The sequence below is a fragment of the Nocardioides sp. BE266 genome (assembly GCF_031457855.1).
Classification (GTDB): Bacteria; Actinomycetota; Actinomycetes; order Propionibacteriales; family Nocardioidaceae; genus Nocardioides.
Map to the genome: position 1 here is coordinate 1 of NZ_JAURTI010000007.1, position 113,328 is coordinate 113,328.

The 113,328-nt window shown below is 67.8% G+C and carries 116 protein-coding genes and 2 pseudogenes; 85 read left to right on the forward strand and 33 right to left on the reverse strand.

Annotated elements, in window-relative coordinates; translation table 11 throughout:
• From J2X46_RS19485 to J2X46_RS19495, 3 genes are all read left to right on the forward strand, one after another.
• The coding region (locus J2X46_RS19485) for a DUF4192 family protein (RefSeq protein WP_310253511.1) at positions 1-856 on the forward strand (856 nt) is incomplete at its 5' end.
• 355 nt (positions 857-1,211) lie between these two features.
• On the forward strand, positions 1,212-2,144 hold the full coding sequence (locus tag J2X46_RS19490; RefSeq protein ID WP_310253512.1) for a hypothetical protein: 933 nt from the start codon (positions 1,212-1,214) through the stop codon (positions 2,142-2,144).
• 21 nt (positions 2,145-2,165) lie between these two features.
• Positions 2,166-2,318 (forward strand): hypothetical protein, encoded by a 153-nt coding sequence (locus tag J2X46_RS19495; protein WP_310253513.1) that lies wholly within the window; start codon positions 2,166-2,168, stop codon positions 2,316-2,318.
• 28 nt (positions 2,319-2,346) lie between these two features.
• On the opposite strand, the gene J2X46_RS19500 is transcribed toward J2X46_RS19495, so the two are convergent.
• The 4 genes and pseudogenes from J2X46_RS19500 to J2X46_RS19515 form a co-directional block, all read right to left on the reverse strand.
• Positions 2,347-2,538: a hypothetical protein gene (locus tag J2X46_RS19500; protein WP_310253804.1), complete on the reverse strand. Its 192-nt coding sequence runs from the start codon at positions 2,536-2,538 to the stop codon at positions 2,347-2,349.
• A 23-nt stretch (positions 2,539-2,561) separates the two neighbouring features.
• Positions 2,562-2,762, reverse strand: a pseudogene (locus tag J2X46_RS19505) (hypothetical protein); the annotation flags it as partial.
• Positions 2,759-2,962, reverse strand: coding sequence for a hypothetical protein (locus J2X46_RS19510; protein WP_310253514.1), 204 nt, complete (start codon positions 2,960-2,962; stop codon positions 2,759-2,761). The gene J2X46_RS19510 and the pseudogene J2X46_RS19505, both read right to left, overlap by 4 nt.
• 8 nt (positions 2,963-2,970) lie before the next feature.
• Complete coding sequence (locus tag J2X46_RS19515) at positions 2,971-4,272, reverse strand: DUF1173 domain-containing protein (protein WP_310253515.1); 1,302 nt, start codon at positions 4,270-4,272, stop codon at positions 2,971-2,973.
• Between the two features lie 335 nt (positions 4,273-4,607).
• Here J2X46_RS19515 and J2X46_RS19520 point away from each other — a divergent pair, with 335 nt between their 5' ends.
• The 16 genes from J2X46_RS19520 (at position 4,608) to J2X46_RS19595 (ending at position 21,709) form a co-directional block, all read left to right on the forward strand.
• On the forward strand, positions 4,608-4,955 hold the full coding sequence (locus J2X46_RS19520; RefSeq protein ID WP_310253516.1) for a hypothetical protein: 348 nt from the start codon (positions 4,608-4,610) through the stop codon (positions 4,953-4,955).
• A gap of 77 nt (positions 4,956-5,032) precedes the next feature.
• Positions 5,033-10,726, forward strand: coding sequence for an SNF2-related protein (locus J2X46_RS19525; protein ID WP_310253519.1), 5,694 nt, complete (start codon positions 5,033-5,035; stop codon positions 10,724-10,726).
• A 154-nt stretch (positions 10,727-10,880) separates the two neighbouring features.
• Complete coding sequence (locus J2X46_RS19530; RefSeq protein WP_310253521.1) at positions 10,881-11,222, forward strand: hypothetical protein; 342 nt, start codon at positions 10,881-10,883, stop codon at positions 11,220-11,222.
• A gap of 13 nt (positions 11,223-11,235) precedes the next feature.
• The gene (locus J2X46_RS19535; protein ID WP_310253523.1) at positions 11,236-11,499 is read left to right on the forward strand and encodes a hypothetical protein; all 264 of its coding nucleotides are present in this window, start codon (positions 11,236-11,238) and stop codon (positions 11,497-11,499) included.
• A complete protein-coding gene (locus J2X46_RS19540; protein WP_310253525.1) occupies positions 11,496-11,987 on the forward strand; it encodes a macro domain-containing protein in 492 nt (163 codons plus the stop codon). The genes J2X46_RS19535 and J2X46_RS19540 overlap by 4 nt, the downstream gene beginning before the upstream one ends.
• A 74-nt stretch (positions 11,988-12,061) precedes the next feature.
• A complete protein-coding gene (locus J2X46_RS19545) occupies positions 12,062-12,523 on the forward strand; it encodes a hypothetical protein (RefSeq protein ID WP_310253528.1) in 462 nt (153 codons plus the stop codon).
• A gap of 101 nt (positions 12,524-12,624) precedes the next feature.
• On the forward strand, positions 12,625-13,992 hold the full coding sequence (locus J2X46_RS19550; RefSeq protein ID WP_310253529.1) for a Fic family protein: 1,368 nt from the start codon (positions 12,625-12,627) through the stop codon (positions 13,990-13,992).
• Between the two features lie 121 nt (positions 13,993-14,113).
• Complete coding sequence (locus tag J2X46_RS19555; RefSeq protein WP_310253531.1) at positions 14,114-15,523, forward strand: hypothetical protein; 1,410 nt, start codon at positions 14,114-14,116, stop codon at positions 15,521-15,523.
• Between the two features lie 150 nt (positions 15,524-15,673).
• The gene (locus J2X46_RS19560) at positions 15,674-16,366 is read left to right on the forward strand and encodes a hypothetical protein (protein ID WP_310253533.1); all 693 of its coding nucleotides are present in this window, start codon (positions 15,674-15,676) and stop codon (positions 16,364-16,366) included.
• Positions 16,363-16,812: a hypothetical protein gene (locus J2X46_RS19565; protein ID WP_310253535.1), complete on the forward strand. Its 450-nt coding sequence runs from the start codon at positions 16,363-16,365 to the stop codon at positions 16,810-16,812. The genes J2X46_RS19560 and J2X46_RS19565 overlap by 4 nt, the downstream gene beginning before the upstream one ends.
• 31 nt (positions 16,813-16,843) lie before the next feature.
• Entirely contained in the window at positions 16,844-17,041 is a 198-nt protein-coding gene (locus tag J2X46_RS19570; RefSeq protein ID WP_310253537.1) for a hypothetical protein, read from the forward strand.
• Positions 16,977-17,411, forward strand: coding sequence for a DNA N-6-adenine-methyltransferase (locus tag J2X46_RS19575; RefSeq protein ID WP_310253539.1), 435 nt, complete (start codon positions 16,977-16,979; stop codon positions 17,409-17,411). The genes J2X46_RS19570 and J2X46_RS19575 overlap by 65 nt, the downstream gene beginning before the upstream one ends.
• Before the next feature lie 1,021 nt (positions 17,412-18,432).
• A complete protein-coding gene (locus J2X46_RS19580) occupies positions 18,433-19,149 on the forward strand; it encodes a ParA family protein (protein ID WP_310253541.1) in 717 nt (238 codons plus the stop codon).
• Entirely contained in the window at positions 19,149-19,670 is a 522-nt protein-coding gene (locus tag J2X46_RS19585; protein WP_310253543.1) for a hypothetical protein, read from the forward strand. The genes J2X46_RS19580 and J2X46_RS19585 overlap by 1 nt, the downstream gene beginning before the upstream one ends.
• Before the next feature lie 537 nt (positions 19,671-20,207).
• Positions 20,208-20,513 carry a hypothetical protein gene (locus tag J2X46_RS19590; RefSeq protein ID WP_310253545.1) on the forward strand — a complete coding sequence of 102 codons (306 nt, stop codon included), beginning with the start codon at positions 20,208-20,210 and terminating at the stop codon, positions 20,511-20,513.
• Positions 20,514-20,635: 122 nt separating this feature from the next.
• Complete coding sequence (locus J2X46_RS19595) at positions 20,636-21,709, forward strand: PDDEXK nuclease domain-containing protein (RefSeq protein ID WP_310253547.1); 1,074 nt, start codon at positions 20,636-20,638, stop codon at positions 21,707-21,709.
• Between the two features lie 17 nt (positions 21,710-21,726).
• Here the strand turns inward: J2X46_RS19595 and J2X46_RS19600 are convergent, their stop codons facing one another.
• Together J2X46_RS19600 and J2X46_RS19605 are read right to left on the reverse strand one after the other, a co-directional pair.
• Positions 21,727-23,925, reverse strand: a complete 2,199-nt coding sequence (locus J2X46_RS19600) for a hypothetical protein (RefSeq protein WP_310253549.1) — start codon at positions 23,923-23,925, stop codon at positions 21,727-21,729.
• A gap of 565 nt (positions 23,926-24,490) precedes the next feature.
• A complete protein-coding gene (locus tag J2X46_RS19605; protein ID WP_310253551.1) occupies positions 24,491-24,898 on the reverse strand; it encodes a hypothetical protein in 408 nt (135 codons plus the stop codon).
• Between the two features lie 260 nt (positions 24,899-25,158).
• On the opposite strand from J2X46_RS19605, the gene J2X46_RS19610 reads away from it, so the two are divergent.
• Entirely contained in the window at positions 25,159-25,593 is a 435-nt protein-coding gene (locus J2X46_RS19610) for a hypothetical protein (RefSeq protein ID WP_310253552.1), read from the forward strand.
• A gap of 186 nt (positions 25,594-25,779) precedes the next feature.
• Here J2X46_RS19610 and J2X46_RS19615 read toward each other — a convergent pair whose 3' ends face one another.
• Positions 25,780-26,088, reverse strand: coding sequence for a winged helix-turn-helix domain-containing protein (locus tag J2X46_RS19615; RefSeq protein ID WP_310253554.1), 309 nt, complete (start codon positions 26,086-26,088; stop codon positions 25,780-25,782).
• 598 nt (positions 26,089-26,686) lie between these two features.
• Between J2X46_RS19615 and J2X46_RS19620 the strand changes: the two genes are divergently transcribed.
• The 30 genes from J2X46_RS19620 to J2X46_RS19765 all read left to right on the forward strand — a co-directional run bounded on the left by J2X46_RS19620 (position 26,687) and on the right by J2X46_RS19765 (position 55,299).
• Entirely contained in the window at positions 26,687-27,277 is a 591-nt protein-coding gene (locus J2X46_RS19620) for a hypothetical protein (protein ID WP_310253556.1), read from the forward strand.
• Positions 27,256-28,230, forward strand: a complete 975-nt coding sequence (locus J2X46_RS19625) for a hypothetical protein (RefSeq protein ID WP_310253558.1) — start codon at positions 27,256-27,258, stop codon at positions 28,228-28,230. The genes J2X46_RS19620 and J2X46_RS19625 overlap by 22 nt, the downstream gene beginning before the upstream one ends.
• Positions 28,231-28,233: 3 nt before the next feature.
• Entirely contained in the window at positions 28,234-29,010 is a 777-nt protein-coding gene (locus J2X46_RS19630) for an SAF domain-containing protein (protein ID WP_310253559.1), read from the forward strand.
• Between the two features lie 89 nt (positions 29,011-29,099).
• The gene (locus tag J2X46_RS19635) at positions 29,100-29,843 is read left to right on the forward strand and encodes a hypothetical protein (protein ID WP_310253561.1); all 744 of its coding nucleotides are present in this window, start codon (positions 29,100-29,102) and stop codon (positions 29,841-29,843) included.
• Positions 29,843-31,342: an ATPase, T2SS/T4P/T4SS family gene (locus J2X46_RS19640; RefSeq protein WP_310253563.1), complete on the forward strand. Its 1,500-nt coding sequence runs from the start codon at positions 29,843-29,845 to the stop codon at positions 31,340-31,342. Before J2X46_RS19635 ends, J2X46_RS19640 begins: the two co-directional genes overlap by 1 nt.
• Entirely contained in the window at positions 31,342-32,217 is an 876-nt protein-coding gene (locus tag J2X46_RS19645; RefSeq protein WP_310253565.1) for a hypothetical protein, read from the forward strand. Before J2X46_RS19640 ends, J2X46_RS19645 begins: the two co-directional genes overlap by 1 nt.
• Positions 32,214-33,122 carry a hypothetical protein gene (locus J2X46_RS19650; RefSeq protein ID WP_310253566.1) on the forward strand — a complete coding sequence of 303 codons (909 nt, stop codon included), beginning with the start codon at positions 32,214-32,216 and terminating at the stop codon, positions 33,120-33,122. Before J2X46_RS19645 ends, J2X46_RS19650 begins: the two co-directional genes overlap by 4 nt.
• A gap of 43 nt (positions 33,123-33,165) precedes the next feature.
• Positions 33,166-33,363, forward strand: coding sequence for a hypothetical protein (locus J2X46_RS19655; RefSeq protein WP_310253568.1), 198 nt, complete (start codon positions 33,166-33,168; stop codon positions 33,361-33,363).
• Positions 33,364-33,480: 117 nt separating this feature from the next.
• On the forward strand, positions 33,481-33,828 hold the full coding sequence (locus J2X46_RS19660; RefSeq protein ID WP_310253569.1) for a TadE/TadG family type IV pilus assembly protein: 348 nt from the start codon (positions 33,481-33,483) through the stop codon (positions 33,826-33,828).
• A gap of 14 nt (positions 33,829-33,842) precedes the next feature.
• The gene (locus J2X46_RS19665; protein ID WP_310253571.1) at positions 33,843-34,214 is read left to right on the forward strand and encodes a hypothetical protein; all 372 of its coding nucleotides are present in this window, start codon (positions 33,843-33,845) and stop codon (positions 34,212-34,214) included.
• Positions 34,214-34,684 (forward strand): TadE family protein, encoded by a 471-nt coding sequence (locus J2X46_RS19670; RefSeq protein ID WP_310253573.1) that lies wholly within the window; start codon positions 34,214-34,216, stop codon positions 34,682-34,684. Before J2X46_RS19665 ends, J2X46_RS19670 begins: the two co-directional genes overlap by 1 nt.
• A 47-nt stretch (positions 34,685-34,731) precedes the next feature.
• On the forward strand, positions 34,732-35,106 hold the full coding sequence (locus J2X46_RS19675) for a pilus assembly protein TadG-related protein (RefSeq protein ID WP_310253575.1): 375 nt from the start codon (positions 34,732-34,734) through the stop codon (positions 35,104-35,106).
• 188 nt (positions 35,107-35,294) lie between these two features.
• Positions 35,295-38,525 carry a LysM peptidoglycan-binding domain-containing protein gene (locus J2X46_RS19680; protein ID WP_310253577.1) on the forward strand — a complete coding sequence of 1,077 codons (3,231 nt, stop codon included), beginning with the start codon at positions 35,295-35,297 and terminating at the stop codon, positions 38,523-38,525.
• A gap of 559 nt (positions 38,526-39,084) precedes the next feature.
• Positions 39,085-39,723, forward strand: coding sequence for a hypothetical protein (locus J2X46_RS19685; RefSeq protein ID WP_310253579.1), 639 nt, complete (start codon positions 39,085-39,087; stop codon positions 39,721-39,723).
• 57 nt (positions 39,724-39,780) lie between these two features.
• Positions 39,781-40,041 carry a hypothetical protein gene (locus J2X46_RS19690; RefSeq protein ID WP_310253582.1) on the forward strand — a complete coding sequence of 87 codons (261 nt, stop codon included), beginning with the start codon at positions 39,781-39,783 and terminating at the stop codon, positions 40,039-40,041.
• Positions 40,041-40,922: a hypothetical protein gene (locus tag J2X46_RS19695; protein WP_310253584.1), complete on the forward strand. Its 882-nt coding sequence runs from the start codon at positions 40,041-40,043 to the stop codon at positions 40,920-40,922. Before J2X46_RS19690 ends, J2X46_RS19695 begins: the two co-directional genes overlap by 1 nt.
• A 20-nt stretch (positions 40,923-40,942) precedes the next feature.
• Entirely contained in the window at positions 40,943-41,278 is a 336-nt protein-coding gene (locus J2X46_RS19700) for a hypothetical protein (protein ID WP_310253586.1), read from the forward strand.
• A 1-nt stretch (position 41,279) separates the two neighbouring features.
• Positions 41,280-42,110 (forward strand): hypothetical protein, encoded by an 831-nt coding sequence (locus J2X46_RS19705; RefSeq protein WP_310253589.1) that lies wholly within the window; start codon positions 41,280-41,282, stop codon positions 42,108-42,110.
• A complete protein-coding gene (locus J2X46_RS19710; protein ID WP_310253591.1) occupies positions 42,107-43,480 on the forward strand; it encodes a type IV secretion system protein in 1,374 nt (457 codons plus the stop codon). Before J2X46_RS19705 ends, J2X46_RS19710 begins: the two co-directional genes overlap by 4 nt.
• A 71-nt stretch (positions 43,481-43,551) precedes the next feature.
• A complete protein-coding gene (locus tag J2X46_RS19715) occupies positions 43,552-45,090 on the forward strand; it encodes an SCO6880 family protein (RefSeq protein WP_310253593.1) in 1,539 nt (512 codons plus the stop codon).
• Between the two features lie 48 nt (positions 45,091-45,138).
• Positions 45,139-45,564 carry a hypothetical protein gene (locus tag J2X46_RS19720; protein ID WP_310253594.1) on the forward strand — a complete coding sequence of 142 codons (426 nt, stop codon included), beginning with the start codon at positions 45,139-45,141 and terminating at the stop codon, positions 45,562-45,564.
• 2 nt (positions 45,565-45,566) lie between these two features.
• Positions 45,567-47,102 (forward strand): ATP-binding protein, encoded by a 1,536-nt coding sequence (locus tag J2X46_RS19725; RefSeq protein ID WP_310253793.1) that lies wholly within the window; start codon positions 45,567-45,569, stop codon positions 47,100-47,102.
• 76 nt (positions 47,103-47,178) lie between these two features.
• Positions 47,179-49,872 (forward strand): endonuclease/exonuclease/phosphatase family protein, encoded by a 2,694-nt coding sequence (locus J2X46_RS19730; protein ID WP_310253596.1) that lies wholly within the window; start codon positions 47,179-47,181, stop codon positions 49,870-49,872.
• Position 49,873: 1 nt separating this feature from the next.
• Entirely contained in the window at positions 49,874-50,500 is a 627-nt protein-coding gene (locus tag J2X46_RS19735; protein ID WP_310253597.1) for an ATP-binding protein, read from the forward strand.
• Positions 50,479-50,973, forward strand: a complete 495-nt coding sequence (locus J2X46_RS19740) for a hypothetical protein (RefSeq protein WP_310253598.1) — start codon at positions 50,479-50,481, stop codon at positions 50,971-50,973. The genes J2X46_RS19735 and J2X46_RS19740 overlap by 22 nt, the downstream gene beginning before the upstream one ends.
• A gap of 130 nt (positions 50,974-51,103) precedes the next feature.
• Positions 51,104-52,480, forward strand: coding sequence for a TraM recognition domain-containing protein (locus J2X46_RS19745; protein WP_310253600.1), 1,377 nt, complete (start codon positions 51,104-51,106; stop codon positions 52,478-52,480).
• Between the two features lie 16 nt (positions 52,481-52,496).
• Positions 52,497-53,204, forward strand: a complete 708-nt coding sequence (locus tag J2X46_RS19750; RefSeq protein WP_310253602.1) for a hypothetical protein — start codon at positions 52,497-52,499, stop codon at positions 53,202-53,204.
• A 6-nt stretch (positions 53,205-53,210) separates the two neighbouring features.
• On the forward strand, positions 53,211-53,918 hold the full coding sequence (locus J2X46_RS19755; protein ID WP_310253604.1) for a helix-turn-helix domain-containing protein: 708 nt from the start codon (positions 53,211-53,213) through the stop codon (positions 53,916-53,918).
• Positions 53,919-53,938: 20 nt separating this feature from the next.
• Positions 53,939-54,688 (forward strand): hypothetical protein, encoded by a 750-nt coding sequence (locus J2X46_RS19760; RefSeq protein ID WP_310253606.1) that lies wholly within the window; start codon positions 53,939-53,941, stop codon positions 54,686-54,688.
• A gap of 113 nt (positions 54,689-54,801) precedes the next feature.
• Positions 54,802-55,299, forward strand: a complete 498-nt coding sequence (locus tag J2X46_RS19765; protein WP_310253608.1) for a hypothetical protein — start codon at positions 54,802-54,804, stop codon at positions 55,297-55,299.
• A 31-nt stretch (positions 55,300-55,330) separates the two neighbouring features.
• Here J2X46_RS19765 and J2X46_RS19770 read toward each other — a convergent pair whose 3' ends face one another.
• Positions 55,331-56,242: a hypothetical protein gene (locus J2X46_RS19770; RefSeq protein WP_310253610.1), complete on the reverse strand. Its 912-nt coding sequence runs from the start codon at positions 56,240-56,242 to the stop codon at positions 55,331-55,333.
• Positions 56,243-56,438: 196 nt separating this feature from the next.
• Between J2X46_RS19770 and J2X46_RS19775 the strand changes: the two genes are divergently transcribed.
• On the forward strand, positions 56,439-57,065 hold the full coding sequence (locus J2X46_RS19775) for a hypothetical protein (RefSeq protein ID WP_310253612.1): 627 nt from the start codon (positions 56,439-56,441) through the stop codon (positions 57,063-57,065).
• Between the two features lie 256 nt (positions 57,066-57,321).
• Here the strand turns inward: J2X46_RS19775 and mobF are convergent, their stop codons facing one another.
• Positions 57,322-63,207, reverse strand: coding sequence for a MobF family relaxase (gene mobF, locus J2X46_RS19780; RefSeq protein ID WP_310253614.1), 5,886 nt, complete (start codon positions 63,205-63,207; stop codon positions 57,322-57,324).
• 259 nt (positions 63,208-63,466) lie between these two features.
• Between mobF and J2X46_RS19785 the strand changes: the two genes are divergently transcribed.
• The 18 genes from J2X46_RS19785 to J2X46_RS19870 all read left to right on the forward strand — a co-directional run bounded on the left by J2X46_RS19785 (position 63,467) and on the right by J2X46_RS19870 (position 75,426).
• The gene (locus J2X46_RS19785; RefSeq protein WP_310253616.1) at positions 63,467-63,856 is read left to right on the forward strand and encodes a hypothetical protein; all 390 of its coding nucleotides are present in this window, start codon (positions 63,467-63,469) and stop codon (positions 63,854-63,856) included.
• Between the two features lie 152 nt (positions 63,857-64,008).
• A complete protein-coding gene (locus J2X46_RS19790; RefSeq protein ID WP_310253618.1) occupies positions 64,009-64,650 on the forward strand; it encodes a hypothetical protein in 642 nt (213 codons plus the stop codon).
• A complete protein-coding gene (locus J2X46_RS19795; RefSeq protein ID WP_310253620.1) occupies positions 64,647-65,795 on the forward strand; it encodes a hypothetical protein in 1,149 nt (382 codons plus the stop codon). Before J2X46_RS19790 ends, J2X46_RS19795 begins: the two co-directional genes overlap by 4 nt.
• A 5-nt stretch (positions 65,796-65,800) precedes the next feature.
• Positions 65,801-66,322 (forward strand): hypothetical protein, encoded by a 522-nt coding sequence (locus J2X46_RS19800; protein ID WP_310253622.1) that lies wholly within the window; start codon positions 65,801-65,803, stop codon positions 66,320-66,322.
• 88 nt (positions 66,323-66,410) lie between these two features.
• Entirely contained in the window at positions 66,411-67,100 is a 690-nt protein-coding gene (locus J2X46_RS19805; RefSeq protein ID WP_310253624.1) for a hypothetical protein, read from the forward strand.
• Positions 67,097-67,663 (forward strand): thermonuclease family protein, encoded by a 567-nt coding sequence (locus tag J2X46_RS19810; RefSeq protein WP_310253626.1) that lies wholly within the window; start codon positions 67,097-67,099, stop codon positions 67,661-67,663. The genes J2X46_RS19805 and J2X46_RS19810 overlap by 4 nt, the downstream gene beginning before the upstream one ends.
• Before the next feature lie 404 nt (positions 67,664-68,067).
• Positions 68,068-68,424: a hypothetical protein gene (locus J2X46_RS19815; RefSeq protein ID WP_310253628.1), complete on the forward strand. Its 357-nt coding sequence runs from the start codon at positions 68,068-68,070 to the stop codon at positions 68,422-68,424.
• Positions 68,421-68,666, forward strand: coding sequence for a hypothetical protein (locus tag J2X46_RS19820; RefSeq protein ID WP_310253630.1), 246 nt, complete (start codon positions 68,421-68,423; stop codon positions 68,664-68,666). Before J2X46_RS19815 ends, J2X46_RS19820 begins: the two co-directional genes overlap by 4 nt.
• Positions 68,663-68,833, forward strand: coding sequence for a hypothetical protein (locus tag J2X46_RS19825; protein WP_310253632.1), 171 nt, complete (start codon positions 68,663-68,665; stop codon positions 68,831-68,833). The genes J2X46_RS19820 and J2X46_RS19825 overlap by 4 nt, the downstream gene beginning before the upstream one ends.
• Positions 68,830-69,153, forward strand: a complete 324-nt coding sequence (locus tag J2X46_RS19830; protein ID WP_310253634.1) for a hypothetical protein — start codon at positions 68,830-68,832, stop codon at positions 69,151-69,153. The genes J2X46_RS19825 and J2X46_RS19830 overlap by 4 nt, the downstream gene beginning before the upstream one ends.
• Positions 69,150-69,413, forward strand: a complete 264-nt coding sequence (locus J2X46_RS19835) for a hypothetical protein (protein WP_310253635.1) — start codon at positions 69,150-69,152, stop codon at positions 69,411-69,413. The genes J2X46_RS19830 and J2X46_RS19835 overlap by 4 nt, the downstream gene beginning before the upstream one ends.
• Complete coding sequence (locus J2X46_RS19840) at positions 69,410-71,263, forward strand: DNA cytosine methyltransferase (RefSeq protein ID WP_310253637.1); 1,854 nt, start codon at positions 69,410-69,412, stop codon at positions 71,261-71,263. Before J2X46_RS19835 ends, J2X46_RS19840 begins: the two co-directional genes overlap by 4 nt.
• Positions 71,260-71,529 (forward strand): hypothetical protein, encoded by a 270-nt coding sequence (locus tag J2X46_RS19845; RefSeq protein ID WP_310253639.1) that lies wholly within the window; start codon positions 71,260-71,262, stop codon positions 71,527-71,529. The genes J2X46_RS19840 and J2X46_RS19845 overlap by 4 nt, the downstream gene beginning before the upstream one ends.
• 77 nt (positions 71,530-71,606) lie before the next feature.
• Positions 71,607-72,749, forward strand: coding sequence for a hypothetical protein (locus J2X46_RS19850; RefSeq protein ID WP_310253641.1), 1,143 nt, complete (start codon positions 71,607-71,609; stop codon positions 72,747-72,749).
• Positions 72,746-72,976: a hypothetical protein gene (locus tag J2X46_RS19855; protein WP_310253642.1), complete on the forward strand. Its 231-nt coding sequence runs from the start codon at positions 72,746-72,748 to the stop codon at positions 72,974-72,976. The genes J2X46_RS19850 and J2X46_RS19855 overlap by 4 nt, the downstream gene beginning before the upstream one ends.
• Positions 72,977-73,289: 313 nt before the next feature.
• On the forward strand, positions 73,290-73,751 hold the full coding sequence (locus tag J2X46_RS19860; RefSeq protein ID WP_310253643.1) for a hypothetical protein: 462 nt from the start codon (positions 73,290-73,292) through the stop codon (positions 73,749-73,751).
• Positions 73,752-73,850: 99 nt separating this feature from the next.
• Positions 73,851-74,483, forward strand: a complete 633-nt coding sequence (locus J2X46_RS19865; RefSeq protein WP_310253645.1) for a prepilin peptidase — start codon at positions 73,851-73,853, stop codon at positions 74,481-74,483.
• A 244-nt stretch (positions 74,484-74,727) separates the two neighbouring features.
• Positions 74,728-75,426 (forward strand): hypothetical protein, encoded by a 699-nt coding sequence (locus tag J2X46_RS19870; protein WP_310253647.1) that lies wholly within the window; start codon positions 74,728-74,730, stop codon positions 75,424-75,426.
• Positions 75,427-75,792: 366 nt separating this feature from the next.
• Here the strand turns inward: J2X46_RS19870 and J2X46_RS19875 are convergent, their stop codons facing one another.
• Positions 75,793-76,527, reverse strand: coding sequence for a hypothetical protein (locus tag J2X46_RS19875; protein WP_310253648.1), 735 nt, complete (start codon positions 76,525-76,527; stop codon positions 75,793-75,795).
• A 428-nt stretch (positions 76,528-76,955) separates the two neighbouring features.
• Between J2X46_RS19875 and J2X46_RS19880 the strand changes: the two genes are divergently transcribed.
• Entirely contained in the window at positions 76,956-77,510 is a 555-nt protein-coding gene (locus J2X46_RS19880) for a hypothetical protein (RefSeq protein WP_310253650.1), read from the forward strand.
• A gap of 334 nt (positions 77,511-77,844) precedes the next feature.
• A complete protein-coding gene (locus tag J2X46_RS19885) occupies positions 77,845-79,074 on the forward strand; it encodes an NHL repeat-containing protein (RefSeq protein WP_310253652.1) in 1,230 nt (409 codons plus the stop codon).
• A 607-nt stretch (positions 79,075-79,681) separates the two neighbouring features.
• Here J2X46_RS19885 and J2X46_RS19890 read toward each other — a convergent pair.
• The 3 genes from J2X46_RS19890 to J2X46_RS19900 form a co-directional block, all read right to left on the reverse strand.
• Positions 79,682-80,176, reverse strand: a complete 495-nt coding sequence (locus J2X46_RS19890; protein ID WP_310253653.1) for a HEPN domain-containing protein — start codon at positions 80,174-80,176, stop codon at positions 79,682-79,684.
• Positions 80,173-80,793: a MarR family transcriptional regulator gene (locus J2X46_RS19895; protein WP_310253654.1), complete on the reverse strand. Its 621-nt coding sequence runs from the start codon at positions 80,791-80,793 to the stop codon at positions 80,173-80,175. Before J2X46_RS19895 ends, J2X46_RS19890 begins: the two co-directional genes overlap by 4 nt.
• A 79-nt stretch (positions 80,794-80,872) precedes the next feature.
• Entirely contained in the window at positions 80,873-81,928 is a 1,056-nt protein-coding gene (locus tag J2X46_RS19900) for a tyrosine-type recombinase/integrase (RefSeq protein WP_310253655.1), read from the reverse strand.
• A 693-nt stretch (positions 81,929-82,621) separates the two neighbouring features.
• On the opposite strand from J2X46_RS19900, the gene J2X46_RS19905 reads away from it, so the two are divergent.
• The 4 genes from J2X46_RS19905 to J2X46_RS19920 all read left to right on the forward strand — a co-directional run bounded on the left by J2X46_RS19905 (position 82,622) and on the right by J2X46_RS19920 (position 87,120).
• Positions 82,622-83,452, forward strand: coding sequence for an alpha/beta hydrolase (locus J2X46_RS19905; RefSeq protein WP_310253656.1), 831 nt, complete (start codon positions 82,622-82,624; stop codon positions 83,450-83,452).
• On the forward strand, positions 83,449-84,051 hold the full coding sequence (locus J2X46_RS19910; protein ID WP_310253657.1) for a DsbA family protein: 603 nt from the start codon (positions 83,449-83,451) through the stop codon (positions 84,049-84,051). Before J2X46_RS19905 ends, J2X46_RS19910 begins: the two co-directional genes overlap by 4 nt.
• A gap of 747 nt (positions 84,052-84,798) precedes the next feature.
• The gene (locus J2X46_RS19915; RefSeq protein WP_310253659.1) at positions 84,799-85,179 is read left to right on the forward strand and encodes a nuclear transport factor 2 family protein; all 381 of its coding nucleotides are present in this window, start codon (positions 84,799-84,801) and stop codon (positions 85,177-85,179) included.
• Positions 85,180-85,224: 45 nt separating this feature from the next.
• On the forward strand, positions 85,225-87,120 hold the full coding sequence (locus tag J2X46_RS19920; RefSeq protein ID WP_310253660.1) for a Na+/H+ antiporter NhaA: 1,896 nt from the start codon (positions 85,225-85,227) through the stop codon (positions 87,118-87,120).
• Between the two features lie 347 nt (positions 87,121-87,467).
• Here J2X46_RS19920 and J2X46_RS19925 read toward each other — a convergent pair whose 3' ends face one another.
• From J2X46_RS19925 to J2X46_RS19940, 4 genes and pseudogenes are all read right to left on the reverse strand, one after another.
• Entirely contained in the window at positions 87,468-88,370 is a 903-nt protein-coding gene (locus tag J2X46_RS19925; protein WP_310253662.1) for an NADP-dependent oxidoreductase, read from the reverse strand.
• A gap of 148 nt (positions 88,371-88,518) precedes the next feature.
• Positions 88,519-89,136: pseudogene (locus J2X46_RS19930) on the reverse strand (transposase); the annotation flags it as partial.
• Between the two features lie 221 nt (positions 89,137-89,357).
• Positions 89,358-90,173: an ABC transporter permease gene (locus J2X46_RS19935; RefSeq protein ID WP_310253663.1), complete on the reverse strand. Its 816-nt coding sequence runs from the start codon at positions 90,171-90,173 to the stop codon at positions 89,358-89,360.
• Complete coding sequence (locus J2X46_RS19940; protein ID WP_310253665.1) at positions 90,170-91,174, reverse strand: ATP-binding cassette domain-containing protein; 1,005 nt, start codon at positions 91,172-91,174, stop codon at positions 90,170-90,172. Before J2X46_RS19940 ends, J2X46_RS19935 begins: the two co-directional genes overlap by 4 nt.
• Before the next feature lie 94 nt (positions 91,175-91,268).
• Between J2X46_RS19940 and J2X46_RS19945 the strand changes: the two genes are divergently transcribed.
• Together J2X46_RS19945 and J2X46_RS19950 are read left to right on the forward strand one after the other, a co-directional pair.
• Entirely contained in the window at positions 91,269-91,892 is a 624-nt protein-coding gene (locus J2X46_RS19945) for a TetR family transcriptional regulator C-terminal domain-containing protein (protein WP_310253666.1), read from the forward strand.
• Positions 91,889-92,518: a hypothetical protein gene (locus J2X46_RS19950; RefSeq protein ID WP_310253668.1), complete on the forward strand. Its 630-nt coding sequence runs from the start codon at positions 91,889-91,891 to the stop codon at positions 92,516-92,518. Before J2X46_RS19945 ends, J2X46_RS19950 begins: the two co-directional genes overlap by 4 nt.
• 992 nt (positions 92,519-93,510) lie before the next feature.
• Here the strand turns inward: J2X46_RS19950 and J2X46_RS19955 are convergent.
• Positions 93,511-93,843 carry a hypothetical protein gene (locus tag J2X46_RS19955; RefSeq protein ID WP_310253670.1) on the reverse strand — a complete coding sequence of 111 codons (333 nt, stop codon included), beginning with the start codon at positions 93,841-93,843 and terminating at the stop codon, positions 93,511-93,513.
• A gap of 203 nt (positions 93,844-94,046) precedes the next feature.
• Here J2X46_RS19955 and J2X46_RS19960 point away from each other — a divergent pair, with 203 nt between their 5' ends.
• Positions 94,047-94,634 carry a GNAT family N-acetyltransferase gene (locus J2X46_RS19960; protein ID WP_310253672.1) on the forward strand — a complete coding sequence of 196 codons (588 nt, stop codon included), beginning with the start codon at positions 94,047-94,049 and terminating at the stop codon, positions 94,632-94,634.
• A 117-nt stretch (positions 94,635-94,751) separates the two neighbouring features.
• Here J2X46_RS19960 and J2X46_RS19965 read toward each other — a convergent pair whose 3' ends face one another.
• Positions 94,752-95,990, reverse strand: a complete 1,239-nt coding sequence (locus J2X46_RS19965) for a thiolase family protein (protein ID WP_310253674.1) — start codon at positions 95,988-95,990, stop codon at positions 94,752-94,754.
• Between the two features lie 133 nt (positions 95,991-96,123).
• Here J2X46_RS19965 and J2X46_RS19970 point away from each other — a divergent pair, with 133 nt between their 5' ends.
• Positions 96,124-96,630: a hypothetical protein gene (locus tag J2X46_RS19970; RefSeq protein WP_310253676.1), complete on the forward strand. Its 507-nt coding sequence runs from the start codon at positions 96,124-96,126 to the stop codon at positions 96,628-96,630.
• 7 nt (positions 96,631-96,637) lie between these two features.
• Complete coding sequence (locus J2X46_RS19975) at positions 96,638-97,264, forward strand: TetR/AcrR family transcriptional regulator (protein WP_310253794.1); 627 nt, start codon at positions 96,638-96,640, stop codon at positions 97,262-97,264.
• 2 nt (positions 97,265-97,266) lie between these two features.
• On the opposite strand, the gene J2X46_RS19980 is transcribed toward J2X46_RS19975, so the two are convergent.
• The 8 genes from J2X46_RS19980 to J2X46_RS20015 all read right to left on the reverse strand — a co-directional run bounded on the left by J2X46_RS19980 (position 97,267) and on the right by J2X46_RS20015 (position 104,608).
• On the reverse strand, positions 97,267-98,079 hold the full coding sequence (locus tag J2X46_RS19980; protein WP_310253678.1) for an NAD(P)H-binding protein: 813 nt from the start codon (positions 98,077-98,079) through the stop codon (positions 97,267-97,269).
• On the reverse strand, positions 98,076-99,380 hold the full coding sequence (locus J2X46_RS19985; RefSeq protein ID WP_310253680.1) for an MFS transporter: 1,305 nt from the start codon (positions 99,378-99,380) through the stop codon (positions 98,076-98,078). The genes J2X46_RS19980 and J2X46_RS19985 overlap by 4 nt, the downstream gene beginning before the upstream one ends.
• A gap of 113 nt (positions 99,381-99,493) precedes the next feature.
• The gene (locus J2X46_RS19990; RefSeq protein ID WP_310253682.1) at positions 99,494-100,315 is read right to left on the reverse strand and encodes an isocitrate lyase/phosphoenolpyruvate mutase family protein; all 822 of its coding nucleotides are present in this window, start codon (positions 100,313-100,315) and stop codon (positions 99,494-99,496) included.
• A gap of 10 nt (positions 100,316-100,325) precedes the next feature.
• Entirely contained in the window at positions 100,326-100,724 is a 399-nt protein-coding gene (locus tag J2X46_RS19995) for a nuclear transport factor 2 family protein (RefSeq protein WP_310253683.1), read from the reverse strand.
• 811 nt (positions 100,725-101,535) lie between these two features.
• The gene (locus tag J2X46_RS20000; RefSeq protein WP_310253685.1) at positions 101,536-102,648 is read right to left on the reverse strand and encodes a hypothetical protein; all 1,113 of its coding nucleotides are present in this window, start codon (positions 102,646-102,648) and stop codon (positions 101,536-101,538) included.
• Positions 102,576-103,409 carry a VWA domain-containing protein gene (locus J2X46_RS20005; RefSeq protein WP_310253687.1) on the reverse strand — a complete coding sequence of 278 codons (834 nt, stop codon included), beginning with the start codon at positions 103,407-103,409 and terminating at the stop codon, positions 102,576-102,578. Before J2X46_RS20005 ends, J2X46_RS20000 begins: the two co-directional genes overlap by 73 nt.
• Before the next feature lie 226 nt (positions 103,410-103,635).
• Positions 103,636-104,253: a GNAT family N-acetyltransferase gene (locus J2X46_RS20010; RefSeq protein ID WP_310253688.1), complete on the reverse strand. Its 618-nt coding sequence runs from the start codon at positions 104,251-104,253 to the stop codon at positions 103,636-103,638.
• Positions 104,254-104,257: 4 nt separating this feature from the next.
• Positions 104,258-104,608 carry a GNAT family N-acetyltransferase gene (locus tag J2X46_RS20015; protein ID WP_310253689.1) on the reverse strand — a complete coding sequence of 117 codons (351 nt, stop codon included), beginning with the start codon at positions 104,606-104,608 and terminating at the stop codon, positions 104,258-104,260.
• Between the two features lie 203 nt (positions 104,609-104,811).
• Between J2X46_RS20015 and J2X46_RS20020 the strand changes: the two genes are divergently transcribed.
• Positions 104,812-105,180, forward strand: a complete 369-nt coding sequence (locus J2X46_RS20020) for a GNAT family N-acetyltransferase (RefSeq protein WP_310253691.1) — start codon at positions 104,812-104,814, stop codon at positions 105,178-105,180.
• 104 nt (positions 105,181-105,284) lie between these two features.
• Here J2X46_RS20020 and J2X46_RS20025 read toward each other — a convergent pair whose 3' ends face one another.
• Both J2X46_RS20025 and J2X46_RS20030 read right to left on the reverse strand, forming a co-directional pair.
• Positions 105,285-105,920 carry a sigma-70 family RNA polymerase sigma factor gene (locus tag J2X46_RS20025; RefSeq protein ID WP_310253693.1) on the reverse strand — a complete coding sequence of 212 codons (636 nt, stop codon included), beginning with the start codon at positions 105,918-105,920 and terminating at the stop codon, positions 105,285-105,287.
• 1,768 nt (positions 105,921-107,688) lie between these two features.
• A complete protein-coding gene (locus J2X46_RS20030; protein WP_310253695.1) occupies positions 107,689-107,994 on the reverse strand; it encodes a DUF427 domain-containing protein in 306 nt (101 codons plus the stop codon).
• A gap of 210 nt (positions 107,995-108,204) precedes the next feature.
• Here J2X46_RS20030 and J2X46_RS20035 point away from each other — a divergent pair, with 210 nt between their 5' ends.
• Positions 108,205-108,513 (forward strand): VapC toxin family PIN domain ribonuclease, encoded by a 309-nt coding sequence (locus tag J2X46_RS20035; protein WP_310253697.1) that lies wholly within the window; start codon positions 108,205-108,207, stop codon positions 108,511-108,513.
• On the forward strand, positions 108,459-108,623 hold the full coding sequence (locus J2X46_RS20040; RefSeq protein ID WP_310253698.1) for a hypothetical protein: 165 nt from the start codon (positions 108,459-108,461) through the stop codon (positions 108,621-108,623). Before J2X46_RS20035 ends, J2X46_RS20040 begins: the two co-directional genes overlap by 55 nt.
• Positions 108,624-108,725: 102 nt before the next feature.
• On the opposite strand, the gene J2X46_RS20045 is transcribed toward J2X46_RS20040, so the two are convergent.
• Genes J2X46_RS20045 through J2X46_RS20055 form a run of 3 tightly spaced genes read right to left on the reverse strand, consistent with a single transcriptional unit; the run spans position 108,726 to position 110,534 of the window.
• Positions 108,726-109,064, reverse strand: coding sequence for a DUF6510 family protein (locus J2X46_RS20045; protein ID WP_310253700.1), 339 nt, complete (start codon positions 109,062-109,064; stop codon positions 108,726-108,728).
• Positions 109,061-109,945, reverse strand: coding sequence for an FAD-binding oxidoreductase (locus tag J2X46_RS20050; RefSeq protein WP_310253702.1), 885 nt, complete (start codon positions 109,943-109,945; stop codon positions 109,061-109,063). Before J2X46_RS20050 ends, J2X46_RS20045 begins: the two co-directional genes overlap by 4 nt.
• Positions 109,938-110,534: a molybdopterin-dependent oxidoreductase gene (locus J2X46_RS20055; protein ID WP_310253704.1), complete on the reverse strand. Its 597-nt coding sequence runs from the start codon at positions 110,532-110,534 to the stop codon at positions 109,938-109,940. Before J2X46_RS20055 ends, J2X46_RS20050 begins: the two co-directional genes overlap by 8 nt.
• A 504-nt stretch (positions 110,535-111,038) precedes the next feature.
• On the opposite strand from J2X46_RS20055, the gene msrB reads away from it, so the two are divergent.
• Positions 111,039-111,557 carry a peptide-methionine (R)-S-oxide reductase MsrB gene (msrB, locus tag J2X46_RS20060; RefSeq protein WP_310253706.1) on the forward strand — a complete coding sequence of 173 codons (519 nt, stop codon included), beginning with the start codon at positions 111,039-111,041 and terminating at the stop codon, positions 111,555-111,557.
• Positions 111,554-112,108, forward strand: coding sequence for a peptide-methionine (S)-S-oxide reductase MsrA (msrA, locus tag J2X46_RS20065; RefSeq protein ID WP_310253708.1), 555 nt, complete (start codon positions 111,554-111,556; stop codon positions 112,106-112,108). The genes msrB and msrA overlap by 4 nt, the downstream gene beginning before the upstream one ends.
• 405 nt (positions 112,109-112,513) lie before the next feature.
• Here msrA and J2X46_RS20070 read toward each other — a convergent pair whose 3' ends face one another.
• Positions 112,514-113,113 (reverse strand): NAD(P)H-dependent oxidoreductase, encoded by a 600-nt coding sequence (locus tag J2X46_RS20070; protein ID WP_310253710.1) that lies wholly within the window; start codon positions 113,111-113,113, stop codon positions 112,514-112,516.
• Positions 113,114-113,328: the final 215 nt, after the last annotated feature.

The following is a 113,328-nucleotide window of genomic DNA, read 5'->3' on the forward strand; positions in this document are numbered from 1 at the left end:
GCGCATCGCGCTTCTCGCTTACGGAGACGACGCGAGGGCCTGCATCGAAGCGCTCTCCGAGCTCGGTGACCGGCTGGCCAACGGCCAGCACCGCCCGGACGTGGGTCCGATCTTGTGGGTCAACGGGGACCAGTGGTTCGACGTCCTGGCTGGCACCAGCGGGACCGTGGATCCCTCCTCCCGAGCGCGTATGGATGCGGAGTTCGCCCTGATGGGCAAGGTTCGGCCCTCCGGCAGCCGGACAGACCTCGCCGCCGCCCTCCAGGGCGACCCTGCCCCCGTCACCGCACACCTCGCGGCCGCGCAGGAGCGGCTCATGGAGATGGACCTGAGTGGGTTCAAGGCGGAGGTCGAGTGGCTCGGCTCGCGACTCGACGAGTTCACCGAGAACCGGCAGCCGCTCTCCGACGTCGACGCGGCCCGCGCACTGGCGGCAATCCAGAGGGGTACTGCCAGGGATGCCGCGCTGATCCGCCTGACGCGGTCGACCGCTCCGGTCCACACGGACCTGTGGCGCGACCTGGTGCGCCGCTCCCCGGAGGAGGTCCGTGACCAGGCGGCGTGCATTCTCGCGCTCAGCTCGTACATGGAGGGCAACGGGGGCCAAGCCTGGGTCGCGCTCGACCAGATCACGGCGGCGCCGCCTGCGCTCGCCGAGGTCGTCCAGACCGCACTCGAGCACGCTGTCCGCCCGGAGGTGCTCGAGCGCATGCTTCACGAGCCGAGCGGCGGCAGCGCAGTCATGCAGCGGGCCGCTCTGCGCAACCAGCCCACGCTGGGACCCCGCGGTCACGAGAACGACAGCCCCAGCAAGCGCGGGATCGACGGCCCGGACTCGGCGTCCCCGAGCCGCTGAGACAAGGACGGCGAATAGACTCATGTCGAACACTCGATCGCAGCTGGAGAAGCGCCTCGCGCGACTCCTTGCCACCGCTCCCCCACGCACACCGACCTCGGAGACGCAGCCGAAGGTCGACTTGGTCTACCTCGACCTCGGCGACCCAGGACCGGCTGGAGGCGAGCCGCCACGAGTAGACCCGACCCGGCTGTCAAGCGGCTCGCCCTCGACCTGTGGATAGCGCTTCGCTATCCACAGGTTTTCAGCGGTGAGGTTGCAGTGTCGGCGGTGAGATGCACACTCGGATTGAGGTGTCGGCGCGTTCGGGTCGTGTCGACCACGTGGGCCGCGGGGTCCCGGGCAAGGAGAGGACGTGACGACCGTGCGGACATCGACAAAGCTGATCCGCCTGGGCGCCGTTGTGCCCGCCGGCCTCGCTGGCAGCTTTATCGCCGTCATTGGTTTGGGCTTCCTGCCCGACCTCGGCCTGGTGGCCGCGTTCGCCGGCACGCTCGTGGTGTCGCTGGTCCTGGCAAGCGGGGCCTGGGAGGCACCGGCTGTTCGTGTATTCGGGTTCGCTCGGAGCCTTCGGCCGGGTGAGCACGCTGCCCTCGGTCCGGCGCTGGCCCTCCTCAAGGTGCTGGAGCTGCAGCCGGAGCGCGTGCTGATGCGCCTGGCCGACACCGGTGAACTGCCCGCGAGGTGGATTGGACGACGCACGGTGATCGTCGATCCGACCCTGGCCCAGGGGCTGTACGAGAACCGTCTCACCCGCGAGGACGCGGCCGCGGCGATCGGGCATGCAGTGGCAAGCCAGCGGATCGGGCCGTCCCGGTTCGACCTCGCCGCGCGACTGTGGGCGTTCCCCTGGACGCTCCTGGACGCTGTGGTCCGACAGATCGCGCGAGCCTTCTCGTGGGTGCCCGCGGCTGGGTTCGCGTGGCAGATGCGGTTCGTGATCGGCGTGATCGTGGTCGTCCAGGGATTCCAGCCCGGTGGAAACCCTGCTCTCGGAATCGCAACCGGTGCCTTGATCGCGATCAGCTACATCGGGCCCGCCGCCGACCGGCACTGGCGCCGCGTTGTCCAGCGAGCCGCCGACCGCGAGGTAGCCCTCGCTGGCCTTGCTGGGTCGATGGTCCACTACGCGCAGTGGCAAGACGGTGCCGACTCCCTCGAGCGGGTCCACCGCATCAGCGAAGCCGCTGCCGAACGCCAGCGCAGGAAGAAGGCCGCGCAAGAGCCCACCGCCACGACCACCGGGTGCGGTGCGCTGGTGCTGACCCACCCGACCGCACGCCGCTAAGCCGAGGAAGTAACAACGATCATGGACGACCCGCACCTCGAAGCCGACCTGTTCTTCGGCCCCTGCAACGATCCCGACTGCCCCGGCGCGGCTCTTGCCGCTCGGGAACGACGACTCGAACTCGTCTGGCCTACGCGCGAGGAGCAGCAGCTGATCGACGGGATCAGCGAGTGATCGTCAGCCCGCCATGTTCCGGCCTGTCTTACTTCTTGTCGATGATGTCCAGTTCGGGCAGCGCGTCGACGATCTTCATCGTCTCCAGCGACACGGTGACGATCCGTGCGAGCAGGTCGAGGATGTAGCGCGGATCCTCGACCTCGCGTGACCAGTCGCTCGGATCGTTGACGATGCCGGAGGCGTGTCGGTCTTGACGTAGTAGCGGTCGATAATCCACTCGATCGCTGATCGGCTTCCCAGCATGTACTCGTACGCCGCCAGCGGGATGCCGCTAAGCGTGATCCGGTCGTTGTACCGGAGCACCGTGCGGTCGGCGGCGTCGTGCTCGGTGGCGTCGTGCTCGGTGGCGTCGGGGAGGACGACCCTGATCGCGCCACCGTAGGCCTCGAACCCGTGCGGCACCAGGCGTTGGAGTGTCCATACCTCGCGGGCGGTGATCACGATCGTGTCGGCCGGGTCGCCGATCGCGGCCGTGAGCCGTCTTTTGGGCTGACCTTGGGGCGGTCGTCGAGGACGCAGGAGGTCAGCACGAGTGGTTTCCACCGTGCGGTGTCCCAGATGCGGTCGACGACTGCTTCGGCGCTCAGCGCGGCCACAGCGTCCGGGATGTCGTCGTACGACGCGGCGGGGTGGCGCGACATGACACTGCTCACTGGTCGGTGTGGGTGGTGGTGTGCCGGTCGTGGCCCGCGGCGGGCGGCAGTGGCGGCATGTCCTCGGTGACGACCCAGCTCCACACTTCGGTGCCGGTGTCGGCGCCGATCTGGGCGGCGACCTCGCGGTCCTCTTCGCTGCTGAGCAGGAACGCCGCGGTCGGGGTCTCGGTGTCGGTGAGCACGAGGGACGCCATCGGCCTGTCGGGGGCGAGGTTGTAGCGAAGCGACTTGGTGAACCGGCGGCGCCCCTCGAGCGCGGTGTCGAGGAGCAGTTTGTCGAGGAGCGACTCATAAGGCAGCCAGTTGCGGTCGGTCATGACCAACGAGATCTCTTCGGCCGTCGCCAGGCCGGCGCGGCCCACGGAGAAGGTGGCGATCACCATCAGGTGGCCGTCGTCGTTGGCCTGCCACAGTTCGAGCTCGTCGCCGAACCGCTTCTTGAGGCGGTTGTGGAGGGTGTCGTCGAGCATGAGCGGCGCGTCGGGCAGGTGCTTGATGACGAGCTTGTGGCCGAACCGGGCTGGCGCGATGTCCTTGAGCTCACCGATGAGCATCATGAACTGCTGGGCGGAGCCGTGCTGCTGTAGTGGCGCCCATGCGGAGAGTCGCCGGGCGGCGATCTCGGTCTTCTTCTCGAGGTTGAACGGTTCGGGGACGTAGAGCTTCGTGGCGAGCGGCTTGCCATTGGTGAACTTCCCGCGAGCGGCCTGGCGCAGGTACCAGGACACGATGCGCCAATTGCGCTTGCCGTCCATGCCGGGGGTCCAGGTCGCCAGGTCGGCTTCTTGCCACAGGTAGTGCAGGACAGCGCGCAGGGTGAGGCGGTTGGGGTCGGCGGCGACCGAGTCGGCCACTCCCCCGCTGCCGGCTCCGGCTGGGGCGGCGCGTTCGGCCTTGGACATGCGGAACCCGAGCTTGATGGCGGTCAGGCCGCTGTCGGCTTCCTCGGTGATGGCCGATCCGAGGACCTGCCCGAGGCCGGAGAGCTCTTCGGGCGGCAGGTAGGAGGCACAGCGGTGGGTGTGCGCGAGGCCCGTGTCGGGCATGCGCTTGATAACGAACTTCTCGGGCCCGACCTTAGCGACATACATGGCGACCCCGTCCGGGCGGCACAGGCATAAAGGCCGGATGCGGTCGGTGTGGGCGGCCGCGAGCATCTGTTGGACGTCGGGGTGGTTGGCGTGGGTGATGCGGCGGCCGTACAGCTCGAAGGTCTGCCGGTCATGGTCGTGCCCGTGCCCGTGTGCCGTGGGTCGTGTCGCGGTCGCGCCGTGCGCTTGGTGAGTGGCGTTCATACCCAAGAAAGGCAACCGAGCATCGAGCGGATCGGACGCCGCGACGGCGCCCTGTTGGAGGTTTTCCACTTTTTCTCCACGACGTGTCCGATCTGCAGGCCGCGTGGGTGCTTTTCGTTGGAGAGAGGACGGTTTGGTGAGCCGCGGTGGGCTGCGGCCGTCGTCCTCACCGACGGTGTGGAGGTGCCGCGTGGCGCGAGGTCGGGCGAAGGCGGACGACTCTGATCAGCTGGCGCTGTGGGACTTTGGTGAGGAGCCGAGTGAGCCGTCGGTTGACGGTGCTCCTGCTGTCGGCGAGGTGGAGCACACTAGAACTGAGGCGGAAGGAGCCGACGATGAGTCAGCAGACTGGCAACGAGGTCGAGCCGAGGATGGCATACGCGTCGACGGCGCTGCGGTACTGGACGACGTACCTGCCGTCTCGCCTGGGGACGATCCCGGTCAACGAGCGCCAAGCGTTCTTCGAGGATCTGGGACGCCAGGTGGCCGAGATGGTGGACTACCTGGCGGCGGACAACCTGCGGGCCTCGAGCCGGCCGCACGACCCGCCGGAACTGACCCGTCGTCGGGCGACGATGGCGAGGATGCGGGCCGAGGACGAGGCGCTGGCCGAACTGGTGTACCTGCCGAAGGAGAAGGGCACCAGGGGTCGGGAGACCCCGACGACGCTGACCGCGGAGTAGAACCCCTCTCCCCCGCCGCCGTCGCAGCGCAGCGGGTCTTTCAGCCCTCCGGGCAGGACGATCTCGCGCCCGCTGGCGTGGAGGCGAAGGTTCGGGCGAACCTCGAGGCGTTGTGGCTGTTGCGGCGCATCGAGGCAGAGGACCGCCCCGCCGCCGCCGAGGAGCAGCAGGTCCTGGCCCGGTTCGCTGGCTGGGGTGCGCTGCCGAAGGTGTTCGTGACCGGTGACGACACCTACGCCACGGTGCGTGAGGAACTGCGTGGGCTGCTGTCGCCGGCTGAGTACGACGACGCGATGCAGAACGCGTTGAACTCTCACTTCACCGATGCCGGGCTCGTGGAGCCGATGTGGTCCGCGCTGGAGGGGCTCGGGTTCGAGACGGGGTTGGTGCTGGAGGCCGGTTGCGGCACCGGCAACTTCATCGGATTCGCGCCCGCGGGGGCGCGGATGGTCGGGGTTGAGCGCAACGAGGTCTCGGGCGCGATCGCGCGGCTACTGTACCCCTCGGCCGAGGTGCGGGTGGAGTCGTTCGGCGATACGCCGGTCCGAGCCGGCACCTACGATGCAGTGATCGGTAACGTCCCGTTCGGGAACTATCCCGTCAGGGACCGGGTACACAATCCGCGCAATCAGCTGCTGATCCACGACCACTTCATCTCCAAGGCGCTGGCTGGGTTGAAGCCCGGCGGCACGATGGCGGTCATCACGTCGGCGGGCACGCTGGACAAGCAGAACTCGACGGTGCGGCGTGGCTGGTTCGAGCACGCTGACCTGCTCGGTGCGGTGCGTCTGCCGAACGCTGCGCACCGGGCGGCCGCGGGCACCGAGGTCGTCACCGACGTCTTGCTGTTGCGACGGCGGGAGCATGACCGGACGCCGGGAGACGACGCGTGGGTGACCTCGGTGCCGACCCTGTTGGACGACGGCACCGAACGGCACATCAACGGCTACTTCACTGCGCACCGCACCAACATCCTCGGCACCACGTCCACCGGGCAGGCCGCGATGGGCCGCGAGGTGCTGGCGGTCCGCAACGTGGTGACCGCCGCGGACCTGGGCACCCAGCTGCGGTACCGGCTCGAGGCGATCGCTCGCGACGCGGTCGCGGAGGGCCGGGCCCACTCCCCCGCCGGTTCGACCACACCGGCGGCGCCTGCTGCGTCGTCGGCGGCGTCGCCTGGCGTTGACGCTCCTGAGCCTCGCCCCGAGGCGGCGGTGTCGAAGCCCCACCAGTCCCCGCCGCCGACGCCTGCCACGCGTCTGGAGCCGGTGAGGTCGACGCGCACGCTGGCCAGGGCGAAGAAGGTCGGGCAGATCACCCACACCGACACGCATCCGGTACCCGGCAAGCGGCGGGGCTCGGCGGGGTCGCTCCAGCACTCCTTCACCGTCGTCGACTACGACGGCACCGAGGCGCCCTATGTGCCGGACGGGTCGGTGACCGCGGGCCGCCGCACCAAGCATGGCCACCATCCCTCCCAGGCTGATGAGCTTGTAAGCCTGCTGCGGCTGCGGGATCTCGCGGCCGACCTGCGCGAGGCCGAGCGGGAGACGGTCGAGGACACTGCGGAGATCGACGAGCTGCGGGCCGAACTGAACCGCTGCTACGACACCTATGTGGCCGACTACGGCCCGATCAGCCGGATGAAGCCCTCGCAGAAGTTGGCCAAGGTCAAGGACCCCGAGGACCCGAACCAGACCGAAGGGCTGATCGAGGGCGAGGACGGCAAGTGGTACGAGCTCATCTACACCAAGCCGGGGATGGGTGGCATCCGTAAGGACCCCACCTGGTGGTCGCTGACCGGGTTGGAGTCAAAGTACGACGAGTTCACCAACACCGCGGAGAAGGCGAAGTTCTTCACTCAGCGGATGGTCGGGTTCCGCGAGCTCCCGTCGAGGGCGGAGTCTCCGGCCGATGCGGTGGCGATCAGCCGGGAGCACGACGGCCGCGTCGACATGGACCGCATCGCCGACCTGCTCGGCGTCCCGGTGGCCGAAGCCACCTCGCTGACCAAGGGGCTGGTGTTCACCGACCACCGCACCGGCGACCTGGTCCCCGCTCACCTGTTCTTGTCCGGCAACGTACGCCGCAAGGCGACCGAACTCGAGGCGCTCGCCAAGGACGACCCCGAGACGTGGGGTGAGGCGGCGGCCGCGATGCGTGCCGCGGTCCCGCCGGACAAGGACGTCACCAAGATCAGCGCCAAGCTCGGCATGGTGTGGATCCCCGCCGGTGACGTGGAGGCGTTCGTTCACGACATCACCGGCAACGACCGGGCCACCGTCACCTACAGCGAGGAGGACGGCTGGAAGTGCTCGCCTGCCAACGGCGGGTCGCGCCGCAACCCGGCCCTGGAGGGCGGCGGCTCCATGGGTGCGCCTCCGGGGCATGACTGGCGCAAGCCGTTGAAGGCGAAGTGGGGCACCTCGCGGCGCACCACCTACCAGCTCGTCGAGACCGCATTGAAGGGGCAGCGGCCCCAGGTGACCGACAAGGACTCCGATGGTGTGGAGCGGATCAACCGCGCCGAGACCGAGGCCGCCGGCGAGCAGATGGAGGTCATCGAGAAGGAGTTCGCACGGTGGCTGTGGCGCGACCCTGAGCGCAAGCAGCGGCTGCACACCGCCTACAACGACAAGTACCGCTCCTACACCGACGTCAACTACGTCGACTCCCCCTACTCGGCCTACCCGGGCATGTCGGATGCGATCGCGTTGGACCCGCACCAAAACGACGCGGTCGCGATGGCCAAGGACTCCGAGGCGGTGCTGTTGCACCACGAGGTCGGCACCGGGAAGACGTTCACCCTTGCCGCGGCGATTATGGAGAAGCGGCGGCTGGGGCAGATCAGCAAGCCGGTCGTGGTGGTGCCGAACCATCTGCTGGAGCAGTGGGTGCGGGAGTTCACGATCCTCTATCCCGACGCGCAACTGCTGGCCACCGACACCAAGGGCATCTCCGGGCCGGACGCGCGGCGCCGGTTCGTCGCCCAGGCGGCCTCGCACGACTGGGATGCGGTGGTGATGACCGCGTCGTCGTTTCGGCTGCTGCCGCTCTCGGAGGAGACGATCGAGGACAACATCCAGCAGCGTCTGGACAAGCTGCGCGACGAACGGGAGGAAGCACTCGCCGAGGGCGACACCAAGGCGGTGAAGCGGATCGGGGAGCGGATCGAGCGCGAGGAGTCCTCGCTGCGTGAGCTGCAGGACCGCATCGGCGGTGACGTGGGGCCGCTGGACTTCGAGACCGCCGGGTTCGACTACATCGTGGTCGACGAGGCGCACGAGTACAAGAACGACGAGGTCGAGTCCTCGGTGCGGGCGTTGGCGAAGGGCAAGCCGAACCTGGGGGCGGTTGACCTGCGGGCCAAGCTGGACTGGCTGCGGGACCGCAACGCCGAACTGGGGAAGCGGTCGGTGGCGTTGTTCGCGACCGGGACGCCGATCTCGAACAGCACGCGCGAGTTTTACGTGATGATCCGGTTCCTGCGCCCCGACCTGCTTGCCGAGGCAGGCGTGAGCGAGTTCGACGACTTCCGCAAGGCGTTCTTGCAGATGGAGGAGTCCATCGAGCCGACCGTGACCGGGCGCCTGCAGGTGAAGATGCGGGAGGGCGACGGCCTGGTCAACGCGGGCGAGTTGAAGCGGATCTGGGTGCAGTTCGCCGACGAGGTGACCGCCGAGGACGTCGGCCTGGAGCGGCCGAAGCTGCGCGGCGGTCAGGCCGAGAAGATCCTGAGGGGTGTTTCCGAGCATCAGGAGGCGTTCATCCGGCAGCTCAACGTGCGCCGGCAGGCGATCAAACCGAAGTTCAAGCCCGAGCCGGGAGAGGACACGGTGGTCGCGATCGGCACCGACGGGCTGACCTCGGCCGTCGACCTGCGGCTCCTGCCGGCACTCAAGCTCTGGGAGGCCGGGATCGACCCGGCCGACCTCACGGACGCGGACTCCAAGGTGCCGCTGGTCGCCGAGCAGGTCCTCACCGAGTGGCAGCGGACTCGTGACGACGAGTTCATGGTGCGCCGCGGCTCTGCTGAGCCCGCGCCGATCCGCGGCGGGTTCCAGCTGGTGTTCTGCGACAAGGGCGTCCCGAACAGCGAGGGTAAGCACTCGTTCTACGACGCGTTGAAGTTCGCGCTGGTCGACGGCGGTCTCAAGCCGGACGAGGTCGCGTTCATCCACGACGCCGAAGGCGATGCGACCAGACTCGGCAAACTGACCGAGCGGTGTCGTACCGGCGATATCAAGGTGCTGATCGGGTCGACGGCGAAGATGGGCACCGGCCTGAACGTGCAGAACCGGCTCTCGGCGCTCCATCACGTCGACGGCGCCTACCGGCCCGACCAGATCGAACAGCGCAACGGCCGCGCCATCCGACGCGGCAACCAGTACGACGAGGTCCGGGTCCTCTACTACCCCCTCGAAGGCTCCACCGAGGGATTCCAGTGGGCGCACGTCGCGCGGAAGGACAACTTCCTGCGCGCGTTCGCGCTCGCCGACCTCGACGCCACGATCATCGGGCAATCAGAGTCGGCGACCCAGTCCGAGGCAGCGATGTTGAAGGCGCTCGCGGCGAACAACCCGCTGCTGATGGACAAGACCCAACTCGACCTGGATCTGCGGCGGATGCAGAACCAGGCCGACACCTTCGACGCCTCGAAGGAGTACCACGCCAACGTCGTCGCCCAGGGCACCCGCATGATCACCTCGCTCACAGCCAGCATCACCGCGCTGGAGGCAGCAGCCAAGGAGGTGAATGACACCTCCGGCGAGGCGTTCCGGATGCACGTGACCAACAAGTACGGGCGTCTGGAGGACAAGGCGATCCTCGAACGCAAGCACACCGCGCTCCTTCTCTCCGAGACACCCGCCCTGGCTGGCAGTCTGGAGTACGCGCCGCTGGGTGAGGGGCGGCCGTTCCTGATCGGCAAACTGGGCGGCGTCCGGCTCTACGCCTGGACCTACCGTCCAGGGATCGGGAAGCCGGGCTACCGCGTCGGGGTCGACGACCCCCGTAACACGCGCGAGTGGGCCCCGGACCTGCTCGACCTCACCCCGGCCGAGCTGACGCCGGGGAAGATCGACACCGGTGCGATCACGCGCCTGGAGAACCTTGTCCGCAGCATCGCCGACCGGCCCGCTGCGTTGGGGGCGCGGGTCGAGCGGCTGCGCAAGGAGGTCGAGGTCTCGGCGGCCGAGGAGGACACCACTTTCGAGGCCGGCGCCGAGCTCGACGCACTCAAGGAACGCAACCGGGCGCTGACCGAGCTGATGCGGCTCGTGGCCGCCGAGCGACCCAGCCCCTCGGCCGCCGCTCCGGACGGGGCCGCTGCTGCCGAGGCTGCCGAGGCTGCCGTTGAGTCGGCTGCGTCGGTTGGCACCGTGGCTGATGATGCTGCACGCAAGCACGCCGCCCTCGTCGCCGAGGCGGAGGCCACCTACAACGGGACGACCGAGAAGTGGCGGTCGCTGCGCGATGCACGTCTCGAGGCGCCGGGCAACGTCAAGCCGGCGGAGATGGGTGCGATCCGCACCTCTCGACGCCGGATCAAGCAGCAGATGGCCGAGCGGGCGCGAGAGGCACGAGGCGAACCGGCACCGCGGCCGCGGATTCACGCCCGCGACGCCTCCGAGCAGCCGGCAGTCACCTCGCCGAGGCCTAGCGGATCCCAGTCGACGGGCCGGCCCGCGCTCGCCCCGCCTCCCCCACCGACAGCGCCGCCACCACCGGGATTCGGCGGTCCCACCGACGGGCCCGGGTGGTCGCGATGACCCAGGCGCGGACACCACGTTCTCTCCACAGGCGACCATCGGCGCCCGTTCTCCCCAGGTTCGGGCGTGCCAGACACGACCCGTTGACGGGGTCTGTTCCACTAGATGGCGGGGTCGGACCCGCTGTCGATCCTCATCGAAAGGACCACAACTGATGATCGTTCCTACCGACCTCCGCTCCGGTGACGTGTACGACACGACCCCGGACTTCATCTACGCGGTCTCTCTGATTGCCGCGCTCGAAGGCGCCACCGGCCACAACGGGCACGCAACGGTCCTGCCGTACCTGGGCATGGCCCGTGCCGAGCTCACCGACTTCGGTCAGCGGCGCCCCGCCCACTACGTCCCCGTGCACATCAGTGACCTGCCTGCTGGCCTGGCCGACCTCGACGAGCGCCTGACCGCGCTCCTGGCGGACTCCCCGGTGCTTCAGCACAGCCTCCGCATCGACGCTGCCCAGCGGCTGCTGCGGCGCGGTGTCGCCGCGGTCGCGTAGGAGAGTGCAGGCCATGACGACCCCGACACCTGACCTGCGGTGGGACGACGCGATCCGGTCTTTTCGCCACAACGGCCCCGACGGCGATGCCGCCCTGGCGGCCGCGCACCCCGATCTGGCCGACGCCATCCGAGCCCTCGCGCCGGGCCAGGCATGCGTGGTGGTGGGCGTTCCGGTAGCCCGGCAGGACGACGGCAACTGGCGAGCCGGTGATGACCGCAGCGTCGCCTCGCCGTGGGTCGTGGTGCAGTCCGTGCGCAGCGCCATCGTCCGATGACCAGTCTGAGGGTGCGCGAGGTCGCCGGCGACCTGCTCGAGCAGCCGGTCGAGGCGCTGGTCAACGCCTGGAACCGGAACTTCGTGCCGCGCAGGTTGCTGCTGACCGGCGGGATCAGCGGACAGTTGAAGAAGGTCACTGGCCCTGAGCCGTGGCGCGACCTGGCACGGATGGGTGTCCTGCAGGTTGGCGACGCCGTCGTGACGTCGGCCGGCGACATGGCGGGCCCGACGTACCTGATCCACGTCGTCGGGCTCAACGCGTTTTGGCGTGCCAGCGCTGGCGGCGTCGAGGCATGCGCCCGGAGTGCCGTGCAGAGGGTGCGTGAGCTCGGGGTCGCCTCGATCGCGGTGCCACTGATCGGCGCCGGTCACGGGGGCCTCTCCCCCGCCACCTCACGGGCGTCGATCCTCCGCGGCCTGGAGACTGCCGACGGGGACGTCGACGGGGATCTCGACGTACTGATCTGCGCTCCGGCCGCCAGCTGACGCTTCCCCGAGTTCAAGACCGGGTGTCCGATCGGGCGCCGTGGCGGTTGCTTCTCTCGAGCATGAGAAGACCGATGCCCCCTGAGGCGACCTGGACCGACTTCGTCAACGCCCACGGCGGCCTGCAGACGCCGGGCTGGTGGGTGACGTTGTGCTGGTACGCCGATTCCGAGCACCCGAGGCCGGAGGTCGTTGGGCCTTATCCGTCCTACGACCAGGCGGTGTCCGCGATGGAGGACTCGCTGCTGATCGACGGGTTCGCCGAGGACACCAAGCGCGAGGACTGGCTCAACGACGTCTACGTGGCCACCGATTCGGCCTCCATCGCCCAGATGTGCGCCAACTACGGGCCCCGGGTCACGTTGATCGACCCGTTCGACCCCAACCACTTCGGGTCCGAGCACCCCGGCGCCGCGGGCGGCCGCGCAACGACGCAGACACCTGCCACAGCCCTGCAGGCCGGCGCGCTACGCATCGCGTACGCGCCACCGTCGCGACCGGCCACCGAGCCGGACACCATCGCCAGCAACCCCTGACCCGCCGTCACACCCTGACCCTCGCCGGAGATGAGTGAGAACAACTAGGCGTTATTCTCACTTAGATCTACTATCTGAGACATAGGCGGGAGGTGTTCTCAATGGTCGACGACGTGTCGGGCGATTCCTCGGCGGTGTACGCCGGGCCGCGGGTGGCGGTGCCTGCACACGGCCGCCGCGCGGTCGCGTGGCGACAGGCCCACCGCGGCGGGACGGTGGATGACCGGACGTTGCGCGAGGTGACGGTGTCGATCCCGCCGCATGTGGCCGGGCTGGATCCGCGCGTCCCGAACGACGTCCTCGCCGAATGCGATCTGGCGGTGCGGACGATCGCCCACCTGGATGAGACCGGTGGCGCGCATCTGCGTCCGCTGGCGACCCTGCTGTTGCGGGCCGAGTCTGTGGCGTCGTCGAAGATCGAGCACGAGGACGCGAGCATCGAGGACTTCGCCCGTGCCCTGCACGGGGTGAAGGCCAACTCGTCGGCCACCTCGATGGTCGCTGCCTCCGGAGCGATAGACCGGCTGCTGGGTGGGCCGATCGACACCGCCGGGATCACCGCCGCTCATCGGCTGCTGATGGCCGACGACCCGACCGAGCGGGGCTATGCGGGCCGATGGCGTGAGGTGCAGAACTGGATCGGCGGGTCGGACCACTCCCCTCGCAACGCCTTGTACGTGCCGCCACCGGCCGACCTGGTCGAGGAGCTAATGGGCGATCTGATCGCGTTCGCGCGCCGCACCGACCTGCCGGTGATCGTTCAGGCCGCGATCGCACATGCCCAGTTCGAGTCGATCCACCCCTTCACCGATGGCAACGGCCGCATCGGCCGCGCCCTGGCCGCGGCGGTGATCCGCGAACGCGGTGTGGCGCAGCACGTGGTGATCCCGATCGCCTCGGCCTTGGTGGCCCGCCGTGAGCACTACTTCGACACGTTGAACCACTACCGGGCCGGTGACGCCGGGCCGATCGTGCACGCCTTCGCCCGGTCGGCGATCGTCGCCTCACAAGAGGCCACGCTCACCGCTGACCGCCTCGCGGCGATGCCGGAGCAGTGGCACCGCCTGGCCGGCGCACCACGGATGGGCAGCGCCACGGCGGAGGTTCTGGCCTCGCTACCGGCCGCGCCGATCTTCACCGCCGACGACCTCGAGACCCGGCTCGGGCTCTCCACGGCATCGACCTACCGCGCGATCGAACGACTCGCCGATACCGAAGTGATCCGGCCGCTGACGGACCGGACCCGCAACCAGATCTGGGGAACCGGCGACCTGCTCGACGAGCTGCACGACCTCGGCGTCAGGATCGGCGCACGCTCCGGCGAACTGCTCGCCCCACCTGGCGGCGCACCGGCCCGGTCGACGGTGTTGCAGGCCGCGACGCTCGGCACCAGCGCGCCCACACCGCGACCACCCCACGCGCCACCCATCGACGGGGTCGACCACTCCCCCGGTACGCCGTCCAGGTAGAGCTCTCCTCGGCTTCTCCACAACTAGTTCCCGCCGCGGTGTCCGATCTGGCGCCGCGGCGGTTGCTTCTCGTCGGTATGGAAGCAACCTGTCCCGATCGGTTCCCGGCGGGTGACCGGCGATGACGGTCTCCACGTACGGCGAGCACGCCGAGAACGCGGCTCGGGCGCTCAACAGCCTGATCTGTGACGACGTGATCCCGGTCGAGGAGTACGCGGTCGACCAGATGCTGCACTGCCGCGAAGCGGTGGTCGACGCGCTGCGGCAGCGGCTCTACGACGTGGGCCAGGACTCCTGGTATCCCCCGCCTGACCACCTGCCGGCCCGTACTCCGAAGCCGATGCTGGCCGGGCTGGACGAAAAGCTCGCGACCCTGGTGGACAACATCGCCTTCGCGCTGCCCACGCTCGCCCTCGACGAGCGCCACCCCCACTCGGACTACCTCACGCCCGCCTCGGCTGATCCGACGGTCGAGGCGTGGCGAATGGCGGCGATCGAGCTGCTGTCCGCCTCGCACGCGTTGTCGGCGGCCGAGGAGCAGCCGTGGCGCACCGATCCGGGTGCCGGCTGGTGGGTGATGCGCGACGTAGCGGTCGCCCTGGAGGCCGTCCTGGTGCTTGACTCCCGCCTCGAGGAGGTCGGCCTACTCTCGGCCCATCAGCACCCGGAGTTCGCCATGGGGCTGGACGAGAAACGCATGGTGCTCTCCCAGACCGCCCGGGTCGCGACCTGGCACGCGACCAGCGCCAGCCCCGAGGAAGCGACCCCGCGAGCGCAACCCGCTGCACCGTCCAAGGTGGTGCAGCCGGTGTCGATGGTGTCGGCCCCGACCGACCTCGCACCCGCGCAACGACGACTCGGGCGGTTCCTTCGTCCGATGCACGCCTCGGATGCGTTCTTCGCCGATGAGCCGGAGATCACCGCCGACTCGGCCAGGCAGATCACAGCCAGCCAGCTCTTCTTGTGCCGGGCGTTCGCGGCCGCCGCCGACCACTCACCCAAGACCAGCATGTTCGCGACGTTCTTCGCCGACCGCGCCGAAGTGCTGGAGGAGATCCAGCCTCTGCTCAAGCACCTCGATGACGTCAACCCCGACGTCGAGCAGAACACGCGCCGCTTCTGGCAGCAGAGCGAGCTCACGACCGCCCTCACGCGGATGGAGGACCAAGGAGTCGCGCTCCGGCTCCAGCCCGCCCAGATGCTCGAACTCGCCAAGGCGACGCACGAGGTCACCAACAACCTGGGCAAGTCGCTACGGCGTGAACTGTTGCGCACCAACAGCAACCTCGTCGACGCCAACCCGCTCCACGTCGACGGCCCGGTGCGCGTCGCCCGGTACTCCCGGTTGGAGGCGTCGCTGACCGACCTGGTGAACATGCCCGCCCCCAGCGAGCCGGCCACCCGGTTCAGCAACCCGCTCCAGCGGGCGGCACTCCAGCAGTCCCTGAACCTGACCCCCACCACCTCGGCACGGCCACCCACTCCATTCCCGGCCGCTCGGAGCGCCACCTACGGCGCACCTGCGTTCTGATCACAACTCCACAAGCCTTGTCCGGCCCCGTCAACGCCGATCCATGGCAGCGCGGCGAAGGGCACCCACAATCCCGTTTCTCCTTTCACGGGAGGTGTACCTGCGGGGCCGGACACACCTCACATCCACGACCAAGCAAGGAGCTCCCACATGAGCGAGCACCACACCGCCACAGCAGGAAGCCTCTCCCCTGCCGCGGAGTCCCCGTGGGTGGATGACGCCGACTACCCGCACCGGATCGAGAACCACGTCAAGGTCTACCTCCACCTCGAGGAGACCGCGGCCGGGCCGCGGTGGGTCGTCTCGCCGGTGACCGTCGACGGCTACCCCCTCGACGGCGTCGAGGACGGCAACTACTGCGACTACGAGGGCCACCCGCCCGGTGCCCGGCCCGACTGGGACCGCCAGCACCGGCTCGCGAAGGACCTGTACCTGCCCACCGCGGCCGAGCTGCTGCCCATCCTCGCCTCAGCACTGGGAACCAGCGTCAATGGCCCCACCGTCGACCAGCTGCGCGCGGCCTCCGACCTGCTCGCCGAGCACGCCGAGTGGCGCAGCGGACGCGCCGACCTCTCCGAGGCAACTGGTCCCTTCTTCCCGCCCGCGGGCGACTGGCAGGCGAGCGACGATGCGGGTTGCGACCTCGCCGACCGTGCGGTCGCGCTCCTGGCCGAGCTGACCGGACAGACGAGCCCCGTCGACGAGCCGCACCGTCTCGGCGGCGGGTCGGATGTGTCGATGATGCGCGCGGTCCTCGAGGCTCCGGCCGCGCCCAGCGGGCCGGCCGAGACGGGCCACATCCCGCCGCCGTCCTCGACGACGCGATCGGGGCCGGCGCGATGAGCGACAACACGCTGGACAGCTCGCGGTTCACTGACCCGGTCGCGGCGATCGACCACGTCCGCCTTGTTGCCCGAGAGACAGCGGCAAACTCGGGCTACCACGCGGCCGCGGCCGCTGTGATGGATCTGAGGCGTGAGTACCGGATCATGCCGCTCCAACGCCAGGAGACTCCGCCGGACCGACTTGCGACCTGGGACGCCGTACGACTCGAGACCAGGTCGCTGGTGCCGCTGGCGATGGGCGGCACCGCCGACCGCGCCTTGTTCGACGAGCGCGCCGCGACCCCGTCCGATCAGCCAATCCCCCACCACCACCAACCAGGGTGGGCGCCCGATCCATCGGTGGGCCTCCAGGCGGCAGCCCTCCGTATGCCGACCGGCACACCTGCGCCGTGGCCCTCGGTCACCTCTGCCGGCGCCGTGGCTGACCGGTCGCCGAGCCGCTGACTGGCGCGCGGGATCGGGGTTGGTAGAGGTCATGACGCAGATCGCGTTGTTCCGGTTCGACAACAAGTTGCGCCGTCGACCCGGGAACGACGCGGCACAGGTGCACCTGACACCGGAATACGTGCTCGGGCCGGTCCGGGCCGTTCTGGGCGGGCGCATCGAGCTTGACTCCTGCACCACCGCGGACAATCCCGTCGGCGCCGATACCTTCTACGCGCTACCCCGATGACGGCGCTGCCCTCCCGTGGTCGGCTGGGTCGGTCTTCTGCAATCCGCTCTACGGCGAGGCACGGGTGCGTTGGGTACGTCGCTGCGTCGAAGCTGGCGCGGCCGGTTCCCGGGTCGTGCTGCTTATCCCGGCGCATACCGATACCCGCATCTGGCATGAGGCGATGGGCTCGGCGACGTCGCTGCTGTTCATCAAAGGCCGCGTCAAGTTCGGTCTGCCTCGTGCGAACGGACGTCAGGTCGCCGCGTCGCATCCGTCCGCACTCGTCGGATGGAACGTCGACCTCCGTCTCGCGGACGATCTCGGCGCCGCTGTGCATCTCCGCGACCAGGTGCCGACGGCGTGTGTAGACATTCCGCTTGGTCTGTGAACGCTAGGCGTTCCAGCTTGGTCCCCGCGCGCTTCGTTCCGTCGGGCCCCCGGTCTCGATGATCCGCCAACGCACTATTGACAGGGTCGCGAAGCACGCCGAGCAGGTGCTGGTTCGATCTCTAGGATTCGGTCGAGCCGACCACGGCGCTCGACCGAGCCGACTCCACCGTGGTTCCTCGACCTCCTCCAGACCGGCGCACTCCGCCATTCCGAAGCCGATACGAGGACCGACTCAGCCCCCGGAGCGTCACTCCCCCGGCGCCTGGGCTCGACACAGATCACCACGCTGTGATTCACGGGCTCCTTGGCTCCTGTCAAACACCCATCCCAGGAGCCTCAGAACGCCGCTCTCGCGGCCTTCGAGGGCTTCGGTGGACGGAACCACGCCTCGCGATGCCAGAGCCTCAGCGGGGCGCGGGACTGGGGCCGGCGATCGGCGGCCTGCTCGACGGTCTTGGGTTCGGCACTTACGGACTTCGGTAGTTCGGTAGATGCGTAGAGCGGTAGCACGTAGGTGACGTGGTGCGGCACTCGCGGAGTTGCGTACTCGCGGACTGTCGCAGTGGCGGACTGCGGCAGCCCGGCACTTCCGACCCTCCGAGGTTTGCCGGTTTTGGTCTCGACAGAGCGGCCCAACTCGCGAAGTCCCGTGCTTCCATCGTGCCGGACTTCCGTAGTCACGCAGTCACGCGCTGCCGGAGGTTGGTAGGTCGGCACCCCGGGAGTTGCGGACTGCGGTAGACCGGCTGTCCCGTAGTCCGGGCCTTCGGGGGTTCGGTAGTCCGCACGTTCCGCACTCCGCTACTGCCGGGCCTACGTGGTTACGCAGTTACGTGGTCCGGCACTTGGGAACTTGCGAGGTCGCCGGCGTGTCCTCACGGCGGGGAGCCCGGCAGTTCCGTAGCCTCGCACTACCGAACTGCCACACCCGCGGTGTCCGGCACTTCGGGCGTTCCGAACTTCGGAACAACCGAGCGTTCGAACTTACGCACTTCCCCCTCGTTCTTAAGGAGATCGCGATGCGGATTGTGGTTGTCGCCCACGAAAAGGGCGGTACCGGCAAGTCGACGACCGTGATGAACCTCGCTGCTGTGCTCAGTGAGAATTCACGCATCCTCGTTGTTGACGTCGACCCGCAAGGGTCGGCGTCGTTCTGGGCAGACCAAGCTGGCGACGCATTGCCGTTCGATGTCGCCGACGACACCAACCCTCACAACCTGGCCCAGTTGAGGCAGTTGCCGTACGACATCGTGCTCGTGGACACGCCCGGCAACCTCACTGCGAGGGATGTTCTGGAGACGGTCCTGCGGGAGGCGGACTTCGTGATCCTTCCGACCGAGGCTGGTGGGGCACTGGCCGTGCCGCCGCTGGTGAAGACCATCCGGCAACTCGTCGAGCCCGCTGGCGTGGACTACCGGGTCCTGGTCAACAAGGCGGATATGCGCGATGGGGTCATCAGTGGCGCGGAGACCGGCGGGAAGACGCAGTCGGCCGCCTACTACGACACCGTCAACTTCCTGAAGCAGGCAGGTCTGAAGCACTTCACGTCGTACATCAAGCGGTACAAGATGCACGCCGACGCGCCGGTGGAGGGCAAGGTCGCCACCCAGTACGGCGGCGACAAGATCTCCAAGGCGGCCGCCGAGGACTATACGAATCTGGCGCTGGAACTGAACTCGTTGTGGGCGAACCAGGGTGCCGGGCAGGCGTCGGTGACGATGCGGGCGGTGAACTGATGGCGCGCGTGAAGGGCGGACTGGCCAACCTGATTCCGTCAGTCAATGACGTCCAGGGAACGAAGCCGGGGGAGGGGCCTGCGGATACGCACCTGAGTGTGGTCACCCCGCCGGCTGCCGAGGCCGACGTTCCGGAGCAGGTCGCTACGGCCCCGGACCCGGTGCAAGACGTGGCCACGGCGCCCACGCCCGCGGCCAGCAAGCCGAAGAAGCCCTCGTCATCTGTGAAGAAGGCGCCCGCGGCGAAGAAGGCCGCGCCGGCGAGGGTCGAGGACGACCTGGTCGACGAGTCCGAGTTGCCGAGGTATCTGCAGCTCGAGCGCAAGGACGTTCGGATGCGTTCTGACCAACTCGATTCGTTGACGAATCTGTCGCGGCGCTTGAACAAGCAGCGGCGCGGCCGGGGCGAGCGGATCACCGAGAACACGCTGGTCCGGGTGGCGATCGACCTGCTGATGAGCCAGGCCGACGAGTTGGGTGGGTTCACAGAGGACGAGCTGCGCAGTTCGCTCGGCGTCTGAGGGAAGGGCCTGGGGATGTCTACCTACGTCGGCCAGAACCTTGCGCGGCCGCAGCGACACACGACACGGTCTCAGCGGTCGCGGCAGGTGCTGGGGCGTCCGTGCGCGTCGTGCGGCTCGACACGAACCTGGGTCGAGTGGCGCGACGAACACGGGGGCGAAGCGGGGGAGTGGCCCTACGCGGTTTGCGAGTCATGCGGCCATGCGGCCGCAGGCCGGCGGACCACAACGCCACACCAGGGCCCACACGAGACAGCCGGAGCCGAGCCAGTCGACGAGCACGACGTCACGGCGCCTGCCGCTGACACCCGTCCACGTGGCGAACGGCCAGCATCAGCCCGCCCGCCGCGACCGAAGGCCACCGACGAACGGGTCGAGGAACTGCTCGCGGCCGCTGGCTACAACAAGGCGATCACGCCCGAGGTCCTGCAGGACCATCGTCGGTTCGCGACGCATGCCGGGAAACCGGGTCTACCGCGGTGGAAGGCGGCGGTTTCTGTCCTGAACGCGGCGAAGGGTGCTCCCGAGGTGCCACACGTGGGCGAGATCTACGCCGAGGAGAAGCGCCGACGCGAAGTGCGCCGAGCCCGGGCAGTGCGTGTTCGTGAGCAGGCCGAACATCTCGCCGACAAGCACGCTCTGGCCGCACGCGACCAGGTCGCGCGGGTGCGGGCTGAGACGGGGGAGGGGCCGACCTGGCGTGAACTAGCGGCAGCGCTTGGCGTCAAGAGCTCGCTGGCATCAGCGATGGTCGACGCCCTGCACCGTCGTGGCGCGCTGACCTCGACCAAGGAACCTCGCTCACTCACAGTCACCCCTGACTGGCCGCCGCCGTCCTCATAGATGAGCCCTTCGTCCCACAGTTTGTGGGACGAATCTCCGTCGGCGCCTGCGATCATCGAAAGGCCAGCAATGCGACCACCGGTTAGGCCTGAGTGTCGGACGGTGCTGGGAGACTCTCCTCTATGACCAAGGCGACCTCGGCTGGTAGGGAGCGCGACAAGAGCCCCGTGCGCGCGGCTGCGGACAAGCCTGCCGTGGCGGCCGACGACCTGGTCGAGCGTGTGTCCTCGCTGGTCGACGAGGCCCGCCAGGCGATCGCGTCGTACGCCAACGCGACGTTGACGATGACGTACTGGCAGGTCGGTGCGCTGATCGACTCAGAGGTGCTCGGCGGACAGCGGGCGGCGTACGGCTCCCAGATTCTTGCGTCGCTGGCGCAGGAATTGACCAGTCGGTTCGGCCGTGGCTTCAACGAGCCGAACCTGACGCGAATGGTCAAGTTCTACCGACAGTTCCCCGACGCTGAGATTGTTGCGTCGCTGGCGCAGAAATTGAGTTGGACACACATCGTGGCCCTGCTCCCGCTCAGGTCGGACGAGGCCAGGGCCTTCTACGCGGACAAGGTGGTTGCAGGCCGCCTCACGGTCCGCGAGCTCAAGAGCGCGATCCAGCGCAAGGCATTCGAGCGGCGTGAGATCGCGAACTCTCAACTCGAGCCGGGGTCGATGGTGCCGGCGGACACGTTCAGCGACCCGTATCTGCTCGATTTCCTGGGCCTCCACGACGGATATGCAGAGGCGGACCTGGAGGCTGCGATCCTCCGCGACGTCGAGGCCTTCCTGCTCGAGGTCGGGTCAGGATTCAGTTTCGTCGAGCGCCAGAAGCGGATGATCATCGACGGCGACGACTTCCACCTCGACCTCCTCTTCTTCAGCCGCCCACTACGCCGCCTGGTCGCTGTCGAGCTCAAGATCGGGAAGTTCGACGCCCGCTACGAGGGACAGATGAAGCTGTACCTCAAGTGGCTCAACCGACACGAACGCCGGGAGGGCGAGGATGCGCCGCTCGGGCTGATTTTGTGCACTGAGGCCAGCCGCGAGCAGGTCGAACTGCTGGAGATGCACAAGGACGGGATCGTGGTCGCGGAGTACTGGACGGCGCTGCCGCCTAAAGCCGAGTTGGAGCAGCGGCTCCAGGCGATCCTGCGTGACGCACGTGAACGCCTCGCCCGGCGCGGGCTCCCATCCCCTGAGTGACGAGCACGCCGACCTCCTTACCCTGCTGCCTGCTGTTCGGCGGACTGGTCGAATAGGTGGCCTTGGCGTTCGAGGAACGCCGCGTCGCGGGTCGCTGCCCCGTCGGGGAGGAGTGCTGCCTGCTCGACCTCGGGACTCTGTGGGCGCTCGTCGACGTCGGGGGTGGCGAGCGTGTGGGTGAGGCCGTAGCGAACTCGGTGGCGGTTCCAGGCCGCGACGGAGGCGTCTCGTTCGGCAGGGGAGAGGTCGTGGAAGCGTTGCTTGCGTTCGAGGCTGCGCGCGACGTACTCGTCGGCCGGGATGCTGTGTAGCCAGGACTGATGGTGGTCGAGCTCGTTGATCCCAGCACGGGTGCGCCGCTCTGCCAACTGCGACTTGCGTTCGGCCTGTTGGGTGAGGGACATCTGGTCGAACTCGAGCCGCTTCGTCGCTGCACGCTCGGCGCGGGCGGCGGGGGAGAGGTTGTCCCACCAGGCCTTCTGGTTCGCGATCTGTGCCTTGATCGCGCGTGCCCGGCCAGCGGTCCAGTTCGACGTGATCCCTGCCCGGTATGTGGCTCGCTCGGCTTCGATGGTGCCGAGTTGGCGGGCGTACGCCGTCGCTGCGCCCTGCTCGACCTGGAGCGACCTGGGGCGAGTGGCGGCTTCCCAACGGCCCTGCTCGTTAACCCGAACCATCCCAGCCTTGCTGAGTGCGACCAGGGCTGCCTTGGCGGTAGCTCGCTGGGACTTGGACGGCACGTCACTCATCGTTTCCACCAGCCCTGCCCTCACTGCCAGTTCACCCAGGTCCGTGGGCCCATCGGTGGCTAGGAGGGTGCGCCAGAGCCCGTGGCTGGCCCGGGGGAGGAGTAGCCATAGGCCGCGCGCCGGCGGGGGTGGGTCAAAAACAGGTGGGGGGATTTGCCGTCCCCCTCCACTCGGGGCCCGGTTGATTTCGAACTCGTACGACGTCAAATCGCGTTCGACCAGTGACAGGCAGTCGGTGTGCAGCGTCCCGAGACGGCCGTTGAGCCGGGCCAGAGCGGCACGGACGGTCTTGCGGTCACCAAGGCCACAGTCGAGCTGGAGATCGCGCTCAGGGCACGGCACACGCAGCGTCCCCTCGCGCAGCACCCGATCCAGCAGGTGGTGCCCGACCTGGAGCAGGCTCGCCCGCTGCCGGGCCGGCACCGTCCACATCAACCGGGTCAACTCGTCACGGGCCGCAGCAACCGCGGCGACGACCTCGGCCGGCGGAGCCTCGACAGAGCGGGGCGCCGTGCTGCTGTTGGTGGTGTGCGTGGCCCGGAACTCGTTGGCCGAGCGGACGAGTTCGTTCCACACGTAGGTGATCCACCACGAGTAGCCCTGGTGCTTGGCCTTCGTCATCACCCGCGGGTGTGACTCGCGGATCAGCCGCCACGCCATCTCCGGGTCGCCGATCGCCCACATCAACTCGCGTGTGCAGGCCGCCTCCACCAGAGAACGGTCGACCTCGACCGCCTCCCTGGACTTCGTCGACCCGGCCGCCCACGAGCCCGCGGGGATGGCGGCGTCGACCAGGTAGCGCCGCCATTCCGGCCGCAGCTGACGCTTCCAGCGTTGCAGCGCCAGCGGCACCACCAGCCCCGACCCAGCCGCGGCTGAGGCGGCGGTCGGGTGGATGCCCTTGGCCGGCTTCACCTTCGCCCTGGGCCGCAGCGGTGTGGCGGCCGGCGGGTGGGGGAGTGTCCGCTTCAAGGCGCGCAGCGAATGCCGCAGGTCGCCCTTGGGTTTGGTGACCACACCGGTCTTGTGGGGCGATGAGAGGGGCCGGATCGCGTCGCGCAGATCGAGCTCGCCACGGGGGACCTTCACGTCCTCGGCAAGACCGGCCAAGAAGGTGCCGACCTCGGCACAGAACCCGGTCCTGGTCGCGGCGGGTGCGTATCGGTAGTCAGCGCGGGCGAAGTAGATGTGGGTGCGTCCCTTCGCGCCACCAGAGGGACGCTCCAGCACCCAGCAGTCACGCCTGGCCAGCCAGTCGACGATCTCAGCAGTGAGGAAGGTGCCGAACTCGGCTGGCACGTCGACGTCGACCACACCGACGCCATCGCGCAGATGTCCCACCAGTGCGGCGATACGGCCGCGGCCGAGCAGCTCGAGCCCATCAGCCAGCGTGGTGACCGTCGTGTTCTTCACCGCTTCGTTGCCGGAGTCGATGAAGAACCACTGGGTCGAGTGCGGGTTGAACATCCACTCGTCCAGCGCCAGAAGGGCCGGAGAGACACGCCGACCCGCGTCAGGGTGTGCGGCATCGCCATACGACGCCGGTACAGTCACCGGCAACAACTCGCTTTACCTCCTTTCAGAGGCACCCACCGGATTCCAGTTGGCGCTGGTCCCGGTCACCAAGACGGTCAGGTCCTGTTGGCGCAGGACCTTTCGTCATTTCTAGGGCGATCCACGCCCGCCACGGCTACCGCCGGCGGCACTCACCTCCCTCCGCGCACGACGGGACAGGAAACTCGTAGGCCTGGTGACAGCGGCGTGCAGCTCGACGACCAGGTCCGCACCGGTCCGCGACCTGATCACCAGCGCAGGGGAGGGCGAGGTGCGTGCGTGGCGAGTGGCGACACGCCCGCGCGGGAATGACTCCCGTGCCGGGTCGCACTGCTCTAAAGTGGGCAGCACAAAGCCTCCTCTGGTGGTTCTCAAACCTTCGCGAATCCGGGCTGCAACCCGGTGGAGCATCCGACTTGGTCCCGCTGCAACGGGGCCTTCGTCGTTTTCAGGGCACTGCCCTGAACCGGTCAACCGGTCATGCGGCTCCCCATCTGGTGGGGCGAGTTGTGGTGGTCTGGAGGGACTTCTTCTTCACCCGGGCGGTGAAGGGGACACCGAAGCGCTCGCACACGAGCTGCGTGACGATGTCGCCCATGGTGGCGCCGCGTGCGTCAGCCAGTTCGATGACGATGTCGGCCGCGGCTCGCGGCACCATGGCCGGATACCGGACTCGGCCGTCGAAGGCGGGCGTGGCATCGGGGTGGTCGATGACCTCGCCGGCCGGCGGATCGTTCACGATGCCGACCTGGTCGGCGACGAGCCATCCGAGGTAGTCCCCGATATAGGAACCGAGCTTCATGGCCTCGGACTTGACCAGGTCAGCTGCTGCTGGCGGCATGCTGGCGACGACCTTGTGCCGATCGCCCTTCGCCTTGCGTCCCATGCGCTTCATCCAATCGTGGAAGTCGTCAGTCGGTCGGGAACCCCGACCTGGCGTGTCGAGGATTTCTAGAAATCTTCGACACGCGGGGGCTACACCCATTCTGGCGGTCGGGGTTTTCGCGCAGATTTATTTGCTCGCCGGGCGGCGTGGTGTCGATGCGGAGCCGGGGCGAAGCGGCGTGGTGTCGTTACGTGACCTGCACGATCGCCGTAGAGTGGTGCCTGATTTCCGCGCGAATAACTGACCAGCGAGGGAGGGTCGTGGCAGAGCCCCGTGTCATCGATCTCGCCGAGCGCGAGAGCCTGGGCCTCGGCGGTCAGCAGGCCACATGCGCCAACCCGCGATGCGATGAGCAGTTCATTCGCACCTCGACGCGTGGCCGCCCCAAGGACTTCCACGACGAGGATTGCCGTCGTGCCGCGGAACGGGATCTGCGGCGAATCCAGGCTCAGCTGGCGCACCACGAGCGGCAGGCCGAGCAACTCCGAGCTCGCGCCGGCGCCTATCTCCGGACGAGCGGCGAGTCCGACCCTGCCGAAGCCAGTAGCGCCGGCCCCACCGCCGACGAGATCCGTGCGGCCCGCGAAGCAATCGCCGAGGTCCGTGGCATGGCGAGATTCCTCGACGGACACCAAGACGAGTTCGCCCGTGACTTGCTGAAGCTCTGGCGCGCCGTCGAACCACTCGTCCGGTAAGCCGACGCGGCCGGACCCGGCGGGGTCGGGTCCAGTTAGCGCTGAGGCGGACGCAGTTGACCTGAGGCGTAGGGCGACCATGTGTTGTCTAGTTCTTTGACGCGGTCCTTGTAGGTCCGCTACTTCAACAAGCGACCGGCGATCGGACACGTCCCCGAGAAGTCTGTGCCGTTCGCGCGCACGCGCCTACGGGTCCTGGGATCGCCCGGGGGATGGGCGACCCGTGACGTAGTCGATCCAGATCTTGCCGATTTCGTCGGCACGGGCGTGGTCGGTCACCCACAGCACGATCCGCCCCTTAGCGCGGCGATCTCCCCGTGGGTGATCTGCCGCCACGAGGCCTAAGTCCTCAAGCACCTCAAGGTGACGCCGCACAACACGTGGGTCGGCCTCGATCACCTCAGCCAGCTGCGTAGCGCTCATGGCCTGGACGGAGAGGTGTCGAAGGATCTCGGTGCGCACGCTGTTCCCAATCGCGTCGATGATCGCCGCCACCCCCTCGGGCATCCTGGGCGGTTTTGACAGACGTGGCACGCGCTGCATTGTGCCGGACTCGAAACACGCCGAACTCTTTTCGCCTTGACGGACATATAGTGTCCGTCATGTGTCATGCTGAGAGTAGTGCAGGACAGGGCCCGATAGGGGAACCAACGGACCGGGCTTGACAAATCGACGGACAATGGTCGTCCCCGGTTCGGGCCGGGGCAGGAAGGACGCGGTCGTGGGGCAGCGCCAGGACTACACTCCGCCGGGGAGCAAGACACCTCCGGCGCGACCCCACGTGAATCGCTCCTCGACGCCGAACTGGCACGCCGACGCGACCAGGGCCAGCGGCCTGCCGCCAGCGCGTCCTTCGGCGATGCGCCCGCCCGTTGGTCTGACGCGTCGTAGTGCACGTCTCGAGGATTCTTCGTCGAAGGTGTCCGATCTGCTGCATTGCCGGTTGTCTTCACGAGGTAGAGAGCCCCAACAGAGGGAAGGACACGCCCGTGACTCGCAGTACGCCGCGGTCGACAACCTGTCGGCCTTGTCGTCAACACTGGTGCCCAAGGCCCGTGGTACGGGCGACTCGGGCTCAGGAAGGACCCTCATGATGAAGCGCACGGTCATCGCCGCAACCGCTCTCGCCCTCGCCGGCACGCTGGCCGGCTGTGGAGGTGATGATGAGCCAAAGGCAGACCCGTCGCCCACCAAGTCCGAGTCGCCGTCTGCCACCGCCACGACGCCTGAGCCGACGTGGGACGACAAGTTCAGCCCGGCGCAGCTGAGGCGCTACGAGGCCGCCCGTGACCGTTGGCTGGAGTTTTGGGAGGCGTACACCGATGCCGCGCGTACGGGCGCTGACACTCCGGGTCTGTTGCGAATGTTCGAGAAGTACTCACTGGTCCCGCTGAGCGAGCGCTCGGACTTCCTCGACACCTACACCCGTGGCGGCGCCCGGCTTGAAGTACCCCCTGAGGTGCTGTGGACCAACGCCACCAAGATCACCGCCAAGACGGTGACCTTCAACTACTGCCTCGACTACACCAACGCCCGGATCACCAACATCGACGGACGTGTAACCGAGCACACGCCGCCGCTGCGCCGCCTCGTAGGAGTTCAGATGCAGAAGACGTCCGAAGGATGGAAGAAGGCTGGGTACGTGAACAGTGGGGTAAAGGCATGCACAGCCACCGCTCCGTGACGAGGGCCTCCACGGGGGTGTTCGCCTGTCTCGGGCTCATCACGAGCACTGCGGCCACCGCTCTACTGCTCACCGCCATGTCGAATCAGCCTGCGTGGGCCGACGGACCAAAGGACTGCCCGCCCGGCACGGGCTGGAACGACCAACTTGGCGCGTGCATCGAGATCACGATCCCTGGTGACGACACAGGGGAGCCTGGCGAAGACCCGGATCCGGGTGGCGGGGTGACGGAGTGCCACGACGAGGACGGCTCCGTGGTTGCCTGCACCAAGGACGGCATGACGTGGTGGGGTTCTCCGCACTACTGCTACGCCGAGCCTCAGAATCCGCAGGGCGACCCGCCGCGGGGCCATGAGAACGAGGAAGGAATGTGGTGGAGCTGCGAGCCCGATTGCGCCGGCTCCAACTGCTCGGGCGAGGTCTGGTGGGTTGTGGGCGGCGCCGCTTCGGTTGACGGGGCTGCGGTCGCTCGTCAGATGGTGGTGACGATCCCGTTCGAGTTGGCTGACGCGAAGATCGCGCCGTCTCCAACTTATCACACGTACATCTCGTACGAGAACTGGTTGTGGATCGAATCGGCCCAGTGGCGGACGGTCTCGCAGACCAAGTCACTGCAGGGAGCAACGGTCACTCTGACGGCGACTCCGTCTTACGTCGAGTGGGACATGGGCAACGACGACACGAAGTCGTGCGTAGGCCCGGGGCGTGCGTGGGTGAAGGGCATGTCGGAGAACGCTCCGACTAACTGCTCCTACGCGTACGACTCGATGGAGGACCCCGAGGGCGACACATGGACGGTTTCCGCGCAGATCAATTACACGCTGGCGTGGACGTGCTCGGGCAACTGTGGTGGCTCGACCAGTGGCGACCTCGGCTCGCAGCTCGCCGCAGCGGGCGACTCAACCACGATCACGGTGCTCCAGCGCCAGACGGTGAACAAGAACGGTGGATGACAAGTGACCTCTCTGGACTCTCGGACCACGCGCCGCGCGGACGGTCAGCGCTCGTCGATGGCCGGCGGCTTGCCCGGTGCCGCTTCGCTGTCGAAGGCGGTCTCGAAGACGCCGCGCAAGTACGGGCAGATGCTGATCGCTGTCGTGGTCGTGCTCGCCGCGGTGATCGCGGGCGGCTGGCTCTATATGAACAAGGGTGGCGTGGAGGAGGTGCTGGTCGTCGACCAGCCGATCCCGGCCGGGCACCCGATCACCGAGGACGACGTCCGCACCTCGAGCGACCCGCTTCTGGTCGCGCGGAGTGTGTCGGGCATCGAGGGGGCAATCCTGGTCTCCGACGTTGAGGAGGTGTACGGGAAGCGCACTACCGTGGCGTTGCTGCCGGGCCAGGTGCTGACCGAGGACTCCCTGACGGACGACTTGCTGCCTCAGGAAGGTAAGCGGCTGATCGCGGTCAACCTTCCCTCCGGCCGGGTTCCTGACACGCTGGCTCCGGGTTCGGTGGTCGACGCGATCGCCGTGCCGCAGGAGGGCCAGTCGGGTGACCCGAAGGCGCTCGACGAGCCGCCGATCATCTCAGCGGGCGCGACGGTGTACTCGACGAACAAGTCGCAGGACGGCACCGTGGTGGTGACGCTCCTGATCTCCGAAACGGATGCGAGGACGGTCGCAGCGTACGGAGCTGTGGGGCAGTTGACACTGCTCCAGGCCCCGATCACCGCCGGCGACCCCGAGGACTCCGCGCCGCAGGACGACACGGCCACCGGGGGGCAGGACTGATGTTGATCGCTGTGTGCTGCGACCGTGGGGCCCCGGGGTCAACGACGACGTCGTTGGCGCTGGGTGTCTCGACCCCGGAGCCGACGATCGTGGTCGAGCCCGACCCGTACGGCGGTGACCTCGCGCTTCGGTGTGCCGCACCGGGTGGCCGGGGTGAGGCGTTCCCGCCGACCCCGACGGTGCTGACCTTGGCGACCGAGGCGCGTACGGCGATGAGTCCGGGCCTGGTGGCCAGCAAGGCGCATGACTTCACCGGGTCGACTCGGATCGTGCCTGGTCACTTCTCGGCCGAGCAGGCCGCGGGGGTGAAGAATTGGACGCCGCTGGCGGAGGCGTTGCGAATGTCGGCGTCGCGGGTGGTGGCAGACCTGGGCCGGATCCATTCGAGTTCGCCGACGATGCCGATTGCTGCGGCTGCCGATGTGCTCGTGGTGGTGACCCGCCCGGAGTACGGCGCGGTGTTGCATCTCAAGGACAGGCTGGAGCGGCTCGCTCCGGTGCTCGCCGGCATCCGTAACGCCCCGCCGATCATCGTGCCGGTGGTCGTCACCGCGAAGCGGCAGGCGAACGCCGTCGTGGCAGAGGTGGGACGGATGCTCGAGCCGAGCACCGCCGCCCGCGCAGTCGCGGGGATCGGGTGGATCGCGCTGGACCCGGCTGGGGTCGATCTGATGTACGCCGGTGAGGTGTCGGGGAAGAACGCACGTACACCGCTGATGAAGTCCGCCGGCGTGCTCAATGACCAGATCAACCAGGCTGGTGGTGTCGGCCCGTACGCGCCGCCGGCGGCCACCCCGGTCGACACGTATGCCGTGCAGATGGAGGAGGCATGATGGAGACCAACGGCACGAACGGGAACGGCGCGAACGGGAACGGCACCCATCCGAACGGGTTGCACGTGAGGCGGTTCTCGCCGGTCGACCAGGTGCTGGTTAAGCGCCTCCAGGCGCGTGTGGGCGCGCGCCGGTCGAAGGCGTTGGAGGAGTTCCGTCGCAACGGACAGATCCCGCCGAAGGGCGAGGACGCCCGGCAGCACACCGAGTCTCTGTTGGCCACGGTGCTCACTCAGTACGAGTCCGAGCTCGTCGAGGACGGCGGCACGCCGCTGGAGGATGAGGCCCGGAGCCGGCTGGAGGCTGCGCTCAAGTCTCAGCTGTTCGGCGCAGGGAGCCTTGACCAGCTGCTGGAGGATCCTGAGGTCGAGGACATCACGATCAACGGTTACGAGAACGTGCTGGTGACGTACGCCAACGGCACCAAGGCGCAGTTGCCGCCGATCGCCAACTCCGACAAGGAGCTGGAGGAGATCGTGAAGACAATCTCCGCCTACGACGGCCTCAACACGCGTGCGTTCGATGTCTTGAACTACTCGGTGACGCTCCGGTTGCCCGACGGTTCGCGGCTGCATGCGGTGCAAGGCGTCACGGACACCGGGTTGTCGATCTCGATTCGCAAGCACCGGTTCACCAAGGTGACCCTCCTGCCGGAGCCGGGCAGGGCTGAGAGGGAGGCGCATCTGCCTGAGCGGGAGACGACGCGGGATCTGCTGAGCCAGGGCACTGTGGATCGCGAACTTGCGGCGTTCCTGTCGGCGTTGGTGCGTGCGCGCAAGAACATCATGATTGCGGGCGCGGTAAGCGCGGGTAAGACGACGCTGCTGCGGGCGTTGGCCTCGGAGATCGACCCGATGGAGCGGCTGATCACAGTCGAGCGGTCAATCGAACTGGGGCTGCACAAGGACCGTGAGCGTCATCCGGATGTGGTGGCGATGGAGGAGCGGTTGGCGAACGTTGACGGTGCCGGCGCGGTCAGCCTGGCTGACCTGGTCCGTGACTCGACGCGCATGCGACCGGACCGGGTGATCGTGGGTGAGGTCTTGGGGGATGAGGTCATCACGATGCTCAACGCCATGATGCAGGGCAATGACGGCAGCCTGAGCACGATCCACGCCAACTCCTCGCGCGACGTCATCTCCAAGATCCAGACCTACGCCTTGCAGGCAGCGGAGCGGCTGCCGTTCGACGCAACCAATGGCCTGATCCACGGTGCCCTGGACTTCATCGTGTTCATGCGCCGCATTCGCACTGGCGACGGCGGGCAGCGGCGCGTCATCGAGTCCATCCGTGAGGTTGTCGAGCGTGACGACGGGGGTGTGAAGACGACTGAGTTGTGGGTGTTCAACAAGGCGACCGGTCGCACCGAGTTCACCAGGAAGGCGATCGCCCGGGAGGCCGACCTGGTCGATGTCGGTTGGGACCCGAACGGGCCGGCTGATCTGGACCGCTTCACCGAGCCGACGCGCAGCGACGGTGATGAGGGGTGGCAGATCTGATGACCCTCTTCGTTGTGTGCGTGCTTGCGGCCTGCCTGGGCGTCGTGGGGATCATCCGCACCGCCCAAGGCAAGGGTCTGCTTCCGGCCCGGGTGGCGGAGACTCGCCGCAAGGTCGCCGATCGCGAAGGGATGGCCCGGCAGGTCACGATTGCGTTGATCGTCGGTGCCGTGGTCTGGGCTTTGACGCGCTGGCCTGTCGCGGGCGGCCTAGCGGTTGCGGTGGTGTTGCTGTGGCCGAAGCTTGCTCGCTCGGGTGCGATCGAGAAGCGCAGTGTGGCAAGGATCGAGGCGCTTGCTAACTGGACCGAGTCGCTGCGTGATGCGGCCGCCTCCGAGTCCGGGTTGGCGCAAGCTCTGCCCGCCACGTTGGACGGGGCGCCTGCCTTGCTGCGGCGGCCGTTGACAAACATGGTCGATGCCATTGCCTTGCGTACGCCGCTGCCGATCGCTTTGGCCGACTTCGCCGACGAGGTCGACGACCGGGGGGCGGACAAGGTGGTGATCGCTCTGTCGCTGACCGCGCAGCAGCAGACTGGGGATCTCAAGCGGGTACTGACCACGTTGGCGTTGAACACTCGTGCCGAGCTGGAGATGCGGCGCAAGGTGTTGACCGAACGGAACGGCGTCCGGCGACAGGCCAACCAGGTTGCCATCGGCCTGCTTGCTTTGGCCGGTTTGCAGGCTGTCTTCCTGAGGGGCTGGGTAGAGCCGTATAGCTCGTGGTACGGCCAGATCGTGCTCGCTGTCCTGGCTGTCGTCTACGTGGCACTGCTTGTCCGGCTCCAGCGTCTGGCCGCACCGGAACCGCACCCAAGGTTCCTGTCGGGCGCAGAAGCGCTTACAGAGGCAGCGAATCGGGAGGTGGCCCAATGATCCCGATGCTGATCGTCTCCGCAGTCGCCGGCCTGGGACTGGTCCGGTTGCACCGCCTGGCGTTCCCCTCTGCGCCGCCTCTGGTCGACCAGGCAGCTCGGTGGGAACGGGCGCGCGCCCGGGCCGGGCGCCGCGCGCTGCTGGATGTGGCGCCGGAGGACCAGACCTGGTCGAAGAGGGCAGCGGAATGGTTCGCAGAGAATCTGCGAACCCGGCGGCCCGACGACATGCGAACCTATGAGCGCGACCTGGCGATCACCGGCCAGCCGATGGAGGAGTGGCTGGCCAGGCTGCTGGTCTGGTTCCTCGTGGGCCTGCTCGGCCCGATCGCTCTGATCCTGGTCGCCAACGCGATCGGTCTGGGGATCCCGATGCTGGTCGCTCCGCCGTTGGGGATTCTGGGCGCCGTCATCGCGTTGATCGGTGAAGTCAAGGAGTTGCGAGACAAGGCCGCTCAGCGCCGCGAAGAGTTGTGCGATGCGCTGTCGGACTTCCTCGACCTCGTCGTGATGGCCATGGAAGGCGGCCGGAGCCACGCCGACGCACTCCCCGACATCGCCGAGATCGGCGGCGGGTGGGCCTTCCACACCTTCTACGACGCCATCGACAACGCCCGCCCTAACGGCATGACACCGTGGCAGGCGCTCGGCGAGGTCGGGGACCGGTACGGCGTGGTCGAGCTGCTCGACCTGCGGGCCGCGCTCAACCTGGCTCAGGACCAGGGCACCAGCATCCGCAACACCCTGATCGAACGCGCCAAGTCGATGCGCGATGCGCGGCTCAACGAAGCCCAGGAGCGCGCCAACAAGTCCACCGACGCGATGCGCAACAACCTGATGGTCATGGCGCTCGTCGCGGCCGCGTACGTGATCCTCGCCCGCGTCCTTTTCCTGTCCACCGCCTAACCAGAGGCACAAACCAGAAGCCTTGAAGAGAGGAAACCATCCCATGAACGATTTCACCCACCTGAAGATGACGATCGACTACTGGCGTGCCCGGTGGGAGATCGCCCGCCACGATGAGCGCGGAGCCTCCGCGCCGGAGTACCTGGTGCTGCTGCTCGGCGTCATCGCAATCGCGGCGGGGGCGATCATCGCGGTGCGCACCTTCGTCACCAACAAGGGCAACGAGCTCAACGGCCAGTAGAGCCCGCACCCGCGCTTCGCCCGAGACCTAATCGAGAAGGACAGCCCAGTAGTGATGCTTTCGCACCGCCTGCAGGCTCTACGACGTCGGCTACACCGGCGTCGTGACGAGTGCGGCATGGGCGCGCCCGAGTTCGTCATCGTCATGCCGGTCGTGATGCTGATCTTCTTGATTCTGGTCCAGTGGTCGGTTCAGCTGTACAACGACCGCATGGTGCACGCCGCCGCCCGCGAAGCGGCCGTCGACGCCGCCGCGTGGGATGGCACCGAGGCCGCTGGGCAGCAGACTGCCGAGGAGTACCTCGCGGACTCTGGCAGCGACCTTTCCAACACCAGTGTCCGGATCAGCATGGGCGCAACAGAGGTCACCGTCACCGTTTCTGGGGACGTCATGACGCTCGTGCCTGGCATGACCAAACGGGTGTCTGCCACAGCCGCCGTGCCGCGCGAGCGGTTCGCCGAATAGAACGGAATGCGAGGATGGAGAACTATCTTCAAAGCCCCGATGACGCCCCGATGCCGGTGCTGCAGATCGCCCGGCCCGCCTACGATCACCGGATCACGGGGGAGAGCGGGAAGTGGGTGACCTGGGCCGGGTCGGTTCCCCGGGAGATCTGGACTGTCGATGAAATGCATGTCGATATCGCGGATCTGCTTGGGCTCGCCAAACTCCATCAGGACACCGTCGTGGTCGAGGGGCACGGACGTTACTCGAGCTTTGTGTTCCCCACCGGGGATGTCTCGCTCATCCTCGAGGTCCGCAGCGACCCGGGGGCCACGAGTGCCGAGCGTGACCGCAGCAGGTGCCGGTCGATCGATGAGTGCGAGCGTTCATCGCGGAACCTGGCCTGATGCTGTCGCACAGTCAGCGGGTTCGTCGTAAGCGGGTACGCCTGCGGACGCGGCTGCATGCTGCCCGCGATGAGCGTGGATACACCTCGGTTGAACTGCTGGCGATGACGACCGTCCTGGTCGGCATGATCACGGTAGTGGTGGGTGGCGGCAGAATCGTGGACTCCAACAGCCAAGTCGACGACGCGGCCTACGCGGCCGGGCGAGCAGCTTCCCTCGAGACGAACTTCGAAGCCGCCCAGGTCGCCGGCAGGAAGGCCGCTGAGAACTCGCTCGCGGACCGGGGCAAGGCATGCACCCAACTCGACGTGTCGTTTGCCGGCACCGACTTCCGCACCTCTGGCCAGGTCACCGTCCGAGTGACCTGTCACGCGAACCTGAGCGACGTCGTCGGTTTCGGCCTACCTGGCGCGAAAAACTTCAGCTCCACAGCCGTGGTGCCGATCGAGCAATACCGGAGATTGCCGTGATGGCCCGGCTGACCCGACGACTACGCTCTCCACGGGACGAACGCGGCGTGATCTCGACCTGGACGATTCTCACCGCATCCGGGGTGTTCCTGGTCTTGCTCGGGCTGGTCTATGACGGCGGGAACGCCATGAATGAGCGGATCGAGGCGCACCGCGCCGCCGAGCAGGCCGCACGTGCAGCAGCCGACGAGATGCGCGGTATCCGTGATGGGACCGAGGGGATCAACCAGGCCACGGCCACGGCACGGGCCAACGAGATCCTCCAACAGGCGGGCTGGAGCGGGACTGTGCGAATCGACGGACTCGACGTCACCGTGAGAGTCACGGGGAAGTCCGACAACGCGTTCCTCAGCGCCATCGGCTTCCCCAGTTTCCCGATCGATGAGACCGGCACAGCAACCTCGATCACGGGCCCGAACTAGGACTGTCCCGATGGAACGCGGGAACCCACTGTCCGATTCGCGGCCTGGACGGTTGCTCTTCCCGGATATGACGACCCTGCTGCTGCGAAACGCGCCGACGCCGAGGTCCGGATACAGCCGATACGACAAGATCAATAGCGTCCTGATGGACCGCATCTAGGTCCCCCCCAGGAGAAGAAGGAAGCACCATGCTGGGATTTTTCAAGTGGCTCGGAGCACTCGCGGCACTGCTGGTTCTCCTCGTCGGGTTCCCTGCCCTGCTGATCGCGGCTGTGGGCAACCCGTGGCCCGATGGTGGCCTGAGCGAGTTGGCGCTGATGAGCAACTCGGCGCTGATGGGGCTTGTCGTGTCCTTGGGCTGGTTCGTGTGGGCACAGCTACTGCTGTGCACGCTGTGGGAGATCCCGCCCGCGCTGCGACGCGAGACCGAAGGGGCCTCTCGGATGCCGATCGCCTTCGGTGGCCAGCAGCGGTTCATGCGGATGCTGGTGCACACCGTCCTCGCGATCGGTGTCACCTCGACGACGCTGCTCGGCTCGCATGCAGCCACCGCGCAGGCCGCTGCGGCGCCGCCGCTGCAACCGGTCACGCAAGTGGCCCACCAGACGCCCGTAGCTACCGAGACGCCCGCAGCCGAGACACCCGTCAAGGCCAACCCAAACACCCACCGGGCCGAAGCCGAACTCCCGCGGATCGTGATCGACAAGGGCGACACCATGTGGGGCCTGGCTGAGACGCACCTGGGCGATGGATTCCGCTGGCAGGAAATCGCGGGCCTCAACAAAGGCCGGGTGATGGCTGATGGCCGGGTCTTCAACAACCCGCGCAACATCGAAGTGGGCTGGGAGCTCCTGCTGCCCGCCGACGCAACCAACGTGCCCGGGAACTCCCCGGAGACCGAGCACACCGTCGCGCCCACCGAGACGCTGAGTGGGATCGCGCTGGAGACCACCGGAGACGCCGACAACTGGCCGGCGCTGTACGAGGCCAACCAGGACGTGATCGGCAGCGACCCGAACGTGATCCTGCCCGGCCAGGAGCTCGTCTTGCCCGGCACCGGCGGCACAGCCGGCACTGGCGCCGAGGACCGTCCCGCGCAGCCTGATGACTCGTACGACGCACCTGGCGAGGGAGAGCAGCCAACCGTGCCGGGCGCGCGTGGCGGCAACGATGCGGCGGAGGAAGGCACTCAGGACCAGGACCAGGTTCCCGAGGAACCTGCCACCCCGCTCGCGCCGGAGCAGGAGGCACCTGCCGAGGAGCCGCCTGCGACGTCCACACAGCAGCCCACCGAGGCCGCCACTGGTGACGTCGCCGCGGTCGACGAAGACGACGGGATCAGCGCCCTGGATGCGCTACTGGCCAGCGCGGTGTGCCTGTCAGCGGGCGCGCTCGGGCTGCTGCTGCGCAACCGGCGCCGTCAGTGGCGGTGGCGTAAGACCGGTCGGATGATCGCCTCCACTCCCGACGAGCTCGTCGAGGTGGAGGCGTCGATCATCGAGCACGGCACCGAGGCGCAGAAGGACGCAGAGTTCCTCGACCGTGCGCTGCGGTACGTCTCGGCATCGTGCAAGGTGGCCGACACCCCGTTGCCTGCGCTGGAGGCGGCGGTTCTGGGCGATGAGGACCTGACCCTCCTGTTCGCCGAGCCCGCCCAGACTGAGGTGCCGGAGGGCTGGACTGCGACCGAGGACGCCCGCGCATGGATGCTGCCTCGTTGGACGATCCTCGAGGAAGAACTGGAGAATCAGCCGCCGCCGTACCCGGCCTTGGTCAGCGTCGGCCTCGACGAGGGTGGTCACACCTGGTACCTCGACCTGGAGACCCTCGGTTTGTGCGGTATCGGCGGTGAGCCTCAGCAGGTGGCCGACCTTGCCCGGTTCATGGTCGCCGAACTCGCGGTCAACGAGTGGGCCGAGGGGTGCGAGGTGCTGCTGGCCGACGACTTCGCCGCCGAGACGGTCCGGCTCAACCCGGCCCGCCTGCGCCAGGTGCCCCGCGACGACGCTCTCGCCAGGGCTGCCGTGTTGACCGGTGAGATGGGTGAGGTCGAGCAGAACCTGGATGCAGACGTGTTGACCCGTCGACGAGATGGACTGCTCCTGGACACCACTAGCCCGGTCGTGGTTGTGGTGTCGTCGCGTCCCACCGACGAGTTCGTCTCCGACATCGAGGCTCGGGACCGATCCCGGGTCGTGGTGCTGCACGGCGACGAGGAGTCCCCGTCGGTCGAGTTGTCGGGTGACGGGATGGCGTTCCTGCCGAAGTGGAGGATCAGCGTCAAGGCCTTCTCGCTGCAGGCCGAGGACGCGACGCCGATGGCCGACCTGATCAAGTCGTCGCGCAACCTGAACGACGAACCGATCCCGGACATGACCTCGGACGATGGCCCGTTGGGCAAGTACGCACGTGCGGACGGATCGCTGAGAGAGGAGTACACGGCACCACGCCGCACCGAGGGCAACGATCCTTCCTCACAGCTGCCGGAGGCCGACGCGGTCTACCTAGCTACTGCGGCCACGACAGTCGAGGACCTTGCGGCGATCGCCCCGAGCATCCCTGAGGAGGTTCGCAAGGAGATCGCCGACCTCGACCCGACCCTCGACCAGGACCTCGCGGACTGGTACGACGAGACCTCACCCCGGCCGAAGGTTCACCTGCTGGGTGCGGTCGAGGTGACCACGCTGGCCGGTGGCGACCGGGCGGCGATTCACACTCTGGCCGGAACCGTCTCCTTCATCGCCTACCTCGCCTGGCTGGACAAGGGGGTCACCGGGGAACGGGCCGCCTCGGATTGTGGCTGGGCAACGGTCAAGACCGTCCAGAACCGCGCCAAGGACGCTCGCTTCCTACTGGGCAAGCGGCCCGACGGTACGAACTGGCTGCCCGACGCCGGGCTGAGCGCGGGTGCGGTTCGGGGCACCACCCCGACCTACGAACTGGTGAAGGGACTCGGCGGCGTGCTCACCAGCGCCGACCTGTTCATCCGGCTCAGGAACCGGGCGGTACGCCGCGGCGATGCCGGCGGCTTCGAGGAGGACTTGGTGAAGGCGCTCGCGCTGGTCACCGGGGCGCCGTTCGAGGGTGCCACCGAACGGTTGTTCAAGTGGCTTCTGAAGACCGGCCGCCCCGACGACATCCTGGCCGGAGCGATCCACGACGCCGCCCACACCTTGGCGACGCGCGCCGTCACCGACGGCCGCACCGACCTGGTGCGACTGGCGTGCGAGGCGGCCCGACGGGCCAACCCCAACGCTGACATTTCGTGGCTGGACCAGGCGGCCGCGACCGAGGCCGAGTCGGGTCGGGCAGCGGCTGGAGAGCTCGTTCGCGAACAGGTCCTCGACCGGTTCGACGAGGACCTGCCGGACCGCTCGGAGAGCATCGTCGAACAGCGCGAGTGGGGCGCCGCCGGGTAGCCAGAAGACACCCACTGGGCAGCGTTCGGCCCCGTCTCACCGGATGGTGAGGCGGGGCCGAACTCCGTTTTCGGGTGCACCCGCAAGCAGGTGGACGAACGTTTCTCAGATTTTTTCCCAGACCAGTGGTGAAGGGTCAAAACCCCTTCTGACCTGCGGGTTCGCGGCGGGCGAGCGGGCGGGGTGAGCGGTCTTCGCGCCACCGGCGAGGCGTGGGGTGCAGCGGGGTGAGCGGCGGGGTGAGGGGTCGGATCTGCAGTAGGCGCGTCCTGATCACCTCAACCCAAAGGACCCGCCAATGTCTCGGACTCCGAAGCCTGTCGAGAAGTACCGGCCTTTCAACAGCCCCGTCGCCCCTATCCCGGGCGTCACAGCGACGCAGTGGGAGGGGAGGCGGAACAAGGCGCAGACCGCCTTGTCCACCTCGGTCATCGCCGGTCTAGAGCGGTCCGGGAAGTGGGCGCAGTGGCAGGCGTCCGACCCGCGCCTGGCGCCCTTCGACAGTCTCGATGCAGTCCGCACAGCGTGGCGGCGCCGTGACGAGCGCTGCTATGGGGTCGTGGCTGGCCTGACCGCTCTCGGGTCGCGACGCGGCGGCGATGACGACGACGCAGCCCTCGCGGTGGTCGTGCTGCTCGCCGACGGGGTGAGCCGGCTGGCGTACCGAGACTTGATGTTCGTGTGCGAACTCGAGGACGTGAACGCGACCGTGTGGGAGGAGGTCAAGGGAGCGGAGCCACAGTTGGGCAGCCACGCGGCCCGCTACCTGCTACAGCGTGCCAGGCAGCGGCTGACGCGGCCGGCGGGCGGCATGGTCTCCCGGATCGACACAACCTCGTTGGAGGCCTGGACGGCCGTCGTCTTCGATGGCCTCGCCGTCGGGGTCTTCAGCGACGGCGCCGGACGGGCGGATGGCGACCGGGACCTGATCATCGCGGTGCCTGATGTCGAGGACCCGGTCGAGGACTTGGCCGACCTTCTCACCTGGGCCACAGGCACGGGCGTGATCAGCGCGGATGACGTTGAGTTGCTCGTCGAACTGCTGGCCGCGGAGAACGACGGACTGGGCCGCGAGGAGGCTCAACGTGTGGTCGGCGAGCGGCACGGCGTGACCATGCGGACGGTCCGTCGACGCGCGACCCGGACCACCGAGCGCCTGAACCGTGCCGCCCCGGAGTACCTGGCCGCAATCGCCTGAGAACCGCCTCCACCGAAACTTTCTTGCCGCTCCCTGTCCGATCTGGACAGGGAGCGGTTGCTGTTCTCCACCATGGCCCCGAAATCGCAGACCACAGTCCCAGTCGCCGAGCCGACCCCTGAGGTCGTCGCGCAGTTGTTGGATGTGGTGGCCGACCACAGCGTCGAGGGCGCCCTGTCCGACATCGAGCAGATGGTTGCGCGACTGCGCGCCGGCGCCGAGGAAGCCGCTGACGCCCGCAAGGTGCTCAGCAACACTCCCGCCACCGTTCTACGTGAGGCGCTGCGGCTGCGGGCCGCCCGGGTCGAGGCGGTCTGATGAGCACCCGCACCGCGACCCGGTACTCCATCCGCGAACTCCAGGCCGCTGCTCAGGCCCTTGCCGCCGGACAGTTCGCGACCGGCACATCGGCCGCGTCTGAGACCACCCGCACGGTGGTTCTCGACGAGGGCCCGGCCGTGTCCACCAAAGCGGTGACGCCGGAGGTTGCCCCGACCTCTCCCGGTCTTGCTCCGCTGGTGCGGGTGCGCGCAGCGAACGCGGGCGCCGGCGCCTCTACGGTCGCGCTCGCTCTCGCCGACGTCGCCGACGTCGCGGGCGTCCGGACACGGGTGCTCGACGCGGCCGCGCCGGCCTGGTCAGGTCTGCTGGGCGCCACGGTCACCGAGTTGGGTGCCACTGAGGGGTGGCGACGCGGCCGCCGCGGCGACGGTGTCCTGATCGACCGAGTCGAGGACCCCGTTCGAGTCCCCGGCGAGGTCCCGGCCCCGCGCGCCACCGATGGAGTAGACCTCACGGTGCTGGACGCCGGATGGTCCATGCGGGAACTCACCGCAACCACGGGATGGGTCACCGCCGCGGCTGCGCACGCCGAGGTCCTAGTGACCCGTCCGAGCGCGCTGGCGTTGAGCCAGACCGAATCGGCCCTGACCCACCTCGAGGACCAGGTGGTGGCCGACCAGGTCGTGGTGGTCGTCGTGGGTGCGAGCCGTTGGAGTGACCGCGAGTTCGCTACCGCCGGCCGCCTTCTTCGCCGCACCCACGAGCAGGAGGCCGTGCTGTTCGCGCCGCTCCTTTCCGCCAAGACCCTGCCGGGTCTTGGTCCCGACCCGCTGCCCAAGCAGCTCACAAATCCCTCCCAGCGCCTGCTGGAGCGGATCACCACCATCACCGGACCGCTGACGGCGAACCGGACCTAACAGGAAGCAAGGAGATTCAGATGTTCATCGAAACCATCTCCGAGGTCGCCACCCAGATGACGGCGCTCGTGAGTCACAGCAACCTCCAGGCGGCCGGCGACGTGTGCGCCAAGGCACCCAGCCAGGAGGCCGAGGGCTTCGCAAAGGACGTTGTCGGCTGGGTGAAGTGGGGCGTGATCTGGCTGATCATCGGAGCCGGCTTCGCCTCGGCTGGGCTGATGGTCGGCGGCAAGATCTCCCAGTCGGGTCGTGCCGCGCAGATCGGCTCGAGTGGGATGTTCTGGACGGTGATCGGAGCGATTGCGTTCGCGGTCATCTACGGGATCCTCAACGGCATCGTCGGGTCCGGCTGCTGACATGTTCACCCGATCCAGGCGCCTTGCCCACTTCTTCTCCCCGAGACAGCTGGCGGACCCTGCCACCGAGTGGAGTCGACTGCGGCTGCAGATCCTGCTGGGGGTCGCGGTTGTCGTCGCCCTCGCCTTGGTGGTGGGTGGCGCCTGGTCGGTGGTCAACATGCTGACCGGCTCCACTGCGTCTGCTGGTTCCGGGTCCGAAGGCGGGCAGTCTGCCCAAGACGAGCTCGCTGAAAAGGAACTGCCGGAGGCTCCGGTCGAGGCCGCGCAGCCGAGCAGCCTGTCCTCTGGCGAGACCGGCACGATCGCGATCCCACCGCCGACCGAGGTGGGGGAGGTCGGGGTTGCGACCGGGTACCCGCAAACCGCGGAAGGTGCGCTGGCGCAGTTGGCCGCGATCGACACGACCGCACTGACATCGGCATCGGTCCGGGTGGCCCAGGACGTCATCAAGGAGTGGGCCGCCCCTGGCGGCCCGACCTCGGAGAGCTGGACCGGCGTACAGGCCGTGGCAGCGTTCTTGGAATCCGCTGGGATGCCGGCGGAGGCGAGCAGTTCGATCACGATCGCGGTCGAACCGAAGATGGGGTTCATCAAGGGCACGGTCGGTGACGACTTCGTCATTCCGTGCATCGACTTCATCATCACCGCCACGACCACGACAGGGCAGCCGCTGCAGGTCGCTGCGGCCGACTGCCAGCGCATGGTGTGGCAGGACGGCCGGTGGGTGATCGGCGAGGGCGATGAGCCGGCACCGGCGCCGTCGCTGTGGCCGGGCTCGCAGGCGTCCTTCGACGCTGGCTACCTGTGGCTGGAGGTCGAGCAGTCATGACGGACTCGCTCATCGTGAACATCGTCCCGATGCTGGACCTCAACCCGCTGAACTGGCTGGGCAACAAGGCCAAGGAGACTCTGGCCGACGGGTTCACCGCGATGATGATGGCGATCTGGTCGGGCGCCATGTGGCTGCTCAAGGCCGCCTTCGATCTCATCGACAACTTCACTCCGAATGTCGCGGACCCGGACCTGAACACGCTGTACGGGCTCACGTTGTGGATCGCGGGCGCGATCGCGCTGGTGATCGCCTTTTCGCAGATCGGTCTCGCGGTGTTGCGCCAGGACGGACGTGGGTTCGGCACCCTGGTCGCTGGACTGGTGCAGTACGGCGCCGTCCTCACGTGCTGGATCACGGTGTGCGTGGGTCTCATCAGCGGCGCCTCGGGCCTGACCCATGGGATCTTGGACGCCCTGCTCGGGGTCGACAGCTTCTCCGGCTACGCGGCCGGCGACGGGTTTGTCGACACGGTCTCGGGCACGACACAGGCAGCGGTACTCGGGATCTGCGGGCTGTTGGTCCTGATCCCGGCCGCGTTCGGGCACATGATCATCATGATGGTTCGCTCGGCCGCTCTGCTGATCCTGGTCGCGACCATGCCCATCGCGGCCGCGGGGGCGCTGTCAGAAGGCACCAAGTCGTGGATGTGGAAGTCGATCCGATGGTTCCTGGCCTGTGTGCTGATGGAGCCTCTCCTGGCGCTCGTGGTCGGCATGGGCTCCCAGTTCGCGTGGGCCGGCATGCCCGACGGAGAGAGCAGCTCTGGCTCCTCGACGCTGGAGAACGTCGGAATGTCGGTGGTCGGGTCGGTCATCATGCTGGTCGCCTGCTTCATGCCGATGGTGTTGTTCCGAATGCTCGCGTTCGTTGACCCGGGCACCGCCTCGGGTGCCTCGTTCCGGTCCACGATGGATGCCAACGGCGGCGCGGCGGGACTGCTGCGCGGCAAAGGCACCAGCGGGGGTGCGGCAGGATCCGGTGCCGCGGCCGCGACCGCGTCGGATGGACGCACCAGCTCCGAGAACGGGGCAGAGGCTGAGACCGCGAACCGGTTCCAGTCCTCGGGGATGAGGAAGTTCGGCGGCAAGGTCGGCGGCGTCATCGCCTCAGGCATGGACAAGACCGGGAAGATCGCCCAAACCGGCGCCCAGATGGGTGTCGACGTCATGGGCTCCGCAGCCGTCGGCGACCCCGGCAACTACTACGAGACGCAGCACGAACCCAAGCAGAACCGGCAGTCGGGCCACGGGATGAAGCCGTCCAAGGGCACGGGCCAAGGCCGGGGCAAGGGCGACGGCGTCGCCAACGACGCCCCCCAAGAAGCCGTCGGGGCGGTCGAGGAGAACCCGGAGATCCTCCTCGCCTAAGCGTCGATGTGGACCGACCGGGCCCCGGCCATGGACTGCCACTTACCTAAGACACAGAACGGAGAAGCGAAATGAGCGTTTACGGAGCGTCGGCCACCAGAGACCGACAGGCATGGCTGTTCGGGCTCACCGGCCCGCAGTTCTTCCTGCTGCTGGCCGCCGGGTTCCCGACCTGGATGGCGATCGCCGGGCAGCAGTGGCTGATGCTGCCCATCGTGCTGCCGTTGTGGGTCGTGGTGGGGCTGCTGGTCTGCCTCCCGATCCGCGGCCACTCGGCGATCCAGTGGATCGGCGTCCTGTTCCGGCATGTGGCCGGCCTCGCGTTCGGCTGGTCGCGGTTCCAGTCCAAAGCCGCCTCCGGTGACCTGGACCTCGGCAACGGCGACGATGACGAGGACGACGGAGAGGCCGGGGAAGCGGACCTGCCGGGGATCTTGGCGGGCATCCAGATCCACGACGGTCCGCCGATGAGCGGCCAGACCGCGCGGCCGGCGATCATCCAGAACCACACGACACGCACGTGGGCGGCCACGGCCCGCATCATCCATCCCGGGATCGGGATGAGCGATGAGGCCGACAGGTTCCGGATGGGCGCCGGGCTGACCGAGATGATGGAGGCCGCGACCGCAGGCAACCAGATCGAGCTGATTGTGGTCCAGGTCCGCACCATCCCTGACGACGGCACCGAGCGTGCGGAGTGGGTGCGCCATAACGCCCGCCCCGACGAGCCCGAGGTGTCGGCTCGAGTGAACGCACAGCTGGAAGCGATGACCGCCGGTGCGGCGGTACGTCACGAAGCGTTCGTCACTGTGGTGGTCCGCGAGGATGTCATCAACAAGGACGCCAAGCGTGCTGGACGAGGAGTGCTCGGACGTGCCCGGATCCTGTACTCGGTGCTCGCCGAGACCGAGGCCCGGCTCACCGGCTCGATCGGCTGCACCCGGGTCAACTGGCTCGACACCTCAGAGCTCGCGGTCGCGATCCGTACCGGCTTCGAGCCGGGCGACCTCCCGGCGCTCGCCGACGCCGACATTCACCACCGCGAGGACGCCTCGATCGCGGCGGGAGTCCCGGTTGCTGCCGCCGGCCCTACCAACGCTTCGACCGCGATGCGGTCCTATCGCCATGGTGAGTGGGAGTCGGTGTCCTCGACGATTTTGCTGCCCCGCAAGGGCGCCCGGATGGGTGCGCTGGCCCGGGTTCTGGTGCCCTCCCAGCCCGGTGAGCGTCGTGCGCTCACCGTCTTCTACCGTCCGGTTTCCCAGCAGGCGGCAGAGCGGTCCACCGGTCGCGCGCAGATGTCGGCGATGATGGCCGGGACACTCAGGGAGAAGGCGGGCAAGGTCGAACGCGCCAAGGACCGCCAGTCGGTCGGCAATCTGGCCGATCGCGACGAGAAGCTCGAGCGGGGCCGGTCGCTGGTGAAGGTGGCCTCCGCGGTCTCGATCACGGTGCCGGCCGGGTGGAACGTGCAGGACTTTGGGCGACGACTTGACGCCTCGATCCGCATCAGCGGCTTCACACCGCTCCCGCTTGACGGGGCACACGACGCGGCCTTCGCAGTGTCCGCGATCCCCCTGGGGGCAGGCCTGCCGAAGAAGCGTCGCTAACCCGAGAAGCGCCGCGACCGGCACCGCCTGAAACAGCCCGGTCCTCAGATGTCCGATCTGAGGACCGGGCTGTTGCTTCTCTCCAACATGAAGACACCTGTGATGCTGACGGCCCCGGGCAACCCGGCGACCTCTCCCGAGCGCGCCCTGGTTGGTCGCCTGCACGAGATGGCAGTCACGCGCTGCCCTACGCCACGACAGATGGAGTGGCGGCGCACGAGCGTCACCGGGTACGCGTCTGACCCGCGTCCGGTCTTCGGTCGAATCCGGCACGGCAAGGGAGCCTTGGTCAAGCGGCAAGTCCTTGCTGAGGCGATGCGCAGTCGGCCCCAGGCCGCGGGCCGCCCGTCGAGGGAATGCGGGGTACTCGACGAACTCACCGGTTGCGAGCCGCTCAACCTGTGTGGACCCGTGCGGGTTCTCGACCCGTGCGCGATCACTCCCGGTCCCGACGACAAGGTGGGGGAGTGGTGAGCATGGGGTCGACCACGACGCGTCCCCGTGGCGGTGCGAAGAGCACGCGGCCGGCGTCGCGCACGATCGATGACTTGTTGGCGGACTTCGGAACCACGATGCCGCGCAAGGCGGCACCTGAGCCGACGCCGCCAGCCGAAAAGCTGTTCCCCCGCACGATCAAGAGCAGCGGCGTACGGCGGATGGGGCACGGGTGGTCGCCCACCCTGCCGCCGCTGGCGGGCTATCAGATGACGTCGGAGGAGACCCCGGTGCTGTGGCCGCTGATCTCCGGGGACGGGCTGCCGCCGTGGGGCGCGGAGATGGGCTACGACGTCCTGTCGGGCGGGAAGTTCTATTGCGACCCGATGGGGTGGGTGCTCGACGACTCGATCCCGGTCACCAACCCCAACATCTTCATCTTCGGCAAACCGGGTCGCGGCAAGTCGGCCACGGTCAAGGCGTTCATGATCCGGATGATCAAGTTCGGCTACCGGTCGCTGGTGCTGGGGGATGTGAAGGACGAGTACGAGGACCTGGCGAGATTCCTCGGCGTGACGCCGTTTCGCATCGGCCCTGGTCTACCGGGCCGGATCAACCCGCTCGATCTGGGACCGCTCGGCCTGGATTGGGACAAGCAGAGCACTGAGGAGCAGGAGAAGCGCGCCACGGTGATCTTCAACCGTTGGCTGATGCTGATCCGCGGCCTCGTCGCCTCCCAGGGTGTGGTGTTCAGCCCGACCGAGGAACGGGTCATCAACAAGGTGCTGCGGCATCTGACCGGCTGGTCGGCCGGAGCGTCCCGTCTCAAGCCGATCACCATCCCGCATGTGTGGGCGGCACTGGACTCGCCCACCCCCGGCCTGGTCAGCGACTGCCGCTACGAGAGCGAGCAGGCGTTCTACGACGGCACCCGCCCGCTGCGCGACGCCCTAGGTGCCCTGTGCGAAGGCTCGTTGCAGGGCATGTTCGACACCGAGTCGACCTTCGAGCCGGACTGGCGCAAGCCGATCCAGACCCTGTCGCTGCGGTCGCTGCACGAGACCGGCAACAAGGTTGCTGTTGGCATCGCCCTGATGTGTCTCAACTCCTGGGGCCAAGGCATGCGGGAAGCGGCCTCGGCAGGTGACCGCCGCATCGTGCTGCGCGACGAGGCGTGGCTGCAGACCCGCCTCTCCCTCGAGGCGGTCGAGGCACTGGACGCCAACCTGCGGCTGTCCCGGACCGAGGGTGACATCCAACTGGTGACGTATCACAAGCCGTCCGACCCGCTCTCGGCCGGAGACCAGGGCAGCCAGGCAGCCCAGATCGCCAAGGACCTTCTCAGCCTCTCCGACGTTCGGATCCTCATGGGTCAAGACGAGTCCGTCGCCGACGAGCTCGGCCGCCTGATGGGCCTGTCCGAGATGCAGCAGGGCGTGATCACCAACTGGGCGATGCAGGAGAAGGGCCGCGCCCTGTGGATGGTCGGCGACCAGCGATACAAAATCCAAACTCTGCTGACTCCCCTGGAAAGGCGACTCACCTACACCAACGAAGCGATCGCGACAGCCCAGTGACTGTTCGTTGGATTCGTGAAGGTTTCGCCCCGATCTGCCACCTGCTCCTCGACGGTCGTTGGGGGAGGCCGCAGTCATGAAGAAGGGGGTCCTGCTCGGCTTGCCGCTGGTGCTGATCGCGCCGCTGATGCTGCTCATCTTGGGCATGGGGAGCGCGAGCATCGAGGCCGTGCAGGCCGCGTGCAACACCGGGGCGAACTCGACCACGGGCGGTTCGGTGGGGATCGGCACCCTCAACTGGCGCGGCGCCTCGCACTACAACACCAACCCGCACCCCGGCGAACGGCCGTACGACGAGCGGGTGCCGAACATGGTCGCCAAGATCAACAGCTCGGGGGCATCGATCATCGGATTCCAGGAGTTCGAGCCGCAACAGGCCCAAGCCTTCCTCAACGCCACCAATGGTGGTTGGGCGATCGTGAAGGGTAAGAACGGCCGCGGGAAGGCGTCGACGGCGAACGCGATCGCCTACCAGCCCGCCGCGTGGAAGCTCGACGAAACCCGCTACGTGTCGATCCGCTACGGCGGCCCGATGATCCAGGTGCCGCTAGCGCGGTTCACCTCCACGACGGGCCTCGGGTCGTTGTGGGTGCTCAACACCCACAACCCGGCCGGCGCGGTCGGCGGGACGGACGCGATGCGCGATGCCGGAGTCCGCGCTGAAGCAACAGCACTGACGAACCTGCAGGCGGCCGAGCCGAACACACCGCTGTTCCTGACCGGCGACATGAACGACAAGACACGGTTCAAGCGGCTGTTCCTTTCGCTGGCCGCCGGGTGGTCGACCGCAAACCCCACCGACAAGCAGATCGACTGGATCATGGGCAGCCCCACGGTCACGTTCTCCGGGACCGTGGTCGACCAGAGCACCAACGACCGCGCGCACGCCTACACCGACCACCCGTTCGTCTACACCACTGCGACCCTCGGCGCAGGTGCCGCTGGGACCGAGGGCCCTAGCGGCAGCGCTGGGGCGGGCCGGTCGGGCAGCGGAGCTGTGCTCGGGCAGATGCCCACCGGGATCCGGGCGACCCCAGGTACCGGGGTCAGCGGGAAAGTCACGATCGCCAATGCGAACTTCAAGTGGGCCGCCGAGAAGGGCCTGCACGCGATCAACAACGCCGCGTCTCCGGACTTCATTACCCTCAACGAGATCTGGAAGTACCCGGCTCGCCGGCTCGCGAGCATCCTGCCCGGCTACGGCGCCTACAAGGACCCGCAGAAGGTCGGTAGCGGCAACACCGGCCAGTCGATCAACAACGCCATCATGTGGCGCACCGACACGTGGACGATGCTCGACGGCGGCCGCGTGAAGATCGTCGAGAAGGACCAGGCGGTCTTCCAGGGCAAGAACGTCCTGTGGGACCGCTACGCCACCTGGGGTGTGTTCCAACGCAGCGCCGACGGCGCCGTGGTCTCGGTGATCGCGACCCACCACATGACCAACGTCTACAAGGTGCCGCGTCAGTGGGGGAACCCGCCGATGACCCGAGCCGAGCAGTACGGCCTCGGCATGGACTACCTGGTCGACCTGGCCAACGTGCTGGCGCCGTACGGCCCGGTCCTGCTCGGCGGTGACATGAACTCCCATCCAGGCGACGGCCCCCAGGCCGCGGCACCGCGGATGGAGGCCGCCGGATTCAAGTACACCAAGGACAGCGGCGTGATCTACCAGTTCTACAAGGCGCCGGCCGCTGTGGGACGGACGTGGGAGATCGGTGCCGCCGCGGCAGGTACCGACCATCCGGTCCTGCTCACCCGCCTGGCCATGAACGGCACCGGACCGGGGGCGACCTCGCCGAACGGAACCCCGCCGGGGACCACTACGCCGGCGGGATGCCCGCCATGCCCGGCAGGCGTGTTCAGCGCGACGTTCCAGAACGTTGCAGCAGCTGCCAGCGGTCTTGAGGCCGCGAAGGTCGCGGCCGCGGCCGCATTCCAGGCCGGCTTCCGTGGAGAGGACCTGGTCACCGCGGTCGCGATCGCGCGGGTGGAGTCGAGCTGGAACCCGAAGGCCATCAACGGCACCCACTACGGGCTGTGGCAGATCTCCGGCCAGCACAAGGGCAAGGTGCCCGGCTGGAACGCGACAGCGGACATCTACGACCCGCTCCTCAATGCGCAGTACGCCTTCTACCTCTACTCCGCGAGGCCGGGGTCGGGGGAAGCGAAGTTCGCCGATTGGATCCCGTTCGAGGCCGAGGACTACCGCCAGTACCTCGAGACCGCCCGTCAAGCGGTCGCCGCAACCGGCGGCGGCACCACGAACGTTGGCAACACCGGCTGCTCCACCGGCCAAGAGACCGGAGGCGTGAGCGGTGACCTGCTCAACCGGCTGCGTCAGCGGGCCGAGATGGTCATCAAGCTCTCCCAACAGCACTCGTCACCGTGCTCGGTGCCCGGTTTCGACTGCCAGGGCGTCGGCTTCGACGGCTGGTCGGACGCGTGCACCGCGATCTCCATGATGATCTACGGCAACGCGTACGTCGGGCCCGGCGATGGTGGCGAGCGTGCCTACGGGTCGGTCGTGCAGGGTCAGCAGGGGTCCAGTTGGCCGCCGCCTCCGGGAGCAATCGTGTCCTGGCCTTACTCCGGCAGCGGCCACGTCGCGATCTACCTCGGTGACGGGGACTGGGTAGACAACTGGGGTCCGGTCGGGCACAACGCCCACGACCAGGTCGAGAAGGGCGCGACCGCACACTGGCTGCTGCCGCCGACCTCCTTCGAAGGCAACTTCCTCAACAACGGGATCAATAGTTCGGCGGCCTGAGATGTCCGATCTGAACGGGCGGCGGTTGCTTCTCTCCAACATGGACGTACGCATCGGGACCACACTGGATGGCCAGGCCGCCGGGTTCGACACCCACAGTGCGCGGCCGCTGCTGCTCGTCGGCGACGTCGGCCGCGGAAAGACCACCACCGGCCGCTACCTTGCCCGGTGGTGGCTGGCCAGCACCCGCCGCCACGTCCACGTGTACGCCCAAGCACCCAGCGAGTGGGCAGACCTCCGCTGCGAGCCGCAGCATCCCGACCAGCTGACCCAGCCGGTCGGGACGGCCTGTCCTCCGGGTACGTGCCTGGTCGTGATCGACGACATGGACCTAGTCGACGACGACCGTCTCAGCCTGCTGCCCTTGAACAAGGGCCGGGTGATCTTGACCTCGCACGGCGGAAACAGTCTTGGCGGCCGGCCGCTGCTCAACGCCGACATCGACTGCATCGGCCTGGTGCGCCCGGACCCAACGAGTCCGGCCGAGGCCGCGGTGCTGGAGGGCCAGGGGCGACTGGACTGGCCGATCGACACGGTCGCAGTCCTCCCTGATCCAAGGGGACCGATCGACTTCCCGTGTCACCGCTGGCAGGCTCCGACCTCCGCATGGGCGGCGACGACGCGATGAGTATGGAACGGTCCCGGCGCGCCCGGTTCACCAACGTCGCCCCGACAGCCGGCGAGTTCAAGATGGCGGCTCTCCTGGCCGGCGTCTTCTTCTTCCTCATCACTCCACTGGTAGTCCAGGCGCTCGTCGGCTGGGCCACCACTGGGGTGGTCGCGTTGCCGAACGGGCACCTTCTGGACGCATACGGAGGGCTGCTGCGCAGCGACTTCGGTGTCGGCTTGCCCGACCGGGTCAACGCTGGGTTGCCGTCGGATGCGGTGATGTGGGTACTGACGCTGGTCGGTGAGGTGCTGGTTCTCGGTGCTGTCGTCGTGGTGGGCATGTGGATGCGTGACGCGACCGGCGCCAGTTCCCGCCACGGACTAGCCACGCCGACGCAGGCCGCCGAGGCGCTCGGGTTGCCGCGGCTGCGCAAGAGCGCCGCAGTGATCCGTCCAGACCTCTACGCCCGTTCCGGGCGACGAACTCACTGACCCCGGAAAGGGACCACTGAGCATGACTCCAGCACTCAAGCACGTGAAGCCTCACGACGTCGGGTGGCGCCTCGGACAGTGCGGCCGAAGCGGACCCGAACTGTGGGTGCCGTTCGACCGGACAACGTGCGTGATCGGTCCGCAGGGGTCGGGCAAGACTCTCGACCTGCTGGTGCCCGCGCTGCTCGATGCGCCCGGTGCCGCGCTGGTAACGCTGACCAAGCCCGAGGACCTGTTCCTCACCTTGGAGGCCCGCCAGAAGCTCGGCCCCGTGGCGGTGCTGGACCCGTTCAATGCTGCACCCGGAACCCCGGAGCTGGTGTGGGACTGCATCGCAGGTTGCGAGGACGCGATGCTCGCCGAGCGGCGAGCAAAGGCATTCGCCAACGGGACCATCAAGGGCGCGACATCCCAGTCCTCCGACCAGGCGGCCCGGTTCTACGCGGGCGAGTGCGCGAAGGTGCTCCAGGCCTACTTCCACGCCGCGGCGATCGCCGGCATCGGACTGGACGAGGTGCTGATGTGGGTCTCCAGCCCGCGCGAGTATCCGCAGGCCGAGGAGATCCTGCGGACCCACCCGGCCGCGGAGCCACTGTGGGACGGGCTGCTGCGTGGCGCCCTGTACGGCGACGAGAGGACCGCCGGCAACACGATCACGACCGTCCAGCAGGCGATGGCATTGTTCTTCCAGCGCTCGATCCGGGAACGCTGCGTGCCGTCCGCATCACGTCCGGCCACCGACCTCGAGACGCTGATCCGCGACGTTGGCACGATCTACCTCCTGGGGCGCGACGATCCCTACGCCAGTGCGTCACCGCTGATGACAGCGGTCACCGAGCAGATCCTCGACACGGCCAAGCGGCTGGGGGAGACCTCCCCGCACGGGCGGTTGTGCCCGCCGTTCCTCGCCTGTCTCGACGAGCTCCCTTCGACCGCGCCGATCCCGACGCTGTCGACCCGCATGGCCAACGAGCGTGCGCTCGGACTCTCCTTCATCCTCGCCGCCCAGACGTGGCGGCAGTTCGTGGTCTGTTACGGCGAGGACGAGGCCCGCACCATCTACGGACTGTCGAACAACCTGGTGGTGTTCGGTGGCGGCAAGGACATCCGCTTCTACCAGGAGCTCTCCGACCTGCTCGGCTCGACGAACCACACCGAGACCCGATACTCCTCGCGCGGGCACGAACTGTTCGGCGTGATGGACCGGTCGTTCGACCAGCGGCGGGTGCCGATCTTGGAGCCGGCCGAGCTGCGTCGCATCGAGCAGCGCAAGGCCCTGGTGCTGGCCGAGATGTACGACCCGATCATCGCGGACCTGCGCCGCTGCATCGACGGCAAGCGCGGCAAGGAACTACTGGCCGCGCAGAAGCGCGCGAGGCTCGCGGCCCGCAGTCACGACAACGGCGGCGCGGACGGGGAACCGATCCGGCCGATGCCTATCGAATCCACCCCGACGCCGACCGAGCCGGTCGCACGCACCCGGCAGCGGCTCGGGATGCCGAAGTAGAAGAGGAGCTGACGAGATGACGACCAAACAGCACCGCACTCACCCCTCCGAGTTCGCCTCCCGCGCCACGTCAGGGGGCGCGGGACCGACCGGCAACGGGATGATGCCGCTGGCCGGGCTGATGGTCCGCCCGTTCCCCGAACCCGGACCGTCGATCCGTACAGCGATGGAGCAACTGCAGCAAGCCACCATCGAACCGCCCGCCGATGAGGAAGAACTGCGCGAACTCGCCCAGATGCCGCGACCGTGGGACCCCGCCACGTGCACCGGACTGATGCGCACCGAACTGTGGGCGTGGCTGGACCTAGTCGCGATGTGGGTCAACGAGCAACACCTGTGGAACGTGACCCGGCCCGGCATCCCCGAATGCTGGCCCGCGCACCCGCACCTGGTGCACGACATCGCGGTGCTCGCCTGTAGCCGCTACTACACCAGCTTCGCCGTCACCCCGGCCGCCCTGGAGGATTGGCACCGCTACGGGCTACCAGGGTTCCTCGAACGGCTGCGCGACCGCCTCGGCGACGCTTGCCAGCCGGGCAAACACCAGCCCCGGCCCCGCCGCGAACGCGACGAGAGCCACGCCTCGACACCAGTCCGCATTGGCCGCAAGCAGCACTACCGGGACGACGTCGACCGGGCAGGGGAACTGGCAGCCGTCACGACGGCCGCCACCACTGCGCCGCCCGCCGACCCCAACCCCGACGACCTTCACGACAGGTGGTGACCCGCGATGACCACGCCCAACAACAGCAGCCGACGACTGCGGCTCGTCGACGAGCAGCAGCGGGCCGGCGCCGTCGCTCCCGAGCAGGACGACGAGGGCGTCACAGAACAGCAGGCGGCCGCGTTCGCTGCGATGGTCGCCAAGGCCAACCAGTCCGACCTCGAGCGCACGCTCAACCAGATGAACGCCGAGCAGCTGCGTTCACTGGCGCTGGCGCTGGCCTCCCAGATCAACGCTTCTGAAGGCGCATCCGGTGAGGTGGCCGACGTCGGACCGGATGGGATCTGTGCGATCGCGATCGCCACCGCCGCCCAGTCCTTCGGCACGACCCGTGATGCGGTTCTCAGTGCCGACCGTCACCGGGCGGTGACCGACGCCCGTGCGGTGGCCATGACCGCGGCCCGACGCGGGGGGCTGACCCTCCCCGCTATCGCGAGCTACTTCGGGAAGGACCACACCAGCGTCATGTACGCCCAGAACAAGGTCGCGAACAACCCTCGTCTCAACGCGGTCTGTGCTCGCATCGTCGACCAACTCGACGAGCACTACGCGGACCCGACCAGGATCCCCTCCCAGAACCCGGCCGCCCCGGAGAGCACGCGCAGCACGACCCTCCAGCTTGCCGCCCTCGACCAGAGCCGCAGCGACAGCGCGCGGCGTCACCACGACGAAGACACCCAGCGGCTCTCGCTCTCGTCCGCGCCGGCCAGGTAGGACCTTGGGGTTAGACCGGGATGCTGAACCGCGACCAACAGCAGTTGCTCGGGGCCCTAGGCACCGGGATGGCGTCCGACGCACTCCTTGACCGTCTCCGCCGCCGCGGGACGCTCGAAGGCGGCCGCTCATCAAGCCGGGCGGGCTGCTGGATCAACTACAACCGCGATGCGGTCCGCCTCGAAGACCACTCCGAGATCTACGTAGCTCTGCGAGCGGCCGGTGCGGAGAGCCCCACGGGCGGCGAGCAGCCGTGGCGGCGAATGAAGCCCACGGTCGTCGTGAAGGTGACGTGGGCCGAAGCCGCGGCGTACGGCGCGAGCCTTCCCCCGGAACTTCGCGACGAACTCACAACCCTCGACCGAGCCGAGCGAGACGAGAACCAAGCCTGGTGGAACTACAGCAACGAGCGGGGCGGATGGCCACATCGCCGGCGGTTCAATTCTGACGCCGAACATCAACGGGTTCAGGCCGAGTGGGACATCGTCTACGGGAAGCACATCCGTGCCCTGGGCGCGCTGTGGGAGCGACAGAAGGCAGCGATCTCGCGCGCGCTCCCGCTCACCGTCGACGACGAACCTGTGGACCTGCTCGAGCTACTCGACCAGCAGCCAGCCGCACAAGACGCTGTGGCATCAGCGCGGGCGGCCTCGACGCCGGTTCTGCAGGCTGCCGCGCTTCAGCGCACGACCGGCGGCGCTCGACCGCCCGACACCGCGGACGGGTGCCTGTTCACGATGCGGGCCGCCGACAGCGCACCGGGGCGCTGAACGACCGGGCAGCGTCGCGCGAGCACCGAGCTGGCCTCGGGGGACGGTCGGCGTGACCTGATCTGCCTCGCGCCGCCGAGAATGTGTCGGTGGCGATGTCTACCGTGGGGTTCATGCACCTCACGGCAAGCGAGATCGACCGGTTCTGGTCGTACGTCGTGAAGGGGCCTCGCGAGGCCGACTGCTGGCTCTGGACCGGCGCGATCGGCGACGACGGCTACGGCCGCTTTTGGGTGCGTTTTGAGCCCTATTCGCACCAGATGCAACAGCGCGTCCTTCGACCGCATCGGGTCGCGTGGGCACTCGCTGAGGGCGTGTCGATCGACCTGCACCCGGTTGTCGAGCATGTGGTGTGCGACAACCCGATCTGCGTACGCGCCGACGGCACGCTGCTCGATCACCTCGAAGGGTCCACCCAGGCGGCAAACCTCGCCCGGATCGCGCAGCACGGCCGTCGCGACTCGCGCGGCTACCGGGGTCGGATGCTCGGGAGGGAGGCGATGTACCGGCGGTCGCTCGCGCTGCGGGCCGCCGTGACAGGTGGCTGGGACAGCGAACGGATAGCCCGGGCGCTGGCCGCAGTCGACGACGACCAGATGGTGCTCTTCTGAGGTGGCGACGACCGCCGCCGACGGGTGACGGCTAACGCCGCCAGACCATCACCTTCTCGGTGTGCCGAAACGGAGCGTCTGGCGGACCTTTGACGTATGACGCGATCCATGCTGGGCGTCGCTCGGCCCGGCCTGGTCCGTGCGCGACCTGCTTCCAATGTCCTCGAACGACGAACCGGTGCGTGTAGGTCCGGCCCGTCTCGGTTTCAGATGTCTGTGTTGACGCATGGCGAAGGGACCTCAGGTCAACGAGCGTCACATCGGTTGGAAGCTTGTCCTGGCGGCCGCGCTCGGTCGGCCGTCCGCTCGGCGTGACGGCTCGCCTCTCGGCCACCGTTGGGGTCTGCATCATCACCCACGCTGACCCGATCATGGCGAGCAAGGCGCGGTGGCCAGGCTGTGCGAACTGGTCGAACTCGACGATCTTCGTCTCCGGAACCACGAGTGCCGTTGACGGCTCGAACGGTCCGTGGGAAGTCTTTGAGTCTCGCCTCCACATCAAGAAGACCTGGCTGCCCTCGAAACTCCACCACGTGATCAGGTCGACCGGCTGTGCCGTCGGCGCCCAGCCGGGGGCGTAATGGTCGGCAGGTTGCGCGTCGGACCCCGGCTCGACCGGAGGAAGTGGCCGCTCGAAGGCCATCACTCCGTGAGGGGCTGGTCGCTCAACAGCAGGATTGAAGAACGGGATGTCCGTTGACGCGTCCATGGCTGCCTCCGCCATGGCCGGACGCACCCAATACATCTCGGCCGCTCGGATGGACTCCGCCCCCTGGTAGAGCGACAGTCGTGCGCCGATCGCCACGTCGCTCAGGCCTCGCGGCCTCTTGCCGGCCTCGAGCAAGTCCATGAAGCGATCCCACTCGCTCATCTGGGACTCCCACAGAAGGTTCCTGATCGCGGGCATCGAATACGGAGACCAGTCGTTCTTCTTCCTCGGCACGAACACGAGGCTAGAGCCAACGTGCCTATAGCCGCAGGAGGGCAAAGTAGTGAGCGGCAGGGATTCCTACGAGATACGACGACTGACGAGCGCGGGCGCGCTTCAGTTGTAGCGCGGCTGCACGCGCTCGCGTGTGCGGAGGAGGAGCAGCGGCGGGCCCGATCCGGGTGAGCGTGTAGGCGGTACGTTGGCCTGCGTGACGTCCGGACGCCCTTGGCGTGATAGCCGTGTCGAGGTTCTTCTCGCGTCGGTGTCGGATCTAGGCATGTCGATGTCCCGAGCCGCCGCCGGCGAGTTGATCGACGAACGGGTGGCGTATGTGGCCGCCCAGATGCGGGTCAACGAGACGACCGCCCGCACGTACTTAACCGACGATGCCGTTCGGGGACTGGCGCAGTCTCTTGCGTTCAGCCTTGTCGAGGAAGCCCCAGGGGCTGACCTGTTCATCGCTCCGCGAGACGCGCGGCTCCCGGTCCGGCTTGCCGGCCGCGTCAGTGCGGGCCTCGCTGAGGCCATGCGGATACGGATAGTCGAGCGTGACGACCTCGAGCACACTCGCGACTCGGTCGCACAGCTGGCGCACGCAATTGGGGTCCTCGGCCTTGTCGTGGCCGACCAGGTGGCTACCGACCTCGAAGGCGAGCCATGGGTCCTGGCGCCAGCCGCGCTGCTGCACCGCCTGGCCCGCTACCTCGGGGCGGCGGCCGACCTGGCCGATAGCGGCCTGATTGGCTATGACACCGACCCCGCCGAGCGACCCGGACTTGTACGCGCGCTCCGCGACGACGCGGACATTCTCCGAAGGCTCGCTGGCGGTAGGTGATCTCCCGTGGCGCGGCGACGATGCGCACACTGCCGAACAGAGCTTCCGGCAGACGCCGGTTCTCGACGGCGGTACTGTTCGCCGCGGCGAACGAACCGCCTTCTGGGTCGGGTAGGAAATCGGCCCCCGCACCCCGCGCCGGGGCTCGAAGCGCGCTCAGATCGCTTCCTGGACAACTTTCGGGTCGAATTTGCGGCCCGTTCACTGCGCTCGGCGGGGCAATGTTGTGTCAGAGCGATTCTGAGCGGCCCGATGGTCAGCGGGATGGGCCCGTGTGATCGGGACCTGAAGGCGGCAGACCAGGTTCGCCGCGGCGGGGCGTGGCGGTGGTGGCCGCGAGCCGCTTCGCGGCTGCGCGCCGGCGGGACTGCGTGTCTGTCTTGGCGGCCTTCCTGCGCTCTTCGGCGTTGATCTCGTCGATGCGGGCTTGTGCGTAGGCCGGCCGGCTGCGGTCGCGGTCGATGCTTTCGGTGACGGTCTGGTGCTCGAGGATGCCGGGAGCGAAGTGCAGCTTGTGACGCAGCCGCTCGAATCCGTCGAGCCACCGTTCGGAGCCTCGGGAGGCGAGGATGCGGGCCGCCTGGTGGATGACCTTCTGTCGTACGTCGGTCTCGCTCCAGTGGCCGGCGGTGCGCAGCAGGTGGTCGATCATCGCATCACCGAGTGGTGAGGCGTTCTCAATGGCGGCGGCGATCGCGGCGGCGCCCTCGGTCTCGAACAGCTTCGCCGGGTCGAGGCCGTCGGGCAGTTCGAGTTGAGTGGGGTCGAGGTCGGCGGCGGTGAGGTGCCAGAAGGCCTTCTGCGCCGACTTCCACCCGGCCGGGTCGGAGTCGGTGCCCACGGCGATGCGATCGCGGCCATTGACCATGTCGATGTTGGCGCGCAGCAGCTTGATCTGGTTGATGGTGAGGGCGGTGCCCATCGGGGCGATGCCGACGGCGGCGCCGTTGCTGCCCAGGGTGATGGCCAGGGCGTCCATCGGTCCTTCGACGATGACACGGAGCGCGCCGCCGGCGAGGAGGTCGCGGGCTTCGGCGTACCCGAAAAGGGCCTCGCCCTTGGTGAAGACCGAGGTGGTGCGGGTGTTGAGGTACTTGGGTCCGGCGAAGTCGTCGTCGCTCTTGGTGGGGTTGCGCCGACCAACGAATCCGAGGATCGCCTGCCCGGTGGGGTCGTGGGGGTCACGGATGGGCATGACCAGTCGGTCGCGGAAGAAGTCGCGGTAATAGGTCGTGCCGTCGTCGCGTTCGCGCTGGGAGACGAGGCCGGCCTGCGCGAGTTCTCCGAGGGTGGCGCCCTGGTCGGTGAGGTGGCGCATCAGGCCACGGCTTGGTGCGTACCCGATGGCGTAGTTGTTCGGGTGGTCGGCGAGGTCGGTGCCCATGCGGTCGCGCATGTAGGCGGGTGCCCACGAGCGGGGGTAGCAGGACTCGAAGTAGGCCATGGCCCGCTGGTTGAGTTCGTGGATGCGTTCTGCTGGGAGCTGGTCGGGGTCGGGGAAGGCGTTCTCGGCGGTGACCTCGTCGTCGTGTTCCCACGGCAGGGGAGTTGCGTAGGGATCCGGAACGTACGGGAAGACGTCGTCGTGCGGCGTCGGGTCGTACTCGTCCGGGGGCGGCTCCCGGTCGACCGAGTCGGCGGCTGGGTCGTTGTGCTCGCCAGCGGCAGGGGAGTGGAACACCGGGGCGTCGTCGGGCTGGTCGCGGTAGAACGCGGCCATGAACTCGTCGGCGTCGTCGGGCGGCAGCATGTCGACGTCGACGGGGATGTCGCCTTCGGGGTAGGGCGCTTCGTCGTATGGCTGTGGCGCGTCGGTGGGCTGGTCGGTGAGCATGGCGATGCGCAGCACGAGCGCGTCGGCAATCTCGACGCCGGTGAGTGAGCCGTCCTGCGGTACGCCGGCGAGGGCGGTGGAGAGGATCTCGGTCGGGCTCCAGCCGTGGTGCTGGCATGCCTCGTCGACTGCGGCGACGAGCGCGGGCCACGCGGGTGCCTTCTGCAGATAGTCGGCCTTGCTTGTGCCGACGAGGTCGGCCAGGGCGGGCCGCCAGCCGGGCTGGAGCAGGTTTGCGGAGTGCTCGTCGGCGGTGAGCGCCGCCGGACCCAGGTGTGGCATGAGTCGCCACCACAGGGCTGCGGCGTGCTGCTCATCGGGGAGGGGGCGGGCAGGAGGCTGCTGGGGCCACCGGGTGGGGTCGGATGCGAGTGCTTCCTTGATGTAGTCGGTCACGGGTAGGCCCGCGCGTTCGAGTCGGGCGAGGCGCTGGCACAGGGGAGTGATCCATGGGTCGGCTCGGACGACCTCGGGCAGCGCCTGGTACCAGCTGCGCTGGGAGAAGGGGTAACTCGGTCGCGCGGAGCGGACGGCGCGGTTGAGTCTGGCCTGGTGAGCGCCCGGTGCGCCGATCCTGCGGTCGCCGGTGGGTCGCAGGTCGTTCTCGTCGGTGCGGGCCACGGCCCGCCACACGGCGAGGTCGGCCCGCAGTTCGGCGTCCTCTTCCTCGAGGAAGGGCTGTGCCCACGCGGGTGCGGTGGCTCCGGTCCAGCCGCGTGCCTGCTCGCGGACGGCGTCGATCTGTTCGTGTACGAGCTGGTGGTAGGCGCTCGCGAATGGACCCCAGTCGTGGGCGCCGGCCAGCCGGGCGGGAATGGCAGGCAGCCATGGGAGCGGCCCGGCGACGGGTGGGGGAGTGTTGGGGTCATGTGGCCGGACGGGGCTGAGTTCTGCAACGAGGTCGTCGACGCGGGCGTCCAGCACGGCGGCGGGGTCGCGGGCGTCGGCCAGCGATCCGGCACCGACCGCGGCGGTCAGCAGCTTGAGCGGGCTGTGCTCGTCGAGCGCGATGAGTGCGAGGTGGGAACGCAGGGTGGGCCATGCGGGTGCCTCGGTGAGCCCGGTGAGGAGTGCTTCGGCATGCTTGTCGATCTTGTCCATGCCGACGGGACCGATCAGGTGTTCGGCGCCGGCGGTGACAGCGTCGTGGTAGCGGGCGGCCCTGTCGCCGAGCAGCTGGTGCGGGCTGGTCTGCTCGCGCAGTGCGGTGGTCGCCGAGACGGGCGACCCGTCGCGGCGAAGCATGTCGGCGATCCGGTCGAGCGCGGTGGGCGGGATGAGCGCGTCGGGCCGGATGAGGTTGTGGGGGTCGCCGTCGCTGGCGACGTTGAGGTAGAGGTGGTTGGCGAACTTGCCGCGGGAGAGCGCGACGTAGAGCAGGTTGCGGTCCTCATCGCCGGTGAGGACGACGTGGCAGGTGCCGGTGGTGATGCCCTGGGCGCCGTGCACGGTGGTGGCGTAGCCGAGTTGGACGGTCTGGGCGACGTAGTCGGCGGGCAGGGTGACGGTGTTCCCGATCGCGTCGTGCTTGACCTTTAGGGAGCCGTCGCTGTTGACGTCGACGACGGTCCACCGGTCACCGTTCTTCACCCAGTCGGTGCGGCTGATACGTAGGTGGCGGTCGTTCTCGCGGGTGATGATGCGGTCGCCTTCGGAGACCTTGGTGCCGTCGGCCAGCGTCAGGACGCGACCAATCTCGCTCGCGTTGAGTTCGGCGAGGCGGTCGTTGCGGGCACGTGTGTTGAGTTCGGCAACGAGATCGCGTGTGGGTGCGATCAAGATCGAGTCGGAGTCTGGCTCGCCACGGGCTCGGTCGGCGGCCCAGGCGGCGTAGGCCTGGTCGGCGCAGGAGCCGAGGTCGCCGACGTGGATGCGGCCGCGGTCGGCGTAGAACGCGATGGCCGAGGGGTCTCCTTCGCGCAGGGCGAGGGTGGCGGCGGCTTCGGCGTGGTTGAGGCTGCCGTCGGGGTTGCGGAAGCGATGTACTTCGCTGAGGGTGACGGCGCCGATCTGGTGGGCGATGTCGCGCAGTACGCCGCCGGCGGCGACCGAGGCGAGTTGACGGTCGTCCCCGACGAGTCGGACCTGGCCGCCGCGGGAGGTGATGTAGTCGATCGCGGCCGCCAGGTCGGTGGTGGCGGCCATGCCTGCCTCGTCGACCAGGACGAGGGTCTTGGAGTTGATGCGTTCCATCCACGCGGGCGCGCCGCCGTTTTTGGCGTGCCACACGAGCTTGGCAAGGGTGTCGGAGCGGACCTTCTTCCGACCCGGGCGCCACGGCCCGTTGAGTCGTCCCTTGCCGTCTGCGGTTGCACTGTCGGCGGTGTCGGGGTTGATGGAGGCACCGAGTTCTTGGGCTGCGACCGCGGAGGGTGCGAGGCCGATGACGGTTCCGCCGGAGTCCTGCCAGGCGCTGGTGAGGACCTGCATGGCGGTGGTCTTCCCGGTGCCGGCGGGTGCGAGGGCGAGTTGAACCTCGCGGCCGCTGGTTGCCATTTCGCGGACCAGGGACTGCTGGGCGGCGTTGAGTTGGAGGTTGTTGGCGGCGGCTTCGGCGATCGCGATGCCGACGCGAACCTCGCTGATCGTGCGCCCGCCCGTGCGCTTGGCAGCTTCAACGATGCGCCGTTCGGCGTCGACGACCGCCGGGGACGTGTACTGCCGAGCGCCGGCAAGGCTGTAGACGCTGACGACCTCCTCCCCATCGGGGCCTTGCTCGGTGCGCTGCAACGGCTCAGGGATCGTGACGTCGCGCGCGGCCGCGGTGGCCGCATTGGTGAGCGGGTCGGGGTCGTTGAAGGCGATGGAATGCGCCCTCATCGCGGTGGCCACGACGCGGTCTACGGCGCTATCGAGGTCGGGCAGTCGTACGCCGTGGGAGCGGGCTTGGCGCTGTGCCTCGGCACGCAGGTGCCAGATCTGCCAGGTTGCCCGGTCCTCCGAAACACGTTCGACGACTGCTCGCGCGGTCTCATCAACCCACTTGTCGGTGACGGCTTGGGCGGCGGTGCGGTGGCCGAGGCAGTCGTCGACCATGCCGTGGACGGCCTGTTCGCTGCCGAGGATGTCGATGGCCTCGCTGCGCCAGGCGGTCCGCTGGTCGGCCTCCGAGCGGGGTGCGTGCTTGGCCTGGCGGGTCTGTTCCCACGCCTGCTTCTTGAGTGTGACGGCCTCGCCTTCGGTGGGCGGGCGGCCGTGCTCGGCTTGGAAGGCTGCCGCGAGTTCGCGGCGGCGGGCCTCGATCTGGGTGTCGCGTTTGGACCAGGTCTTGGCCAGCCGGTCGTCGACCCCGACGACTTCGCGCACCGGACGCTTGTCGACGCCCTTCTTCACTCCGTTGCTGCGGTTCTCGAACCTCACGCCCAGGCGTGCGATCAGTTCGGACTCCAGGAGCGTGTTGTACATCTCCGAGAGCGTGACGTTGGCCTTGAACAGCACCCGTCCGTCGACCGCGAGCCACTTGCCGTTCTCGTCCTTAACCTTGTTGCTGACCGCGACATGTGTGTGCAGGTGAGGGTCGGACGAGCGTGCGTCGCGGTGGGTGAACATGCCCGCGATCAGTCCCTTCGCCTTGACCTGCTGGACCCCGTCGCGGCCGCGACGCGTGAACAGGACCTCCTTCTCAAGCCACGTCAAGGTGGCCTCAACGGCGGCGTGGTGGGCGGCCTCGATCTCCTTGGCGACGTCCCGGTCAGCGAGTGCCCACAGTGTCGAGACGGACTTCACTGGTGTGAAGGTGAGGTCGTAGCCGGCCACGGCGGTCGTCTGCTGCCGGGTGGCCTTGGCCATGAACGAGGCCCGCTCGCGGTCGTCGATCGGCTCCCGGTCGTGCTCGCGGACGAAGAACTCGTTGCCCAACTCGGTGCGGATCCGGGCACGTTCCTCGGCCGGGACCGGGGTCTTCCAGTGCTCCCCCTGGGCCAGGTTGTAAGCGATGTAGCGTCGCGCGGTCTCCTGGATGAACTCGGGCTGGTTGCCCAGGTAGCGAGCGAAAACGCGCCCGAGCTGTGAGGCCTTCTTGGCCTCGACGAGGCTCTTCCCGGCGGCTTCAGCGGCTTCTTCGAGTCGTTCGGCGTCCGGGTGGCGGCCCTCGCCGAACAGGTTCTGCATGTGCTTCTCGGTGACTTGCGAGCCGACTTCGAGGTCGAGTGCGGACAGCCCGGCGCCGAACCAACGGCCCGGGGACTCGCCCTTCTCGGCGTAGTAGTCGGCCAATCCGGCGTGCCCACGGTCGGTCGCATCGTGCGCGGCGACCTGACGGGTCAGGTACGTGTACCCGTCTCCCGCGGTCAGCTTGTGCACACCCATCACATTGCTGAGAAGCAACCACGGCGAGCCGAAATCGGACACCGGCCGGGCACCCAATCCGGGAATGCATGAGGTCCGTGGTTTGGGGTGAGCGGTTCGGAAGTTTCAAAGTCGGGTGAGTCGCGCGGGTTTCGGTGGTTCGGAATTGGTCGGTCTCGGGATGTCCGATCTGGGGCGGTCGCGGTTGCTTCTCGTCTGTGTAAGGGGGTCGCGGTGGATTCCGTGACCACGTGGACGAGCAAGGAAGTGGTGGTCCCCAGTGGGCAGCAAGGCGAATCAGGCACAGGCGGTACGCGATCGGGCGCGGGACGCCCGCCTCAAGGCGGCGCGCGAGCGCCGGCTGCGGCTCGACCCGGACCAGCTGGCGCGGGAGCGGCGCATCGACGAGGCGTCGGTCGACGTCGAGGTGGCGTGGGAGGACCGGGCCCAGGCGGAGCAGGCGATCAAGGACGCCGAGGTCGCGGCCGCGGCCGCGATCAAGCGGCTCCTCGCGGAGAAGCTCGCGGTCAAAGAGATCGTGCAGCTGACCGGGCTGGACCAGGCGACGATCCGGCGGCTGCGGCAGGTCGACGCAGACACCGGAGACGACTCCAGCGCCTCCGAGGACACCGCCACCGGTGCTGAGCCGGCCGGCAGCCAGGTCGCGTGATGTCGACCGGCCAGGACTCAGACCGCGACATCGTGCACACGCGCGGACAGCTGGAGTCCCTACCCGTGGGCACGACCCTGGTGGACAAGAGCGGGGTGGGCGGCGGTCCGGCGCTGCTTCGACTTCGCGGACAGCGCTGGCGGTGAGCAGTGATGTCCGGTCAGGATGACGGGACCCGCGAGTACGCGGTCCGCGAGCTCGGCGAGGACGCGGTGCGCGCGCTCGAGGTCGAGTTCGTCAAGACCCAGGCGGACCGCCTCAGCCCCCGAGCCTTCGAGGCCATGGGTATCCCCACTGCATCGATCCTCGAAGGGCTCAAGGCAGGCACGCCCGCGCCGACACGTCCGGAGAACGACGGTTTGTCGGTCCGCGCCCGCGGGCGCCTGGATCAAGCGGTTGCCTGGAGCAGGGGGAGGATCACTTACCGCCGGCCGATGACCGGGTCAGCGGGCGAGGTGTCGGTGCAGATCGAGGCGAGCCCGGCCGATGGCCAGGGAGCACCACAGGCCAAGCCCGCTGCGGTCAAGTTGACTCGCCACTCAGACGGCGGGGTGTCGCTCCAACTCAACAACCACGAGCGACCGGTCCCCGGAACCGATGAACAAGCGGCGGCCGCGCTCGGTATCGACCTGGACGCGTGGATGCACAGCCGCCGATCGATCGAGCTCGGGCTGAGCGCCGTCGCAAGTCAACGGCCGGCGCTGAGGCCACCGGACGTCAGCGTCGCACGGCCCGAGGATCGCGCCGCCCTCGCGCCGAGAATCGGTATCGGTCAGCAGGGAGCGGCACGGTGAGCACTCAACCGACCCTGGTGACGTCTCGTCGGCGCCAGCACCAGCTGCTGCGGCTGTGGTCGCACTGGTCGCTGACATCGATCCTCCTCGACCCCTCGGAGGTCTCCCGCGTCCGGGACTCCTGGTCCGCCACCCATCACCAGGACCCCGAGACGGGGGAGCGGATCGCGGACTGGTCGGAGGGCGACGGGCTCGGGTTCGGCGTCTCCGTCGGCTGGCACCGCCCGCGGGAGGTCATCAGCTGGTCGGACATCGAGGCGATCGCCAAGGAGGTGCCCGACGAGGTTCGCGAGCAGCTCGTCGAGTGGCGGCAGCGGTTTCGCGATCACAGCAGGACGTACCCGCGGTTCGCAGCCAGTGCGGAGGCCATCGGCTGTGGGCCGATCGTCGAAGGCAAGCCGCTCACGACTCGCCAGGAGGCGTATCTCCGCGAGCTCGAGGCCTTCGACGCCAGCGGCGTGCTCCCGGCCTGGGAGCAGAAGAAAGCGGGCCTCGACGCCGAGCGGCTCGAGCTGCACGAGCGGGCGCTCTCGGCCGTGCTCGACCAAGAGCCGGCCGATCTCCTCGAACTACTCGAGGACCACTACCTCGGCCAGGCGGCAGTCGAGGCGCCGACCAAGCCGAAGGGCGAAACCCGAGCACCGGACGCCACTCGGACGGCCGGTCACAACCAGGAGGCACCGATGCGGATCCGCAACTACACCGACCACCAGCGCACGGCGTTGGAGAACCTGCGGCTGCCTGACCAGTTCACCTTCATCTGTGAGCGGCAGACGGACCACTGCTCCGAACGCGTCATTCTCGTGTACTCCGAGGGAAACCGCCACGACTCGGTGGTTCTCGACGTCGACGACCGCTCCCGTGGCTACCTCGATGCAGGCGCTGCTGTTCTCGTCGCGCGTGCGCAGCGGCGCTACCACCGCCAGGCGCACGACTCGAGGTACACCGAGTCCGCGCGGGAGATGAGTGCCCGAGCGGCCGGTGCGCTGAACGGTTGGCTCGACACTCACCCGAGCCTGGAGGTCAAGGCATGGCAGACCGCGCAGGCGCTACGTGGCCGGCCGGGTCTCGCGCCCATGAGGCCGGCGTCCCCTCCACAGCAGCCGGTCGCGTCGATGGCTGAGCCGGGTGGGCCTGCGCGATGAGGTTCATGAACGAGTACGACCTGGAGTTCGCGCGTGGCCGGTTCGGGCGTGGCCGCACACCCAGCCGTGCCTACCTCACTGCCGTGGTGACCCAGCTGGCTGATTGGGCGGACGCCAACTCAGACGGGTGGGCGTATTGGCCGAAGCCGACACGGGCTGCCGCGGGGGCGATGAGCCTGATCGACTCATCCACGTTTGAGGAGAACGAGCGTCAGGAGTCCGTCGACGTGACCGAGTCGGACGTGCGGGATGCCGTCCGACCGATCCGGACGTTCCTGGAGCGCCACGGAGCCGACCCTGAGGCCGTCCTTGGCGGCGAGCATTACCAGCAGTGGCGAACTGAGGTCGACGAGCAAGGAGCGCTGTTCGACCTCGCCGCCGCTCGCCCCCCGGCTCTGCGCCCCCCGATGCCGCAGTTGGCCGCACAGGCACACATGAACCGGCCGGCGCTCCTGCCGCCGGCGCCGCGGCCGCGTGAGGCGGTCGAGCTGCGGCGGCCGGCGCCTGCGACAGGGGTGGCGCGATGAAGCCGCGACCTGAGGCGGGGAGGTCCTCGTGTTGTACCTAGCGAATCCGTGCGGGAACGAGTCGATCGGCGCGGCCATGGCTGAGGGCGTGATCGGTTTCATCGACACGCCGAAGCAGGGCAACCGGCGCCCAGCTGGTGTGCGGTGGTGTGCCGACAACGGTTGTTTCTCCGAGCAGTGGGAGCCGAGCCGGTGGTGGGAGTTCCTCGAGGCCAACGCTGCGGATGCGGCCACGTGTCTGTTCGCGACTGCGCCAGATGTTGTCGGAGACGCGCGGGCCACGGAGGAACGGTCCCGGCCGTGGCTCTCGCGGATCCGCGCCCTGGGTTACCCGGTGGCGTACGTGGCGCAGAACGGGATGGAGTTCTCCACGTGGGACCTGTGGGACGAGATCGACTGCCTGTTCATCGGCGGCACCACCGACTGGAAGCTCGGACCTGAGGCCTGCAACCTCGCGGCCGTCGCGTCCTCGATGGGGAAGTGGATCCACGTCGGTCGGGTCAACAGCGAGAAGCGGTTCCGCTACGCCGAGGCGATCCGAGCGGACTCCTGTGACGGGACCTATCTCACCTACGGTCCGGAGAAGAACCTGACCAACGTGCTGACCTGGTCGCGGTCCAGTCACCAGTCCTCCCTGCTCGATGCGGCCGACGTGTGGGGCGCAGAGCCCGACGTCGTGAAGTCCCGGCCGGCACTCCTTCCGTCGGCACCGAGTCCTCGCCCGGAGGCCGCGCCGCACCATCCGGCGGCTGCTCTCGCTACGGGGGTGGCCCGATGATCGCGAGCAAGCCCGTCCGGATCATCTCACTGGTGATCGCCGCTCTTGTGGTGATCGTCGGCGTTCGCGCGCTCGGCGGCGGCTTCGCGGCTGGCGCCGACGAGCTCGGCGATCGGCCCAGTGGTGCTGCCCCGGGCGAGCGAGGGAAGAGGACCGTCGGCGTCGTCACCTACGTGCTCGACGGCGACACGGTCCAGGTCGACCTCCGTGACGGCCGCCAGGCGCGGGTTCGGTTCCTCGGGATCAGTGCTCCCGAGATCCCGCATCCCGGCAAGCCGGGGGAGTGCTACGGCCAGGCAGCGACCCGGCACCTCGAGCGGCTGCTGCCCGTCGGCACGCAGGTGACCCTCGTGAGCGACCCGACCCAAGACGACGTGGACGTCTACGGCCGCTGGCTGCGATACGTGCAGGCCGCCGGCCGGGATGTCGGTGCCGCCCAGATCCGCTCAGGATCCGCTGCTGCACGGGACAGCTCAACCCCGGTCGCGCGTCACGCGAAGTACCTACGGATCGAGGAGAGCGCGCGCGTTGGGGACCGTGGGTTGTGGTCCGAATGCCGATGATCGAAGGTTGCTCGCGACTCGCTGTAACGGGGGGATTGACATGCTGTAACGGGGGGGGTTACAGTAGCGGCATGAGGGACAGCATCCGTTAGGCGATGGAGGTCGTCAGATGAGCACCTGCGAGGGATGTGCAGCCGAGGGTCATGAGCCTGAGGAGTGCGCCAACCGGGGTCTGCCGATGTGCGACCAGACCTGCGCCTGTCGCCACGGGGAGCCTGAGAGCGACCCTGCTCCGTACTGGACCGCGGTCGCGGCTGAGAAGGCTGGAGCGGGCGCATGAGGGGCAAGGGGCCGTACCCGTACCCCTGTCCGGAGTGCGGCGAGACCATCCAGGCGACCGCCCTCCACCAGGTTCGGCAAAACCGGCCCTGCCGGGCCTGCATCCGGGTCTCCAGCGACTGGGCATGCCTCGAGTGCGGAAGCAGCGACCCGCGCCACCCCTCGCCGTGCCCGGGTGGTGCCGCGTGACCGCGGGGCGCCGGCTCACCGGCTACGCCCGGTCGATCCGTGACGCGCTCGGCCTCGACGACACCGCCACGCTGGATCTGGTCGAGTGCCTGATGCGCCAGGAGACCGGGGGAGTGCTCGACCACCTCAGCGCGGCCGCCTTCACCCGCCTTGCCCGCCAGTCCTACGGCGACGCCACGGCGTGGCACCAGATCGGCCCGGTCAACGGCTTCACCCTCGCCGACTTCTGCCGCGTCGAGCAGATCGACCTGCCCACCTGGGCGACAACTCCCACGGAAGGGGCACAGGCATGACCACCACGACCAAGGCGACCCGACAGATTCGGGTCCGGCGCACCTACTTGATCGAGCGGATCCAGGAGTGGGTTGTCGAGATTCCGGCCGACTACGACACCGATGAGTGGAAGGACAACGACCTCGACGGTTTCGACCAGTACGTCACCGACAACGGCGACAAGGTGCTCGAGGACTACGAGCACGTCGACTTCGACGAGCTCGAGCTCACAGTCCTCCCGGCGGCGGAGGTCGTCAGATGAGCACCAGGACCTACGCCGACGGCTACCAGGCCGCGCTCGACGACCTCGCGCTGGCTCTCGATCGCGACGGCAGTGACGGCGTCTGGACATGGATCTACTACAACGCCGAGGCCATGAGCACCCGCAACGCCGTCCGCCATCTAGCCCGACCGGAGACCGCCCGATGAGCGCCGCGCGCTGGGACCGCCTCGTGGCGGACCTCGCGGCAGCCGGCGAGTCGGCCGGGAGCATCGAGCTGATGGCGGCCAAGGTGACGGCGAAGGCGTACAGCCAGGTCGAGTACGGCCGCGTCGCTCAGGGCGTCTCCCGCTCGATCGGGATCGGCCAGGGCGAGGGCCTGGTGATGATCCGCGACCGCTACGGCCGCGGTGGCAAGTGGTACGGCTACAGCGTCTGCGTCACCCAGGGTGACCACGACCGAGAGGTCTGCCGCTCCACGAAGCGATCCGAGGTCGTCGCAGCGGTCGTCAAGGCGGTGGCCCGGTGAGCGTCTACGTCATCCCGGGGCACCAGACCTCCTACTTCACCTGCGACTTCATCGGAGGCAAGCCCGAGCACCGCTCAGCCTGCCACGCCGGCGTCTCGTCCCGCGCCGACCAGACCGCGCTGTGGCTCGACCCCTCCACCGCGGACCTCCCGACCGGATGGGTCCGCTCCGGCGGCGGGCACCTGTGCCCCGACCACGCCGACCGTGTGCCGAAGGACGGCCACGTCGCGGCGCTGATCTTCGCCGGGAGCGCATCATGACCATCGCCCAGCACCGTCCGGCCCTGCAGCAGCGCCGTTTCAAGCACGACACCCTCGTCGCCGTCGACCTGTTCAGCGGGTTCGGCGGGCTCACGCAGGGAATCGCTCACGCCGGGTTCGACGTGATCACGGCTGCGAACCACAACGAGTACAAGGTGAAGGTCCACGAGGCCAACCACCCGACGACCGAGCACTGGATTGCCGACCTGGTAGACACCGAGTCGCCCGCCTACCACTCGGTGCGCGAACTCCCGGCCGGCGATCTCCTCGCCGCTGGTGTCAGTTGCGTCAATCACTCCCAGGCCAACTCCAAGCGGGCCTACGAGCAGGGAATGTCGCTGTTCGACCTCGACGACCCCGACTACGAAGCCCGCGTCACCCGCTCGGAGCGGGACCGCGCCACGGCCAACTGCGTCCTCGCCTACGCCGCGCAGCATCACCCCCGGCTGATCCTCGTCGAGTGCACCACCGAGCTCTACTCGTGGGGGCTGCTCGTCCCCGGCAAGCGGAAGGTCGGCGACGGGTCGACCTACCGGTGGTGGCTCAAGCAGTTCGACCAGTTGGGCTACAACCACAAGGTCCTCTACCTGAACTCGATGTTCTTCGGCGTCGGCCAGTCCCGCGATCGCGGCTACTGGGTCTTCTGGGACAAGAAGCTCCCCGCACCGGACCTGGCTCACCGACCCGAGTCGTGGTGCGACCAGTGCCAGACGATCGTCCAGGCCGTCTGGTCGTGGAAGACCGGCGTCCCGCCGACCGGTTCGGTTCGGTACGGCAAGCAGTACAACTACCGCTGCCCGTCGTGCTACCGCGAGGTGATCCCGCCGTTCACCCCTTCGCTCGACGCGCTCGACCTGTCGAACCTGGGCACCCGGATCGGTGACCGCGAGAAGCCGCTCGCGGCCGCGACGATGGCGCGGGCCGAGCGGTGCCGGCAGCGGTTCGCGGAGTTCCCGGCCGTGCTGATGCCAGCGAAGGCGCAGCGGGGCTCCGAGAGGCACCCCTGGCAGCCGATGTCCACCCAGACCAGCCAGCAGGAGACAGCGGTCCTCTCGACCGGGGCGACCTTGGCGGCCGCGGGCAACACGTTCGAGTGGCCGGGCTCGAGGGGGTGCCGGACCCGCGACTTCTCCGAGCCGCTGACCTCGCAGACCTCGACCAACGGCACGGGCCTGCTCACGCCGCCGGTCGCGATGGCGATCGACAACTACCAGGGCGCTCCGCGCGGGGTCGACGAGCCGCTGCCGACCCAGCTCGGATCGGAGACGATGGGCCTGGTCTCGGCCGGCGTGCTGCCCTACCGGCGGAACACGACGCCGACCTCACACCTCGAGGCGATGCCGACCGTCACCGCCGAGCAGATCCCCGGCCTCCTGACCGCGGCCGGCACGATCAAGAACAACGGGTCGATCGAGGAGGCGAAGTACCGGGCCCACCCGGTGTCGGACCCGTTGGGCGCGGTGACCTCTGAGCCGACCCAGGCGCTGCTGTTCTCGGGCTGGTACAAGCAGAACGGCTCGACCGGGACGGAGACCGCGCCGCACCCGGTGACCGACCCGTTCGGGACGCTCACCTCGCGAGACACCACGGCGTTGCTGATGGCCGAGTGGCGTGACGCGCTCGCGGACCTCACGCTCGATGACTGCTACTTCCGGATGATGTACGACCACGAGATCGGCCGGGGCTGCGGGTTCGACGTCGACTTCGCCGACCACGAGGGCACCTTCCAGGTGTGGGGCTCGGCCCGTGACCGGGTCGACGGCTACGGCAACGCTGTTTCACCGCAGGTCGGCTGGTGGATCAGCAGCCGCCTGCGGGCGGTCCTGCACAGCGAGGAGGTCGCCGCATGAACGCCCGCGCCCGGCTCCAGGTCGACACCATCGGCCGCGCCGGCATGACCACGATCGTCGAGTTCCGCGATGTTGAGCCGATCTCCGACCCGGAGACCCGGGATGCCCTCGCCCAGGTGATCGGCGAGTACGTCGACGCTGCGGCGGCCGCTGGCATCCACCCGGGCGATGCTCGGCTGCTGCTGTTGTGCGAGCTCGTCCAGCGCGCCCAGGACGAACGTGCCTACGAGCGCGTGGCCGCCGCGAGGGGAGTGCTTCCGCTGTGAACCGCGTGACGTGCACCTGCGGCTGGACCCGTACCTACTCCACCCGCGCCAAGGCTGAGTTCAACGCCAGGCGTCACGTGTGTCGCACTGCGGACGGCGTACGCCGTGCGACCCGTTCCTACCGATGCGCTCGCTGGGGCCTGGAGGCGGTCTACGAGAACGCGGGTGCGGCCGAGGCCAGGTTCTGGTTCTCGCGACACTCCTGCCGCAAGCGTGAGAAGGCCATCTTGCGGGCCGCCCTGCACGAAGAGCGGCTGGCAGCCGTCGACCGGACTCCCAAGCCGTGCTTCCACAAGCAGGCCAGCCACCAGCACGGCACCCGTGCCTGCTACGTCCTGGACCGCTGTCGGTGTGAGCCCTGCTCGAAGGCCAACAGCGACGCGGAGACCGAGCGGGTCCGTCTCAAGGCGTACGGCCGCTATCACAAGTACGTCGACGCCCATCCGGTTCGGCTTCACCTCGCCGAACTCGCGGCCTACGGGATCGGGCTCAAGCAGGTCGCCAAGCTCTCCGGCGTCTCGACCGGAACCCTGTCCAAGCTGGTGTTCGGTGTCTACGACTCGACCGGCACGGGCGGCGGCCGCCATGGGTCCGGTGAACTGATCCGACCGCCCTCGCGGCGCGTGCTGCGACGGACCGCGGAGCGGGTGTACGCGGTCGAGCCGATCCCGGCCAACCTCGGGTCCGGGCAGATCGACCACGAACGCACACCGTTGGCCCGCGCCCACCTCCGGGCGCTCGTCGCGCTCGGCTGGTCGATGTCCGAGCTCGGCCGTCGCCTGGGGATGCGGTACGGGGCGAACGCCGTCACTCTCATCGAGGACGACGAACGGCTCATCCAGCGCGGCACCGTCGACCGGATCGAGCAGCTCTACGCCGAACTGTCGATGACTCTGCCGCCCCAGACCAACCGGACCGCGCGCACCACCGCCTCGCGGGCACGCAACCTCGCCCGCCGCCATGGCTGGCTGCCGCCGTTGGCCCTCGACGACGTGTACGACGCCGACAGCGCAGACACCGACCAGGCCGCCGTCGATGACGTCGATGACGTGGCGATCGCCCGTCGCATGGCCGGCGAGAAGGCGGTCCACCTCAACACGCAGGAGAAGGCACTCCTCGTCGAGCGGTGGAAGGCGAGCGGGCGCGGGATGAACGAACTCGTGCGCATCACCGGCATCAACCCGTACCGGTACTGCACAGAAGAAGAGGAGGCATCATGAGCGTCCAGCACTTCCATACAGAGGCATCGGCAGAGCAGTTCCCTGCCGCCGCCCAACGCGCCACCTGGCGCCGCGAACAGGCTGGCCTCGGGGCGTCCTGCGACTTCCCTGGCTGCGACCAGCACGCCGAGCTCGGCGCCCGGATGTGCGAGCACCACGTGATGGTCCGGCTGTCCTCCAACGGGTCATGGGTCGACGACAGTCATCGCGACGGGGGGCACGGCTGATGAGCTACCGAGAGACGATGCACTACGTCGTGCTGTGCGACCACTGCGGCCTCACAGCCCCGGAGGGCACGGACTGTACGACGCCAACGCTTGCTGACGAGGCCGCGCTGGAGGCGGGCTGGGAGATGACGGCCACCGAGCATCTGTGCACCGGATGCGCGATCGCTCTAGGGACCACAGAGTTCGACGGGACCGGGGGAGCGCGGCCTTACCGACCCGCGATCCAGCCGTCCAGTGCTGCTCCACCACGGCGCCCAGCTACTAGCGGGTCGCGGGCTGTCACGGCCAGGGCGCGGTCGTGGGAGGAATCGCGATGACCCACCGCAAAAGGCAGGCCGACACGGCGGTCCTCGATGAGCTCAGTCGTCGCGGGGTCTACGCCATTAGGGTCAGCAGTATGAAGCCCGCCGATGTGACCGCCGCGCCTGCTGAGGTCGTGGCTGAGGTGCTGCGTGACCCATCGGCCTTCCTCGACGCCGCCGCGCGTGCGGCGCCGGGCTGGTCAGCTCAGTACGGCGGCCCCGAGGGCATCGCTCAACTCACCATCGTGCTGCACGAGCACCTCGCCGACCTGACGAAACGCAACGCTGACCTGCGCACGTCGACGTTGATCTACCTCCGCACCGGGGCGAACATGTCGCTGGCGAAGCTCGGGAATCTGCTGGGCATGTCTCGCCAGCGGGTCGGGGTGGCGGCTCGGGGCGGCGACACGGGCGCACGGAAGGCGCCCCGCCCGTTCGCGCACCTCGAGTCGCCCGACCGCTGGAACATCTGAGAGACCGCAGGTGCCCGAATGTCCGCGTGGAGTGTCGTCATCACGTGCACCGTCGCCGCGGGGATTCTGGCGTGCGGCCTACCAACGCTCGTACGAGCGTTGGCGCCGCCGACCGACGCAGGGCAGAGTGGTGCCGGACCCTCTAACGCCGAACTCGACCTCTCGGCGAGCTACGGCACCATCGCGGCCGCACGGTGGTTCTTGCCTGTCGGCATCGTCGTTTCGGCCGCTGCGGCAGGTCTCCTCGGCGCCGCGCTAGGGGCCGATCCGTTGCTGGTGGTCCTAGTGCCGCTCGTGCCACTCGGGTACGCGTTGGCCGTGATCGACGGACGAACGCGCCTGCTCCCGCGTCGCCTGGTCGTGCCCACGACGCTGGTCGTCCTCGCCGCATTCGTCGGCGAGTGGGTGGCGACGGGCGACCTGGAGGTACTGGTCCGCGCGCTTGCCGGGCTTGCGATCGCAAGGACGGGGTTCTGGGTTCTGTGGTTCCTCGGCGCCGGCCTGGGATTCGGCGACGTACGGCTCGCCGCACTGGTGGGGCTGGTGACGGCTCGACTCGACTGGCAGGCCTTCGTAGTCGGCATCTACGGCGCCCTCGTACTGGTGTTGCTCTACGTCCTCGCGCGTTGGTCGGCGACCAGCCGACCGCTTCGAGGTGATGGGGTCTCGCTCGGGCCATTCCTCGTCCTGGGCGCCTGGGTCGGCCTGCTGGTCGGCGCTTTGTCGAACTGACCGAGAACCGACCAGTCATGAGGATGCCAGCACTCACCAGAATGTCCGCCCCTGCTCCGCGCTCAATCGCGAGCAGGCCGGGCGTGAGAGGATCTGATTCCAGATCGGCGGAGGGAACCTGAAGAGAGTAGGGCCGCATGACGACCATACCTTCGTTTCGGCAACCCGGACGTCAATCGGGACGCGTGTGACGTTCCCCGCGAGTCAGGAGACCTCGCCGCGACGGCGCCTGCTACGGCTCTGGGTGGCGCTCGGTGTCATCGTCGCAGTGGTCGTCGGGCTCGTCGGGCTTGACTTCGCTCTGTCCGCCACTGGCAGCCAGCGTGCTGAGCACGATGCGCTTGACCTCGTCGACCGGATCGATGAGGGCCGAGGAGTGGTGCTCGACGCCGTCGATGCCGCCACAACAGAGATCGACGATGTCGCCACACTCGTGCACGCATGGTCGGCGGTCAGCTGTGGCGTCGAGACCGAACTCAGCGACGGAGACGGACCAAGCACCGTCATCGGGTACCTCCAGACCTGCCGAATGATCGTCCACCGCGTCTATGCCCTCCCATCCACGGGTGACAGCGCTGCAGGAGCGGAGGTGCTCGTCGATGGCAAAGCGAACAGCCTGGACGACGGCTGCGAAGTGTCCATCCTGAATGCCGTCGACATCCCTGCCGACGCGACCGGCGACTCCTGGAACACCACCGACCTAACGTGGATGGACACGGCCGGCGAGCCGGTGGACGACTACGAGACCTGTGAGCTTCCAGAACCCGGCGGGGTGCGCAGCCAGGTATCGGTCGATGAGCCGCAGACCGACCGCTACTACCTTGCCCTTACCGTCGTGAACCAGGGGGATTTCGTCGGCATCGGCTGCGGCGATGGGCAATTTCTCGGCTTCGGCGCTTGCTCGACGCCGCCGCGCGGTGCGCCGTATCTTCCGCGGGAGTAGTGCGATGTTTGGAGGAGCGGACGCGGACGTCCCCGCGTTCCGCCTTCTTCCCTACACCTTCCGATGCGCCGCACGTGGTCGCAACGCCAGCTCACCTAGACTCCCGGTGGACCTAGGTGACGCTGGGGACACCAACCCGGCCGGCCCGACGAGTTCGACTACCGGTCCGTCTACACCGTTCTGATGCGCGGGCCGGTCCATGGATCCAGGGACAGCTTGCCTTCGAAGAAGTCCTGGTCAGGGTTTCGAGAAGGCAGCAGTGGTCTCGACCGAGTTGAGTCCTGCCCTGGCGGTTACGCGCACGCCGGTCTCCGGCTCCAACGCCACGCAAGCCAGCCCGAACGAGTTCGCGCACGAGGAGGTTGCTCAGCCGCGCCACCCGCCGTCACGTTGTGGACCGAGGCCGAACTCAGCACGCAGGCGCTTGAACCCTGCCCACGTGTCCTCGCGCGAGAGGTCCGCGATCAGGAGGTTCTCGGCGAGGGAGGTCCATCCCGCTTCCTCCCACGCTGCCTGCATGCGCCTCACGATCGGGCGAACCAAGTCGCCTTCATCGGAGCATTCGGGAGAGGCGACGAACACCGCCATGTCGTCGGATCTCGCTAGTCTCGTGACGGCCTCGTTCGCGATCAGACGACCCAGCACATCTTCAGCTCGTCCTTCGCCAGGAGTGATGCTGTGCACGATCAGCAGTGAGGTGGCGTCGCTGCGCCTGAGCAAGGGCACGTCGTTGCGGAGCCAACCGCCATCACCGAGCATCTCCGCCGCGACCCACTCGAAGTAGGCGGCTTCGTCATCGAGGTGCCCGGCTAGCGCCGGGTTTCCGAGTTGGCATCGGAAGACCGTGACCTCGGTCAGTGTCTTGAACGCCACACCGTGTTCGTCGATGCGCAGCGCAGGCTCACAGACATGCGGTTCGTCCTCGGCCTCGCGACAGCAGACCGCATCGAAGTCGAGATCAGGAACCACCGCTGAGACGTGCCACCCCTCCAGCGACCAGTCGTGGGGATCCGGGTCCAGGTCTTGGCTCAACTCAAGTCGGATCTCCAACCCGCGCCCAAGGTCGACCTTCGGCGAGTCAGTGTCGAGGTTCTCTCTCATTGACGCCCTCTCCTCATGCACGAATCTAGGCCAGGCAGGTGTCGAACGGGATTAGGGGTCGACGCAGCGCGGCAACCGTGCGCCATCGAGGCCGGGCACGCCGGCTTGGGGGTGCGCACACAGGGCCTGGACTGGTTCCTCCGGAGAGGTCGTAGGGCGTCCGGATCAAACTGGTAGGGACGGGAGCCGATAAGGCGGGAGTAGCTCCTGCCAAACCCGGTGACGCAAGTGCCGCATTGTGGTGGTCCCGGGTCGCTCTCGCTCCCGGCCAGCCGGCCGGATCGCGTCGAACGACGTGCTGGTCAGGGTCTACCTTGAGGTCGCCACCGACGGCTCGAAGATCGTCCTGGGCAGCTTGGCCCTGGCGGGCCCCCTGGCCCGGTCCCTACCTCGTCTCTGATCGGGTGCATTCGATAGCGTCACCCGTCATGGTGAGCCTTCGTGAACAGTCCTCCTTCCAGGCGCCGCGGACCGCGATCGCCTCGGCGCTGACGACGCTAGTGCTGGTCGGCACCACCGCGTGTGGTGACGCCCAGGACGACAAGGGCATCAAGGGCGACTTGGGGTCGGACGCCAGCATGTCGCCCTCGGCGGAGCCCACGGCGGAGCCCTCGGTGGAGCCGTCCGGGGCCGCGGAGAGCCCGGAGGAGAGCTTTCGGGCCTGGCTGGTCGCGAGCCGGACGCCCGACGCTGCCCTGGCCTGCACCTACCTGACCCCCGGCCTGGTCGAGAAGATGATCGCCGAGCTGGCGAGCGGAGGACTGGGCAGCGTCGCGAGCTGCGAGGAGCTCACCGAGGCGAGCGCCGAGCTGTTCAAGGCGGTCGGGGCCGACGCCGAGGTCGTCGTCGACACCACGGAGCAGAGTCCGACTCACGCCGAGCTGTGGGTCCAGTACGTCAGCAGCGGGAAGTGCGGCACGGTCGACATGGTCCCGTCCGGCGCCCACTGGGTGATGACCGAACAGTCCGAGGTCCGCTGCTGAGCGAAGCCGGCGCCCGTTCCTGCCCCGCTCCACACGGGCTGCGCCGACACATCCGGCGGTTTCGAACTCGATCAACTCCCACCGGCGCGGAACGCCTCGAGGAGTACGGGCCAGGGCAGAATGAGGCGCGGCCATTGGTGGACCGCCTTCTTCGATGAGTTCTTGGCCGTACACGCCGAAGATCCCACCGATGCCCTCGACGTCTGTCACGCTCGCAGTCGGCCCGCAAACCCCACCACTGCCAGGGACTCTCCTCGGCATCGGGTTTAAAGCATGGTCAGGGTGCGATAGAAAGGCAGGCATGCGTGCTCGACTTCTCACCTCGTTGATCTCCGTGGCGGCCATCGCGCTCGCCGTCGGGCTCGGGATGCCCGTCATCACCGCGTCGCCTGCGGTGGCCGGCCCGGCTGCCTACACCTACCAGCGTGAGTGGATCTACTCCACGAACGCGAGCGAGATCCCGGAGGCCATCGCCGTGTCCGACGACGGTCGGATCTACGTGGTGGGTCCTCGTGCAGGCGCAACGGGCAGCATCGTGCGGGTGTACAACGCGGACGGAAGGCTGGTGACCACGTGGCCGTACCTGCCCTACGAAGACGTGGGCGGCGTGGCGGTCGGCCCCAACGGTCAGATCCACATCGCGCACTACAGTGGAGCGCAGGTCCACGTCTACTCCGCGGGCGGCGCCCACGTACGGACCTACGGGCTCAGCGACGACTCCGCGACATTCGGCGATATCGCCCTCGCACCAAACGGGACCGCCTATATCACCGACCCGGTCAACGACTCTATCCACAAGTTCGCAGCCAACGGCACCTACGTCATCTCGTTCGGGGGCTCGGGCACTGCCCCCGGCCGCTACGGCACTCCGTGGGACGTCGATGTCCTGCGGGACGGCAACCTGGTGGTTGCTGACACCGACAACAACCGCATCCAGATCGTCTCCTCGAGCACCGGCCAGCCCATTCGGACATGGGGCCAGGCCGGCACCGGGAACGGGCAGTTCAGCGGGTTCCTCATCAATGTTGAGGTCGGCCCCGACGGGTTCATCTACGCTGGTGACACCACCTCCCGCATCCAAGTGTTCTCCACTGCGGGCCAATACCTCGGTGGGATGACAGCCTCCACCAAGCGCGCCGGCTCGCCCATATCGCCATTGCGTGACATCGCCTTCGGGCCCGACCGAGCCATGTATTCGGCTGGAACGTTGTATCCCTTCGAGAACGGTGTCGCGAGGTACGTCCTGGCGGGCGCCGCGGCTGGTGCTGGTGTGGCGAAGGTGAAGGCGTCGAAGAAGGGCGTGAAGGTCGCGAAGAAGAGGGTCAAGCTGACCATCAAGTGTGTCAGCGCCACGCCGTGCTCGGGCACGCTGACCCTCGCGACGAAGGGGAAGAAAGGCAAGCGGCTCGCCAAGCCCAAGACCTACACCCTGCCCGCCGGCGGCAAGGTCAAGCTCAAGGTCAAGCTGACCAAGAAGGGCCTCAAGACGATCCGGAAGAAGCCGGTCACCAAGGCCGTGGCCACCGTCACCGGCAGCACGAAGAAGATCAAGATCCGCCGCTGACGGGGACACCGCCTCACGGTCGCAGGGCACACACACGCCGCCTCGCGCCACCCCGGGCCTGCTGCGGGTTGGCGCGAGGTCTGCGCCGCCGACAGTGACACCGCCTTGGGCTAGCCGGCGCACGGGGCGTGAGAGTCCCGTGAAGTGGGACTTCTAGTGGATACCTGCGACTGCGGTCGCACCGCAGACCGCAAGCACCAGGACCCCGAGCAAGAGCAGGCTGCAGAATCAGATCGCGTTGCCGCGTCGGCGAGCCTCGGGGGCCGAATACGATCGGCCGCTGGTCATCTCCCAGCCGGACGGCTCCAAGGCGGCGATGGGGTCTTCTTGGTCATGTACACCCATTCGGGCGCTCCTCTCGATAGATCCGTTGCGATCCCGATCTTTGAGGTTGTCCTAGGTCGGGCGGGCGCCCAGTTCGGGAGTGTTCGGGTTGTGCCATCTCGGAGCGGTGTCGACGACATATACGACTGCCTTCGCGAGTGCCTTCGGTGCGGGCTTGCATGGTGGCCCTGGCGCCCTCCTGCTCCCCATGAACGTCGACCACCCGTGACGCTTGCCTCCACGGGCTTCAGCGGCACGGATCCTGCCCGTAGGGGTAGGAGTGTCAGCGTCGGAAGGGCCCCAGATGCGGCAGCAGGAGCCGGGCGACGTCCAGGATGTGGCGGGCGTCGTCAAGTCCGTCGTGGGCTTCCTCGACGGTGACTGGCGGGTCTTCGGCCGACGGGTACTCCGACTCGTTGCGGCGGCGGCGCAGACCGCCGAAGGCTCGCACCAGATGCCTGGTGTTGGGGCCGAGTTGTGCTTCGGCCGCCTGCTGCACTGCGACATGCCCGCCTGCGCGTGTCGGACGTAGACCTTGCACGGCCAGCAGTGCGGTGAGTGCCTTGCGGGCGGCGTCGTAGAGCAGCGTGAACGCCGAGGGCGGGTCGGTCTCGACGAGCGGTTGTGCCGAGGCAAGGTGTGCCGTGGCCTGGTTCATGAGGAGCCCGGCGTGGGCAGGGTTCGGTGCGACGTACTCCAACTCGCCCCGCTCGAGCATGCCGTCGATCTCGTGCTCGCCCTGGGCCCACTTGCCGGGCTCGGGTCGCTGCGTGGTCACCGTTCACATCCAACAGAGCCAGATCCAACGAGGTCAGATCCAACGAGGTCGACGATGGGTCGTGACATCACGGTGGACTTGAACGGGTCATCGGCCGGCATTGCGTCCCAGGCGGGTGCGGTGACGCGGCGGATGTTGATCTCGCGACGCAGTGTCCGCTGAGCCGTGTCGGCGACCTCGTCGAGTTGGTGCCGGTCGGGGTTGCCCACCACGAGGAGGTCGATATCACCTGGGACTGCACCGGGCTGTTGGGCGTAGCGCGCCGCCCATGACCCGTAGATGAAGGCACGTGTGATGCCCGCCACCTCGGCCAGGACGTCGCGTAGCACGGGCAATGGCCCGAAGGTCACGGCCATGAGCTCGGCCAGCGGGCGGTAGACGATCGTGCTCGTATCGGCTCGCACCAGCCGCTGGTTTCCAGACCGGGAGACCGTGATCAAGCCGGCGTCCTCGAGCCGGTCGACCTCACGCATCACCGTCGGCGAGGAGACCCCGATCGCGTCTGCGATTTCCCGCAGGCTGAAAGACTCATCGGGATGGAGCATGATCCAGGCGCACACGTCTCCCTGTGCGCGCGAGCGCAGGAGGGGCAGCAGCACCGGAGACGCTTCTTTCATAAAACAGAGATTAGCATGCGTTTTATGAAAGATCCACGTTGTTCGGAGTGTATCGAGCAGGCCACGTCGTCACGTTTCGTCACTCCGACCCGGCGTCCGGCAGCGGCAGTCGGAGCCCGTCGACGGCGTCCCGTTTGGTGTCGAGCTTGCGTCGATCGTAACTGCTGGTGGTGCGCGGGTCGGCGTGTCCGGCGATCGCCTGGGCCATGGCCAGGTCGGTGCCATTGTCGAGCAGGTCGCCGATGACGGTGCGGCGTAGATCGTGTGGCTTCACGGCGCTGACGAGGTCGGCCAGGACACCGCGTCGCGTGAGGATGTCGGCGATCGTCTGTGCGCTCATGTGGTGATAGACGATCGTGCCGCCTTTGCGCAGCGGGCAGAACAGCGGGCCGGGCTTGCGGCCACGGATCCGCAGCCACGCTTCGAGCCAGGGCAGTGCCGCGGCCGAGACCGGGACGGTGCGCTCCTTGTTTCCTTTGCCGACCAGGCGCAGCACCTGGGTGCGTGCGGAGTAGGAGGAGAGGTTGAGGCCGGCGGCCTCGGAGCGTCGGATGGCGGTCGCGTAGACCACCGCGATGACCGCGGCATCTCGTACACCGAGGGGGCTGTCGTCGCAGGCCGTCAGGAGTGCTGCGAGCTCGGTCTCGGCGACGTCTCGCCCGGCGAGTTCCCGTTGGCCCTTGGCGGGCTCGAGGTCGATGGCACGGTGGTAGTCCTCGGCACTCATGAGCTCGAGTCGCCAGCACTCCTTGAGCACGCGACGCAGAGCCGACAGGTGCTTGTTGATGTGGCTGGGCGACCAGCCGATGTCCAGCATCACCGCGCGCAGGGCCGCGGTGCCCTCGTAGCGCAGCTCCCACCAGGGCACCCAGGCGCCCGTGATCAGCGGGGCGCCACGGTCGAGCTCGTCGGCGCTGGGTCCGTCGAGACGCACCCCCGCGATGATGCGCGCGAGCCGATCCAGGCAGCCGCGCATGGTGCGCTGGGTCTCGCCGGTCAGCTGGCCGAGGTAGACGCCGTATGGCTCCCGCTCGGGTGGCTGCTGGCCCGGCTCGATGACCAGCAACGGCAGCCGCGGATCGTCCACGGCCGCGAGCCGGTCCATCCCGCCGGGGTCCTTCGCAGTGGGGGCCATTGGTCGAGGCTAGGCGTCAGGGAAGGGCGAGGGCGTTCCGACACGCCCATAGTCTGTGGGAATGGTCATTCTCGATGTCTATATGTCCCAGTGCGGGACAGGTGGTCCTTGCAGGGATTGTGTTCGGGCTGTTGTCCTGCGTCGCTGAAGTTGGCGCCGACTCACTGAATCTGGCGCAGCCCGCGAGATCCACGCTCACGCTGGCCGTCTCGACGGCGCTGCGATTTCAAGAGTTGCGCCAGATTCAGTGACGCAAACGGCGTGGTCGTGCGTCACTCATTCTGGCGCACCGCAGGTCAGTGCGCCGGCGTACGCCAGATCCACTGACACAGGACGCGGGCGCATCGCGTCGGGCAGGCTGGGTTCGAATAGTTCCATGGGATTGCCCGAAGGGTCTTCGATCAGGACCTGCTGGCGGGCACGACACCAGTGACGATGTCGTTGCGGACCCGGAACCCCTTTTCCGCGCAACGACGCGGCCAGGTGCGTGAGGTCAGAGACTTCGAGCGAGAACCGGTTCCACCCGCCCGGCTCGGGCATCCTGCCATCAGGCATCGGCAGTCCGCCGCCGGCTGATGTGGGCCACTACCGTGTCAGGTATTCGAGCGTCCCGGGTGAATGCACGTAAGGGTCGCACCAGGGGCAGATACAGAGATCGAGACAACTGCAGGCAGTGGAAGGACGGGCCTGGGAGTGAGCGATGCCGCACGAGCCGAGGTGGCGGTCGAGCGTGGCCTGGTCTACGCGAGGGTTGGTCGTGATCGGCTCGAACTCGACGTGTACCGCTCTCCCGTCGAGGATGCACCTGTTGTGGTCTATGTCCACGGTGGAGGTTGGGTGCGAGGTGATCGCCGCGCCGAAGCCAGTTCCCGGCTGATGCCGTCGGCGCAGCTCGGCGTGACGATGGTCTCGATCGACTACCGCCTGGCACCGGGTGCCACCTTTCCCCGTCAACTCCACGACGTGAAGGGTGCTCTGCGATGGCTCCGCGGCCACGGGGAATCACTCGGATTGGATACCCGGCGGCTCGGGATCTGGGGGGCTTCAGCCGGCGGCTACCTCGCGTGCCTGGCGGCACTGACTGCCGACAAGCCCGAACTTGAGGGTGAGGTCGGCGGCAACCTTGACCAGCCGAGCACCGTGGACGCCGTGGTCGACTGGTTCGGTCCCGTGGACCTGGCCTCATCTGCTGCTCGTAGCGGCCCTGAAGCGCAGCTGCTGCCGTTCCGGTTCGAGGCCGACCTGCTCGGCATCACCGACCCGGCCCAACTCGCAGATCGGGCACAGGGCTACAGCCTCCTCGACTGGGTCCATCCGACTGCGCCGCCCTTCCTCATCGCTCACGGTGATCGCGACCGCATCGTCTCGCCCTCAGAGTCGCAGGCCCTCCATTACGCGCTCGCCCACACCGGCGTGCGCTGTGACCTGATACAGCTCGCCAATGCCGGCCACGAGGACCCCCAGTTCGACCGGCCAGAGACCTTGGCCCTGACCGCCGGCTGGCTACGAGGAGTGCTGACATGACGATCAATCCCGAAGCAAAGACCCACCGGGTCGAGCACTGGTTCGACTTCATCTGCCCTTACTGCTACATCGCGCAGGACCGCAACCGCATCCTGCGCGAACACGGAGTGACTCTCCTCGAGCACGGCATGCAGATCCACCCGGAGATCGGACCAGAGGGTGCCTTCGCCGGCCCCCGAGTCGGCGCGTCCTACCAGTTCTTGGCCGACCAGGCCGCCGAAGCCGGCCTGGCCCTGAACTGGAGCGACAAGATCGCCTACTCCAAGCCAGCACTCGTCGCACACGAATGGCTCCAGACGAAGGACCCTGAAGCCGCCGCGCGGTACGAGGCCGCCGTGTTCAACGCCTACTTCGCCGAGGGACGCGACATCGGCAGAGTCGATGAAGTGAACAACCTAATAACAGACGCAGGCGCCGACCTCGACGCCTACCACCAGGCCCATGAAGACGCCGAGGAGCTGTACCTATTCGCACAACTCGCCGCGGCAGACCGAGGCGTCCAAGGAACACCAACCTGGATCGCAGACGGCCACGCTGCCTCCGGCCTCAGGCCTCGGAGTTGGTTCGAGCAATGGGCGGCCGCACTGACAGCCTCGTAGCGGGTATCGCGCCGCGATGGCTGGGCGACAAAGCTGCACACCGCCGCCGGGCCGCATGGCCGCGGCCCAACCGGTGGCCCACTGCGCATGTGCTGGCTGCACCAACGGTTCAACAGGCCCGGCGGATGCCACCCGACGGCGCCGTGGCCGGTTGACCCTCGGCGGTTCAGGACTCAACAGGTTCCATCCGGCCCGGGCGACCGCGGCCGCGTGTACCTCACTGCACAGGCAGCTACGGTTTGGTCCACACCGAAACGTGACCGGCCGTTGGGTGACCCGCTCACCAGCGAATCCATCACAGGCGACAATGTCCCAGGGCAAGCGGCCAACGAGAACGCGCCCCACCAGCCCGACTGCGGCGCAGATCAGGACAACGGCAAGAAGACCGCTGCGTCCTCGACCGACGGCCTGTCACGACAGCCGGCCGGTGGAGAGTCTTCCGCCCGCGAGGACGTGGGTCTCTGCGCATGAGTAGCGTGGCCAGGGCTCGGCCGGATGCCCGGATTCCGGCGCCCGGCGCACAGGTCGATGGTCAGACTGGGACGGCATGAGTAACGTCTCACGCTACGCGTCATGACCGAGGTCGACGAAACGATTCTCCGTGCCTGGTCTGACCGGCCGTGTGTCTCACGCGCGGGCGGGGTAAGGCCAGCCTCTCGGGACGAGACTAACCCAGCGAGCGGCTGGCCCGAGGGACCACTGAGGCAAGCCGACCACGTCCATTTGACCCCTCGAAGGAGCACCATGATGGGTGAGCCGAAGCAGTCCGCCGAAGACCTGGCGATTCTCGAGCAGCTCAACCTCGACTACAACCAGGCCGACCAGGGAAGCGATGCCGCGCGTTTCAGGGAACTACTCGCGGAGGACTTCATCGTGCAGACCCCGGGTGTCACCCGCAACAAGGAGGAGTACCTCGCGTACATCGCCAAGCCGCGGCCGTTCAAGGACCTGGCCCTGCTGGAGTCGAGGGTCCGGATCCTCGGCGACGTCGCGTTGATTCACGGTCGCGCCTCGTACACCATGATCGCCGACGGTGTGAGGCAGGAGGCGCTGTACACGGACGCGTACCAGAAGCGCGGGGGAACCTGGGTCTGTGTCTCGGCCTGTGCGATCGCGCCGGGTTCCTGACCACCGGAACACCGACACCACGGTTGACCCTGGTGGAGACAACCCATGGAATCGGGTGACGAGGGGGCCTGGGGTGGAGTTTCCTATGAGGAGACCACACCCCGGGTCCACCCATTCTCCGGTGGACTGCGCAGCTTCACCGCCGCCGAGTCTTCCAGCGCGGTCGCCCTCAGCCTGGCCGTGGTCGCCGCCATCGTCTGGTGCACCAGCTCCCCGGAGAGCTACGAATCGGCGTGGTCGACCCGCCTGTCCTTGAGGCTGGGCGACCACGAGCTCTCCGAGACCCTGCGGGTCTGGGTCAACAGCGGACTCATGACGATCTTCTTCCTCGTTGTCGGCTTGGAGGCACGACGCGAGTTCGACCTCGGCGACCTGCGGGAACGGCGCCGGCTGCTCCTCCCCTGTGCCGCGGGCCTAACGGGCATGCTGGTTCCCGCCGCGCTGTACGTGGCGTTCAGTCACGGCAGCGACGTGGCTGGCGCCTGGGGCATGGTCATCTCCACCGACACCGCGCTCGCGCTCGGAGTGCTCAGCCTGGTCGGCCGCGGCCTCCCCGACCAGCTGCGCATCTTCCTGGTGAGCGTCTTCGTCGTCGATGACGTCGTCGCTCTGATCGTGGTCACCCTCGGCTACACCGGCCAGGTGAGCCTCGTGCCGCTCGTGGTCTCACTGGCTGCCCTGGTTGTGGTGGTACTGCTGCGACGTTTGATGACTCGTCCGCTTCTCCTACCGGTGCTGCTCCTGGTGATCGCCTGGGCCGGGCTCCTCGAGAGCGGGATCGATCCCATCATCTTGGGACTGGTGGTGGGGCTGGCCACGTCGGCGTACGCGCCGAGCCGTGGCGACCTCGAGGAGGCGAGCAGCCTCTTCCTCGGCTTCCGCGAACAGCCCACCGCCGAACTCGGCCTCGCGGCCAACGCCGGCGTGATCCGGAGCCTCTCACCGAACGCGCTACTCCAGAGTCGGCTCCTGCCCTGGACCGGGTACGTCGTCGTGCCGTTGTTCGCGCTCGCGAATGCCGGCATCGAGCTTGAACCCTCCTTCCTCGCCTCCGCCTACACCGACCCGTTCGTGTGGACCATCGTCGCGGCCTACGTTCTCGGGAAGCCTGTGGGCGTCGTGCTGGCGTCCTGGCTCGTGCAACGGCTGACCGGCGGCACCGTCAGACCCGCCGTGGGGTGGACCGCCGTCCTGGGCAGCGGCACCCTGGCCGGCATCGGGTTCACCGTCTCCTTCATCGTCGCGGCCATGGCGCTGAGCGGCGACCGTCTCGAGGAGGCCAAGCTCGGCGTCCTCACCGCCGCCGTGCTCGCGGCGACGATGACACTCGTCATCTTCGCCCGGACCTCCCGGATGAGCCAGGAACGCCGCAACCGCGCCATCCTCGGGCAGGTGTTGCCGATGACCGACCTGTGCACGGACGTCGACCCCGAGCACGACCACATCCGGGGCGCCGAGGACGCCACCGTGACCCTGGTCGAGTACGGCGACCTCCAGTGCCCCTACTGCGGACGCGCCGAGCCCGTCGTCCGTGAGCTCCTCGCCGACACAGACCTGCGCTACGTGTGGCGCCACCTCCCACTCACCGACGTCCACCCGTTCGCCCAACTGGCCGCCGAGGCGATCGAGGCGGCCGGCGCCCAGGGACGCTTCTGGGAGATGCACGACCGGCTCCTGGCGCACCAAGACCGACTCTCGCCACACGACCTGCTCGAACACGCACGCGCCCTCGACCTCGACACCGACGCGTTCCGCGACGACCTGCGCAACCACCGCTACGCCGCGCGTGTGGCTCGAGACACCGACTCCGCCGACCTGTCCAGGGTCAGCGGAACCCCGACCTTCTTCATCAACGGCCGGCGACACCACGGCTCCTACAACCTCGCGACCCTCACCACCGCGATCACCGAGGCCCGCGCACGAGCCGCGATGCAGGACTAGCAACACCCCGGAGGTCCCTGACGACGCCTGATCCGGTGGGTGACCCGACCAATCAGCACCCCGGAAATGCATCCGAGCAGCGAGCCGGGCACGTCTCGATGCGCTTGCTCGGTGACGGCCTTTCTCCCCCACGCTTGTCGCCAGTCCCCGTCCCACCTGCCAGCCCATCACGAGCAAACCGTGGCCGCCGGGAACACAACGTCTCCCGGCGAGCACCGTTCACATCCCGAACTCACTGTCCGACCGAACTCAGGTACCGCAGATGCCATGCAGTCCTAGGGGCCGGGGCAGATCCGACCCGAGCCTCGCAGGAGGCTGCTAGCCGTCTCGCGACCCCGGACCAGGCGTTACGGGAGGACGCTGATGATGGTCTTCCCGTTGAGCCGCCCGGTCGGGTTCAGCGCGGCGACCGCATCGTCGAGAGGTGCGATGGTGCCGATGTTCGTCCGTAGCCGACCGTCACGAACCCGGCTGACGATCTCCGTGAGCTGGGCGCGGTCGGACTCCACGACGAAGTCCACCACCCGGCCATCGGCCGGTCGCGCCTCAGCCGGTCCCACGATCGAGACCAGCGTGCCGCCGGTGCGGATCAGGGCTGCGGATCGCTTCTGGATGTCGCCACCGATGACGTCGAAGACCAGGTCGACTCCGCCGATGTCCTCGAGGGTGTCGTTGTCGAGGTCGACGAACTCGTGGGCACCGTAGTCGAGGGCCTTTCCTCGGTCGGCGGCACGGCCGGTGCCGATGACGTAGGCGCCGGCCTCTCGTGCGAGCTGGGTCACCATGGTCCCGACCGAGCCGGCTGCGCCGTGGGCGAGAACACTCTGTCCGGCCTGCAGGTGACCGTGCTGGAAGAGTCCTTGCCATGCCGTCAGGCCGGAGATGGGCAGGCTTGCGGCGACGGTGAAGTCGACATCGCCCGGTAGCGGCGCCAGGTTGCGGGCCTCCATGGCCACGTACTGGGCCAGGGTGCCGTCGCGGTGCCAGTCCGCCAGGCCGAACACTCGCTGTCCGACCGCGAGCCCCGTGGTTCCATAGCCCAACGAGGTGACGATTCCCGCGAGCTCGTGACCGGGGATAGTCGGGGTCCGGTCCCGGTCCTGCCGATCGGTCCAGGTCGAGGGCCACGCCAGCTCGGTGGCGACGAAGCCCGCCGCGTGGATCTCAACGATCACGTCGTTGATCGCGGGCGTCGGCTCCGGCCGCTCCTCCAAGGTCATACCGGCCGTGCCCGCGGCCTCATCTGTCACCACAATCGCCTTCATCGTGTGCCTCCCTTGTGTTCGCCCTCGTGTTGGGCCTCGTGTTGGGCCTCGTGGACATGATCTGTTCGGGTTCACCTGTGTTCGTAACCCAGGACCAGACCGTCTTACCCCACGAAGCAATGCCGCGTGCCGCTCATCGGCAGCACACCGTCATCGGGGAGCGTCGGGGCAGTTTGAAGGGATCGGTGCGGATCTGACCTTGGACCAGGTTGGTGAACACGTCGATCTCGAACTCCAGATGGTCCAACAGCCGACGCAGCGAGGCGATCCGAGCCGCGTACGGCGCCGGCAGTTGGCGGGTCGAGGCGAGCCGGAGCCGGTCCAGCAGCGCGGTGCCATCCATGCCGAACAGGTCGCTCACCAAGACCTGAACCCCGCACTTCGCCAGTACTGCGTGGACCTCGGCCTTGCAGTGCGACCGCAGTCCGACCAACTTTGCTCGGTGTCGGACCAGTTCACGCAGCTCCCGGGTCGCTGGCGGCGCGATCCATGCCTCGGGCAGCCGGCCCATCCGGAGCAGGTCGGCGGCGTCACGGAAGTCGTTCTTGACCCGTCGGTACTCGAACGCCTTGACCCCCAACAGGTGCGCAAGGTGCACGTTCGCGCCCGCTGCCCGGAGGGCGTCGACGGCCCAGTACCAGCCATAGATGGCCTCGAGCACCACCTCGGGGGACTCGGGGGACTCTCCGCCGCGTGCGATCACCCGGTCCAGACTCTCGACGTCGTTGAGGATCCGGACCGACTGCAAGACTTTCTCCCGACTCGGGTCGTTCGCACGATCACGCTACGTCGGCGGTGAAGCTCGATCCCAACGAACTGCTTGCCTGCGTATCCTGACGTCAGGGGCCTCCTTCGTCATCGAAGTCGAGTACACCCCAGCATCCGCCGGGGCCGCACGAACGCGGAGGCCCCGGCCCCTTCATCGCATCACACGCAGATGCGACGACCTTGGCCGTGTGAGCTGGGCAGTTGTCAGGTACAGCGGTTGTAGGCCCGTAGTGAGAGTGGAGCGAAGATCAATACGAAGGCGGCCATCCAAGCGCTGGTGAGGAGGACCGGTTCGGCGACCGGGCCTCCCATCATCAGGCCTCGCAGGGCATCAACGAGGTGTCCCACGGGGTTCCAAGCGACGATGGTTTGCAACCACTCGGGCATGGTCTCGGGAGGGACGAAGATGTTGCTGGTGAAGGTGATCGGGAAGATGATGACGGCCGCCAGTCCCTGGACTGCTGCCGTGTCACGGATCGCGAGGGCGAGGAGCACCCAGACCCAGGACACCGACAGCGCAAAGGCTAGGGCGAGGCCACCGGCTGCGAGCACGTATACGAGATCGGTTTGGAAGCGGACCCCCAGCAGGAGGCCGAAGCCGATGAGTGCAGCGAGAGACACCACCTGGCGCACGATGTCGCTGCCGATCGCGCCGATCAGGGGGGCGATGCGCACCAGGGGAAGGCTTCGGAATCGATCGAAGATGCCCTTGGCGAGGTCCTGACTCAGTGACGCCGCGACACCCATGGTGGCAAACAAGGTCATCAGTCCGACGATGCCCGGGAAGATGTAGTGCAGGTAGCCGTCAGTGTCGCCTGAGACTGCGCCGCCGAAGATGTAGCCGAACAGACACAGGAAAATCGCGGGGCCGAGGATGACGTCCGCGAGGCCCATCGGGTGCCGTCCGAGTTTGATGATCCCGCGTTGGGCCAGCACCATGCTCTGTGAGACCGCGTCGGACAGAGTGGCGTGCTCGCGGGTTGCCGGTGTCAGGGCTTCGATTGGCGGTGTGATGGTCATGGGTTCGATCCTTCAGACGAAGTTCCGGTCGTGTTTTCGTTGGCGTCGCTTGTTGCGTGGTGACCGGTGAGAGTCAGGAACACGTCGTCCAGGCTCGGGAGTCGCAGCGCCAGCTCGCTGACCTCGATGCCCGCTTCGTCGAGCTGACGGACCACGGTGGGCATGATGCGGCCGTCGGGGACGGGGGCGCTGAGTTGGCCGGTCTGCTCGTCGGTGATTGACGGGGAGCCGATGACGGTCGTGACCATTCGAGCAGTCTCACCCAACCTGGCCGGGTCGGTGACCTTGATCTCAAGCGTCTGACGCCCGAGTCGGCGTTTGAGATCGTCCGGCGTTCCTCGAGCCACGATCCGGCCTGCGTCCAGGACGACGACGTCATCGGCCAGATGATCGGCCTCCTCCAGGTACTGGGTGGTCAATAGCACTGTCGATCCGCGTTCGGCCAGCCGTTGAATGACCGACCAGATGTCGCCTCGGCGTGCGGGGTCGAGTCCCGTGGTGGGTTCGTCGAGGAACACCACGGCGGGCTGACTGACGAGGCTGGCTGCCAGGTCCAGGCGGCGACGCATCCCACCTGAGTACGTCTTCACGGGCCGGGCAGCGGCTTCGTGCAATCGCGCGTCTTCGATCAAGTCGCTCGCGCGGTGCCTCGCCTGTCTCTTGGACAGGCCCAGGAGTCGGCCGATCAGGGTCAGGTTCTGCATGCCCGTCAGGTCCTCGTCGATCGAGGCGTACTGACCGGTGAGGCCAATCAGTTGGCGGACGCGGTAGGCGTCCCGGACGACGTCGTATCCTCCGATGCGCGCAGAGCCCTCGTCGGGACGTAGGAGGGTGGCAAGGATCCTCACGACCGTCGACTTGCCGGCACCGTTCGGACCGAGCAGACCCAGCACGGCACCGGTCGGTACGTCGAGGTCGATCCCGTCCACGGCCGTCGTGTCGCCGTACCGCTTGACCAGTCCAGCAATCTCGATGGCCGGGCTTTGGCGCTGGCTCAGCATCTGGAACTCATCTCCGTTGCTCTTTGCATTGCAGTCGTAACGTAATACACGGAAGGGATTTTTGCAATACGATCGCAATGTGTAGAGTCGGGGTATGCCGAAGCGTGTCGATCATCAGCAGCAGCGAGAGCTCATCGCCGCAGCAGTGATGCGGGTGGCCGCGACCCAGGGACTGGAGGCGGTGAGCTTGCGACACGTGGCCAGCGAGGCCGGCGTGACCGCCGGCATGGTCCAGCACTACTTCTCATCGAAGGACGCAATGATGAAGTTCGCAATGGATGCCGCGAGTACCCGCATCGGGGAGCGGATGAGCATGCTGATCGACACACTCGGCGAGCAACCCGCGCCGAAAGAACTGGTCAACGCGGTTCTCACAGCCCTGTTGCCGACCAGCGAACCCGGCGCGGCCGACGACGGCCGCGTCGCTCTTGCGTTCATGGCATACGCCGCGACCAGGCCGACCGTCGCCGAGGACCTTGAGCGCAGCAATGCGGGCATGCGTGAGTTCATCGCAGGCCTGCTGCGACAGGCCATCTCCGATGGACAAGCACCGGCCTCACTCGATCCAGACTCAACGGCCGCAGCCCTCCTGGCGCTCACCGACGGCCTCGCCGTGCAGATGCTCAGCAGCAACCTCCCCGCCGAAACCGCGATAGCCGCCCTCGGAGCGCAACTCGACCTGACCTTCGCGGCCGACCACTCCCAGGAGCATCCATGAACCTGCGTCAGGTACTCACGCACACACGCACCGAAGTTGGGCAGGAACTGGCGCTCTACCGGTCACTGGCCAGGTGGCTCGTCCGTCGCCCCGACGTCCCGCACGGCGCGACACCGATCGGGTATGCCCAACTCTCCGCGCCGATGATGTGGCTGTGGATCTTCGGCTCCGGCACCGAGGTCGTCGTGGTCGAGGTGGTGCTGCGCAACATCGACGCCCGCTGGGCTGACGTCATCCGGGTGCCACTGCTCGTCCTGGGCATTTGGGGCTTGCTGTGGATGCTCGGCCAGCTCGCAGCTTCCAGAGTCCGGCCTCACCTTCTCACTGCCGATCACCTACGAATCCGCAACGGATCCCGCACCTGGGTCGACATACCTCTACAGGCCATTGCCGGCGTCCGGTCTACCGAGCACACCTATCCAGGCGTCATGAAGCCACTCCACCACGAGGACGATCTGCTCCTCGTCGGCGTCAACTTGCGCACCAACCTCGAACTCGTCCTCCACCGCCCCGTCGCCCTCGACACTTCACAGGGCAGCAGAAATGCCGATCGAGTCGGGCTCTGGGTAGATGACCCGCGCGCCGTCGCGACCCAGCTCAAGACAGAGGCCGCCCAGGATGCCTGAAGCCAGAGTCGCATATCCTGAGATTGACCTTGATCAGATCGAGGTGACCTACGGAAACGCAGCCGGCTGCCGTACATAAGGTCAGTCGCTAAACAATTGATGCCAGTTGTCAATCTTCGCTGCATCTCGACATGTGTCGAGACGCAGGAGAGATTGGCGAACCTCCCGCGCGGAGCTTTGACGCATTAGCCCCGATCCGCAGGATCCATCAAAGTACGGACCGCACGAGACATCGCTTCTTGGAGAACGAAAGTCACGGACGAGTGCGGGCTCAGAAGGACGTCACGGCCGTCGTGGAGCCTCGGCGCCGGGTGCACCACCTCGCGGAACCCTAAGCTCGCAACGTGCCGATGGTCCCGAGTAGGCGACGACGGGTCATCGAGCTTCCGGCGTTGGTAGAGCCCTCTTCTGCCCGATAGATGTTGAACAAGGGGATTGTCGACCCGACCGCTGCGAAGGCGGCGACCAGTGCCACCACCGCCGTGGCGAATACCAGCCGATGCGCCCTACCCTGCTCGACAGGGTCTATCACAACAGCCTGGTTCTGCATCGAGCCGTGCCTCTCCGATTCTCAACCACCACGAGGGTCCTGGAGCCCTCCGGAATGGTCGATCAGCGACTTCGCTACGCCGGCTCCGTTAGTGGCCAGAACGCGTGGGGGTCTTACCTGCATGAGGGCCGCGAGCCACGCGCACCGTTGCCGCGACGGCGCGCGTCACATCGTCCGAAGCGCGTCGGCGAGCCGGTCGTAGTCCTATGCGGTGTTGTACGTCGCCGCGGCGATCCTGAGATGCGCCGCTCCGTCGAACAGGATCGGGCCGACTTCGATCCTCTGCTCGACGCTGAGCTGCTCATCGAGACGGTCAACATCTGCCGCGCGCTCCAGGTGCCATCGGCCAACCGGAGGAGCCGCATCGTAGGGGACGGCTCGACTGGTAGGGCCTCGAGGGATGTCCCAAGAGTCTCCGCGAGGAGGCGTTGTCCCTGGTCAACTAGCTGGCTTCGTCGACGAGGAGCTCGGCCGCTGGGTCTGCCTCCAGGCGTTCGTCGGGGATCGGCACGCCGCTGCGAACCGACAGCCCGTAGGTACCCTCTCGGAGGCGCTCGGCGGCCCGGCCCAGTGCCGCCAGGCGCCGGTTGAGCTGTTCTGCTACCGCGTCGTCAAGCAATTCCTGAGCCAACGGGTTCGCCGTGTCGTCAACCGAGGTCGACGCCTCGGCCGCGCCCTCCAGATCAGCCGCACGTGCCATCGCTGAGCTGGCGATGAGGTCCTTGACTCGTTCACGTTCGCTCGCGATCAGCTCATGCGCGCGGCGCGGGTCCATGTGAAAGCTCCCTGGGGTCACGGTTGGGCGGTCAGCATCGGGTTAGTAGCAAGTCACCGGCAGCATCTTTCGTTGGCCAGTCGGTTCTCTACCGGCCGCGTATGCGCGGTCGTGGCCGGATGGACGACACGGTCCACTACGAAGTAGCGTCAACCACCGCCCATCACGCCCGCCTGCGCGCCATGTCTCACCGAGGAGCAGCGTTGACTCACGAGATCACGATCGACGGTTCAACCATCACCACCCCGCGGTTGCGGCTACGTCCGTGGCAACGCGACGACGCGGTCGGCGCACTCGACATCTACGGCAGCCCCGAGGTCTCCCGCTGGCTGGCCCCGGCCATGGACCACGTCGAGGACCTCGATCAGATGCGCAACGCGATCGACCGGTGGATCGCCCAGCCGCTCGGCGCCGGCGGTCGGCCCAGTGGCCGGTGGGTGATCGAGGAGACCGAGACCGGCCGCATCGCCGGGTCGGGGCAGATTCTCCCGCTCCCGCCGTTGGGCGCAGACCTCGAACTGGGCTACCAACTCGCGCCGTGGGCGTGGGGACGAGGCTTCGCCGCCGAGGCCGGTCACGCGCTGGCGCACTACGCCTTCACCAACGGCGAGCAGGAAGTCTTCGCCGTGGTGCGACCCAAGAACGACCGCGGAGCACACGCCGCCCGTCGGATCGGGATGGAGTGGGTCGGCGAGACCGAGAAGTACTACGACCTGCGCCTTCAGGTCTTCCGGCTGCGGAAGGCCGACCTGGACATCTCCTCCCTCAAACCTCGGCCGGTCGAACGCTGACCTTCCCTTTGACCTTCCCTTTGGCCTTCGCTCGGGCCTTCCATCTCGCCTGCCCGGGCCAGGCGGGTCCGGGTTCCGGCCGTTGACGACCCCGCCGCGGGCCTGTTGGCCTGTGGCTCAGATCTGGGTGTTCTCGAGCAAAACGGCGACGCCTTGTCCGGAGCCGGCGCACACCCCCAGCACCCCGTAGCGTGACCCCTGCTCTCGCATTGAGAGCGCCAGGGTGTGGAGATAGCGGGTGCCCGAGGCTCCGAAGGGGTGGCCGACCGCGACGGCTCCCCCGTTGAGATTGAGACGCTCCTCGGGCACCACGAAACCGCCGAACTGCGTCGACAGCTCCCGCAACACCCCGAGTGCCTGGGCCGCGAACGCTTCATGGACCTCCCACACACCGACCTCATCGGGCGCGATCCCAGCCTGCTTGATCACCTTCGCGATCGCCCACGCCGGCGCGATGCCCATCAGCCCCGGCTCGAGCGCATGGATCGCCGAGCCGGCGACCCTCGCCAGGGGCGAGACACCCAGGTCGGCGGCCGCCTCACGGCTCGCGATGACCACGGCGCTCGATCCATCCGACAACGGACTCGAGTTCCCCGCGGTCATCTGGGTGGTTCCGGGCTGAGGTACGAGGGCGCCCAGCGCCTCGAGTGTGGTGTCGGCCCGGATCGTCTCATCGTGCTCGAAGAGCCGCTCCGGGGTGCGTCTGGTCGCCGGGATCATGACGGGCACGATCTCCTCGGCCAGTCGGCCTCGGTCACGAGCCCGGGCGGCGCGCTGGTGTGAGCGAAGCGCGAACGCGTCGATCTCCTCCCGGCCGAGCTGGTACTTGTCGGCGACGTTCTGCGCCGTCTCGATCATCGAGATGTAGGCGTTGCGCCTCACCAGCTCCGGGTGCGCCGGTCCCCCGGCACCGGTCCACATGGTGTCGAGCATGAACTGCGGCCCGCGGGGCGCGAATGGTGCGTCGGCCTTCATGAACGCCCACCCCGAGTGCGACATCGACTCCACCCCGGCGGCCAGTCCGATGCTGATCGCGCCGACCTGGATGGCGTGGGCCAGGCCGACCGCGGCGCTGAGCGAGGAGGCGCAGTAGCGGTTCATCGTGATCGCAGGGACGCTCTCGGGGAACCCGGCTGCCAGCGCTGCCCATCGCGCGACGTCCCCCATCCCCTCATGGGTGGTGTTCACGCAGCCGGCCGCGATGTCGTCGACCCGGTCGAGAGGAACCCCGGCGCGGTCGCAGGCAGCGACCATGGACAGTCCCAGGAGGTCGTCCAGGCGCAGATGTGAGAGCGACCCTGCGTACTTGCCGAACGGCGTGCGGGCGCCGGCCAGCACGTAAGCATCGGTAGCCATGGGTGAACCGTAACGAGCAATGGACCGTATAGTCCATGCGGATTGTCATCCAAGGTGACAACGGCGGTCGGCCGGCGCTGGGTTCATCGAGCGGTCGAGGAAATTGGACCGCGTAGTCCCGCGTGGTGGCAGGATGGGAAAGCAAGCCGGCAGGCAGGGGAAGGAACTGATGAAGACGCATTTCGCGGAAGTTCTGGCTCGTGAGAGTGCTCGCCTGGCCGGCATCACCGACGGCGCGAAGCTGTCGTGCTGGCAGAGGAAGCTCGTCGAGGAGCTCATGACGCCGGACTCGCCCTACGCACGGGCGTTGCGGCAAACCGGCGGCGGGTCGGACCGCGCCGAGTTCCTCGATCGGTGGCGAGCACTGATCGAGGATGCTGTCCGTGAGCTGGTCCATCGCCGTGCCATGGGTGCGAGCGATTCGGCCTCGGGACCACCAGACCGCGCCGCCGGCGTCGACCCTCATAGGACGGCGGTCCTGGTCCTCGCGGCCCTCCACGGCGGAAGCACGCTGAGCCAGATCGCGAAGAACTCGTGGCCCCTCAACGCCGCGCTCGACCTTGCGTTGGCGCCCTTCAAGGCACCGTCCGGCCCTGATAGTGGCGAGACCTCATGCGACCCGAACCGATCAGTACCATGAGCCAGTGATGACGACCGCGAACTCGCCCAACGGCCGCCGCCTGACGGCGCGCGGCGCAAAGACGCGAGCGCGGATCGTCAGCTCCGCGGCCGATCTCATGTTCATCCAAGGCGTCAGCGCGACCACACTCGACGAGGTCCTGGCTGCCAGCGGTGCGAGCAAGTCCCAGCTCTACCACCACTTCAACGGCAAGGAAGAGCTCGTACGTGCCGTCGTCGAGCTCGTCGGTCAACGCGTGATGGAGCGCGAGCGTGACGCCCTGGGCAACGTCTCCACGATCCGTGGTCTGCGGCGTTGGCGAGACGCCTTGGTCCAGAACAACGCGGTGCGCCACGGTGCCTACGGCTGTGCGCTCGGCTCACTCGCCTCGGAGGTTTCCGACCATGATGACCTCGCCCGCGAAGCGCTGGCCCAGCTCTTCGCCGAGTGGCAAGGACTCTTGGCCGATGTGCTGCGCCGGCTTCAAGACACCGGACGCCTGCCGTCGGACGCCTCGATCGAGCAGCTCGCCACCGGTCTGATGGCGGCCCTGCAGGGCGGTTACGTCCTGGCCCAGACGGCACGGGATGTGGCGCCGATGGTCACCTCGATCGACATGGCGCTGGCGCATATCGAGAGCCTGTCTCCACGCTGAACTCACCCTTTCCACGCGTCAGCCGCCGGCAAACTGTCGAGCCACTCCGAGAGATCCGGCCCGAGCTTGCGGGCGTCAGCGTCGGGTAGCAGCGTGCCGTCGGCGAACGCCGGGAACGGCACCGGCACGGTGATCACAGGTCGGTGATCGCCGGCGTGCTCGAGGTAGCGAGCGGCGAGGACCGGAAGTCGGATCGGGTCGGGGCCGGCGACCGTGAGGTCGTGCGGTGTCTGATCCAGTGCTGCTTCGACGAGTACCTCACCTACCGTCGCCACGGCGATCGGCTGGATGAGCCAGTCCTGTGCCGAGACCTGTCGTTCGCCGAGGGTGACCGCCGAGGGGTTGGTGGCGAACTCGAACCACTGCGCGGAGCGGACGATGACGTGTTCGATCGAGCTCGCGCGCAGGATGGACTCCTGGTCCTGTTTGGCGCGATAGTAGGCGAAGTCGTCGAACCCGGAGTCGTCGACGTTGATGATCGAGAGCAACACCAGCCGTTGCACCCGTGCCCGCGCACAGGCCGAGACGAGGTTGCGCATCGCGGCGCCAACGGCGTCGCGTCGAGTCATCCGCTCGTGGGGCGACGCGACGTTCGAGGCGTCGATCACCACGTTGACGTCTTCGAGTGCCCGGTCGAGCCCGTGTCCGGCGATGAGGTCAGTGCCCGCGGCCCGGGTGAGCGCGAGGACGTCGGCGCCACGGCGTCGAAGCTCGTGGCACACGTGGCGGCCGGCGAGGCCGGTGGCCCCGGCGACGGCAACTCTCATGGGAGTACCCACCTTTCGAGTGCAGGCCCCCGGTACGGGCCAGGTCATGGTCGGGGGGCGAGTGTCACGAGCCGTCCTGCCACGGCGGCGAGCACGGAGGCGGCCAGGACGACGACGCCGGCGGTGAGGAAGACGGTCTGCAGGCTCGTCGAAGAGACCAGGATCGCTCCGAGACCCGACCCCAGCGCGACCGCGATCTGAAGGTTGGTCACGTTCACCGCTGACGCGGCCTCGGGTGTCTCGGGGGCGGAGTCCAGGATCCAGACCAGGGTCCCGGGGTTCACGACTCCCCAGAACAGGCCCCACGCGACGAGCAGCAGGCCGGCCAGCCATGGCGTGGTGCCGGCGCTCGCCAGCCCGATGAGCAACAGGGCCACCACCGTGCCGGCTCCGGCGAAGCTGGCGATCACGCTGCGCTTGAACAGCGCTCCGGCGACCAGGGAGCCGACGATGCCGCCGACGCCGTAGACGACGTACAGCACGGAGATCGCGCCGCTGGACAGGTGCGTGTGGTCGGTCAGGAACGGCGTGACGTAGGTCCAGGCAACGAACTGCCCGATGAAGACCAGCGCGCCTGCTGCCATCCCGAACCGCGCGGCCCGACGCCGCACGACCCCGACGAGATCGCGCAGGTGTGTGCGCCCATCCGGAGAGATGGCTGGCAGCACGACCGCTTGTGCGATCACGATCAGCAGTGTCGCCGCCGCCGCGATGCCGAAGGTGAGTCGCCAGCCGACCACGTCGCCGAGGAACTGACCGGCCGGCAGGCCGACGACCGTGCCACCGGAGATACCCGCCGCGATGATGGTGATGGCCCGAGTGCCGCCGGCCGGCCCGACCAGCTTGGGTCCGACGGGTGAGACAACGGTCCAGAACGCTCCCAAGGTGGCGCCGAAGAGCATGCGGGCGATCAGCACCAGGATGAAGTTGGGCGCCACCGCGACGACCGCGTTCGACACCAACACCGTCAGGCCGAGCGCGAGGATGACCGAGCGCCGGTCGAACCGCCCGGAGCCGAGGAAGAACAGCGGTGCCGCGACGGCAGCGCTGAAACCCGGCACGAGCACCATCAGGCCAGCCAGGCCCAGGGAGACATCGAGTCCGCTCGCGATCCTCGGCAGCAGCCCCACCGGAAGGGTCTCGGTCATGACGATGACGAAGGCGCCGAGCGCAACGGCGCCGACCGACGCCCATCCACGCCTGCTCCCGGTCTCGGTGGGACCGGGAACGGCCGCGGCGTCGTGGACCGCCGCGGGCACGGTCGGGAGCGCGGCGGCGCACGAGGGGGCGGTCACGACCCGCAGCGATGTCGTACGGGAGGTTGTCGTTGGGTCGTCGGTCTCGGTCATGTGCTCTCCTGGTTTCACGCTCGGCTAGCTGCATTCCGCACGGTCGGTGCACGGCGTCGGACCCGGCCACGGCACCGAATGTGGGCGCCGAAGGTGGGCGCCGGACGGCCGCCTCAGCCGTTGATCAGCTCGACGATGTGGCCGAAGCCGAGATCGGATGCGAGTGCCGTGAGGTCTCCCGCCACGAGCCTCGCGGCAGCCGTGCGGGTGGCGCCGAGGGCGTGGGTGTACGGGTCGACCCCGAGGCTGATGCGCCGGACGCCGATCGCGCGTAGTTCTGCGAGGGTCATGCCGTCGTGTGGGCCGACGAGGAGGTTGACCGGCTTGGGCGCGACCGCGGCGACGACGGCTTGGACCGCGGCCCGGCCGGGCAGATTCGGCGCGTAGAGGACATCTGCCCCTGCCTCCGCGAAGGCCTCCAGCCGGCGGATGGTGTCGTCGAGGTCGGAGATCCCCCACAAGAAGTTGTCCGTCCGGCCGGTGAGCACGATCCGTCCACGAGCCGCCGCGGCGGCCGCCTCGATACGGCGGACCGCGTCGTCGAAGTCACGAATCGGGTGGGACGGGTCGCCGGTGGTGTCCTCGACTCCAATGCCGGCCAGGCCGCGGGCGATGGCGGCCTCGACGGTGGCCCGGACGTCGTCTGGTGTCTCACCGTAGCCATCTTCGAAGTCGCCGTTGACCGGGAGCCCACTTGCCGAGGTGAGCAGGGCGGCATGGTCGAGGTGCGCCTCCCGGCTCACGGCGTGAATGCCGTCGACGCGGCCCAGAGTCGCGGCGAACGCAGCGGACGAGGTAGCGACGGACTTGAAGCCAGCCTCCTTGAAGAGCAGCGCCGACGGCGCGTCCCACGCGTTGGGCATGATGAACGGCTCGGGGCCACGATGGAGCTCGACGAACTGTTCGTAGCGTGCTCGGGCAGCAGTCTGGGACATGGCGACCGGGTCAGACGACCGGGATCGGGTCGAGCGCACAGGCCGCTACACACACCCACCCGCCGGCACGCTTCTGGTAGGTGTCGGTGTAGAGGGCCTCCTTCTCGACGCCATCATCGAGCGTGGTCAGCGTGCTGCGAGCATGAATCAACGCGACGTCACCAAGGATGCGGATGTTGACGTCGTGCACCTCGAGGTTCGTGAAAGGTCGCGGCTTCGCGATGTACTCCAGATACTCGGCACGATCACGGGTGACACCCTCGGTCTGCATGATGAAGTCGTCGGCGAGTAGCTCCCTGAACCGTTCGACATCGTTGCTCTGGTCGGCATGGATGTAGTCCAGGTTGAGCTGCTCGAGCGCGGCAAGATCCTCGACCGGCCTCGTCGTCCCACTCGTCTTCTCGCTCATCGTCTCGCTCCTTCAGTTGCGCGGTTCCCCGGCGGAAGTGGCCCGGACGGGGACGTGCAGTGGTTAGTGTCGACCCACCGGACCCGTCTTACGGACCGAATGCGACTGCTCCGACGGCGCCGGTCACCTCGGGTTCGAACCAGGAAAGGCCGACCGTGCCGGCACGTTGACGATGGCTGTCGAACCAGGCATGTCTCCAAGTAGCGCAGCGCGCCTGCCGCCGTCGTCGGAGGTCGAGGCCACCGGCTACCTTGGTGGCGTCAGCATCAAAAGGAGGGCCATGAGATCCGAGGGCGTCCGAGACATTCTCCTGTGGACCGCGGTTGCCATGTGCGTGATCGCGACAGCTGTTGCCTTCTCACGCGGCGACGGTGGCCAGGCGGCGGGAATCGGCACTGTCGGGTTGGGCCTTGCCTTGATCGCGATGGTGGTCAGGCGAAGGCGCGAGCGCGTCCACTGACGCGGGACACCCGTTGTGGTCTCGAACGAGACTGACGTCGAATGGCGTGGCGTCCGCCAGATTCGTCGCACGACGCCTGGTGAGCGTGTGGTCCCCGAACAGGCAAGGCCACGTGCGGAGCGGCTCGACCATGCCCCGACCTCGCACCCGCTGCGCGGAGGCGGTTGGCTGGCGGTGCGCGTGAGGGGTTGTCGGCACCGATCTACCGGTGTCCGGGCGCCATTCAGAGCCCCCGGTGGGTCGAGGTTGTAAGGTCGCGCGGGCCGCGGTCCTGAATCTGGGCCACCGGCTGGTTTACCACCTCGAAGTTGGTCTTCTATCTCGCGAGGTGCACGTGCCTGACCCGGTCGGTCAGGCTTTCGAGCGCGACTTGAGGTAGACGCCGGCTCCGGCGGCGATGGCGAGCACGGCGAGTCCGCCGAGGACACCGCCGACGGGGAACCCACCACCGTCGTCGCTCCTCGATGAGCTGCTGCCCGACGCAGAGCCGGACGGCTCGTCGCTCAGCTCGCCCCTCGTCTCGTCACTGGGCTCCGCGGTCGGCTCCTCGCTCGGCTCTGCCGCACCCGACGCAGCCAACGGGTCGGCGTACTCAGGCGCTCCCTCCACCGTCCCGCTGACGCCGAGGTCCAGGCGGAACGGCACCGGGATCGACTTGCCTTCGGGCTGCTTCGACACGAACACGACCACCGTGTAGAGCCCGTCGAGTCCCGCGCCAGCGACGGCGTCGGAGCTGGCGGTGACGTTCTTGACTCGGACCGGCCCGGCGACAGTCGACAGGACGGATCTACCGTCGCCAAAGTAGGCCAGCTGCGAGTTGTGGCCAGTGCCCAGGTCGTTCGAGGTGGCCTCACCGCGACCGGGGTTGTAGACGCGCAGGTTGGCGATCGGCGTACCACCCGCCGCACCGCGATGGCTTGCGTCCAGCTCAGGAAGGGTCACCTGGGCGTTCAGCTGTTGACCCCAGTCGACCTGGACCTGGTAGGTCAACGTCTCGCCCTGCACGATCGAGTCGGCGTAGCTGCCGGGCACCAACGTCGGCGCATCGTCGAACGAGGTCCCGCCCTGCGTCACCGTCGGCTTCCCCGTTGCGGGGTCGGTCCAGGACGGATCACCGTCGAAGGCCTCCGGCAGCTGGTCCAGGTTGGTCACCGCCGGGGTCTCCACGACCCGCAACTCGATCGGCGTGCCGACAGTGGCATTCGAGCCGAGATCCACCGTCGCCACAACGTATGGCGAGGTGATGCACGCGGAATCCGGCTTCTCTTCACCGAAGGTGTCGAACGGCGTCGCCCGCACCGCGGTGCTGGTCAGCTGGTAGCCGGCGAGCTGCTCCACGTTGCCCTGGGCGTCACACGACGACCCATCCGGCGCCGTCAATTTGAGCGAGCTCAACACCGTGTCTTCGGGGTCCCGAAACGCGGCAGAGAAGGTGACCCACGAGTTGTCGAGCCTGCGCTCCACCTTGTAGTTGAGGACGTTCTCGCCACCAGGGGTGGCGTCCTGCCAGTCACCGTTCGTGCGGCGCGCGTCGTGACCTTGATCAGGCTGGTGGCGAAGTCGTCGGCGTTGTCAACGTCGTAGTAGGTCCCGTGGCCGTTCTCGGCGATGCATCGCAGCGTGTCACCGGTCTTGGCATCCACGTCGAGGCCGACGACGTCGATCTTCAGCTCGATCCCCTGCTTGCTCAGATCCTTGGCGACCTGGCATGGGTCCGGCTCACAGGTCGGCTCGCCGTCGGAGACCAGGACGATGCTCCGCTCCCCCTCCGAGCCCAGGTCCTTGGCCGCCTGCCCGAGCGCGTACCCGATCGGCGTCTCGCCATAGGGCTTATAGGAGTCGATCGCGTCATCGAGCACTGCCTGGTTGCCGGTCCCGACCGGAACCCGCAGCTGCGAGTCCTGGCAGGCGTCCTTGTCGTTGCGTGAGAAGACTTCCGCGCCGAAAACCCGTAACCCGACCGCCTGCTCGGCGGGAAGCTGCTTCACCACGCGGTGGAGCGCCTCCTTCGCCGCAGCAATCTTGGTCTGCCCACCGGGAACCTTCTCCTTCATCGACCCCGACGAGTCCAACACCAGCATCAGCTTCCCCGCCGCGCCATCGGGCGCACCCTCAGCGGCGCTTGTCGGCGGTGCCGCAACGACCAGCACACCAACCAGCAGCAGCTCGCAGGCCAGACAGGCCAACGCGGCACGACAGGCGTACGACCCGAGATTCGACTGCATCAATGTCCCCATCACTTAGACGCTCGTGAGGATCGGCGTTGACGATAGCGGCCGAACGGCGGCTGCTGCGGGATGCTCACACCGCCGGGCCGGCTCCTCCCGCGGGTCGACGGCGGGGCGACGCAGGGCTAGCGATGCGAATCCTGAGCCCTTGGTGACAGCTGGTCAACGCGCACACCGGATTCGGCTGCTCCAGGTCGAGGATCGACCGGGACAGCGGATCGAGTCACCAGTCGCCGAGGCCGTCCGGGTCGTAGGAGTCGTCGAGTGAGATTCCGGGCCGGATCTTGTGCAGGTCCTCACGGTCTAGTCGCAGGACCTCGAGCTGAACGCCCTGATGCGACCAATCCAGGTCCGTGACCCTGCTCATCCCGAGACGCTTCGCGACAGCGAGGCTGGCGGTGTTGCGCACTGGTGCGGCGACGAAGACCTCATCGACGTCGCCGGCAACGAACGCCTGGTGGGCCAGGGCGTGGCCGATCTGTCCGGCCACACCGTGTCCGCGGGCGCCCGGTCGCAGATGCCACCCCAGCACCAGCTGCGGATCGTTGGGACCGAACGGCAGGAGGCTGGCTCCACCGAGCAGTTGGCCATCGTCGGTCGACTCCACGGCCCAACGGCCCTGTGGCAATGGGCTGTGGGAAGACTGATGGTCCCACTGGGCCAGCAACCCACGCATTTCCTCGAGGTCGCCGACGGGCTGGCTCAGCCCAACTGCCTCCGCGGTTCGAGAGTCCCCATAGATCTCAAGTGCTTCGGGGGCATCCTCGGGCGACCAGGCCCGCAGGATCAAGGTTGCGGTCACGATCCGCTCGGGCTCGATCTCGACGTGGAGGTCGTTCATGGTCTCAGTGCCCCTTGATCGAGTCTCGCGAGGTACGCGTCGCGATGAGAGACGAACGGTTGACGTCGACGGCGTCCTCGAACTCCGGGTGGTCTTCGACGTAGTCGGCAACGAATCCGCAGTAGACCCCTGCCTTGGTCTGGCTCTTCTGGACGTCTTCGAGGGCGAAGCGCGCCAGTGCTGATGCGACACCTCGATGGCGCTGGTCTTCGTCGACGTAGGAGTGTGTCAGTGAGATCCGGCCACCGGTCGTCTCATAGGCGAGGTTGCCGACGACCTGTCCGTCGATGAGTGCCTCGTAGAGTCGGGCGGTCTCGTCTTTGCGCACCTCGACGGTGGCCGGTGATGGCTCCATGGTCTCTTCTCGCCTCGTTCGTCTCCGGTCGGTGGGATCGAGTCTCGCGCCCAACGTCGCCGCGTGCGGGACTACCCAGTCCAATTTAGGGTACGGCGGCGGTGTTGTGCGACCTCGCGGCGCGCCATAATTGGACGGCGCGGTGCGGGGGCGACGAGCCCGCTTGGTCGCGCACCGAGGACGAGGTTCGAAGGGGCGATCCGATGGGTAGCGAGGGTCAGGGGCGTGCAGCCGAGCATCTTGTCGACAACACCGAGCAGGGTCGTTTTGAGCTCTACCGCGGTGACGACCTGGTGGGCTGGCTCTTCTACACACACCTGAAGCCGAACAGGTATGCCCTGCTGCATACCGAGGTCGAACCGACTCATCAGCATCAGGGCGTCGCCGGCGCCATGGTGGCTCGCGTGCTCGACGAGATCCGGACCCGCGGCGGCACGGTGACCGCCATCTGCCCCTTCGTGGTCGACTACCTGTCTCGCACCGAGGGGTACGCCGACCTGATCGACCCCCGACACCCCGGCTACAGCGACCGTGCCACCGCCGAAGCTGCACGCGCGAACAACCGTCGCTGACCCTCGCTGACCATCACGACGTGGCCTCTCCGGCACGTGACTGAGGATCCCTAGGGTTCAAGGAACCGCGCGGCGCTCGAGACGGCGTTGCTCCACAGGACCGTTCAGGCCGACTTGGTCGATGCTTCTGGCAAGTAGCCGTCCGAGACGAGTGCGATGCGCAGCTTCCTGCGTGCGTCGAAGAGCACCTTGTACAGCGCGTTGTGGGTCGAGCCCAGTTCCTCGGCAAGGAGATCCATCGGCATCCCGTTGAGGACGGTCGCGACGAACACGAGTCGCTGGCGATCGGTGAGGTTGCGTTCCACGGCTGCCGAGACCGCCGCCGCGAACTCGCGGACCTGTGCTTCTTCCTCAGGTCCGACATCGAAGCGCGAGGAGAGCCTGGACCAGTCCTCCTGCTCGTAGGGGACCTCGTTGCGGCGCCAGAAGTGACGATTGACCTTCGTTGCGACGTTGAAGATCACGAACTTGCTGGCCCACGTGGTGAAGCGCGCCTCACCACGGAACCTGTCCAGGCGCTCGGAGATCGCCATCAAGGCATCCGAGGCGGCCTGGTGGGCGATGTCCTCGAGCTCGGGACCACTCAGGTCGAGCACCGGCGCACGTCGCCGCGCCTCGGACTTCGCGACGCGAAGCAGGAGCGGGTACAACTCGGCACACGCCGCGTTACGTCGGGGACTGTCGGCGGCGAGGTCGTGTACCCAACGGCGGTTGTCCGGATCCATCTCCGCCTCGTCCACCCGCTACCTCTCTCATCCGAAGAAGCACCCACCGTGTCTACACGTGCCGGGCCGCTCGCGCCCTGTGGTGCCTTGCCAACCGTAGACCGGACGATTCAGTCCATACAAGGGGCCTTCGGTGTACTAGTTCTTACCGATGGATGGTTCCTCTGCGACTCATCCTTTCAGCACCAATTCTCTCGACATTCCAGCCGCACCGGTTCCCCGTACGACGGTGTGCGTCTGACGACCCAACTCGACGAGGTCGTCCGCACGAGATGTCACCTATCCGTACCCGAGTCGGCAGCAGGCGCCGCATCCTGCGATGCCCTGGCAGCGTCGCGGTGAGGACCCGGCGTGGGTCAGGATCATGCGCTGCTCCTCACGGGTCGCGCTGAGTTCCTGACTGCTCGAGGACGGCTAGGAGCCCGTCGAGGTCTTGAGCGCATGGGCCGCAAGATCGCAGGTGGGCGCGGATCCCGGGATACCGTTCGCTCGGATCGCCGCCCGCGGCGACAAGCTCGGCGTAGACGTCCAGCATGTCCATAGCCTGGTCACAACCGGCATCACGCGGATCGGTCTGAAGGAACGCATCAAGTCGGTCCCACAGGGTGTTGGACTTATCGCCGGATGGATTCGGAGCTGGGTTATCCACGGGTTCACCTCGGTCGTTTGTTGCTCTGGTAAGCCTAGCCAGAACGGTCACTCAGGCGGCACTGCCGTCAGGCTCGCGCGCGCAGATGCAGTGCGGTAAAACACCTGGTCGGGCAGACCAGCGGGGACCAGGTGGCCTAGGGGGTCTAGGTGGTCTAGGTGCCTGTCTCCGTGCACGGTTCGGGTCCCGGTTCGGACCATGCCTTGGGCCTCGTCGGCCCGTCCGGCGGTGTCGGGTCGCAGGCGAAGTGTGACGCACGGCCACCCGGTGAGGCTGCCGCGCCTGTTGCCGACGCCGGCGAGCCGCTGACCGGAAAACGACGTTGCGGGGCATCTCCGTCTCCGTCGACGGCCAGCCCTCGTTTACCAACGGTTCCCTCGCGTCGTCGTGGGTGAGCGCGCGCTGATGCGGAGTCAGCCGCACGATCGCCTCCGATGTGCGTTCATGGGTCCGCGCAATGGTGATCCTCCTCGTCCGGTCTACCGTCCGGTTGTGCCACCCCCACGCATGCGGCGGGCTCTCAAGTGAGTCCATGGCCGTCATGTGATTGAGGTGGTTATGCACTCGTAAGTGACAACCGCGCGCCGGGTCTTACCTTCAGGCGCAGAGCGGTCGCATGGGGCGGCGCTTGCCGTGCTCGTTCTGTCGGGATGGGTCTCCGGTAACCAGCCTCGCGTAAGAACCTCATCGGCGGTGATACCAACAGTACGGTCACGCTGGGCCCGATTCAGCCTTTACGCATGTGCTGAGTCGGGCCTAGGTCCCGGCTCCGACGGGGACCATGTGAAGGTCGTGGAGGCACACGTCTCGCTGGACAGACCGACCGCCTGTTCGTCTCGGGGATCCGCGAGGTCATCGGACGACCCCGGGTGCCGCGCGGCCAGGACCTCACGGGCCACCACTTCGTCGTAGTCGGCTGGTGGCCTCTGACCCACGGCCGAGGGCAGCGATCTCCGCGCCATCCACCATCCAGGTAGTGCGAGCCCTCGTGTGGGCTCGTTTTCTGGAGCTGGGCTCGCCTCCTGGAGCTCTCGCCGTGGATCTCCCCGCCTTGGGCTGCGATCAGCCGATCGTTGTCCTTGCTCGAGTCGACGTCCACCGCAGGTCTCTCAACGTGTGCGGGCGCCGCGATCCTCACTCCTCGAACCGGACCTGCCGCGAGTCGAAGGCCACGTAGCCGGAGAAGTCTCGCCCAACTCGCTCAGCAGCGAACTGCGTGACGTGCGGGTAGGACCAGGCTCCATCCTTGAGCACCGTCTCACCAACGACGAGGTCGTGATACTGCGCGACACCCTTCCACGGACACGTGTAGGGCGTCGGACTGTTGCGGAGCACACCCTCCACGACGGAGTCTGGCGGGAAGTAGCCGTTCCCTTCCATAGCCACGATGTCGCCGAGCGCGGCCTCCGCCACGACAGTCTCTCCCACCAATGCCTTCATCTGGCCCTCCTTCTCCCCCACGTTGACCGCCGGCAAGAGTCGTCTGCTCCGATGCCCGTTCACCGGCAGCGGACTGTTGGAAGGTTCGTGTCGGGCCGGAGCTCGGCTCTTACCTGCCACGGCCCACGCCCGGCCGTCGGCGGACCACACCGTGATCTGGTCTGCGGCGGCGTTTGGTGACCTGGCTGACCCAGCGGTGATGGATGCCGCGTGGCGGCGACGAGCTGGCTGATCGACAAGTCAGCCTACGTACGCATGCAGGCCGGTCGGGCCTCCAGCATTGAGGAGTGGAACGCGCGCATCGAGCGCGGCCTGGTGCGGCTCTCGACCGTGACGAGGCTCGAACTGGGATTCTCCGTGCGTTCGGGCGATGCCGGCCGTGAGGCGTTCGGGCTGCCGCCGATCTCGCTCATGCCGATCGAACACCTCGCCCCCGCCATGGAGGACCGAGCGTGGGAGGTCAGATGCTGCTGGCTGATCGCGGGCAGCATCGTGCGCCGTCGATTCCCGAGCTCCTGATCGCAGCTACCGCGGAGAAGGCCGGGTTGACCGTGCTCGCCGTGGACAAGGACTTCGATCTGATCGCCGAGATCACCGGACAGTCGGTGGAGACGCTCGCGCTGAAGTGACGGGACACACGGCGTCACTCGCCTGACCCCGCCGGCCGGTGTGCGTGCAAGAACGTGGTCAAGAACGTGGGTGGCGTCCCCGAGGGCGTGTTGACGACGCGGTCAGGCGAGGTCGGTCGTCGGCTGGAACAGCCACGAGGCGGAGCCCGAGAGATCGAGCCACGTGCCACGCGGCGTCCGCGTCAGGCGCGCGACCATCGCCTCGCACTCGCGACAGCGCAGAACGGTCCCAGGCCCGCCGAGGTAGGCCAGCAGCTGCCCGAACACCTGTGCGGCCCCGCAGCTTCCGCAGCGGACCGTCACCGTCGTCGGGTCGCCGCCGAAGACGGTGGCGAACTCGCCGGCCGCGGCGTTCCCGTCCAGGTCTTGCCGTGCGTCCATGCGGTCGTCGTGGTCGTCCTTGGCGTCGTTGGCGGCCTGGGTGGGGAGGTCGTTGGTCATCGATCGGCTCCTGTCGCTCCGAAACGTTCCGTGCGAATGCGGTCGTCGGGGTAACCCGCCTCGCGGAGCAGGGCGGTGGCGTGGTCGACGAAGCCTGAGGATCCGCACACGTAGACGCGGGCGGCCAGGGCTTCCGGCCAGGTCGGGGGCGCCTCGAGGTCCGCGATGTCGAGGTGCGAGGCGGGTCGCGCGTGCCCCTCGGGGACCTTGCGGGTGTAGACCAGGCGGACGTCAACCGCTTCCGCCGCACGGGCGGCGGTGGGGTCGGAGCCAGCATCGGAGGCGGCGTCGGAGGCGGACCGGGCCGTCGACATCTCCCTCAACTCGCGCTCGTACATGAGGTCACGCGGTCCGCGCAGCGAATACACCAGCATGGTCGGCGTCAGGTCACCCGCCCGCTGCCTGGCACGCAGCATGGTGACCAACGGCACCACTCCCGAGCCGCCGGCGATCAGCAGGACCGGGCCCTCACCGATCGCGGGATCGCCGGGCTCCCAGACGAACCACCCGCCGATCGGTCCGCGGACGTCGAGCTCGTCACCGATCTCCATGATCTCCACCAGGTACGGGGAGACCTCGCCGTGCGGAAGCAGGTCGACGGTGATCGCGACGCGGTTGGGTGAAGCGGCCTCGGCCAGGGAGTAGCTGCGTTGCGCCGAGTAGCCGTCCGCGGCCGTGAGGCGTACGTCGACGTGCTGGCCGGGTAGGTGACCGGGCCAGTCCGGGACACGCAGCGCGAGCGTTCGCGAGTGCCAGGACTGCTTGTGCAAGCCGACGAGGGTCGCCTTACGCCAGCGGTTCCTGCTAGCCGGCGGCGTCGGTTCCGACGAGACGGCGTCGTAGTCGTCGGAGCTGCTCGCCGACGTGTCGACCTCAGTCACCAGCGTGCCGTTCCTCTCGCCACGGGTCGCCGTAGTTGTGGTAGCCGAAGCCCTCCCAGAACCCTGGCTCGTCGAAGCGCTGCATCGTGATGCCGTTCACCCACTTCGCGGACTTCCAGAAGTACAGGTGCGGCACCAGTAGGCGCGCCGGGCCACCGTGCTCGATGTAGAGCGGATCTCCCTCGTACTCATAGACGACCCATGCCTTGCCGTCCAGCAGGTCCTCCAGCGGGAGGTTGGTGGTGTACCCACCGTAGGAGTGCACCATCGCGTACTCGTAGTAGGTCTCGACATCCTCGAAGAAGGTGTCGAGAGCGACGCCGCGCCAGCGAGTGGCCAGCTTCGACCATCGGGTCACGCAGTGGATGTCGACCTCGATGTCCTCAGCCGGCAGGGCCATCATCTCCGACCAAGTCCACCGCTTCGCCTCACCGCTCTCAGGGGTGATGGTGAAGCCCCAGTCCTGCGTCGAGATCGACTGGGTCGGGCCGGCCGTCAACACCGGGAACCCGTGGGTCAGGTGCTGGCCAGGCGGCAGGTCCACCGCCCGTGGGTCGTGCTGGCCGAAGAAGCCACGCGAGATCGTCACCTGGTGCTCACTTCCGGACCCAACGGCCCTCAGACACATGTCACGCCAACCCGGTCTCCGCGACGGCTCGAGGTCCGGGGGACTATTTCGTCCAAAGTATGAGCTGACCGCTCCCGTGTCAAAGACCACTACGACTCCCGGGCCGAGGGGCCGCGGTCTCCAGGAGCAGGCCGGGGCGGCGCGCCACCTCGAGCCCGATTACCGGCGGCATCTCCGGTGTCCGCAACGCACATCGCGCCAACGCGTCGACACCATGGCGCCACGTCGTTCGACGCCCGGCCCGGCGGAAGCCTCCTCAGCGCTGACCAGGCAAGAGAAGGTAAGGAACCTAATGCCGAATGCCACCAACACTGGTGCCGACGCTTTCCAGCGGCGGGGCGGGAGCTTCAGGTGAGAACCATCGTGAGGTCACCGTCAGAGTCTCTACCGCTCGGGACCAAATCAGGTGCGAGTGGTGTTGTGAGAAGTGCCGCCGTAGCCAGCGGCGGGGACGAGGAGGAAATCGTGTCACACGACTACCGCAAGACTCCAGAAGCGGTCGGCCGGCTCACCGCGGGTCAGTTCCGCGTCACTCAGGAGGACGGGACCGAGCCCGCGTTCCGCAACGAGTACTGGGACAACCACGAACCCGGCATCTACGTGGACGTGGTCTCCGGCCAGCCCCTGTTCTCCTCGACCGACAAGTACGACAGCGGCACCGGATGGCCCAGCTTCACCAAGCCGATCGACGGTGACGCCGTTCACACGAAGGTCGACCGCAAGCTGTGGATGGCCCGCACCGAGGTCCGCTCCGCTGGAGCCGACAGTCACCTCGGGCACGTCTTCCCCGACGGACCACAAGAGGCAGGAGGTCAGCGGTACTGCATGAACTCGGCCGCGCTCCGCTTCATCCCGGTCACCGAGCTCGAGGCAGCGGGGTACGGCGAGTACCTGGCCCTGTTCGAGACCACCCACACCACGACCGATACCCATCCCGACACCAAGACCGACCCCCAGACCGACACCGAGGAGCGCGCCGTATGACGAGCGGATTCCACGACACTGGACAGATCACCCGCACACCGGAGACCGAGACTGCTGTCCTTGCCGGCGGCTGCTTCTGGGGCCTCGAGGACCTCATCCGGAACCAGCCCGGCGTACTGAGCACACGCGTCGGCTATACGGGCGGTGAGAACGACTATGCCACCTACCGCAACCACCCCGGCCACGCCGAAGCCGTCGAGATCGTCTTCGACCCAACCAAGACGACCTACCGGGAGATCCTGGCCTTCTTCTTCCAGATCCACGACCCCTCCACGATGAACCGGCAGGGCAACGACCGCGGCACCAGCTACCGGTCCGCGATCTTCCCCCTCTCCCCCGCGCAAGAGCAGGTCGCACGAGACACCATCGCCGACGTCGACGCGTCGGGTCTGTGGCCGGGCAAGGCCGTCACGACGATCGAGCCATCAGGCCCGTTCTGGGAGGCCGAGCCCGAGCACCAGGACTACCTCCAGCGGTATCCGCACGGCTACACGTGCCACTTCCCACGCCCGGACTGGGTGCTCCCCCGGCGTTCACAAGCCGCGAGCTGACGCGAATCACAGATGAGGGCGGGTTCGCCACCCGTGGTGAACCCGCCCTCACCGTCTTGACCATCGTGACGGGCAACAGGGAGAGTCGGCGCAGAGGCACCAGCAAGCTCACGACCATGAACTACAGGTGGTACAGACCCACGCTGAGGTCCGACGCCCCCGCGGGTGGTGATGACACAGCACCAGGCCCCGACCATCGATGCCCTCCCAGTATCTGGAGAGGGGCCCTCGATGTCCGGACGCAGGCGATTGAACTTCGCCAGGGTTGCTGTGCCCAGCGCCGGCCAGGCTGCGTGCTGGGCTAGATGCCGTTCTCGTTTACTCGCGGGCCCGCGCCGCCGCGGCCGCTACCGACGCTAGTGCGGCGCCCGGCGAGCCCGCAGGGACCCACCGACGTCGAATTTTTCACGGGCGCAGGGCGTCCGCGAACTTGAGGAGCCGCGCCACCATGTGGTCGACGGCGGCGAGCTCGCGGTCGCCCACGGGCGTCTCATTGGTTGGCCCGGTGACGTGCGAGACGCCGTACGGGTTCCCGTCCAGGAACTTCACCTGGTCGGTGTAACCCGGGGGCACGATCACTCCGCCGAAGTGCGCAATCACGTTGTACATCGACAAGATGGTCGACTCCTGACCACCGTGGGCGGTCATAGACGAGGTCCACACTGCGTAGGGCTTGTCGGCCAGCAGACCCTGTTGCCACTGTGGGCCGAGGCTGTCGATGTAGGCCTTCAGCTGGCTCGCCATGGCGCCGTAGCGGGTCGGTGAGCCGAGCAGGACGGCGTCGGCCCACACCACATCATCGGAGGTGGCGACCGGCTCATCACCGACGACGCCGCGGTGAGCTGCCCACTGGGGGTTCGTCGCAATGACCTCAGCGGTCACCGTTTCCTCCACGTGGCGGCGACGGACCTCCGCGCCGGCCTTCTCAGCGGCCTCCTGCGCCCGCTGCGCGAGTGCATGGCCGGTACCGGTGGCCGAGTAGTAGATGATGGCGAGCTTGGTCATATGTCGTTTCTCCTGAACTTGTAGAGCCGTAACTTCGGGTGTGAGTTGCGCGACCTCGGATCAGCTGGTCGCGGACCCGAACATGTGCGAGTGGATTTCTTAGTGAGTGACCTGCTCGCCGCCGTTCTTACCTGCGCTGTCCTCGGCAGGATCCGAATGTCGCGTGGTTCCCGTTCGATCGAAGGTCCCCTAGTTGTTGCGGGGCAGGAGGTTGA

Coding starts and splice junctions, on each gene's coding strand:
- J2X46_RS19565 (WP_310253535.1), top strand. CDS start 16,363: ATGAGCGACAACACGCTGGACAGCTCGCGGTTCACTGACCCGGTCGCG.
- J2X46_RS19715 (WP_310253593.1), top strand. CDS start 43,552: ATGAGCGTTTACGGAGCGTCGGCCACCAGAGACCGACAGGCATGGCTG.
- J2X46_RS19725 (WP_310253793.1), top strand. CDS start 45,567: ATGGGGTCGACCACGACGCGTCCCCGTGGCGGTGCGAAGAGCACGCGG.
- J2X46_RS19695 (WP_310253584.1), top strand. CDS start 40,041: ATGAGCACCCGCACCGCGACCCGGTACTCCATCCGCGAACTCCAGGCC.
- J2X46_RS19965 (WP_310253674.1), bottom strand. CDS start 95,990: ATGGCTACCGATGCTTACGTGCTGGCCGGCGCCCGCACGCCGTTCGGC.
- J2X46_RS19970 (WP_310253676.1), top strand. CDS start 96,124: ATGGGAAAGCAAGCCGGCAGGCAGGGGAAGGAACTGATGAAGACGCAT.
- J2X46_RS20070 (WP_310253710.1), bottom strand. CDS start 113,113: ATGACCAAGCTCGCCATCATCTACTACTCGGCCACCGGTACCGGCCAT.
- J2X46_RS19560 (WP_310253533.1), top strand. CDS start 15,674: ATGAGCGAGCACCACACCGCCACAGCAGGAAGCCTCTCCCCTGCCGCG.
- J2X46_RS19645 (WP_310253565.1), top strand. CDS start 31,342: ATGACCCTCTTCGTTGTGTGCGTGCTTGCGGCCTGCCTGGGCGTCGTG.
- J2X46_RS19550 (WP_310253529.1), top strand. CDS start 12,625: ATGGTCGACGACGTGTCGGGCGATTCCTCGGCGGTGTACGCCGGGCCG.
- J2X46_RS19495 (WP_310253513.1), top strand. CDS start 2,166: ATGGACGACCCGCACCTCGAAGCCGACCTGTTCTTCGGCCCCTGCAAC.
- J2X46_RS19985 (WP_310253680.1), bottom strand. CDS start 99,380: ATGACCGAGACCGACGACCCAACGACAACCTCCCGTACGACATCGCTG.
- J2X46_RS19790 (WP_310253618.1), top strand. CDS start 64,009: ATGTCCGGTCAGGATGACGGGACCCGCGAGTACGCGGTCCGCGAGCTC.
- J2X46_RS19585 (WP_310253543.1), top strand. CDS start 19,149: ATGGCGCGCGTGAAGGGCGGACTGGCCAACCTGATTCCGTCAGTCAAT.
- J2X46_RS19860 (WP_310253643.1), top strand. CDS start 73,290: ATGACCCACCGCAAAAGGCAGGCCGACACGGCGGTCCTCGATGAGCTC.
- J2X46_RS19815 (WP_310253628.1), top strand. CDS start 68,068: ATGCCTCGAGTGCGGAAGCAGCGACCCGCGCCACCCCTCGCCGTGCCC.
- J2X46_RS19760 (WP_310253606.1), top strand. CDS start 53,939: ATGCTGAACCGCGACCAACAGCAGTTGCTCGGGGCCCTAGGCACCGGG.
- J2X46_RS20040 (WP_310253698.1), top strand. CDS start 108,459: ATGCTGCTGGCTGATCGCGGGCAGCATCGTGCGCCGTCGATTCCCGAG.
- J2X46_RS19855 (WP_310253642.1), top strand. CDS start 72,746: ATGAGCGTCCAGCACTTCCATACAGAGGCATCGGCAGAGCAGTTCCCT.
- J2X46_RS19680 (WP_310253577.1), top strand. CDS start 35,295: ATGCTGGGATTTTTCAAGTGGCTCGGAGCACTCGCGGCACTGCTGGTT.
- mobF (WP_310253614.1), bottom strand. CDS start 63,207: ATGGGTGTGCACAAGCTGACCGCGGGAGACGGGTACACGTACCTGACC.
- J2X46_RS19945 (WP_310253666.1), top strand. CDS start 91,269: ATGCCGAAGCGTGTCGATCATCAGCAGCAGCGAGAGCTCATCGCCGCA.
- J2X46_RS19625 (WP_310253558.1), top strand. CDS start 27,256: ATGCACAGCCACCGCTCCGTGACGAGGGCCTCCACGGGGGTGTTCGCC.
- J2X46_RS20045 (WP_310253700.1), bottom strand. CDS start 109,064: ATGACCAACGACCTCCCCACCCAGGCCGCCAACGACGCCAAGGACGAC.
- J2X46_RS19520 (WP_310253516.1), top strand. CDS start 4,608: ATGAGTCAGCAGACTGGCAACGAGGTCGAGCCGAGGATGGCATACGCG.
- J2X46_RS19535 (WP_310253523.1), top strand. CDS start 11,236: ATGACGACCCCGACACCTGACCTGCGGTGGGACGACGCGATCCGGTCT.
- J2X46_RS19950 (WP_310253668.1), top strand. CDS start 91,889: ATGAACCTGCGTCAGGTACTCACGCACACACGCACCGAAGTTGGGCAG.
- J2X46_RS19620 (WP_310253556.1), top strand. CDS start 26,687: ATGAAGCGCACGGTCATCGCCGCAACCGCTCTCGCCCTCGCCGGCACG.
- J2X46_RS19670 (WP_310253573.1), top strand. CDS start 34,214: ATGCTGTCGCACAGTCAGCGGGTTCGTCGTAAGCGGGTACGCCTGCGG.
- J2X46_RS19910 (WP_310253657.1), top strand. CDS start 83,449: ATGACGATCAATCCCGAAGCAAAGACCCACCGGGTCGAGCACTGGTTC.
- J2X46_RS19830 (WP_310253634.1), top strand. CDS start 68,830: ATGAGCGCCGCGCGCTGGGACCGCCTCGTGGCGGACCTCGCGGCAGCC.
- J2X46_RS19570 (WP_310253537.1), top strand. CDS start 16,844: ATGACGCAGATCGCGTTGTTCCGGTTCGACAACAAGTTGCGCCGTCGA.
- J2X46_RS19750 (WP_310253602.1), top strand. CDS start 52,497: ATGACGACCAAACAGCACCGCACTCACCCCTCCGAGTTCGCCTCCCGC.
- J2X46_RS19540 (WP_310253525.1), top strand. CDS start 11,496: ATGACCAGTCTGAGGGTGCGCGAGGTCGCCGGCGACCTGCTCGAGCAG.
- J2X46_RS19660 (WP_310253569.1), top strand. CDS start 33,481: ATGGGCGCGCCCGAGTTCGTCATCGTCATGCCGGTCGTGATGCTGATC.
- J2X46_RS19935 (WP_310253663.1), bottom strand. CDS start 90,173: ATGACCATCACACCGCCAATCGAAGCCCTGACACCGGCAACCCGCGAG.
- J2X46_RS20015 (WP_310253689.1), bottom strand. CDS start 104,608: ATGGAGCCATCACCGGCCACCGTCGAGGTGCGCAAAGACGAGACCGCC.
- J2X46_RS19580 (WP_310253541.1), top strand. CDS start 18,433: ATGCGGATTGTGGTTGTCGCCCACGAAAAGGGCGGTACCGGCAAGTCG.
- J2X46_RS19845 (WP_310253639.1), top strand. CDS start 71,260: ATGAACGCCCGCGCCCGGCTCCAGGTCGACACCATCGGCCGCGCCGGC.
- J2X46_RS19895 (WP_310253654.1), bottom strand. CDS start 80,793: ATGAAAGAAGCGTCTCCGGTGCTGCTGCCCCTCCTGCGCTCGCGCGCA.
- J2X46_RS19940 (WP_310253665.1), bottom strand. CDS start 91,174: ATGCTGAGCCAGCGCCAAAGCCCGGCCATCGAGATTGCTGGACTGGTC.
- J2X46_RS19980 (WP_310253678.1), bottom strand. CDS start 98,079: ATGACCTGGCCCGTACCGGGGGCCTGCACTCGAAAGGTGGGTACTCCC.
- J2X46_RS19555 (WP_310253531.1), top strand. CDS start 14,114: ATGACGGTCTCCACGTACGGCGAGCACGCCGAGAACGCGGCTCGGGCG.
- J2X46_RS19765 (WP_310253608.1), top strand. CDS start 54,802: ATGCACCTCACGGCAAGCGAGATCGACCGGTTCTGGTCGTACGTCGTG.
- J2X46_RS19975 (WP_310253794.1), top strand. CDS start 96,638: ATGACGACCGCGAACTCGCCCAACGGCCGCCGCCTGACGGCGCGCGGC.
- J2X46_RS19990 (WP_310253682.1), bottom strand. CDS start 100,315: ATGTCCCAGACTGCTGCCCGAGCACGCTACGAACAGTTCGTCGAGCTC.
- J2X46_RS19730 (WP_310253596.1), top strand. CDS start 47,179: ATGAAGAAGGGGGTCCTGCTCGGCTTGCCGCTGGTGCTGATCGCGCCG.
- J2X46_RS19880 (WP_310253650.1), top strand. CDS start 76,956: ATGGTGAGCCTTCGTGAACAGTCCTCCTTCCAGGCGCCGCGGACCGCG.
- J2X46_RS19705 (WP_310253589.1), top strand. CDS start 41,280: ATGTTCACCCGATCCAGGCGCCTTGCCCACTTCTTCTCCCCGAGACAG.
- J2X46_RS19825 (WP_310253632.1), top strand. CDS start 68,663: ATGAGCACCAGGACCTACGCCGACGGCTACCAGGCCGCGCTCGACGAC.
- J2X46_RS19650 (WP_310253566.1), top strand. CDS start 32,214: ATGATCCCGATGCTGATCGTCTCCGCAGTCGCCGGCCTGGGACTGGTC.
- J2X46_RS20030 (WP_310253695.1), bottom strand. CDS start 107,994: ATGAAGGCATTGGTGGGAGAGACTGTCGTGGCGGAGGCCGCGCTCGGC.
- J2X46_RS19735 (WP_310253597.1), top strand. CDS start 49,874: ATGTCCGATCTGAACGGGCGGCGGTTGCTTCTCTCCAACATGGACGTA.
- J2X46_RS19655 (WP_310253568.1), top strand. CDS start 33,166: ATGAACGATTTCACCCACCTGAAGATGACGATCGACTACTGGCGTGCC.
- J2X46_RS19920 (WP_310253660.1), top strand. CDS start 85,225: ATGGAATCGGGTGACGAGGGGGCCTGGGGTGGAGTTTCCTATGAGGAG.
- J2X46_RS19820 (WP_310253630.1), top strand. CDS start 68,421: ATGACCACCACGACCAAGGCGACCCGACAGATTCGGGTCCGGCGCACC.
- J2X46_RS19530 (WP_310253521.1), top strand. CDS start 10,881: ATGATCGTTCCTACCGACCTCCGCTCCGGTGACGTGTACGACACGACC.
- J2X46_RS19665 (WP_310253571.1), top strand. CDS start 33,843: ATGGAGAACTATCTTCAAAGCCCCGATGACGCCCCGATGCCGGTGCTG.
- J2X46_RS19640 (WP_310253563.1), top strand. CDS start 29,843: ATGGAGACCAACGGCACGAACGGGAACGGCGCGAACGGGAACGGCACC.
- J2X46_RS20010 (WP_310253688.1), bottom strand. CDS start 104,253: ATGAACGACCTCCACGTCGAGATCGAGCCCGAGCGGATCGTGACCGCA.
- J2X46_RS19600 (WP_310253549.1), bottom strand. CDS start 23,925: ATGTTCAACCCGCACTCGACCCAGTGGTTCTTCATCGACTCCGGCAAC.
- J2X46_RS19515 (WP_310253515.1), bottom strand. CDS start 4,272: ATGAACGCCACTCACCAAGCGCACGGCGCGACCGCGACACGACCCACG.
- J2X46_RS19840 (WP_310253637.1), top strand. CDS start 69,410: ATGACCATCGCCCAGCACCGTCCGGCCCTGCAGCAGCGCCGTTTCAAG.
- J2X46_RS19545 (WP_310253528.1), top strand. CDS start 12,062: ATGCCCCCTGAGGCGACCTGGACCGACTTCGTCAACGCCCACGGCGGC.
- J2X46_RS19710 (WP_310253591.1), top strand. CDS start 42,107: ATGACGGACTCGCTCATCGTGAACATCGTCCCGATGCTGGACCTCAAC.
- J2X46_RS19995 (WP_310253683.1), bottom strand. CDS start 100,724: ATGAGCGAGAAGACGAGTGGGACGACGAGGCCGGTCGAGGATCTTGCC.
- J2X46_RS19720 (WP_310253594.1), top strand. CDS start 45,139: ATGTCCGATCTGAGGACCGGGCTGTTGCTTCTCTCCAACATGAAGACA.
- J2X46_RS19605 (WP_310253551.1), bottom strand. CDS start 24,898: ATGGGACGCAAGGCGAAGGGCGATCGGCACAAGGTCGTCGCCAGCATG.
- J2X46_RS19740 (WP_310253598.1), top strand. CDS start 50,479: ATGGGCGGCGACGACGCGATGAGTATGGAACGGTCCCGGCGCGCCCGG.
- J2X46_RS19900 (WP_310253655.1), bottom strand. CDS start 81,928: ATGGCCCCCACTGCGAAGGACCCCGGCGGGATGGACCGGCTCGCGGCC.
- J2X46_RS20005 (WP_310253687.1), bottom strand. CDS start 103,409: ATGCAGTCGAATCTCGGGTCGTACGCCTGTCGTGCCGCGTTGGCCTGT.
- J2X46_RS19510 (WP_310253514.1), bottom strand. CDS start 2,962: ATGTCGCGCCACCCCGCCGCGTCGTACGACGACATCCCGGACGCTGTG.
- J2X46_RS19810 (WP_310253626.1), top strand. CDS start 67,097: ATGATCGCGAGCAAGCCCGTCCGGATCATCTCACTGGTGATCGCCGCT.
- J2X46_RS19800 (WP_310253622.1), top strand. CDS start 65,801: ATGAACGAGTACGACCTGGAGTTCGCGCGTGGCCGGTTCGGGCGTGGC.
- J2X46_RS19755 (WP_310253604.1), top strand. CDS start 53,211: ATGACCACGCCCAACAACAGCAGCCGACGACTGCGGCTCGTCGACGAG.
- msrA (WP_310253708.1), top strand. CDS start 111,554: ATGACGAGCGGATTCCACGACACTGGACAGATCACCCGCACACCGGAG.
- J2X46_RS19955 (WP_310253670.1), bottom strand. CDS start 93,843: ATGGACCCGCGCCGCGCGCATGAGCTGATCGCGAGCGAACGTGAACGA.
- J2X46_RS19875 (WP_310253648.1), bottom strand. CDS start 76,527: ATGAGAGAGAACCTCGACACTGACTCGCCGAAGGTCGACCTTGGGCGC.
- J2X46_RS19595 (WP_310253547.1), top strand. CDS start 20,636: ATGACCAAGGCGACCTCGGCTGGTAGGGAGCGCGACAAGAGCCCCGTG.
- J2X46_RS20020 (WP_310253691.1), top strand. CDS start 104,812: ATGGGTAGCGAGGGTCAGGGGCGTGCAGCCGAGCATCTTGTCGACAAC.
- J2X46_RS19915 (WP_310253659.1), top strand. CDS start 84,799: ATGGGTGAGCCGAAGCAGTCCGCCGAAGACCTGGCGATTCTCGAGCAG.
- J2X46_RS19700 (WP_310253586.1), top strand. CDS start 40,943: ATGTTCATCGAAACCATCTCCGAGGTCGCCACCCAGATGACGGCGCTC.